Source organism: Hansschlegelia beijingensis, assembly GCF_014196425.1.
GTDB lineage: Bacteria > Pseudomonadota > Alphaproteobacteria > Rhizobiales > Methylopilaceae > Methylopila > Methylopila beijingensis.
This window is the reverse complement of sequence record NZ_JACIDR010000002.1, coordinates 498,517-610,623: the sequence shown is the minus strand read 5'-3', so window position 1 is coordinate 610,623 and position 112,107 is coordinate 498,517. Positions and strand designations below refer to the sequence as shown.

Here is a 112,107-nt window from a genome sequence, read left to right as displayed (position 1 = left end):
CGGCGGCCTCTCGGACGCCGACATCGAGAAGATGGTCAAGGAGGCGGAGGCCAACGCGGCCGAGGACAAGAAGCGTCGCGCGCTCGTCGAGGCCCGCAACCAGGCCGAGGCGCTGATCCACTCGACCGAGAAGACCCTCGGCGAGCTCGGCGACAAGGCCGCGGCCGAGAAGCCGGCGATCGAGGCCGCCGTGGCGGAGCTGCGCACCGCGGTGGCGGGCGACGACGTCGAGGCCATCCAGGCCAAGACCAACGCGCTGGCCCAGGCCTCGATGAAGCTCGGCGAGGCCATGTACGCGCAGGGCCAGGCAGGCGAAGGCGGCGCGGAAGCGCCGGGTTCGACGGCCGAGGCCAAGGACGACGTCGTCGACGCCGACTTCGAGGAAGTCGACGACAAGAAGAAGTCCGCCTAAAGCTGACGATACGGTCGCGACCCTCGCCGCTTTCGACAAGGAAGCGCCGAGGGTCGCTTCGTCGTACCCGATCCCCGACACCGGAACGCCAGCGAGCGCCTGACGAAGACGCCCATGTCCAGACGCGATTTTTACGAGGTTCTCGAAGTCGAGCGCACCGCGAGCGACAGCGAGCTGAAGGCCGCCTACCGCAAGGCCGCGATGCGCTGGCACCCCGACCGCAACCCGGGGGATGCGGGAGCGGAGGCGCGCTTCAAGGAACTGAACGCCGCCTATGACTGCCTGAAGGATCCGCAGAAGCGCGCGGCCTATGACCGCTTCGGCCACGCCGCATTCGAGCAGGGCGGCATGGGCGGCCCGGGCCGCGGCGCCGACATGTCCGACTTCATGTCGGACATCTTCGAATCGTTCTTCGGCGACGGCCGCGCGCGCGGCCGCTCCTCGGGAGGCCGCGAACGCGGCGCCGATCTCCGCTACAACATGGAGATCACGCTCGAGGACGCCTATTCGGGCAAGACCGCCCAGATCCGCATTCCGACGAGCGTCGCCTGCGAGGCCTGTTCGGGCACCGGCGCGAAGCCCGGCTCGCGGCCCAAGCAATGCGCGACCTGCGGAGGCGCCGGCAAGATCCGCTCCAGCCAGGGCTTCTTCCTGATGGAGCGCACCTGCCCGACCTGCCACGGCCGGGGGGAGACCATCGACGATCCGTGCGAGGAGTGCGACGGCGCGGGCCGGGTCACCAAGGAGCGCATGCTCGAGGTGGCGATTCCGGCCGGCGTCGAGGACGGCACCCGCATTCGCCTGTCGGGCGAAGGCGAGGCCGGCCTGCGCGGGGGCCCGGCGGGCGATCTCTACATATTCCTGTCGCTCGAGAGCCATCCGCTGTTCCAGCGCGATGGAGCGGATCTCTACTGCCGCGTGCCGATCGCGATGACCACGGCCGCGCTCGGAGGCTCGTTCGAGGTGCCGACGATCGACGGCGGGCGCACGCGCGTGAAGATCCCGGAGGGCACGCAGTCCGGCATGCAGTTCCGCCTGAAGGGCAAGGGCATGCCTGTGTTGCGGACCAAGGATTTCGGCGACATGTACATCCAGGCCAATGTCGAGATCCCGCAGCGGCTGACACGGCGGCAGCGCGAGCTGCTCGAGGAGTTCGCCACCGAGGCGTCGGATTCGAACCATCCCGAGTCGACCGGCTTCTTCAGCCGCGTTAAGGAGTTTTTCGGCGGAGCGTGACCTTCTGCGCTTGCCGAGCCGCTTCGCCCTCTATCATCTTCCTGGCTTCGGAATCGCTCCGCCTGCCGCCCTCCTCACTGGAGTTCCCTGCGTCCATGCTCGAGATCGCGAGACGGACTCCACGCCGCCCTGGCAGCCGCGGCAAAGGCATCGATTTCGCCGATGAGGCGCGGTTCCTGAAGTCCTGGCTCGACAGGCCGCTGGTGACCGGGGCGGTCAGCCCCTCGGGCAAAGCGCTGGCCCGGATGATGGCCCGCTACGTGGATCCGTCCCAGCCCGGCCTCGTCCTCGAGATCGGGCCTGGAACCGGGCCGGTGACGGAAGCCCTGATCAAGCGCGGCGTCGCTCCGGAGCGCCTGCTGCTGATCGAGTACAATCGCGAGTTCGTGCCGCTGCTCGAGCGGCGGTTTCCCGGCGTGACCGTCGTCCAGGGCGACGCCTATACGGTCGAGGAGACCCTCGCCGGCCGCATCGACCAGCCGCTCACCGCCACGGTGTCCAGTCTTCCCCTGCTGACGAAGCCGGTGCGCCAGAGAGCCGCGCTGCTGGAGCAGTGCCTCAAGATGTCCCGGCCCGGCGCGCCGTTCGTGCAGTTCACCTACGGCCTGATGCCCCCCATCCCGCGCGAGGCCATCGGCGCGACGAGCGCAGTGGGCTCGCCTCGCGTGTGGCTCAATCTCCCGCCCGCGCGCGTATGGGTCTACAGCCGGCCGGCCGGCTCCGGCTCGCCCGCATCCGCGGCGCCCGCCGCGGTCTGACCCTTAGTCGGCGCGCGGGGCCCGCCGCCTTCCGCTCGCCACGGAGCCCTCGATGGCCGCACCCAAGATCGTCGTTTTCGCTGGCTCGATCCGGACGGGCTCGATCAACGAGAAGCTCGCGCGCGCGGCCGCAAGGTCGCTGGCGGCCGCCGGAGCGGAGGTCACCCATATTTCGCTGCGGGACTACCCGCTCCCGCTCTTTGACGCCGAACTGCAGGCGCGGGACGGCGTGCCGGATTCCGCGCGCCGCCTCGTGGATCTGTTCCTCGAACACCAGGGCGCGTTCGTCGCGAGCCCGGAATACAATGCGAGCTTCACGCCGCTGCTGAAGAACGCCTTCGACTGGATGTCCCGGATCAACATCGAAGGTCGCCCGCCGCTGCCCGCTTTCAAGCAGCGCGTCTTCGCCCTCGGGGCGGTCTCGAACGGCGCTCTCGGCGGCTACCGTGGGCTTACACAGCTGCGCGCCATGATGGAGCTCGGTCTCGGCGCGCTGGTGCTGCCCGACATGGTCGCGGTCGGAAACGCAGCGGAGGCGTTCTCGGAGGATGGGGGCCTCACGGCGCCGCGCACCTCCGCCTTCCTGGACGAGGTGGTGCGCAAGCTCGTCCACCATGCCGGAGCCCTCGCATGAGCGCGTCGGGACAGGCCGTGACCGCTCCTGCGCCGGCGGACCCCCGGGATCGGCTGATCGTCGGCCTCGACGTCGCCACCGTGGCCGAGGCCGAAGCGATGGTCGAGCGTCTCGGCGACTCGGTGGCGATCTACAAGATCGGCTTCGAGCTGGTGATGGCCGGCGGGCTCGCGCTCGCGGAGCGCCTGGCGCGCTCCGACAAGAAGGTGTTCGTGGACATGAAGCTCCACGACATTGGCGCGACCGTCGAGAAGGCCACGCGTCAGGTCGCGAGGCTCGGCGCCGCGTTCCTCACCGTCCACGCCTATCCGCAGACGCTGCGGGCGGCGGCCGAAGGCCGGGGGGACAGCAGCCTCAAGATCCTTGGCGTGACGGTGCTCACCTCCTGGGACGCAGCCGACATCCGCGAAGCCGGCTTCCAGGACACGCCTGAAGAGCTCGTCGCCCGCCGCGTCGGCCATGCGCTGGCCGCCGGAGCGGACGGCGTCATCTGCGCGCCGACCGACCTCGCCGGGGTGAGGCGGATCGCGCCGCGGCCGTTCCTCGCGGTCACCCCGGGCGTGCGACCCGCCGGGGCGGCGCTCGGCGACCAGAAGCGCGTCGCCACGCCAGGAGAGGCGATCAGGGCGGGCGCTGATCTGCTGGTGGTGGCGCGGCCGGTGATCGCAGCCGCCGACCCGCGCGCCGCCGCCGAAGACATCCTGGCCGAGATCGGGCGCGCCGGCTGACGCCTGAAGGTCGCAGTTCTCGCCGCGACCGCCGCGAGAATTAACGATCTGATAAGGATGACCTTGCGCGGGCGCTCACTATCGCGCTCTAGTCCACCGTTACGTGCGCAGTATCCTGTATCGGCGTCGAACGCGTGGGGACGCGGATGCCCGAAGTGGCGTGGGGTGGAGTGGTCTGCGTCGTTGACGACGACGAGACGATCCGGGACGTGCTTTCCGCCGCGTTCGACGCGGACGGATTTCTGCCGGAGTGCTTCAGCGACGGCGAGCTTTTCCTCGCCCGTGATTCCCAGTCGCCGCCGGCCTGCGTGTTGCTCGACGTCCTGATGCCCGGAATGTCGGGGCTGGACGTCCTGCGCGAGCTCAACGCGCGCGGCTCAACCTCCCCTGTGATCATGATCTCTGGCTCCGCCGACATTCCGACGGCGGTCGACGCGATCCGCCACGGAGCGCTCGACTTCATCGAGAAACCGTTCGATCCCCTCGAGGTGCTTCAGCGTGTGCGGAACGCGCTCGCCGCGAGCGGGGCCCGGGCCGACGCGACCGTGCGCAGCGGGCGCGCCGGCGAGATCGCGGGCGCCGACGCGCTGACGCCTCGCGAGCGGGAGGTCCTCGTGCTGATCGCAGGCGGCCAATCGAACAAGGAGGCGGGCCGGCGGCTTGGCATCAGCCCGCGCACCATCGAGGTCCACCGGGCCCGAATCATGGAGAAGCTCGGCGCCAAGAACGCCGCCGATCTGGTGCGGATTGTGATGTCGGCGACGGAAGGCCGCGCCGGGCCTGATCAGAAGACGGCCGGGTAGAGGTAAAGCACGATCACCCGCTGGATCAGGAAGATGATGAGCAGCAGGATGACCGGCGATATGTCGATGCCGCCAAGGAACGGCAGCACGTTCCGGATCGGCCGCAACAGGGGCTCAGTGATCCGGTAGAGGAAGTCGTAGATCCCGGCCACGACGCCGTTGCGCGGGTTGACCACGTTGAAGGCGACCAGCCAGGACAGGATCGCCGAGGCGATCAACAGCCAGACGTAAAGCTGCAAGGCGAGCAGAACGACGTCGAGAATCGCGCGCATGCGTCGAGGAGCCCCTTGGCGACGGAACGTGGCACGCGACCAATAACGGCCGTGGCCCGGCCGGGCAAGCCGCCGCGAGACCGGCGCTTGACAGTGCGCGGGCGGGCAACCTAAATGCGCGCCTTCGGGGATGCGGGGCCGTAGCTCAGTTGGGAGAGCGCTGCAATCGCACTGCAGAGGTCAGGGGTTCGAATCCCCTCGGCTCCACCACTTCCCCGGTGACGAACTTCTCCACATCCGCGTGACCTGAGCAGGCCTTTCCGGCCGGCTTCTCGGCTTGACCGACGCCGTCGGTCGATGAGCGTCAACGCCCGCGGCTTTCGACGCGACAGGCCGCATACCGGCGCAGGATCCCTCCGGCGCCTCCGGACGCCGGGAAGCGGGCGTCGCGTCCCGCCCCGCCGGAATCGCGATCTCTTCCGAACGGAAAGCGAGGGGTCGCTGGGGCGCGCCTCATTGTCCCGCAGAGCTCGATTCCTGACCCCGACGTCGCCGTGCGGCGGCGACGGGCCGCCCGGCCGTCGGGGTTTCCGATCGGCGCGCGCAGGGGTCGGCGGCACGTCGCGCGACACGCGCGCCCTGCTGGGCGTCAGGCGGCGCCGGATCGGCCGGTGCGCCCGCCCCACCTCCTGATTCTGACAACCCCCTGCAGGCCCCTCAGGCGCGCTCTGGAGCTTCTCCGGAGGCCGGAGGGGCTCGCCTGACGGCGGGTCTCAGCGGCCGCTCTGGCGGTCCCGAAACGCCTGCTCCATGGCGCGCCATCCCTCGGGCGCCTCGGCGGGGTCGACGGCAAAATCCGAGAGCTCATAGACCTGCCTGAGCTCGAGCTCGACGGGCGCGTCCTCGCGCGGCCAGCGCCTGACCCAATCGAGCGCCTCTTCCTTCGAGGCCACCTCGATGATGGTGAAACCCGCGACGAGTTCCTTGGATTCTGCAAACGGCCCGTCGGTGACGACGGGAGCCGCCCCGTCGCGTGAGATCCGGACGCGGGCGCCGGCCGACGTCGGCTTCAGCCCTTCTCCGGTGACCATCACGCCGGCGTCCAGCATCTGCTTGTTGTAGTCGCCCATCGCCTGGAGCAGCGCCTCGGAGGGCATCTTGCCGGCTTCCGTGTCGGCGTCGGCCTTGCGGATGATCATGAAGCGCATCGCATTCCTCCTCGGGGTTCGGCGGCCCCAGCCGCGGTCGGCTCTAGGACGTCCGAGGATGTCGCCAGCCGACAGGCGAAGCGACACAAAAAAAGGCGGCCCGGAGGCCGCCTTTTCAGATCCTGTCGCAGGAGCGTCAGCTCACTCGGCGGCCTCTTCGCGGCGCGGGCCGCGGCGGCGCCGGCCGCCGCCCGGGCGCTGCTCGTCGCCGCCCTCGGAGCCGGAACCGGCCTCAGCCGCCGGAGCCTCGCCGGCCGGAGCGGAGCCGCCCTTGGCCTCGAGGTCCTCGCCGGTCTCCTGGTCGACGACCTTCATCGAGAGGCGGGTCTTGCCGCGATCGTCGAAGCCCATGAGCTTCACCTTGACCTTGTCGCCCTCCTTGAGGACGTCCGAGACCTTGGCGACGCGCTCCTGGCTGATCTGGCTGACATGGACGAGGCCGTCCTTGGCGCCGAAGAAGTTCACGAAGGCGCCGAACTCGACGACCTTCACGACCGTGCCGTCATAGACCTGGCCGACTTCCGGATCCGAGGCGATCGACTTGATCCAGTTGATCGCCGCCTTGATGGCCTTGCCGTCGCTGGAGGCGATCTTGACCGTGCCGTCGTCCTCGATGTTCACCTTGGCGCCGGTCTTCTCGACGATCTCGCGGATCACCTTGCCGCCGGTGCCGATCACTTCGCGGATCTTGTCGGTCGGGATCTTGATGACCTCGATGCGCGGCGCGTACTCGCCGAGCTCCGAGCGTCCCGTCGCGATGGCCTTCGCCATCTCGCCGAGAATGCCGAGGCGGCCGTCCTTCGCCTGGCCGAGGGCGACCTTCATGATCTCCTCGGTGATGCCGGCGATCTTGATGTCCATCTGGAGCGCCGTGACGCCCTGATCGGTGCCGGCCACCTTGAAGTCCATGTCGCCGAGGTGATCCTCGTCGCCGAGGATGTCGGACAGCACCGCGAACTTCTCACCCTCGAGGATCAGGCCCATCGCGATGCCCGCGACCGGGCGCTTCAGCGGCACGCCTGCGTCCATCGCGGCGAGCGAGGCGCCGCACACGGAAGCCATCGAGGACGAGCCGTTCGACTCCGTGATCTCCGAGACGATGCGCAGCGTGTAGGGGAACTCGTCCGCCTTCGGCAGCATCGGGTGGATGGCGCGCCAGGCGAGCTTCCCGTGGCCGACCTCGCGGCGGCCGGGCGCGCCCATGCGGCCGGTCTCGCCCACCGAGTAGGGCGGGAAGTTGTAGTGGAGCAGGAAGCGCTCCTTGTAGGTGCCGCCGAGCGCGTCGATGAACTGCTCGTCCTCGCCCGTGCCGAGGGTCGCGACGACCAGCGCCTGCGTCTCGCCGCGGGTGAAGATCGCCGAACCATGGGTGCGCGGCAGGACGCCGACTTCCGAGAGGATCGGGCGAACCGTGGTGAGGTCGCGGCCGTCGATGCGGATCTTGTCGTCGAGGATCGCCCAGCGGACGATCTTGGCCTCGAGCTCCTTGAACACCGCGCCGAGCTTGAGCGGATCGACCGGGTTCTCGACGCCTTCGCCGGAGAGGGCGGCGAGCGCCTTCTTCTTAGCGGCCGAGACCGCGTCCTGACGGTCCTGCTTGCGCTTGATCTTGTAGGCGTCGCGCAGGTCCGACTCGACCAGCTCGCGCAGCTTGGCCTCGATCTCCGAGACGTCGTCGATCTGGTGGTCGCGCGGCTCCTTGGCGGCCTTCTCGGCGAGGCGGATGATCGCGTCGATCACCGGCTGGAAGCCCTTGTGGCCGAACATGACCGCGCCAAGCATGACTTCCTCGGAGAGCTCCTTGGCCTCCGACTCCACCATCAGCACCGCGTCCTGGGTGCCGGCCACGACCAGATCGAGATCGGAGGTCGGCATGCGGTCGGCGACCGGGTTCAGCACGTATTCGCCGTCGATGTAGCCGACGCGCGCGCCGCCGATCGGGCCCATGAAGGGCACGCCCGAGAGCGTCAGCGCCGCCGAGGCGCCGATCATGCCGACGATGTCGGGATCGTTCTCAAGGTCGTAGGAGAGAACGGTGACGACGACCTGGGTGTCGTTCTTGTAGCCGTCCGCGAACAGCGGACGGATCGGCCGATCGATCAGCCGCGACGTCAGCGTGTCCTTCTCGGTCGGGCCGCGCTCGCGCTTGAAGTAGCCGCCCGGGATGCGGCCCGCGGCGTAGTACTTCTCGGTGTAGTTGACGGTCAGCGGGAAGAAGTCGACGCCGGCCTTCGGGGCCTTGGCGGAGACGGCGGTCGCGAGCACCGTGGTCTCGCCATAGGTGACGAGCACGGCGCCGTCAGCCTGACGGGCGACATGGCCCGTCTCGAGCGTCAGCGTGCGGCCGGCCCACTCGATCTTTTCGCGATGAATTTCGAACATGCGTCTGTTGTCCTTGGGTCTGAGACCTCAAGGAAGCCGTCGGGCTCTGTCTTTACGCCACGGGCAAGACGGCGCGGCGCTTCCTCCCTGAACGGAGAAGCGCCCTGCGATCCTGCCCCATGACGTTCGGGCCCGATGGCGTCCCGGGTCCCTTTCGTCTGTCATTCGTCGCCGGCGCCCCATTGCGCCGGTGACGGCATTGAATTCAGCGGCCGAAGATCGGCTTCGGTCGCTTGTGCTTCTTTCGCGTCCCGAAAGCGGTCAGCGACGCCCGGCCTGCGGCCGGGCGCGGACAAGCGTCAGCGGCGGATGCCGAGACGCTCGATCAGGGTCTGGTACCGGGCCGGATCCTTGCTCTTGACGTAGTCGAGCAGCGAGCGGCGCTGGCTGACCATCTTCAGCAGACCGCGACGCGAATGGTTGTCCTTCGCGTGGGTCTTGAAGTGCTGGGTCAGATTGGCGATGCGCTCGGTCAGCACGGCGACCTGCACTTCCGGCGAACCGGTGTCGCCTTCCTTGGTCGCGTACTGGGCGACCACTTCCTTCTTGCGTTCAGCGGTGATCGACATCGGGTCTCTCGTTCGATCGGTTGTTGGTTCCCGGCCGGCTCAAGGCCGGTCGAGGTTGAAGATGCGTCGGGGATGGAGTTCGCCGCGTTCGATCTCGGCGAGCGCGATCAACGCGCCGTCGGCCGTCACGGACACCGTACCCTGGAAGGTCGGGGCATCCCGTCCACGCAGCAGCACCGGCTGCCCATTGAGCAGTCGGGCCGCCTCCGCCCTGTTGACGGCGAGCGCCGGGATGTCGTCCAGCGCCGTCTCGACAGGAAGGAGAGCGTCAGCGAGACCTTGCTCGCCGCCGGCACCCTGTCGCAATCGCTCCAGTTCGTCCAGCGAAATCGCGTGTTCCTCGTTGAAGCCGCCCACCATCGTGCGTCTCAGCGAGACGATGTGAGCGCGTGTGCCGAGCGCCCGCCCCATGTCGCGCGCGATCGCCCGGACATAGGTGCCCTTGCCGCACTCGGTCTCGAAAACGGCGCGATCCGGCGCCGGCATGTCGACGAGATCGAGCCGGTGGACGTCGACGATCCGGGGCTCGAGGATCACCTCCTCGCCCTCGCGCGCGAGGTCATAGGCCCGCGCGCCGTCGATCTTCAGCGCCGAGAACTTCGGCGGGATCTGGGAGACCTGTCCGCGGAAGGACGGCAGGACGTCGAGGATCGCCTCACGCGTCGGGCGGTGTTCGGACGTCTCGACCGCCTCCCCTTCGGCGTCGTCGGTGTTGGTCTCGACCCCCCAGAGAACCTCGAAGCGATAGACCTTGCGGCCGTCCATCACGAACGGCACGGTCTTGGTCGCCTCGCCGAACGCGATCGGCAGAATTCCGGAAGCGAGCGGATCGAGCGTGCCGGCGTGGCCCGCCTTCTTGGCTTGGTAGAGCCAGCGGGCCTTCGAGACGGCGTGCGTCGAGGTGACGCCGATCGGCTTGTCGAGCACCAGCCAGCCCGAGATGTCGAGCCCCTTCTTCCGGCGGCTCACCGCTCGTCCTCCGGCTCGTCGGTCCGCAGGTCGCGGGCGACTTCCGGCGAACGGAGCAACGCGTCGATCTGCGAACCGCGGTCGAAGCTGTCGTCGATGCGGAAGCGCAGGTCCGGCGCGGACTTCAGCGCCAGCCGCTTCACCACCATCATCCGAAGCTGCTTGCGGTTGGCGTCGAGCGCCTTCAGCACCTTCTCCTCGTCCTTGCCGCCGAGCGGCATCACGAAGGCGGTCGCGAGCTTGAGGTCGGGCGTCATCCGGACTTCGGGCACGGTGATGACGTGCTTCTCGAGCACCGGGTCCATCACCTCGCCGCGCTGAAGCACGTCGGCGAGCGCATGGCGCACGAGTTCGCCCACGCGAAGCATGCGCTGGGAGGGGCCCTTCGGCCCGGATTGGCGTGACATGATTTCTTCCTTTGCGCCGAGCGGCCGCCTCGCGGCGAGCCGTCAGGACCGGGATCGGACCGGCCATGAGCGGGATGTTCGATCTGTAAGCGTCCAGGCCGGGCGACCGGCCGTCCTCAGGACTGACGCTCTTCGGACGCGCGGTCCGGCTCGAGACGGCTTCGCCGCTTCGGCCGGAACGTCGCGTTCATGCGTTCGCGATCAGAGCGACCGCTTCACCTCGGTGACGCGGTAGCACTCGATGACGTCGCCGGCGCGCATGTCCTGGTAGTTCTCGAAGGACATGCCGCACTCGGTGCCGGCGCGCACTTCCGGGACATCGTCCTTGAAGCGCTTGAGGGTCGCGAGCTTGCCCTCGTGGATGACGACGTTGTCGCGGATGAGACGCACGCCGGCGCCCTTCTGGACGACGCCTTCCGTGACCAGACAGCCGGCGATCTTGCCGACCTTGGTGACCGAGAAGATCTCGAGAATCTGGGCGTTGCCCAGGAACTCCTCGCGCCGCTCCGGCGACAGCATCCCGGACATGGTCGACTTAATGTCGTCCACCAGGTCGTAGATGATGTTGTAGTAGCGGATCTCGGTGCCGGTCCGCTCCGCCGCATCGCGCGCTTCCTTCAGCGCGCGAACGTTGAAGCCGAGCACGGCGGCGTTCGAGGCCGAGGCGAGGATCACGTCGCTTTCCGTCACGCCGCCGACCCCGGAGAGCAGGACGCGAACGCCCACCTCGTCGTTGCCGATCTTTTCGAGCGCCTGGACGATCGCTTCCACCGAACCCTGGACGTCGCCCTTGATCACCAGCGGAAGCTCCTTCCGGCCGGCGACCTTGATCTGCGACATCATCTCCTCGAGGCCGGAGACGCGGACGGTGGCGCGGGCCGCCGCCTTCTCGCGCTTCTGGCGCGTGCGGTACTCGGCGATCTCGCGGGCGCGGGCCTCGTTCTCGACGACCGCGAGCCGGTCGCCGGCCTCCGGCGCGCCGTTGAAGCCGAGGATCTCCACCGGAGTGGACGGCCCGGCCTCCGCGACGTTGCCGCCCTTGTCGTCGACGAGGGCGCGCACGCGACCCCATTCGGAGCCCGCCACGACGATGTCGCCCTGGCGCAGCGTGCCGCGCTGGACCAGCACGGTCGCGACCGGGCCGCGGCCGCGGTCGAGCTTCGCCTCGATCACGGTTCCCTCGGCCGTCCGGTCGGGGTTCGCCTTCAGCTCGAGAATCTCGGCCTGCAGCTGGATGATCTCGAGCAGCTTGTCGAGGTTCTCGCCGGTCTTGGCCGACACCTCGACCTCGAGCGTCTCGCCGCCGAGCGACTCGACCTGGATCTCGTACTGCAGAAGTTCGCCGCGCACCTTGCCGGGGTTGGCGTCTTCCTTGTCGATCTTGTTGATCGCCACGATGATCGGCACGCCGGCCGCGCGGGCGTGGTTGATGGCCTCCGCCGTCTGCGGCATGACGCCGTCATCGGCGGCCACCACCAGCACCACGATGTCCGTCGCCTTGGCGCCGCGGGCGCGCATCGCCGTGAAGGCGGCGTGGCCCGGCGTGTCGATGAAGGTGAGCTTGCCGCCGAGCGGCGAGGTCACCTGATAGGCGCCGATATGCTGCGTGATGCCGCCCGCTTCCCCGCGCTGGACGCTGGTGTGGCGGATCGCGTCGAGCAGCGACGTCTTGCCGTGATCGACATGGCCCATGATGGTGATCACCGGCGGACGCGGCTGCAGCGACTCCACGGGATCGGCCTCGTCGAACAGGCCTTCCTCGACGTCGCTCTCCGCCACGCGGCGCACCGTGTGGCCGAGCTCCTCGGCGAGGAGCTGCGCCGTGTCGGCGTCGATGAGGTCGGTGCTCTTCTTCATGACGCCCTGCTTCATGAGCAGGCGCACCACGTCGATCGCGCGCTCCGACATGCGGTTCGCGAGCTCCTGGACCGTGATGGTCTCCGGCAGCGTCACCTCGCGGGCCAGCTTCTCCTTCGGCTCCTGCACGCCCTTCATGCGCTGGACGCGGCGGCGGTAGGAGGCGACGGAGCGCGTGCGGTCTTCGCCGCTCGATCCGGTCGCGGTGGTGATGGTCAGGCGGCCGCGCTCCTTGGTCGGAGCGGCGCGGGTGCGCTCGGGCTTCGGAGGCGTGACCGGCCGGGCAGGGCCCGGACCCATGCGGCGCGGCGCGGCGCGGGCGGGCTCCTCCACGTCCGGCATAGGCCGGCGCGTGGGCGTGGCGGGGCTCGCGCCCTCGAAGCTGCGCGGGCGCGGCGCGGCGGACGACGGCGCGCGCGCAGCCGGAGCCGACGTCGGGGCGGGCGCGGGCGCGGCGGGCGCCGGCGCCTCTTCGCCGAGACGCTTGGCGGCCTCGACCTCAGCGCGACGCTTGGCCTCTTCCTCCTGCTGGCGACGCGCGTCCTCCTCGCGCTTGCGCGCTTCGGCGGCGAGCCGCTCACGTTCTTCGTTCGCCTCGCGGATGATCCGGGCGCGCGCCTCCTCTTCGGCGCGCTTGCGGTCCTCGGCCTCGCGAACCCGCGCGCCGGCGAGCGCCTGGGCGCGGGCGCCCATCTCGTCGCTGGTCAGCGTGCGCAGCACCATTCCGGCGCCCGGTCGGCCGCCCCCGGCGGGACGCTGGGGCGCGGGCCGCGGCTGGCTCGGCGCGGGCGACGCCTCCTGTCGGGCGGGCGGCGGCGTGGGAGCAGCGGGACGCGGAGCTGCAGGGGCGGGAGCAGGCGGCGCGGCCTGGGCCTTCGCCTCGCCGGGCGTCAGGACCCGTCGCTTCACCTTCTCAACCACCACCGCATTGGTGCGGCCGTGGCTAAAGCTCTGCCGCACCACGCCGGATTCCGACGGACGCTTCAGCGTCAGCGTCTTCGGCGAGGCCGTCAGAGTCTTATCGCCCGTATTCTTCGTATCCGTCATGCCCTGTCCGTTCCTACGGGCTTGTCGCCCGACCCTGCATCCGTCGACCGGGCGGCGTCCGCCGGGTCTGACCCTTCGCTCACGTCCCTGTACCGCGCGAGCGCATCGCATCGCGCGAGAAAAGCAGCGCTGACCGGGCCTGCGAGTAGCGCTGCATGTACCACATTCGACCGCCCCAACGCCAAGTCCAATTGCCCGGAGCGGAACAGCCGCACCCGACGGACCTGCGCGGACCTGCCGAGGCGGGTCAGCGCCTGGCCGAGCTTGCGCACGCCATCCGGGCTCGCATCGGCGGCCTCGATCAACGCCACCACGGGCTCGCCCGCAAGCGCCGCCTCAACCTTCGCGAAGCCGCATGTCAGCCGACCCGCCTTGTTGGCGAAGCCCAACATGGCGAGGGCCTGCCGCTCGATCAACTCGTCCACCCGCTCCGGGAGTTCCGGATCGACCTGAACGGGCTCCCGGAATCCGCGCGCGAAAGCCTTGCGCTTGATCGCGAGCCGAACCGCGCCGGCGTTCGCCGTCACCCAGACGCCCCGCCCCGGCAGGGCGCGCTTCAGATCGGGCACGACGGCGCCGTCCGGCGCGCGGACGAAGCGGATCAGCTCCTCCGCCGGCAGGACGGCCCGCGTCGCCACGCAGGTGCGCTCGGGGGCGGCGCGATCGTCCTCGCGTTCCGCCCCTGGAGCGCTCTCGTCACGCGCCGGCAGGCTCGGCCGCTCCCTCATCGGCCGGCGCCTCCTCCTCGGGCTGCGCCAGGTCGGCCTCGTCGATCCAGCCCGCCTTCACGCGCGCCTGCATGATGATGTGCTCGGCCTCGTCGCGCGAGATCTCGAAACCGTCGAGCGCGCCCGCCTCGCGGCGCGCCTCGGGGCCCGAGCGATCGATCCAGCCGACCAGGTCGTCGGTCGCGCAGCCGGCGAGATCCTCCACCGTCTTGATGTCGTGCTCGCCGAAGGCGACCAGCATCGCGGTGGTGACGCCCGGCACTTCCCTGAGCTCGTCGGCGACGCCAAGCTCCCGACGCTTTTCGTCGTGCTCGGCCTCGATGCGCGCCAGATAGTCCTGAGCGCGGTTCTGGATCTCGGAGGCCATGTCCTCGTCGAAGCCTTCGATCGAGGCCAGCTCGCCGAGATCGACATAGGCGACCTCCTCGACCGAGGTGAAGCCTTCCGCGGCCAGCAGCTGGCCCAGCGTCTCATCGACGTCGAGCGCCTCCATGAAGGTCTGCGTGCGCGCCAGGAACTCCTTCTGGCGGCGCTCGCTCTCCTCGGCCTCCGTCAGGATGTCGATGTCCCAGCCGGTGAGCTGGGAGGCGAGGCGCACGTTCTGGCCACGACGGCCGATCGCGAGCGACAGCTGGTCGTCCGGAACCACGACCTCGATCTTGGCGCTGTCCTCGTCGAGCACGACCTTCACGACCTGCGCGGGCTGCAGCGCGTTGACGATGAAGGTGGCGGCGTCGGGCGACCACGGAATGATGTCGATCTTCTCGCCCTGCAGCTCCTGCACGACCGCCTGGACGCGCGAGCCGCGCATGCCGACGCAGGCGCCCACGGGATCGATCGACGAGTCGCGCGAGATCACCGCGATCTTGGCGCGCGAGCCAGGGTCGCGGGCGACCGCCTTCACCTCGATCACGCCGTCATAGATTTCCGGCACTTCCTGCGCGAACAGCTTCGCCATGAACTGCGGATGCGTGCGGGACAGGAAGATCTGCGGTCCGCGCGGTTCGCGGCGGACGTCGTAGACATAGGCCCGGACGCGGTCGCCGACGCGGAACAGCTCGCGCGGCAGCAGTTCGTCGCGGCGCACGATCGCCTCGCCGCGACCGAGGTCGACAACCACATTGCCGTATTCGACCCGCTTCACGAGGCCGTTCACGATGTCGCCGATGCGGTCCTTGTACTCCTGGTACTGCCGGTCGCGCTCGGCGTCGCGGACCTTCTGGACGATGACCTGCTTGGCCGACTGCGCGGCGATGCGCCCGAAATCGAACGGCGGCAGCGTCTCGGCGATGTAGTCGCCCGCCTGCGCGGCCGGGTTCTTGCGGCGCGCGTCCTCGACCGAGATCTCGATGTTGTCGTTCTCGACCTGATCGACCACCAGCATCAGCCGCGACAGCCGGATCTCGCCCGACTTCGGGTTGATCTCGGCGCGGATTTCGGTCTCCTGGCCATAGCGCGACCGCGCGGCCTTCTGGATCGCGTCCTCCATCGCCTCAAGCACGATGGCCTTGTCGATAACCTTCTCGCGGGCGACGGCCTCGGCGATCTGCAGAAGCTCGAGCCTGTTGGCGCTCACCGCCATGTCACGTCACCTCCGTCCTTTCGAGGCGGACTTCTGACCGTCCCCGTCGTTGTGTCCGTCATCCGTCTCCGGGATGTCGGCAGCGTCGTCCGGCGCGCGGCCGGCGGCTTTCGCCCGGCGCAGCGCCTCGCGGATGAGATCGTCCGTAAGCACGAGCCGCGCCTCGCTGATGTCCGCGATCGGCAGCGCCACGCGCACGGGCTCGTCCTTCTTGGCGTCATCGCGGCGCAGGATGGCGTTGAGGCCTTCCGCGCCCTCGATCACCCCCTTGAAGCGCTTCCGCCCCTCGACCGGGACCTCCATCTCCACCTTGGCGAGATGTCCGGCCCAGCGCGCGAAGTCCGAGACCCTGACCAGGGGGCGATCGATCCCCGGCGAGGAGAGCTCGAGATTGTAGGCGCGGTCGATCGGATCCTCGATGTCGAGCACGGGCGAGATCGCCTTGGAGGCCACTTCGCAGTCGTCCACCGTGAACGTGCCGTCAGCGCGCTCCGCCATGATCTGCAGCGTGTAGCCGTCCCGGCCCGAGCTCTTCACCCGAACGAGCCGGAAGCCGAGATCGAGCAGCGTCGGAGCCACGATGGCGGCGACGCGAGCGTCAACGCCGCTCTCCGTCACGAGCCGCGGCTCGTCGAGCGGACTTTCGGTGTCGAGCGGGAAACCGTCTGCCATGAGCCTAAATGGTTTTGGAGCGGGCCCTGGTGGACCCACCCTCGAAGGGCCCTTACGAGCCAGTCGACGATGTCTTGAATGTCCGTGATATACGCTCCGCGCCCGGGGATCGCAAGGCCCGCGCCGCCGGCCGCCCGCGCAACCCGGCGTTAATGCCCGGAACAGAAGCTCGGGCGCTTCTTCGAAATCCCTGCACCGCTTCGTGGGATCCCCCCATGTTCCCCCCGCTAGCCCTGAGCAAAGGAAAAGCCTTCCTCGTGAGACATAGGGTCAAGATCCTGGACGGCGGGCTGCTGCTCGCGCTGCTCGCGGCCGCGACGCTCTTCGCCTTCGAGTTCGACGTCTTCCAGCATCTGGGACGCGAGACGGAATCGCAGGAGAGGGTGGAACTCGACGAGCTCATGGCTCTGTCCACCCTGAGCATGCTGGCCGTCCTGACGTTCTTCTGGAGGCGCGCCCGCGACCACAAGCGGGAAAACGAGCGGAGGATCGCCGCGGAGGAGGAGGTGATGAGGCTCGCCCTGCAGGATCCGCTGACAGGGCTGCCGAACCGGCGCCGCTTCGAAGAAGCCCTGAGGGCCGCGTTGCTGGCGCTGCCGCCGGAGCCCGAGGCGCACGCGCTGCTGATGATCGACCTTAACGGGTTCAAGAAGATCAACGACATCCATGGTCATCCGGTCGGCGACCAGGTGCTGGTCCATATCGGCGCGCGGCTCCTGCGGGCGGTCCGCGAGCAGGATCTGGTGGCGCGGCTCGGCGGCGACGAGTTCGTCATCCTCTCGCGGAACGTGGAGGGAGCTGAGGGCGCGGCCAACATCGCCCGCCGGGTCCTGGACAGCCTCGACGAGCCGGTCGTCACCTCGAGCGGAAGCCACGCGATCGGGCTCGGGATCGGCGTGGCCCTCGCGCCGCAGGACGCGACGACCGCCGACGAACTGGTCCGGAAAGCCGACGTCGCGCTCTATCGCGCCAAGGCGGAGCCGGCCTCCAGCGTCCGCTTCTTCGAGCCGGCGATGGACGTGCAACTGCAGCAGCGCGACGAGCTGGAGCGCGCCATCCGGGGCGCCGTGGAGGCTGACGAGATCCAGCTGCGCTTTCAGCCCGTCGCCCGCATCGGCGGCGGCATCGCGGCCTTCGAGGCGTCGCCGCTGTGGTCCCATCCGAAGTTCGGCGAGATCGCAGCGGATCGGCTGTCGCCGATCGCGGAAGGAGCCGGGGTTCTGCCGCGCCTCACCGAGCAGCTGCTCCGCCGCGGTTGCGGAGCCGCGACCGCCTGGCCGGATTGGGTCAGGCTGTCGCTCGACCTTCCGGGCGCGCTGCTGCGGGACAGGAGCTTCGCCGACCGCATCCTCGCCGTGCTGCGCGAGACCGGGCTTCCGCCTCAACGGCTGAAGATCGAGATCGACGAGGGCGCGCTGATCCGCGACGCGGAAGCCGCCGAGATCCTGATCACGCCGCTGCGGGCGGCGGGCATTTCGATCGTCGCGGACAATTTCGGCACCGGCTACTCGGACCTCAGGAACCTGCAGCGCCTCAAGCTCGACGGCATCAAGATCGACGGCAGCTTCGTCGCCGCTATGGAGCACGACCGGCAGGCGGCCGTGATGGTGCGCACGCTGATCGGCATCGGCCAGGGCCTGGACCTCTCCGTGATCGCGGACGGGGTGGCCACGAAGGCGCAGACCGAGGAGCTTGCGCGCCAGGGCTGCCAGCAGGCCCAGGGCGAGCTGATCGGCTCGCCGGTCTCGGCCGAGCAGGCTCGCGCGATGGTCGGGAACGGCCATCGCAGCGAGAGCTTCGCCGGCTGACCTGATACACGCCTGAAGCGCGCGCCGCCGCGCGCTCGTTTCCGGCTTACGGAGGAAGCCCCATGCCTGACGTCCGCGCCATCTGCGCCATCGGCCTCCGCGGCCAGCTCGGCCTCAACGGCCACCTTCCCTGGGAAGGCGACCAGCGGCCGGAGTTCACCGCCGATGTCGCCCGCTTCTTCGACATCACCCGGGGCCATGTGCTGATCGCCGGCCCGACGACGATCGGGGCGGTTCCGGACTGGGCGAAGAAGCAGATGACGACCTTCGTGATCCGCTCGCACATGGACCCCCGCGAGGTCCTGAGGCAGTTCCGCGGCCGCGTCGTCTATATGGGCGGCGGCCCCAAGGCCTGGGACGTCTACGCGCCGTTCATCCGGCACTGGGACATCAACCGGCTGCCCTATGACGGCGAGGCGGATCGCTGGTTCAAGCCCGAGTGGCTCGTCGCGGGCGGCACCAGCGTCGACTAGTCGCCGGCGTCCTGCGCCTCGCCCAGTCGGTCCGCCAGGTCTCCCACATTGCCGGCGAGGTTACGCAGCGCGAAGACGACGCCCATGGCCGGCACGGCGGCCCCTATATCGACCGACTCGTCGCCGTGGCGAAGACGGGAGACGGCGGCGTCGAGGCCGGCGAGCCGCGCCTCCACCTTCGAGCGCCCCTGTCCGGCCGAACGTCCCGCGGCGATGTCGTCGAGCATATCGGCGACCGCCAGGATCATGTCGTCCGGGACCTGCCCCAGCAGTTCGCGCGGAGCGTCCGAGGTCGCGAGCGTCCGGCCCACTGCGACCGCGTCATTGCGCACGCGCCACAAGGCTCTCGCGAGCGCCGCTCCGGCCTCCGCGGCGTCGCGTCCGCCGGGCGCCCGCTTGGCGTCCGCGACCGCCTTCTCGAACGCGGCGAGCTTGCGCCGGATGGCTTCCTGGGCCCCGAGCAGCGCCCGCATCGCCTCGGGGGCGGGCTGGCGACCGGGCGCGCCGCGCAGCACTTTCGCGATATCGCCGGCGATGGCGCGGGCCTCCCGGGCGAGATCCCGGTCGATCGTCGTCGGAAACACCACCAGGGTGGTGATCACGCCGATCACGCAGCCGACCAGCACCTCGAAGATGCGGTCGAAGGCCGTATCGAGCGTGTTCCCGTTGCTCGCGGTCGCGACAAGCAGGATCGCGGCCGTGATTGGCGCGATCCTCAGCATCGGCCGTCCGGCCGCCGCGAAGGCGAGCGCCGCCACCGTGACGGTGAGCGTGACGGAGGTTCCAAGCAGCGTATGCGGATGCAGGAACGCCGCCACCCCGCCCACGACGGACCCGACCACGGTGCCGACCGCCCGCTCCTGAGCGGCCGCGACCGTGCCGCCAAGGTTCGCCTGCACGACGATCAGCGCGGTGATCACGCTCCAGTAGCCCTGGGGCAGTTGCAGCAGCGTGGCGATCACGAACGCGGCGCCCGCGGCCGTCGCGACCCTGATCGCGAAGCGCATGTCCACGGCGTACCGGGCGGGAAAGCGAACTTGCATGGCGGCCGCGCTTTCAGGGAGCCGGTTACCTGTGCCGCCGGCGCCTGTTTGACCAGCCCCGCCGGCCCAGTCCGCCGGCGCATCGGGAAGATGCGCTCGCGGCGTATTCTCTTGGGGCCGGTTTCGCGGTAAGGCTTGGCCCGTGAAGGTCGGCGAGAGCCGACCGCGGGAGTCGCCAGATCCGGCCGTAATGACAGCCAGCCGCCCAAAACTGTTCGTCAAGTCCTACGGCTGTCAGATGAACGTCTACGACGCGGATCGCATGGCGGACGCGCTTGCGCCCGACGGCTACGTCGCGGCCGACGGCGTCGACGATGCCGACGTCATCGTGCTCAACACCTGCCACATCCGCGAGAAGGCGTCCGAGAAGGTCTATTCCGAACTCGGGCGCATCCGGAAGATGAAGGCCGAGACCGGGCGCTCCCCTGTGGTCGCCGTGGCCGGCTGCGTCGCGCAGGCGGAAGGCGCCGAGATCCTGCGCCGGGCCCCGGTGGTGGATCTGGTGGTCGGGCCGCAGAGCTATCAGCGCCTGCCGGAATTGCTGCGCGAAGCGAAGGCCGGCGGCCGCCCGGTCGACACCGAATTCGCGGTCGAGGACAAGTTCGAGCGGCTGGCGGCCCCGACCCCCAAGGCGATCCGCGGCCGTGGCGTGACCGCCTTCGTCACGGTGCAGGAAGGCTGCGACAAGTTCTGCACGTTCTGCGTCGTGCCCTATACGCGAGGCGCCGAGGCGTCGCGGCCGGTGTCGCAGATCGTCGCCGAGACGGAGCGCCTGGTGGCGGCGGGCGTCCGGGAGGTCACGCTGCTGGGGCAGAACGTCGACGCCTATCACGGCGAGGGGCCGGACGGCCGCGACTGGTCGCTCGCGCGCCTGCTCTACGAGCTCGCGGAGATCCCGGGGCTCGCCAGGCTTCGCTATACGACGAGCCACCCGCGCGACATGGCTGACGACCTGATCGCCGCCCACCGCGATCTCGGCAAGCTGATGCCCTATCTGCACCTGCCGGTGCAGTCGGGCTCCGACCGCATCCTGGCGGCGATGAACCGCAAGCACACCGCGGCGGACTATCTGCGGCTGGTGGAGCGCATTCGCGCCGCCCGTCCGGACCTCGCCCTGTCGGGCGATTTCATCGTTGGGTTTCCGGGGGAGACCGACGCGGATTTCGAGGCGACGCTCGCCATCGCTCGGGAGGCCGCCTACGCGAGCGCCTTCACGTTCAAGTACAGTCCGCGCCCCGGCACCCCGGCGGCGGACCGTGCGGGGCAAGTCGACGAGGGCCTCAAGACCGAGCGGCTGCTCCGCCTGCAGGCGTTGATCACTGAACAACAGGCCGCCTTCGCGCGTTCTCTCGTCGGTCGGCGCATCGACGTGCTGCTTGACCGGCCCGGCCGTCACCCCGGGCAGATCGCGGGTCGTTCGCCCTATCTTCAGCCTGTGCAACTGGTCGGGCCGGGCGCCGAGGCAGGCGACGTCATCGAGGCGGTGGTCACCGATGTGGGCCCCAACAGCCTGTTCGCCGCGCCTGCGGGCGACGCGCGCGGATCTTCAGCCCGGCTCGCGGAGACCGCTATTTGAGCGCTGAGACCATCGTGCGCGGCTTCGACCCGCTGCGTGGACCCGCCTCCCGGCAAGCCCCAGGCGTCCGCGGCGCCGCGGCCCCGGGAGAAGTGGTCCTCGCGTTCGAGGACAACCGTCACGCGTCGAGCCTGTTCGGCTCGCATGACCAGAACCTCGCATTCCTCGAGCGCCGGCTGAGCGTCGAGGCGACGGTGCGCGGAAACCATGTGGCGCTGCGCGGCCCGATCGAGGCCTGCCAGCAGGCCCGGAAGGTCCTCGAAAGCCTCTATGACCGCGTCCGCCGCGGCGAGAGCGTCGCGCTCGGCGACGTCGACGGCGCGATCCGGATGACGACCGCGCAGGGCCAGCTGTTTCCGTCCGACGGCGACGGGCCCCGTCCGGGCTTCACCCAGGTCTCGACCCGCAAGAAGACGATCGTCGCCCGCACCGGGGCGCAGGACGCCTATATGCGGGCGCTCGCCCGCCACGAACTGGTGTTCGCCACCGGCCCCGCCGGGACCGGCAAGACATACATCGCCGTCGCCTGGGCGGCGGCGCTGATCGAGCGCGGCGAGGCCGACCGCATCATCCTCTCCCGCCCGGCGGTCGAGGCCGGCGAGCGGCTCGGCTTCCTTCCCGGCGACATGAAGGAGAAGGTCGACCCCTATCTCCGTCCGCTTTACGATGCGCTCTACGACGTGATGCCGCCCGAGAAGGTCGAGCGCGGCATGGCTTCGGGCATGATCGAGATCGCGCCGCTCGCCTTCATGCGCGGTCGGACGCTCGCCAACGCCGTCGTGCTGCTCGATGAGGCCCAGAACACTTCTTCGATGCAGATGAAGATGTTTCTCACCCGGCTCGGCGAGAACAGCCGCATGATCATCACCGGCGACCCGACCCAGATCGATCTTCCGTCCGGCCAGGTCTCCGGCCTCGCCGAGGCGATCGGCCTCCTCGAGGAGGTCGAAGGCGTCGGCGTCACGCGCTTCACGGCCGCCGACGTGGTGCGCCACGAGCTCGTCGCCCGCATCGTTCGCGCCTATGAGGGCGCGCATCCGAGCCAGAACCCGTGACCCTCGAGCCATGAGCCCGGATCGACCTACTCCCGTCGCGCTCGAGGTCGAGCGCGACAGCGACCTCTGGAGCGTTCTGCCGGAGGCGGAGGCGATCATCGCGAAAGCCGTGAGCGCGGCCTTCGCGGAAGCCGGATTGCTCGCGCGTCCCGACGCCGAGCTCGCCGTGACGCTCGCGGACGACGCGCGGGTCCGCTCCCTCAACGCCGAGTGGCGGGCCAAGGATCGCCCGACCAACGTCCTCACCTTCCCGGCGGTCGAGCCGGACGAGACGGCGGAAGCGCCGATGCTCGGCGACGTCATCCTCGCCTTCGAGACCGTCGCGCGCGAGGCCCGCGATGAGCAGAAGACGCTGGGCGATCACGTCGCGCACCTCACCATCCACGGCGTCCTGCATCTCTTTGGCTTCGATCATCTCGAGGATGACGAAGCCGACGCCATGGAGGCGATCGAGATCCGGGCCCTGGCCCGCATCGGAGTCGCCGACCCTTATGCGGCCATCGTCGAAACCCCCACGAACAGCTGAGCCGACCTCCCCGATGCCCCCTTCAGAACGCCATGCCCGCCCTGGCGCAGCGGTCCTCGCAACCGGCGAGGCGCGCGACAACTGGCTGGAGCGGCTGCGGACCTTCGTCGGGTTCGGCTCGCACCCGACGGCCCGCGAGGACATAGCGGAGGCGCTCGAGGAGGCGGCCGAGGATTCCTCGGTGAACGCCCAGGAGCGCACGCTGCTCCGCAACGTGCTGGCCCTGCGGGAGACCAGGGTGCACGACGTCATGGTGCACCGCGCCGACGTGGTGGCCGTCTCCGAAGACGTCACCTTCGGCCAGTTGCTGCTGACCTTCGCGGAGGGCGGCCACTCGCGGCTGCCGATTCACCAGGGCTCGCTCGATGAGCCGAAGGGCATGGTCCATGTGAAGGACGCGCTCGCGCTGTTCGCCCAGAAGGTGCATGGCGGCGAATCCGTGCTGGACCCCGGCGGCGTCGATCTCAGCGCGCGCATCGCGGATCTCGACCTCGTCCGTCCGGTGATCTTCGCGCCGCCCTCGATGCCGGTCTCGGACCTGCTGGCGCGGATGCAGTCGCTGCACATCCACCTCGCCCTGGTGATCGACGAGTATGGCGGAGTGGACGGACTGGTGACGATCGAGGATCTGGTCGAGACGATCGTCGGCGAGATCGAGGACGAGCACGACGAGTCCGTGGTGGCGAGCGTCCGGCCGGACGGTCAGGGTGGCTTCATCGCCGACGCGCGGGCGCCGCTCGATGAGGTCGCCGAAGCCGTCGGCCCGAGCTTCGACGTCGCTCCCTTCCGCGACGAGGTCGACACGATCGGCGGCCTTATCGTCACGCTCGCCGGCCGCGTCCCAGCGCCGGGCGACGTGGTGGAAGGCCCCGGCGGGCACCGGCTCGAGGTGCGGGACGCTGATCCCAGGCGCGTGATCGAGGTCGGCATCGACGGCCCGAGGCCCGAGCACGATCTTGGCGAATCGGCTACGCCCGGAGACGCCGCTGACGCGGCCTGAGCCCTCAGCCGCGAAGCCCGCCGTATGACGCGCCGTTCCCCCGGGCTTCTCGCTCTCGCCAGCTGGATCACGCTCACGCATGGTTGGCGGCGCGCGGCCGTCGCGGCCGCCGCCGGCGCGGCCTCAGCTCTCGCGATGCCGCCGTTCCACGGCTGGCCCGTGCTCGCCCTGACGCTGCCCTTCGCGGTGTGGCTGATCGACGGCGCCGCCGCGACGTCGCGGCTGCGGTCCGCGCTGGTCGCCGGCTGGATCGGCTGGTGCTTCGGCTTCGGATACTTCCTCGCCGGCCTGTGGTGGATCGGCTCGGCCTTCCTGGTCGACGCGGACGTCTTCGGCTGGCTGATGCCGTTCGCGGTGGCCGGGCTCCCGGCCCTGCTGGGCGGCTTCACGGCGGCCGGGTTCGCGCTCGCGCGCCTGTTCTGGACGCCGGGCTGGCCGCGGATTCTGGTGTTCGCGACGGCGCTTGGCCTCACGGAGCTGGCGCGAGGCCATCTCTTCACCGGCTTTCCCTGGAACTCCTTCGGCTACGCGCTGGCCGACCAGCTCTGGCTCGGCCAGTTCGCCTCGGTGGTCGGCGTCGAAGGCCTGACCTTCGTGGCGCTCGCGATCTTCGCCGCGCCGGCGGCGCTCGTCGACGCCGGCCGCGGGGGCCCGCGGCTGGTCGCAGTCGCCGGCCTCGCCCTGCTTGCGCTCGCCGGGTTCGGAGCCCTCCGGCTCGCGGGCGCGGAGGCGGGCGTCGACCCGCGGCTCAAGGTCCGGGTTCTGCAGCCCGAGATCCCGCAGGACATGAAGTCGCAGGACTCCGAGCGCGACACGATCATGGACACCTATATCGCGCTGTCGGACGAAGCGCGCGGCCCTGGGCGTAGCGGCTTCGCGGATGTCGGACTGCTGGTGTGGCCCGAATCCGCCTTCCCGTTCCTGCTGTCGCGGACGCCGGACGCGCTCGCGCGGATCGGCCGCAGCCTGGCGCCGGGCTCCGTGCTGGTGACCGGCTCGGTGCGCGGAGAGCGGCGGCCGGACGGTTCCGGGGCCGATTTCTGGAATTCGCTCCACATGGTGGCGGACGACGGCTCGATCCTCGCCACCTACGACAAGATCCACCTCGTGCCGTTCGGGGAGTTCCTGCCCTTCCAGGCGCTGCTCGAATCGATCGGCCTCGAGCAGCTGACCCGACAGCGGGGCGGCTTCGCGACCGGCGACCGGCGATCGATCATTTCGCTCCCTCAGGGCCCTCGTTTCCGACCGCTGATCTGCTACGAGGCGATCTTCCCCGAGGAGATCGCCTCGGACGAAGAACGGCCCGACTTCCTGCTCAACATCACCAATGACGCGTGGTTCGGACGCACCCCTGGACCCTACCAGCATGCCGCTCAGGCGCGGGTGCGGGCAGTCGAGCAGGGACTTCCGATGGTGCGCTCCGCCAATGGCGGCGTGTCGTCGGTGGTAGACGCCTATGGCCGTACCATCGCGACGCTGCCGCTCGGCGCGCGTGACGTTTTGGACGCGCCTTTGCCTCTTCCGATCGCGCCGACGATCTTCGTCACAACCTGCGGTCTTCTTTACCTGTGCTTTCCCGTGATTTTCGGCGTTCTCGTATTCACGTTTCGGAAGCGGGTTTGACAAGCCTCAGGCGAGATGACCATCTACGGCCTCAAGCCGCCTCGGCGGCGCTCCGCAGAGCGCCAGCGGCGTTCGTGCGCGTGAAACAGGAGTTGTACGGCGGGGGCGACGCCGCACGATCGGTTGCTAGGAGAATTCAGATGATTAAGAAGACGCCCAACCCGGTCGACAAGCATGTCGGCAGCCGGGTAAGAATGCGGCGCGTCTTGATCGGCATGAGCCAAGAAAAGCTCGGTGAAGCGCTTGGCATCACCTTCCAGCAGATTCAGAAATACGAAAAGGGCACGAACCGCATCGGCGCGAGCCGGATGCAGCAGATCGCCACTGTCATGGGCGTGCCGGTTTCGTACTTCTTCGACGACGCTCCGGGCTCCGAATCCCGGAGCGAAGGCTTCGGGGAGAGCCAGGGCTCGGACTACGTGGTCGACTTCCTGACGACGACCGAGGGGCTTCAGCTCAACAAGTCCTTCGTCCGCATCCAGGACGCGAAGGTTCGGCGGAAGATCGTGGATCTTGTCGCCGCCCTGGCCGATCAGGAACTCAAGTCGGCCTGACGGCCGCACGGGTTAGCCGCGCCCCGATCCGGCGCGGCCCCCATGAGCTCGGCTTGACCGTTTTCGCCGCATCTGCGAAATCACGAGAGCGTTCGGCAAACCGAACGCTCTCGTCGTTCAACCGGTCCGGGGGAGCTGCCATTGGCCCGCGCTGATTACCTCTTTACGAGCGAGTCTGTATCCGAAGGCCACCCCGACAAGGTGAGCGACCGCATCTCCGATGAGGTCGTGGACATCTATCTGGGCGCCGAGCCGGAAGCCCGCGTCGCCTGCGAGACGCTGTGCACCACGAACCGCGTGGTCATCGCCGGCGAGGTTCGCGGCCCTGACAGCATCACCTCGGAGCAGATCGTCGAGGCCGCCCGCGCGGCGATCAAGGACATCGGCTACGAGCAGGAAGGCTTCCACTGGGAGAAGGCCGACGTCTCGGTCTACCTGCACGCCCAGTCCGCCCATATCGCGCAGGGCGTCGACGCCGGCGGCAACAAGGACGAGGGCGCCGGCGACCAGGGCATCATGTTCGGCTACGCCTGCCGCGAGACCCCGTCGCTGATGCCGGCGCCGCTCTATTACTCGCACAAGATTCTCGAGCGGCTCGCTCAGGTGCGCCATTCGGGTCAGGAGCCGACGCTCGCCCCCGACGCGAAGAGCCAGGTCACCGTGCGCTACGCCGGCGGCAAGCCGGTCGGCGTGACGTCGATCGTGCTCTCCACCCAGCACACCGATGAGAACCAGAGCTCGCGCGACATCCGCGCGATCGTCGAGCCCTATATCCGCGAGACGCTGCCCGAGGGCTGGATCTCCGACGAGACCGTCTGGCACGTGAACCCGACCGGCTCCTTCGTGATCGGCGGCCCGGACGGCGACTGCGGCCTCACCGGCCGCAAGATCATCGTCGACACCTACGGCGGCGCTGCGCCGCACGGCGGCGGCGCCTTCTCGGGCAAGGATCCCACCAAGGTCGACCGCTCGGCCGCCTACGCGGCGCGCTACCTGGCCAAGAACGTGGTGGCCGCGGGCCTCGCGGATCGCGCGACGATCCAGCTGTCCTACGCGATCGGCGTGTCCGAGCCTCTCTCGGTCTATGTCGACCTGCACGGCACCGGCCAGGTGGACGAGGCGAAGCTCGAGAAGACGCTGAGCGAGGTCATGAGCCTCAGCCCGCGCGGCATCCGCACGAAGCTGAACCTCAACCGTCCGATCTACGCCCGCACCGCGGCCTACGGCCATTTCGGCCGCGAGCCCGACGCCGACGGCGGCTTCTCCTGGGAGAAGACCGACCTCGCCGACGCGCTGAAGTCCGCGCTGTCCTGATCAGCCGGCGGCCTCCGGGCCGCCGCCTCCCCTGACGGCGGCTTGAAGCATGTCCGAAGACGCGCGCCCCGGCGGCTCCTTTTTCGGACGGCGCCGCGGCAAGCCCCTGCGGGCCGGCCGCGCCGCCACCGTGGCCGAGAGCTACCCGCGGCTGCGCGTCGATCCCGACGCGCTGCCCGACGATCTGGCGCAGCTGTTTCCCGATGACGTCCGGGAGGTCCGGCTCGAGATCGGGTTCGGCGGCGCGGAGCATCTGCTGCACCGCGCCCAGGAGAACCCCGATGTCGGCTTCATCGGGGTCGAGCCCTTTGTGGACGGCCTCGCCAAGGGCGTCGCCGGCGTCGAACGCCTCGGACTGACCAACGTCCGCCTCTATGACGACGACGCGACCAAGCTGCTCGACAGGCTGCCGAGCGGCTCCGTCGCGGCCGTCGACCTGCTCTATCCCGATCCGTGGCCGAAGACCCGGCACTGGAAGCGCCGCTTCGTCTCGGACGAGAACCTGCGCCGTCTGGCGCGGGTGATGAAGCCGGGCGCCCCGTTCCGCTTCGCCTCCGACATCGACTCCTATGTGGGCTGGACGCTCGCCCATGCGCGGCGGTCGCCGGAGTTCGAATGGACCGCGGAGGCGGCGAACGACTGGCGCGAGCCGTGGGCCGGCTGGCCCGGCACCCGATACGAGGCGAAGGCGATCCGCGAGGGCCGGCGCGGCGTCTACCTCACCTTCAGCCGCCTCTGAGCGCGTCCGGCCCCTATCTAGCTGCGCCCGCGCGGGCCCGGGCGGTGCCGAGGAACAGGACGAGGGTCGCGACGCCGAAGAAAGAGACGGCGACCGGCAGGGCGAACAGGCCGACCGTCTCCATGCCGAGCGTCTTGCCGAGCCCGACCCCCACGATCGCTCCGAACGTCATCTGCGCGAAGCCGACCAGCGAGGACGCCGCGCCCGCCCGCTCCGGGAAGGGCTGCAGCGCCGACGCCATGCTCTGCGGCATCACCAGCCCGACGCCGAACATGTAGAACATCATCGGGACCACGACGGCCGCCGGGCTCCGCGGTCCGAACAGGACCAGCCCGAGCATCAGCAGGCCGCCGAAGGCGACCGCCGCGGCGCCGACCCCGATCGCGCCGTCGAGCCCGCGTTTACGGACCAACGGGCCTGCCGTGAGGGTCCCGCCGATATAGCCGATGACGCCGATCGCGAACGCGGCCCCGTAGGCGATCTCGCTCAGCCCGTAGATCGACTGGAGGATGAAGGACGAGGTCGAGATGTAGGCGAACAGGCCGCCGAAGGCGATCGCCGTAAGGCCCAGATAGCTGACGAAGCCGCGGTGCCTCAGCAGCACGCCGTAGCTTTTCAGGACAGCGCCGAAGCTGAAGCCGCCCGCCGCGCGGGCGCGGATCGTCTCCGGCAGCCAGAGCGCGACGATGATCATCTCGCCGCCGAGAAGCAGCGTGAGCAGCACGAAGGTCGCCCGCCAGTTGAACGCGCTTTCCAGCACGCCGCCGATCAGCGGCGCGACCGCCGGGATAAGCCCGAGGATCGTCGCCATGTTCGACAGCTCGCGCGCGGCGCGCGCGCCGGAATAGAGGTCGCGGACGATCGAGCGGGCCAGCACGACCGGCCCCGCCCCGCCGAGCGCCTGAAGGAAGCGCGCCACGATCAGCGTCTCGATCGTGGGCGCGACCGCGCAGAGAGCGCTGCCGAAGGTGAACAGGACGAGGCTTGCGATCAGAACCGGCTTGCGGCCGCGGGAATCCGACAGCGGCCCATAGAGCACCTGCCCGCCCGCGAAGCCGACCAGAAACGCCGACAGGGTGAGTTGCCCCTGCGCGGGCGTCGCGTCGAGCGCCGCGGTCAGCGTCGGCAGCGACGGCAGATACATGTCGATCGCGAGCGGGCCGACCGCCGTGAGCAGCGCCAGCACGGCGGTGAGGGCGAGCGTGTCGGGCCGCAGGCGCATCGGTTCCGCAGACGTTGGGGACGAGACCGCCGAGGAGCGGCGACAAGGGCGTTCTAGGGCGGATGCAGGGGCTTTGAAGCGCAGAGCCGCCCTGCGCGGGCGGCGGTGCGCTTGGATCACTCCCGATTCCCGCCGAGAATGGCGGACGATCGTCCGCGACAGAAGGATTCAATGAATGAGCGACGACACGGGCCACGACCATGACCGCTGGAAACATGACGGCGTGCGCGTCATCAGAGGCGATCGGCTGGACCCGAACACGGCGCAGACGCCCGGCATGTTCCGACAGGCCGCGATCAACCACGCCCGCGTCGGCGCGCAGAAGATCTGGGCCGGAACGGTTTCGATCGAGCCGAACGCCAAGACCGGGGTGCACCACCACGGCGCGCTCGAGAGCGTGATCTTCGTGGTCCGCGGCAAGGCCCGGATGCGCTGGGGCGAGCGGCTCCAGTTCGTGGCGGAGGCGGGCCCCGGCGACTTCATCTTCGTGCCGCCCTACGTGCCGCACCAGGAGATCAACGCCGATCCCCAGAACCCGCTCGAATGCGTCCTGGTGCGGTCGGACAATGAGGCGGTGGTGGTGAACATCACCGACGTCGACCCGGTGGAGGCCCCGGAGGAGGTCTATTGGGTCGACCCGATCCACAAGCAGCCGCAGGGTCATTGAACAAGATCCGGTGAGCCGCGATCGCTCGCCGGCCGCCGGATTGCGGCCGGCGACGGGCGCTTGAGGAGGGCGCCCGCGGGCTCTCCGGGAGGTCGTGGGCCTTGCTCCAGCGGCGGTTCGGAATCCCGGGACGAGTTTGGATCCCGGCGCCAGAGGCGGGCCCGGATCGGATGAGGCGCCCCTCGCGGGCGGCCGACGGATGCGTCCGCTGCGGTTGATCGTCGTGATCGGTTGATTAGGATGCCCCGCGCAGCATCAAAGCCGGGGGGTCAGATGACCATTGCGCCAGACCTGATCACGCGCCTGTCGGGCATCGCTCGCGAGTTCGACGGCGCCGCCGATCCCAGCGAAGTCCGCGCCGACGCCCAGATGGTGGCGGACACGGCGCGGGACGCGGTGAGCGAGATACTGCGGCTGCGCGAGCTCGAGGCGAAGCTCAGGCCCCCGCTGCCCGGTCTTGGTGAGTTCGCGAGATGATCCGTTCGCGCCGCGCCTGATCTTCGCCGGCGCATCGCGACGTCTTCGGTCTGGCCGACCGCCTGCGAAGGCGTTCTGACGTAAGACCGCACCTCCCTACCGCAGGACGCGGCGCAGGCTCGCTGACCGCTGCCGGAGCGCTCGCCTGACCGAGGTCAATGCGGCGCGCCCGTCCGGTCTGGGACACTCCGTCCTGTCTGGGGCGGAGGTCAGCATGTCCAATCCCGATCGTTTCCGCCTGGACGGACACGTCGCCGTGGTGACAGGCGCGGGCGCGGGCATCGGGCGGGGGATCGCGACGATGTTCGCGGGCGCCGGCGCCGCAATCGTGGTCAGCGACCTGAAGGCCGAGGCCGCCGAGGCCGTGGCGGGCGAGATCGCCCGGGCGGGCGGCAAGGCCGTCGCCATGGCCTGCGACGTGACCCAAGAGGAGAAGCTGCAAACCCTGGTCGACACTGCGACGGAGAAGTTCGGCAAGCTTTCGCTGCTGGTCAACAATGCCGGCGGCGGCGGACCGAAGCCTTTCGACATGCCCATGAAAGACTTCCGCTGGGCCTATGAACTCAATCTCTTCTCGGTGTTCCGGCTGACGCAGCTGGCGGCGCCGCATCTGGCGGCCGCCGGCGATGGGGCGGTGCTGAGCATCTCCTCCATGGCGGGCGAGAACAGGAACGCGCGGATGGCCTCCTACGCCTCCTCCAAGGCCGCGCTGAACCATCTGACGCGCAACATCGCCTTCGACCTCGGCGCCATGGGGGTGCGGGTGAACGCCATCGCGCCGGGCGCGATCAGGACCCACGCGCTCGCCACCGTGCTCACCCCCGAGGTCGAGAAGGCCATGCTGCAGCACACCCCGGTCCGCCGGCTGGGCGAGGTCGAGGACATCGCCAATGCGGCGCTGTTCCTGTGTTCGCCCGCGGCGTCCTGGATCAGCGGCCAGATCCTGACCGTGTCCGGCGGCGGAACGCAGGAGCTCGACTGACCGGCCTTCCCCGCAGAGCCTCCAGGAGGCCACATGGCGCGCGCCTACGACGCCTTCGCCGAGTTCCGGATGACCGGGCACAACGTCGTCGTCACCGGCGGCGCCCAGAACATCGGCGCCGGGATCGCCCGGTCACTGGCGGGGGCGGGCGCGAGGGTGATGATCGCCGACCTCAATGGCGAGAAGGCCGCCGAGACCGCCGCCGCGATCGCGGCGGAGACCGGCCAGGACTGCCGCGGCATGGCCTGCGACGTGACGGACGAGGCGGCGATCCGCGCCGTCGTCGCCGCGACGGCGGACGCCTTCGGCGGCATCTCGACGCTCGTCAACAATGTGGGCTGGGGCGGCCGCCACCCTGATCCGACGGCCATCAGCGAAGAGGACTTCGTCCAGTCCTACAAGCTCAATGCGATCAGCGCCTACCGGATGAGCATGGCCTGCCTGCCCTATCTCGAGCAGGCCGAGAACGCGGCCATCGCCAATTCGAGCTCGTTCTCGGCCGCCACGCCCGCCTACGACATCCTGGCCTACGCCACCGCGAAAGCGGCGCTCACCCAGATGATGGTGTCGATCGCCCACATGCTCAGCAGGAAGGTGCGGGTCAATTCGCTGCTGATCGGCACGGTGATGACGGCCGGCTATGGCGAGGCCGGGATCGATCCGGCGATGCAGGATCGGTTGATGCATCCCGACAATCTGGTGGGCCGCACCGGCCGCCCGCAGGACGTCGCCAACGCCATGCTCTGGCTGTGTTCGCCCGCCGGCGGCTGGGTGAGCGGCCAGACGATCAACGTTCACGGCGGCGGCGGCGTGGTCCGCCTGTTCGGCGACTGACAGCCGCGCGCTCGGTGGAAGAGCCGCGGGCGCGGCGGCCGGGTCGAGCGTGACGACGCTAGGCGCTCGAGCGTCTTGCTGGTGAAGGCTGGGAAAAACTGGTGCTGCGAGAGAGGATTGAACTCTCGACCTCTCCCTTACCAAGGGAGTGCTCTACCACTGAGCTACCGCAGCGCCGGGGGCCGTTCGTTGCGCCGCCGCTGCGATGCGGGGCCTGAAGGCGCGCGGAAACTGCCACAAGCCCCCCGCCCGCGCAAGCGCCGCGGCCGAAGCCCTGAAAATGCGCCGGATCATGACCGCCGAACGGCCGAAAAGCTGCGCGCTTGTAGATTCGCCCGCCCGCCGCTAAGTTGCGAACGAACGTTCGCTCTCATGGAATTCCAGCTTGGACCAGCAGACCCCCACATCCCTTGCCCGGGCGGACCGCCAGGCCGAACAACGCCGGCGGATTCTCGACGCGGCGATCGCCTGCTTCGCGCGGGGCGGCTTCCACGCGACCGGGATGCAGGCGGTGTGCGCCGAGGCCGGGATGAGCCCCGGCGGGCTCTACCGGTACTTCCGGTCCAAGGAGGCGATCATCGAGGCCATCGTGGAGCGCGACCGCGCGGCGATTCCGGCGATGCTCGCCCCGCTGCTCGAGGCGGACGACGTGGTCGAGGCGATCGTCGAGGCGGCGCGCCAGTTCGTGGCCGGCAACCTCAAGTCGGAGGGCATGCCGATCTTCCCCGAGCTCTACGCCGAGGCGATCCGGAATCCGGCCGTGAAGGCGATCGCCGAGCGCTGCGACGTCGAGGTGCACGAGATCCTGGTGCGCGTGCTGGAGCGCGGCAAGACGCTCGGCCAGATCGACCCCGCGCTCGACGCCAACCACGCGGCGCGCCTGCTGATGGCGTTCTCCGACGGCGTGCTGCTGCGGATGCTGTATGAGCCCGCCGCGCGGCTCGAAGGCCTCATGCCGATGTTCGAGCGCTCGATCCGCAGCTTCCTGGCGGCGCCGGAGCAGGGCCGATGAGCGCGCCGGTGCGAACGCGCCGCTGGCCGTGGCTGCTCGCGCTCGCGGTGGCCTGCGGGGGCGTCGCGGCCTATGCGTACCGCGAGCCGATCGCCGGGCTGCTGCGTCGGGACCAGGCCCCGGCGCAGGCCGTTGCCATGCCGGCCCCGCCCTCGATCACCGTGGCCAAGGCCACGCTGCGCGAGATCGCGCAGAGCGTCGTGGTCACCGGCACGCTGGTGGCGCGCGACGAGATCATGGTCGGGGCGCAGATCGACGGGCTGCGGCTCGTCTCCTACCTGGTCGACGTCGGCGACCACGTCGAGCAGGGGCAGGTTCTCGCCCGGCTCGACCGCGACATGCTGGAGACCCAGCTCGCGCAGAACGCGTCGCAGCTCGCCCGCGCGGAAGCCGCGATCGCCCAGGTGCGCGCCGCGATCGCCGAGGCCGAAGCCTCGCGCGTCGATGCGGAGGCCGCGCTGAAGCGCGCCGAAACGTTGAAGCTCAGCGGCAACGTCACCGAGGAGCTGCTCCAGACCCGCCGGACCGCGATGCGCGTCGCGGAGGCGCGGCTGCGCGCGCAGAACGAGAACCTCCGGGTCGCGGAGTCGGAGAAGGCGCTAGCCGAGGCGCAGGGCCGGGAGATCGAGATCCGCCTCGCCCGCACCGAGGTGCGGGCGCCGGCCTCCGGAGTGGTGTCGGACCGCACAGCGCGGGTCGGCCAGACGGTCGGCCTCGCGGGCGAGCCGCTGTTCCGGCTGGTGCGCGACGGCGAGGTCGAGCTCGAGGCGGAAGTCACCGAAACCCGGCTTCATTCCGTGGAGCCGGGGCAGCCGGCGCGCATCGAGGTCGCGGGCTTCGCCGAACCGATCGAGGGCAAGGTGCGCCTGGTCGCGCCCACGGTCGACGCGGCGACCCGCCTCGGCAGGGTCAAGATCGCGCTGCCGGCGGACCGCAATCTGCGGCCCGGCCTGTTCGCCCGCGGCGCCATCGAGGTGGCCCGACGCGAGGGCCTCGTGGTCCCGCAATCCGCGGTGCTGTTCGGCGCCACGGGCCCCCGCGTGCAGGTGGTGAGCGACGGCGTCGTCGCCGAACGCAGCGTCGCCATCGGCCTGCAGGACGCAGACGGGGTGGAGATCCTGCGCGGCGTCTCCGACGGCGAGCTCGTCGTGGCGCGCGCCGGCGGCTTCCTGCGCGACGGCGACCGGATCACCGCTGTCACGCCGCCGGACGCCCGGGCCGGCGCCGACGTCATCTCGGAGCGCTGAGCCGTGGCGCTTAACATCTCCGCCCGCGCGATCCGCAAGCCGATTCCGCCGCTCGTGCTGTTCGCGGTGCTGCTGGCGGTCGGGCTGTTCTCGTTCGCGTCGCTGCCGGTCACGCGGATGCCGAACATCGACCTGCCGCTCGTCTCGGTCACCATCAACCAGTCCGGCGCGGCGCCCAGCGAACTCGAGCTGCAGGTCACGAAGCGGGTCGAGACCGCGGTCGCCGGCATCGCGGGGGTCAAGCACATCACCTCATCGGTCAGCGACGGCCTGTCGCTGACCACGATCGAGTTCCAGCTGGAGACCCAGGTCGACCGGGCCGTGAACGACGTGCGCGACGCGGTGACGAAAATCCGGACCGAGTTGCCGCAATCGATCGAAGAGCCGCTGATCCAGCGCATCGACATCGAGGGCATGGCGATCGCCACCTATGCGGCGTCCGCGCCTTCGATGACCCCCGAAGAGCTGTCCTGGTATGTCGACGACCGCATCGTGCGCGCGCTGCAGGCGGTGCGCGGGGTCGCCCAGGTGAAGCGCGAAGGCGGCGTCGACCGCGAGATTCGCATCGCGCTCGACCCGGCGCGCCTGCAGGCGCTCGGCGTCACGGCCGCCGACGTCAACGCGCAGCTCAGGGCCACCAATGTGGATCTCGCCGGCGGCCGCGGCGAAGTCGGGTCGCAGGAGCAGTCGATCCGCACGCTGGGCGGCGCCCTGACGGTCGAGCGGCTCGGCGCGACTCGCATCATCCTGCCGGGCGGCCGGGAGACGCAGCTGTCGGAGCTCGGCGACGTCACCGACGGTTCGGCGGAGCCGCGCGTCTCCGCCCGGCTCGACGGCAAGCCGATCGTCGCCTTCGGCATCTACCGCTCCAAGGGATTCTCGGACGTCACCGTGGCGGCGGCGGCCGCGGAGAAGCTCAAGGAGCTCGCGGCCGCGAACCCCGCCGTCAGCATCACGCCGATCGACACGACGGTCCGCTACACCGAGGCGGACTACCGTTCGGCCATGCACACGCTGATCGAAGGCGCCGTGCTGGCGGTGATCGTGGTGTTCCTGTTCCTGCGCGACTTCCGCGCCACGGTGATCTCCACGCTCGCCATTCCGCTGTCGGTGCTGCCGACGTTCTGGGCGATGGAGATGCTGGGCTTCTCGCTCAATGCCGTCAGCCTGCTCGCGATCACGCTCGTCACCGGCATCCTGGTCGACGACGCCATCGTCGAGATCGAGAACATCGTCCGGCACATCCGGATGGGGAAGTCGCCCTACCGCGCGGCGATCGAGGCCGCGGACGAGATCGGCCTGGCCGTGGTGGCGACGACCGCCACCATCATCGCGGTGTTCGTGCCGGTCAGCTTCATGGGCGGCATCGCCGGGCAGTACTTCAAGCAGTTCGGCATCACGGTCGCGATCGCGGTGGCGTTCTCGCTGCTGGTGGCGCGGCTCATCACGCCGCTGCTCGCCGCCTTCTTCCTGCGCGATCACGGCGCGCGCGAAGAGGAGGACGGCTGGCTCATGCGCGCCTATGCGCGCGCGCTCGCCGTCTCGGTGCGCTGGCGCTTCACCACGGTGGCGGCCGGAATCGCGCTGTTCGTCGGCTCGATCATGCTCGCCGGCCTGCTCCCCTCGGGCTTCCTGCCGGAGAACGACACCTCGCGCTCGATCCTGAAGATCGAGCTGCCCCCGGGCGCCACGCTCGCGCAGTCGGACGCGGTCGCCACCCGCATCACGACGATGCTGAAGCGCCGGCCGGAGGTGGAGTCCGTCTACGCCACCGTGGGCTCGGGCGCGCAGGGCGGCGTCTCGATGGCGGCCGGCGAGGTGCGCAAGGGCGTGCTGATCATCAATCTCAAGCCGCGCGCCGAGCGGGCGCTCACGCAGAAGCAGTTCGAGGGCGAGTTCCGGCGCGAGCTCGCCGCGATCCCCGACCTGCGCAGCAATTTCGGCAACGACGCGGGCCAGCGCGAGTTCACGCTGATCGTCTCCGGCGCGGACGGGGCCGCGGTGGAGCGCGCCGCGGTGGCGCTCGAGAAGGAGACGCGCGATCGCGTTCCGCAGCTCCTGAACGTGATCTCGACGGCCGCCATCGACCGGCCCGAGATCCGCATCACGCCGAAGCTCGACGAGGCCGCGAAGCTCGGCGTCTCGGTCGCCCAGATCGCCGAGACGGTGCGGATCGCGACGATCGGCGACATCAGCCAGAACCTCGCAAAGTTCTCCGCCGGCGATCGCCAGGTGCCGATCCGGGTGCAGCTCGACGAGGCGGCGCGCACCGAGCTTTCGACGTTCGAATCCCTGCGGGTGCGCCGCGACGCCGGCGGCAGCGTGCCGCTGACCGCCGTGGCCGACGTCGGCTTCGGGCAGGGCCCGACCAGCCTCGACCGCTACGACCGCGACCGCAGGGTCGCGATCGAGGGCGATCTCGCGCCCGGCGTGGTGCTCGGCGAGGCGCTGGCGGCCGTCAAGGCGCTGCCGGCCGCGCAGAACCTGCCCGAGGGCGTGGAGCTGAAGGAGTTCGGCGACGCGGAGATCATGCAGGAGATCTTCACCGGCTTCGCGACCGCGATGGCGGCCGGCGTTCTGCTGGTCTTCGCGGTGCTCGTGCTGCTGTTCGCGGACGTCGTCCAGCCCGTCACCATCCTGGTGTCGCTGCCGCTGTCGATCGGCGGCGCGCTGGTGGCGCTGCTCGTCACCGGTAATCCGGTGAGCCTGCCGGTGGTGATCGGCTTCCTGATGCTGATGGGCATCGTGACCAAGAACGCGATCCTGCTGGTGGATTTCGCGATCGAGGAGATCGCCCGCGGCGTGCCGCGCACGGAGGCGCTGATCGACGCGGGCCGCAAGCGCGCGCGGCCGATCGTGATGACCACCGTCGCGATGGTGGCCGGCATGGTGCCCTCGGCGCTCGCTCTCGGCGAGGGCGGCGCGTTCCGCGCCCCGATGGCCATCGCGGTGATCGGCGGTCTGATCGCCTCGACGGTGCTCAGCCTGTTGTTCGTGCCCGCGGTGTTCACGATCATGGACGACCTGCGCGGACTGTTCGCGCGGGTCTTCGGCCGTTTCGTCGGCCCCCGCGACGAGGAGGTCGCGCCCGGGAAGGATGATCAGGTCGCCGCGCCTGCGCTGCGGGCGGCGGAATAACCGCCCTCCTATACCTCCCCCGCAACGCTAATAGGACTTGCGCACCTCCGGTCTTGCAACCGCGCATGGTTCCTTGTCTGGAACCGGTCCAATCTCGCCGTTAGCATGCGCAGCATCCAGAGCCGTCGCCGGAGCGCGGCGGCCTATGCGCGGCCCGATGGGGCCGCCCGGGAGACATCCATGATCAAGCTGAAAATCAACGGCGAGGAGCGCTCCGTCGACGTCGACGCAGACACCCCTCTGCTCTGGGTCATCCGCGACGAGATCGGCCTGACGGGCACCAAGTTCGGCTGCGGCCAGGCGCTGTGCGGCGCCTGCACGGTTCATATGGACGGCCAGGCGGTGCGCTCCTGCCAGACCATGGTGGGCGATGTCGGGGACGCCCAGATCGTCACCATCGAGGGTCTGGTCGGCGCGAACGCGACGCCGGAGGGCAAGGCCGTGCAGGCGGCCTGGCGCGCGCTCGACGTCGTGCAGTGCGGCTACTGCCAGTCCGGCCAGATGATGTCGGCCGCGGCCCTGCTCGCCGAGAACAAGAAGCCGACCGACGAAGACATCAACGCCGCGCTCGACGGCAACGTATGCCGCTGCGCGACCTATCAGCGGATTCGCGCCGCGGTGCATGACGCCGCCCGCAGGCTGGAGGCCTGAGCCATGAGCATTCAGGACAGGATCAGGGGCGGCGCGCCGCTCGACATGAGCCGCCGCGGCTTCCTCGCGATCGCGGGCGGCGCCGGCGTCGGGCTGATGGTGGGTCTGAAGCCGCTCCCCGCCGAGGCGGAAGCGGCCGGCGGGGTCGTTCAGTTCAACCCCTTCGTCAAGGTCGCCCCGGACGGCGCGATCACCGTGGTGGTCAAGCACCTCGACATGGGACAGGGCCCGACGACCGGGCTCGCGACCCTCATCGCCGAGGAGATGGACGCCGACTGGAGCCAGATGCGGACCGAGTTCGCGCCGGCCGACGCCAATCTCTACGCCAATCTGGTGTTCAAGGCGCAGGGCACCGGCGGCTCCACCGCGATGGCCAACTCCTGGGAGCAGTATCGCACCGCAGGCGCGGCCGCCCGCGCCGCTCTGGTGAAGGCCGCCGCCGACAAGTGGCAGGTCGCGCAGGGCGAGATCGTGGTCGACAAGGGCGTGCTGTCGCACCCCTCGGGCAAGCGCGGCACCTATGGCGAGTTCGCTGAAGCCGCCGCCAAGCTGCCGGCGCCGATCGGGGCGCCGCAGGAGACGCCCTACAAGGACGCCGCCAAGTTCAAGCTGATCGGCAAGGAAGGCCTGCACCGGATCGACAATGATCCGAAGACGGACGGCACCGCGATCTACACCCAGGACGTGAAGCTGCCCGGCATGCTGGTCGCGGCGGTGGCGCATCCGCCGCGCTTCGGCGGCAAGGTGAAGAGCTTCGACGACTCGGAGGCCAGGAAGGTCAAGGGCGTCGAGAAGGTGGTGCAGATCCCGCAGGGCGTCGCGGTGCTGGCGCGGAACACCTGGGCGGCCTTCAAGGGCCGCGACGCGCTGAAGGTCGAGTGGGACGACTCCGGCGCCGAGATGCGCGGCAGCGAGCAGATGCTCAAGGAAGCGCGCGAGGCGGTCTCAAAGCCCGGCGCCGCGGTCGCCACCAACAAGGGCGCCGTCGCGGCCGGGTTCGAGGGCGCGGCCAAGGTCGTCGAGGCGGAGTACACCTTCCCGTATCTGGCGCACGCGGCCATGGAGCCTCTGAACTGCGTCGCGCAGATCAAGGACGGCGCGGTCAAGCTCACCTTCGGCTCGCAGTTCCAGTCGATCGACCAGCCGACGGCGGCTGCGATCGCGGGCGTCACGCCCGACAAGGTGACGATCGAGACCGTGTGGGCCGGCGGCAGCTTCGGCCGCCGCGCGGTGCCGACCGCGGACTACGTGGCCGAGGCGGTCGCGATCGCCAAGGCGAGCGGCGGCGACGCGCCGGTGAAGCTCGTCTGGACCCGCGACGACGACACCAAGGGCGGCTACTACCGGCCGTTCTACGCCCATCGGGTGCGCGCGGCGATCGGCGCCGACGGCATGCCGGTCGCCTGGGAGCACCGCATCGCGGGCCAGTCGATCTTCGCCGGCACCGCGCTGGAGGCGATGGCCGTGAAGGACGGCGTGGACGAGACCTCGGTCGAAGGCGCCTCCAACCTCGCCTACGCGGTCCCCAACCTCAGGGTGGAGCTCACCACCCTGAAGGCGGGGGTTCCGGTGCTGTGGTGGCGGTCCGTCGGCCACACCCACACCGCCCATGTGGTCGAGACCATGATCGACGAACTGGCGCATGCGGCCGGCAAGGACCCGGTCGAGTACCGGCTCGCCCTGCTCAAGGACAAGCCGCGTCATCTGGCGGCGCTGAAGCTCGCGGCCGAGAAGGCCGGCTGGGCCCCCGGCTCCAAGCCCGAGAAGGGCAAGGGCCGCGGGGTCGCGGTGCATGAGAGCTTCAACACCATCGTCGCGGAGGTGGTCGACGTCACGATCACCAAGGACGGCGGCGTGAAGGTCGACCGCGTCGTGGCCGGCGTGGAGTGCGGCACGGTCATCAACCCGGACGTCGTCCGCGCCCAGGTCGAGGGCGGCGTCGGCTTCGGCCTCGGCGCCGCGCTGCGCAACGCCATCACGCTCGAGGACGGCGTGGTGCAGCAGGCGAATTTCGACACCTACGAGCCGCTGCGGATGTCGGACATGCCGAAGGTCGAAGTCTACACCGTGCCGAGCGACGCCAAGCCGACCGGCATCGGCGAACCGGGCGTTCCGCCGCTCGCGCCGGCCCTCGCCAACGCGATCTTCTCCGCCACCGGCAAGCGCGTCCGCGACCTGCCGCTGGGCGACCAGAAGTTCACGACCGCCTGAACCCGACCGGGTTCACCATGAAGGGCCGGCGCGCAAGCGCCGGCCTTTTCTCGTTGGAGGACCGGCGGCGAAGGGACGGCGCGGGCCCTCCGGCCTTTATCCCTGCGGCCGTGATGGCTATGGCTCGCGGCCGCAGGGCGGCAACATCAGGAAAGACCATGACCGAACCCATCTCCGAGCGGCTCACGGTCGGCTCCGGCGAAGAGGCGCGCGAGATCGCGGCGCTGCGCCGCGAGGGCGACGGCCCGTGCGTGGTCTGGCTCGGCGGCTTCCGCTCCGACATGACGGCCACCAAGGCGACCGCCATCGACCAGTGGGGCGAGCGCGAGGGCCGCGCGGTGCTTCGCTTCGACTATTCGGGCCACGGCGCGTCCGGCGGCCGCTTCGAGGACGGGACGATCGGCCGCTGGCTCGACGAGGCCGTCGCGGTGATCGAGCGCTTCGCCGGCCCGGCGCCGGTGCTGGTGGGCTCCTCCATGGGCGGCTGGATCGCGCTGCTCGCCGCCCGGCGGATGGCGACGCCGCCGTCGGCTCTCGTGCTGATCGCGCCCGCGGTCGACTTCACCGAGGACCTGATGTGGGCGACCTTCCCTGACGACGTGCGCGGCGAGATCCTGCGCGAAGGCCGATGGATGCGCGCGACCGCCTACGCGCCCGATCCGTATCCGATCACCCGGGAGCTCATCGAGGAGGGCCGTCGTCACCTCATGCTCGGCGGCGCCATCCGCACCGGCGCTCCGGTCCACATCCTGCAGGGCATGGAGGACGCGGACGTGCCGTGGTCGCACGCGATGCGTCTGGTCGAGCGGCTCGCCGAGGACGACGTGGTCGTCACGCTGGTGAAGGGCGGCGACCACAGGCTGTCACGCGACGAAGATATCGTCAGGCTGCTGGAAGCCGTGGACGGCGCCGCACAACGGGCCTGAGGGGCTCGCCAGCGGCGAATCGGCGCGGCTAAAGTCGGCGCGTGCCGATTCGGCCTTTCGTCTGCGAGCCGCCGCTGGATGTCGCTGTTCCGCGCCCTCAGGGCCCTGCCCTTCAAGACACGCCCTGACCCGCGGCTGCGCGAGGACGCCCTGTTCGTCAGCACGCGGCTCGGCCATGTGCCGATCACGGTGCGGCGCAGCAGCCAGGCGCGCCGCATGACGCTTCGGGTGCGGGCGGCCACGCGGGACGTGACGCTGACGCTGCCGACCAGCGCCTCCTTCGCCGGCGCGCGCGACTTCATCGAGCGCCACGTCACCTGGATCGAGCACCGGCTGTCCCGCCTGCCGGAGCGGATCCCGTTCGAGCCCGGCGAGACCATCCCGCTGCGCGGCGTGGGTCACCGCATTGTGCTGCGCGAGGGATTCCGCGGCGTGGTCCGGGCGGAGCCGGGGCCTCGCGGCGAGGGCCCGATCCTGGTCGTCCACGGCGCTCCCGAGCACGCGCCGCGCCGCGTCGCGGACTTCCTGAAGCGGGAGGCGCGGGACGATCTCTCGGCCGCGGTTGCCCGCCATGCGGCGAGCCTCGGCGTCACGGTCGGCCGCATCGCGATCCGCGACACCACCAGCCGCTGGGGGTCCTGCTCGGTCGCCGGCGACCTCGCCTTCTCGTGGCGGCTCATCCTCGCGCCCGCGCATGTCCTGGACTATCTCGCCGCGCACGAGGTCGCGCACCGGCGCGAGATGAACCACAGCCCGCGCTACTGGGCGCACGTCGCCCGGCTCGCGCCGGACTACGACCGCGCCGAGGGCTGGCTCAAGGCGCACGGCGCGGCTCTGCACCGCTACGGCTGAGGCTTCAGCCGAGGCCCTCGAGCCAGCGCCGCAGACGCTCCGTCGTCGCGCTGTCGGCGGGGAACTCCACCGTTTTCTGCCGGCTGGTTTCCCCCGAGGCGATGACGACCTCGGACTTCCGCAGCCGAAGCGCGCGCGCCAGGAACGCCGCCAGCGCGGCGTTGGCCGCGCCCTCGACCGGCGGCGCCGTCAGCCGCACGGGGACGAAGGCGCAACCGTCCGCGTCAACCGCCACCGCCCCCGCCGTCTCCCGACTTGCGCGCGGCGTGACCCTGACGCGCAGCCTGACGCGGCCGTCGCGCTCGGCGAACGGGTGAGGCGGGTCGTCGCTCACGGCAAGCGTCCGGACGCGGCGGAGCGGTTCATCGACGGGTCGACGCCTTCTTTTTCACGACCGCGCCGGGCAAACTCCGCCGGCGGCGATCCGGAGCCAACTCATGCGCATTCTCGTCCTGCAGCATCTCGACGTCGAGCATCCCGGCTCCTTGCGGGAGGTCTGGGCCCGGAAGGGCCATGAGCGCGTCACGGTCGAACTCGACGCGGGCGAACCGATACCGGAGCTGGAGGGATTCGACATGCTGGCCGTCATGGGCGGCCCGATGGACGTCTGGGAGGAGGACGCGCACCCGTGGCTCAGGGCCGAGAAGGCCGCGATCCGGCGATGGGTGCGCGAGCTCGGAAGACCGTATCTCGGCGTCTGCCTCGGCCACCAATTGCTGGCCGAAGCGCTCGGCGGCCGCGTCGCCGCGATGGCCGCGCCGGAAGTCGGCGTCTCCCGGATCGAGCTCACCGAGGCCGGACGGGCGGATCCGCTGTTCGCGGGCTTCGGGTCCGAGATCGAGGTGTTCCAGTGGCACGGATGCGAAGTGTCGGAGCTCCCCGAGGGCGCCGTCTCGCTCGCGCGCAGCCGGGCCTCGGCCGTTCAGGCCATGCGCTGGGGCCGGTGCGCCTACGGCCTCCAGTTCCACCCCGAGATCGTGGAGGACACGGTCGCGGACTGGAAGCGCATCCCCGAGTATTGGGCGAGCCTGGTGAAGACGCTCGGCCCCGAGGGCGCCGAGGATCTCGCGGGCGTGGTCACGCCAAGACTGCCGAGCTTCCGCGCGACGGCGCAGCGGCTCGACGACAATCTTTGCGCCGCGCTGGTCGAGACCGCCTGACCGGCGCCCTCACCAGACGCGCGTCACCGCGTAGCCTTCCCGGCGGAGCAGTTCGACCAGGCCCTTGTCGCCCGGCAGGTGCAGGGCGCCGACCGCGATCAGCGCGCCGCCCTTGTCGAGCAGCGGCCTGGAGCGCTCCGCCATCAGCTGGTTGCGGCGGTCGACCACCGCGTCCACGAAATCCGCATAGGACGACAGCTCGACGCCCGCGCCGAACAGATCCTCCTTCATCGCGTAGTACCAGCCGACCCGCCGGGCGCGGTAGAGCGCGAGGGTCGTCGCCTGGATGTCGTCGCTCGAGCTCGGCTTCGCGACGGAGTCGCGGATCATCCGGCGGGCGGTGTCATCGGAGATCTTCGAGATCGCGTCGAGCTGCTCGGTGACCGTCTCGAGGCCCACCACCGGCTTTCCCGCGTCGCGTGCGATCTTCTCCACCCTGGCGTCGATCGTCGGACGCCCCTCGCCCATCTTCCTGAGTTCGCAGCTCGATATGTCGAGCGTGATGGCGAGGAACCACGGCTTCAGCATCGTCGCGACCGAGGCCGGCATTCCGGCGTCGCCCAGCCGCTTCTCGACGAGTTCGGCCTGGGCGGGCGTGAGACCCGCGAGGCCGCCGCCCGTGACGTCCACGCCGTGCTGCGTGACATAGGCGAGCATCTGGGCCTGCGCCTCGGCGCCGTTCGCGTCGGCGATCTCGACCGCGACCGTGTCGGCCTCGCCAAGCGCCGCCTTGACCGGCTCGCTGAGCGCGACGAGGTCCGCCTCCGTCGTGTGCATCGTGCCGAACAGGTAGGAGGGCGCGACGCCCTTGGCCTCGATGCGCCACAGCAGCCCTTCGCCGTTCGGCACGGCGCGCGCCGCCTGCTCGAACGCGCCGTATTTTTCCGGATGCTCGGCCCTCGCCTTGGCCAGGAGATCGACGCCGCCGCAGTCCACGGCCGCGAAGGCCGGCGCGGGAACGAGAAGCAGCGCGAGGGCTGACAGGAGACGGCGCGCGATCATTGGGTCTGTCCCGGGAAATCCTTGCGAGCAGAGCACGAACAGGCGCCGGTCCGGTTAATCCGTCGCCGCCGGGCCCGTCCGGAACCGCTTGCGCGCGGCGCCGGGCCTCCTATGGTGCGGCCATGTCGCTCACCCCTGAAGAAGTCGAACGCTACGCCCGTCACATCGTGCTTCGGGACGTCGGCGGGCCGGGCCAGCAGAAGCTGAAGGCCGCCCGCGTGCTCGTCGTCGGCGCGGGGGGGCTCGGATCGCCGCTGATCCTCTACCTGGCGGCGGCCGGCGTCGGGACGATCGGCGTGGTGGACGACGACGAGGTGTCGCTTTCCAACCTCCAGCGTCAGGTTCTCCACGCGACCCCCGATGTCGGGCGCCCCAAGACCCAGTCCGCGGCGCAGGCCGTCGAGCGCATCAACCCGAACGTCTCGGTCGAGGCGCACCCGTTCAGGCTCGACGCCGAGAACGCGCTCGAGCTGATCTCGTCCTACGACCTCGTGGCCGACGGCTCGGACTCGTTCGCCACGCGCTATCTGGTGGCGGACGCCTGCGCGCTGGCGCGGCGGCCGCTCGTCACCGCCTCGCTCGGAACGTTCGACGGCGCGATCACCACCATCCGCTCCCATGAGGCGGCGCCCGACGGCGCCCCGAACCCGACCTGGCGCTGCCTGTTCCCCGAGGCGCCGCCGCCCGGAACCGTGCCGGCCTGCGCTGAAGCGGGCGTGCTCGGCGCGCTCGCGGGCCTGATGGGCTCGATGATGGCGATCGAGGTCATCCGCGAGATCGTCGGCTTCGGCGAAGGCCTCGTGGGCCGGCTGCTGGTCGTCGACGCGCTGTCCATGCGGTTCGAGACGCTGAGCTACGCCTGGGACCCCGAAAACCCGATCACCGGCACGGCGCCCACCATCACGGATCTCTCGATCCACGCCTCGCGCCCCGGCCGCTCAGCGGCTCCACGTGAAGGCGCCGCCTGACCTGCGCACCACGCGCAGCGAGCCGTCGGGGTTCTTGAGCGCGAGATAGCAGGCGTCCCGCTTCGCCTCGCCGAGCCGCATGCAGAAGCCGTCTTCGTCGAGCCGCCACGTGCCCTGGCGCGCGCCGCCGGCGCGGCCGCCGGTACGGGTGACCTTGCCGTCGGCCGAAAAGGTCATCGTGGCCTTGCCGCCGCGCGGCCCGGTCGTCGAGATCGCCTTGCCGTCGAACCAGGAGGCCTGCAGGTCCTTGGGCGGGACGAGCTCCGCGGCCGCGACGGGGCCGGCGGCGAGGAGAAGCACGAGACCGACAAGCCGACTGCGCATCGAAGCCCCCGTTCCTGCAATGTTCACGAGAACAGAACAGGACTCAGGGGCGGAGTCAATCGCCCCGAAGGTTCAGAGCATCGAGGGCAGGACGCGGTCCGGCGGACGGTGGCCGTCCATGAAGGTCTTGATGTTCACGATGACCTTCTCGCCCATGTCGATGCGGCCCTCGATCGTGGCCGAGCCGAGATGCGGCAGCAGCACGACCTTGTTCTGCCGGGCGAGCTTGACGAGCTTCGGGTTCACGGCCGGCTCGTTCTCGAACACGTCGAGCGCGGCGCCGGCGATCTCGTTCGCCTCCAGCATGCGCGCGAGCGCCGTCTCGTCCACCACTTCGCCGCGCGCCGTGTTGACCACATAGGCGTCGCGCTTCAGCAGCTTCAGCCGGCGGGCGGACAGCAGATGGTAGGTCGCGGGCGTGTGCGGGCAGTTGACGGAGATGATGTCCATGCGGGCCAGCATCTGGTCGAGGCTCTCCCAGTACGTCGCCTCGAGCTGATCCTCGACCGTCGCGGGCAGCCTGCGACGGTTGTGATAGTGGATCGACAGGCCGAAGGCGCGGGCGCGGCGGGCCACGGCCTGGCCGATGCGCCCCATGCCGACGATGCCGAGGCGCTTGCCCCAGATGCGCCGGCCGAGCATCCACATCGGCGACCAGCCGGTCCATTCATGCTCGTCCGGCACGACGCGGGCGCCCTCGGTGATCCGGCGCGGGCCGGCGAGGATCAGGCCCATCGTCATGTCCGCGGTGTCCTCGGTGAGAACGCCCGGCGTGTTGGTGACGGTGATCCCGCGATTGTTCGCGGTCTGGACGTCGATGTTGTCGACGCCGTTGCCGAAATTCGCGATCAGCCGGAGGTTCTCGCCCGCCTGGGCGAGCAGCGCGGCGTCGATCCGGTCGGTCACGGTCGGAACCAGCACGTCGGCCTCGCGGACCGCCTGCACCAGATCCTCGGACGTGAAGGCACGATCGTCGTGATTGAGCCGGGCGTCGAACAACTCGCGCATCCGCGTCTCGATCACGTCCGGCAGACGGCGCGTCACGACGACGAGCGGGCGCTTCTTCATAGCCGGCGGACCTTTCTGGCGGCTCGGGCTTACGGTTAATCCCTCGTCAATGCTCACGAAGGATGCTCGCGCAGAGCGATGGCCGCGTGGCGGCCGGAAGGGCCGTCTCTAGCAGACAAGGCCTGGAACGCAATATGGCGACGAAAGGCGGAGCGTTGCGGCCGATGATGAAATCTCTGTTCCGGCCGGCCGCGGGGCTGCTCGTGGCCGCGGCTTTCGCGCTGTCGGCGCCCGCTCCGGCGCTCGCCCAGGCCGCGCGCGAGAGCGCGGCGGGGGTGATGATCGGGCCGGCGTCCGGCCTGCCGGTGCCCCGCTATGTGAGCCTCAAGGCCAGCAAGGCCTATGTCCGCCGCGGCCCGACCAAGGAACACCCCGTTGCCTACATCTACCGCCGCGCCGGCGAACCGGTGGAGATCACGGCCGAATACGACAACTGGCGGCGCATCCGGGATTCGGAGGGCGCGGAAGGCTGGGTGTGGCACAGCCTGCTGTCCGGCCGGCGAACCGCGCTGGTGGCGCCCTGGTCGAAGGACGCGGCGCTGCCGATTCGCGTCAGCGCGACCGAGGATGCGCGCGCCAGCGCGAGGCTCGAGCCGAAGGTGCTGGTCGAGGTCCGCCGCTGCGACGGCTCCTGGTGCCGCGTTGAGGGCGACGGCTTCGACGGCTGGATCGAGCAGGAGCGGCTCTGGGGCGTCTATCCGGGCGAGCGGTTCGACTGACGAATCAAAACGGCCGCCGCGAGACCGCGACGGCCGTTCTGAAACAGTCAGGACCGGCGGATCGCCGGTCAGGCGGATTTGCGACGCAGCCGAACCACCACGTCGACCCGCGCGATCTCCATCCCCTCGGGGATGTCCGGCATCCGGTCCACCGAGACGCTCGAGCCCGGGATGTCCATCAGGCGATTGTCGTCCTCGACCAGGAAGTGGTGGTGGTCGCTGACATTGGTGTCGAACCAGGTCTTGGAGCCGTCCACGGCCAGCTCGCGCAGCAGGCCGACCTCGGTGAACTGGTGCAGCGTGTTGTAGACGGTCGCGAGCGACACCGGCACGCGGGCGCGCATCGCCTCTTCGTGCAGGATTTCCGCCGTCACGTGCCGATCGCCCTTGGCGTAGAGCAGACGACCGAGCGCGATGCGCTGGCGCGTCGGCCTCAGCCCGGAATCACGCAGCAGTCCGCCAACGTCGCGGGCGACGCACAGGGCCGGGCGCAGGCCGCAATCGACCGGACGGTCGGCGGCGGGCGCGGAAGATGCGGCGGCGGTGGTCGGCAGCTCGGCCATCGTCGGTCTCACGTCCTACCTTACAAACTGAAGCCCGACGCCTTGAGCGCCAGACGCGAAGAAGAGGGCCAGGCGACGACCTGAACCTTCCCGGAAAGATACAATTTCACGGCAGCCGGGGCAACCGCTCGTCTCGCCGGAACGCTTCACGGCTCTCCGGCATGTGTGCTAGGAGGGCGCGCGACGGGCGGAGACCCGCGCCGTGAGGACGGCGGCGGTCGCCGCGAGGAGATTGAAAATCTACATGAATGAGCGGCGGTCGAGCTACGAGTACGAGGATCTGCTCGCGTGCGGGCGGGGCGAGCTGTTCGGGCAGGGCAATGCGCAGCTGCCCCTGCCGCCGATGCTGATGTTCGATCGCATCTCGGAGATCTCCGAGACGGGCGGCCCGGCCGACAAGGGCTTCGTGCGCGCCGAACTCGACGTCAAACCGGACCTCTGGTTCTTCGACTGCCACTTCAAGGGCGATCCGGTCATGCCCGGCTGCCTCGGGCTCGACGCGCTGTGGCAAATGACCGGCTTCTTCCTGGGCTGGATCGGCGGCGAGGGCCGCGGCCGCGCGCTCGGGACCGGAGAGATCAAATTCACCGGCCAGGTGTTGCCGAGCGTGAAGAAGGTCGTCTACGGCGTCGACTTCAAGCGCGTGGTGCGCGGCCGGCTGGTGCTCGGCATCGCCGACGGCTGGCTGCAGGCGGATGGCGAGACCATCTATCAGGCCAAGGACCTGAAGGTCGGCCTGTTCAAGGCCGGCGCCGCGCCCGGCTGAAGCCGGAAACACATCTTGTCCGGCGCGCTCCGCGCGAGGCCGGCCCATAGGAGGCTTCACGTGAAGCGCGTCGTCGTCACCGGGATGGGGATCGTCTCCTCGATCGGAAACTCGACCCAGGAAGTTCTGGCGTCCCTGCGGGAAGCCAAGTCCGGCATCTCGTTCGCTGAGGAATACGCCAAGCGCGGCTTCCGCTGTCAGGTCGAGGGCGCCCCGACCCTGGATCCCAGCGAGGTGGTGGACCGGCGCGCGATGCGCTTCCACGCCGGCGGCACGGCCTGGAACCATGTCGCCATGGATCAGGCGATCCGCGACGCCGGCCTCGAGGAGAGCGACATCTCCAACGAGCGCACCGGCATCATCATGGGATCGGGCGGCCCGTCCACGAAGACGGTCGTCGAGGCCGCCGACATCGCGCGCGAGAAGGGGCCGAAGCGCGTCGGACCCTTCGCGGTGCCGAAGGCGATGTCCTCGACCGCCTCCGCCACGCTCGCCACCTGGTTCAAGATCAAGGGCGTGAACTACTCGATCTCGTCGGCCTGCTCGACCTCGGCGCATTGCATCGGCAACGCCGCCGAGCAGATCCAGCTCGGCAAGCAGGACATGATGTTCGCGGGCGGCTGCGAGGAGCTGGACTGGACCCTGTCCGTCCTGTTCGACGCGATGGGCGCGATGTCGAGCCGCTTCAACGATCGCCCGGCGGTCGCCAGCCGCGCCTATGACAAGGACCGCGACGGCTTCGTCATCGCCGGCGGCGCCGGCGTCCTGGTGCTCGAGGAGCTGGAGCACGCCAAGGCCCGCGGCGCGAAGATCTACGCCGAGCTCACCGGCTATGGCGCCACCTCGGACGGCTACGACATGGTCGCGCCGTCCGGCGAAGGCGCGATGCGCTGCATGAAGATGGCGCTGGCCACGACCCGGAACCCGATCGACTACGTCAACCCGCACGCGACCTCGACGCCGGTCGGGGATCTCAAGGAGATCGAGGCGCTGCGCGCGGTGTTCGGCGACAAGTGCCCGCCGATCTCGGCCACGAAGTCGCTCACCGGCCACTCGCTCGGCGCCGCCGGCGTGCAGGAGGCGATCTACTCGCTGCTGATGATGCAGAACGGCTTCATGGCCGAGAGCGCCAACATCGAGGAGCTCGACCCGGCGTTCGCCGACATGCCGATCCTGCGCGAGCGCAAGGACGACGTGAAGCTGAACGCCGTGATGTCGAACTCCTTCGGCTTCGGCGGCACCAACGCCACGCTGGTGTTCGAGCGGGTGTGACGGGCCCGATCGCAGAACGTCATCCCGGGCGGCCTTAGGCCGACCCGGGATCGTCTTCAGACGAGCCGCCGGATCCGGAGAACGATCCCGGCTCTCCGCTTCGCTTCGGCCGGGATGACGCGGGTTGTCTCCGGCGAAACCACGGGGGACCCCATGGTCGCCGGACTTCTTTCAGGCAAGCGCGCGCTCGTCATGGGCGTCGCCAACGACCACTCGATCGCCTGGGGGGTCGCAAAGGCGCTGAGCCAGGCGGGGGCCGAGATCGCCTTCACCTATCAGGGCGAGGCGCTGGGCAAGCGCGTGCGCCCGCTGGCGGCGAGCCTCGGCTCGGACATCGTGCTGCCCTGCGACGTCGAGGATCTCGCCTCGGTCGGCGCCGTCTTCGACGCGCTCAAGGAGCGCTGGGGCGAGCTCGACATCCTGGTCCACGCGATCGGCTTCTCGAACAAGAACGAGCTCAAGGGCCGCTACGCCGACACCACGCGCGAGAACTTCTCCCGCACGATGGTGATCTCGGCCTTCTCGTTCACCGAGCTCGCCAAGCGCGCGGCGGAGATCATGCCCGCCGGCGGCTCGATGCTGACGATGACCTATGGCGGCGCGACGCGCGTCATGCCGAACTACAACGTGATGGGCGTCGCCAAGGCCGCGCTCGAGGCCAGCGTCCGCTATCTCGCGGCCGATTACGGCCCGCAGGGAATCCGCGTGAACGCGATCTCCGCCGGCCCGGTGCGCACGCTTGCGGGCGCGGGCATCGCGGACGCGCGCCTGATGTACGATTTCCAGCGCCGCCATTCGCCGCTGCGGCGGCCGGTGACGATCGAGGACGTCGGCGGCGCCGCGCTCTACCTGCTGTCGCCGCTCTCGGCCGGCGTGACCGGCGAGATCCATTTCGTCGACGCCGGCTACAACATCATCTCGATGCCGAACCCGGCGGCGCTCAAGACGATCGACGCCGCGGAAGCCAAGGCCGAGGACTGAGTCCCGCCATGCGGTCCGGCGCCCGGCCGGCCGCCCTCTGGGAGCCCGCAAGGCGATGACCAGCGCTCCCGGTCCGGATTTCGTAGCACGGCGGACCGACAAGTACTTCGCGAAGACGGCGGAGATCCTCGCCGCCCATGGCGACGCGCGGGCGACCTATGCGGTGTTCCTGCGGACCGACGTGGTGGTGGCGATCGACCCCGCGGTCGACTTCCTGAGGCAGGTCTATCCCGCCGACGCCGCGATCCCGCTCGAGATCACCCGCGTCGTCCCGGAAGGCGCCCCGCTGACGGCCGGGCTGCCGATGCTCTATGTCGCCGGCTCGCTCGCCGCGCTGTCGCCGATCGAGACGCTGCTGCTGCAGCGGATCGGCTTCCCCTGCGTGTCCGCCCAGAACGCCTTTTCGATGTGCGTCGCGCTGCCTGGGGCCGCCTTCCTCGCCATGGAGGCCCGCCACACGACCGGCGACGACATGCATCTCGCCTGCTCCTACGGCGCAGCGGTAGGCTCCCGCGCTGCGCAGCTGACGGGCGCGAAGGGCTTCGTCGGCACCTCGACCGACATCGCCGCGCCGCTGTTCGGCACGCCGCAGGGGCTCGGCACGATGCCGCATTCGCTGATCGGCTACGCCAAGGCCCGGATGCTCGCCGCCGGCCGCGATCCGGAGGTCGAGAGCGCCACCCTCGAGGCGGCCAAGCTCTACGTCGCGCAGTTCCCCGAGGAGGAGAGCTACACCGTCCTCAACGACTATGACGGTCGCGAGGTCTCGGACGCGCTCGCCGTCTGCGGCTGGTTCTACGGCCCGGACGGCCCCGGCCGCGCGGGAAAGCGGCTCGCCTTCCGGCTGGACACCCATGGCGGCCGCCATCTCGAGGGGCTCGACTGGGACGAGAGCGTCCGGACCCTTCTGGCCTGGACGGACTGCAAGACGCCCGCCGAGGTCGCGCGGCTCGCGGTCGCCGGCAGCGAGTTCGAGGAGGCCGGCGCCATGTCGGCCGACGAGGTCCGCGACAAGCTCCTGTTCGGAACCGGCGTCACGGCCGCGGCCGCCGTCCACTTCCGCAAGGCGCTGGACGAGGCCGGCTTCCACGAGGCGCGGATCGTGGCGTCGTCCGGCTTCGACACGCTGAAGTGCCGCGCGTTCGGCAACCTGTCGGCGCCGGTCGACGTCGTCGGCACCGGCTCCTTCCTGCCGTCGCGCCTGTCGCGGACCTACGCCACGGCCGACATCGTGCGCTACGAGCTGCCGGACGGAAGCGGCGGGTGGAAGGCGTTCGATCTCGTGAAGGCGGGGCGGGAGTTCCTGAAGCTGGCGTGAGCAAGTCGCCGTTCCACCCGCACCACCGCCGTCATCCTCCGGCTTGACCGGAAGACCCGCGTCGGACGTGGAGCACGCCTTCAACGTGGATGGTCCGGTCAAGCCGGACCATGACGTCCTATCCCCGAGGCGATCCTGCCCTTCTGCGGGTGAGCGCCCTTCATCAATCCTGCAGCGCCTCCAGCTTCTCGAACAGCGCGAGCGCTTCCGGGTTGGCGAGCGCCTCCTTGTTCTTCACCGGCCGGCCGTGCACCACCTCGCGCACCGCGAGCTCGACGATCTTGCCGGATTTGGTGCGCGGGATGTCCGTCACGGCCACGATCTTCGCCGGCACGTGGCGCGGCGATGCGCCTTCGCGGATGCGGGCCTTCACGCGCTTGATCAGCTCTTCGTCGAGGCTGACGCCCTCCTTGAGGCGCAGGAACAGCACCACCCGGACGTCGCCGTCGTAATCCTGGCCGATGCAGATCGCCTCCGCGACCTCATCCAGCTTCTCGACCTGCGCGTAGATCTCGGCGGTGCCGATCCGCACGCCGCCGGGGTTGAGGGTCGCGTCCGAGCGGCCATGGATGATCATCCCGCCATGCGGGGTCCATTCGGCGAAGTCGCCATGCACCCAGACGTTCGGGAAACGATCGAAATAGGCCGCGTGGTACTTCGCGCCGTCCGGGTCGTTCCAGAAGCCGATCGGCATGGTCGGGAACGGCTTCAGGCAGGCCAGTTCGCCCTTGCCGGCGGCGAGCGGCCGGCCGTCGTCGTCGAGCGTCGCCATCGCGAGGCCGAGCCCGGGTCCCTGGATCTCCCCGCGCCAGACCGGCTCGAGCGGATTGCCGAGCACGAAGCAGGAGACGATGTCGGTGCCGCCGGAGATCGAGGCGAGCTGTATGTCGGGCTTCACCGCCTCATAGACCCAGTCGAAGCTCGCGGCCGCGAGCGGCGAGCCTGTGGAGGCCATCACCCGCACGCTCGAAAGATCATGGGTGTCGCGCGGCCGCAGGCCCTGCTTCCTGGCGCCGTCGATCCACTTGGCGGACGTGCCGAAGAACGTCATCCGCTCGGCCTGCGCGAAGTCGAACAGCACGGTGGGCGCCGGATGGAACGGCGAGCCGTCATAGAGCAGCAGCGTGGCCTCGGCCGCGAGCCCGACGACGAGCCAGTTCCACATCATCCAGCCGCAGGTGGTGAAGTAGAACACCCGGTCGCCCGGCCGGTTGTCGCAATGCAGCTTGTGCTCCTTGACGAGCTGCAGCAGCGCGCCGCCCGCGCAGTGCACGATGCATTTCGGAACGCCCGTCGTGCCGGAGGAGAACAGGATGAACAGCGGGTGGTCGAAGGGCAGCCGCGCGAAGCTGGGCGCGCGCGCTTCGAAGCCCTCGAGGAAGCCCTCCAGCGAAACCCCGTCGCGCAGGCCCGCCGCGACCTCGTCGGCTTCGCCGAGATAGGGCGTGACGACGGTGCGCTCGACGGTCGGCAGTTCGTCCACGATGGACTTCAGCTTGCCGGCGATCTCGATCCGTTTGCCGGCGTACCAGTAGCCGTCGACCGTGACGAACACCTTCGGCTCGATCTGGCCGAAGCGGTCGAGCACGCCTCGCTCGCCGAAGTCCGGCGAGCAGGACGACCAGATCGCCCCGAGCGAGGCGGTCGCCAGCATGAAGGCGATCGTCTCGGGCCTGTTCGGCATCATGGCCGCGACCCGGTCGCCCTCGCCGACGCCCGCGGCCGCGAGCGCCTGCTGGATGCGCGAGACCTGCGCGCGAAGCTCGTCCCAGCTGAGCCGCGCCTCGGCCTTGTCCTCGCCGCGGAACACGATCGCGTCGCCCGGGCCCGACGTGCGAAGCAGGTTCTCGGCGAAGTTCAGCCGCGCGTCCGGGAAGAACCGAGCGCCCGGCATCGCGTCGCCGTTCTCCAGAACCCGCTCGCCCTTGTGGCCGACGATCCGGCAGAAATCCCAAACCAGGTCCCAGAAGCCGGCGCGGTCCTCGATCGACCAGGCGTGAAGATCACGGAACGTCCTGAGCGGCCGCCGGGCGCGCGCGGCGGCCCGGTCCGCGAAATCCCGCATCGCGCTCGCCGCCGTGCGCGACAGCGGCGGGATCCAGAGCGGCGCTTCGGCGTCAATCGTCATGCGGAGCTCCCAGGCGGCGCTGGCCGGCTACGTGCATGCTTGCGAAAGGTAGCGGGCCCCCAAGCCATTTTGAGCCTAATTCGCGCAGCGGTATAAGCGCGAGGCGTTAAACCGGCTCAATCATCGGAAGGATCGCAATTCGATGCGTCGCGTCGCCGCCATCGGCCTCGCGGCGGCTGCGGCCGCCCTTGTCGCGGCCGTCTGCCTCAGCGTCGCAAGAGCGCCCGTCCAGGGCGCGGAAGCGGCCGTTCTGGCGGCGCTGCGCGACGCGTCCGGGCTGCGGATCGAGTCCGACCAGCAGCCGGTGGTGAGATTCTTCCCGACGCCGCGCGTGACGCTCGAGGGCGTGCGGATCTCCCAGGACGGCGAGCCGCCTTTCGCCACCGCTCGAAGATTGACCTCCTCGCCGCGGATCCTGCCGCTGCTCGCCGGCAGGATAGAGGCCCGCGACGTCACGCTGATCGGCGCCAAGGTGGCGCTCGATCGCGCGCCGCTCGCCGAGTTCACCTCCGCGACGCTCGCCGCCGGCGCGCATTCCGCCGCCTATCCGTCGATCCGGCTGGTCGACGCCCGGCTCAGTTGGGGCGCGCGGACCCTGGAGAAGGTCGACGCCAGCCTCGTGTGGCCGAGCGCGGGACGCGCCCTGTCGGCCTCGGGGTTCGGACTTCTGGGCGACCGCCAGGTCGAGGCGGCCCTCGCGCTGACCGACCCGGCGGCGCTGGCGCGCGGCGAGGCCTCGCCGTTCCGCGCCCGCGTCGAGGGCGGCGGCGCCTCGCTGGTGTTCGACGGCGACGCGAGCCTCGCGGACGGCCCGCGGCTGTCGGGAGACATCAGCGCACGGGCGGCCTCGCTGCGCGAGACGCTGAGATGGCTCGGCGCGCCCGCGCCCCGGCGCAGTTCGCCGCTCACCGGATTTTCGCTCACCGGCCGGGCCACCGCGGATCATGAGGGCTTTGCGGTTTCGAACGCGGAGCTGAACCTCGAGGGCGGCGCGTTCTTCGGCGCCGGGCGGCTGACGCTCGAGAACGGCAGGCCGAGCATCGAGGCCACGCTCGACACCGGCCGGCTCGATCTCGACCCGTATGTGAACGGCATCGCGCCCGCCCTTCGGGACGAAGGCGGCGGCTGGAACCCGAAGCGGATCGATCTCAAACCGGTCAAGGGCTACGATCTGGACCTGCGGCTGTCCGCCGACCAGATCCGCCTGGGCGATCTTCGGATCGGCGAGACGGCGGCCACGATCTCGGTCGCCAATGACAGCCTCGACGTCGCGATCGGCGAGGCCGAGGCCTATGACGGCACGGTCGGGGGCCGGCTTTCGCTGAGCCGCGATCCACGCGGCGTCCGCATCCGCGTCGAAGGCGCGCTCTCCGGGGTCGACCTTCAGGCGGCGCTGCGGCGTTTCGTGACCGCCCCCGTGCTGACCGGCTCGCTCTCGGGCGAACTCTCGATCGAAGGCGCCGGCGCCTCGATCGCCGCCGTCGTGGCGAGCCTGCATGGTCGCGCCGAGGCGCATATCGCGGACGGCACGTTCTATGCTGGCGGAAAGGGCCGCGCCCTGACGCTCGCAGGCTTGCGCGGCGCGATGAAGGTGAGCGCGGCTCAGGCGACGATCGAGGTCAAGCAGGGCGTCGCCTACACGAGGGATCTGTCGATCGTCGGCGAGGACGCGACCCTGACGCTCGCCGGGGAGGCGCGGCTCGTCGAGCGCGAGCTGAAGCTGCAGGGCTCGGTGCGGCCGCCGAACGGCAAATGGGTTCTGCCTGTGCGGCTGGAGGGCTCCTTCCTGGCGCCGAAACTCAAGGCCGCGTTGGCCGCCGGCGAGGCTCGCGCTTCCGGCGAGTAGCTCTCAGCGGCCGGCGGCCGCGGCGCGCTCCGCCCTGAGCCGCTCGTTCTCGGCCCGCTTGGTGGCGATCGAGGCGATGATCACGCCGGTGGTCACGATCGCGATCAGGATCGTGCAGACCGCGTTGATCTCGGGCTTCACCCCGAGCCGGACCGACGAGTAGATCCGCATCGGCAGCGTGGTCGCGCCGGGCCCCGTGGTGAACTGCGAGATCACCAGATCGTCGATCGAGAGCGTGAAGGCGAGCATCCAGCCGGAGACGATCGCCGGCAGGATGATCGGCAGGGTGACGACGAAGAAGGTCTTCACCGGCGGGCAGCCGAGGTCCTGCGCGGCCTCCTCAAGGCTCCTGTCGAACGACACCAGCCGCGACTGCACCACGACCGCCACGAAGCACATCGAGAAGGTGACGTGCGCCAGCATGAGCGTGAAGAAGCCGCGGTCGAGCCCCACGGCCACGAACAGCAGGAGCATGGAGAGGCCAGTGATCACCTCCGGCATCACGAGCGGCGCGTAGACCATTCCGGAAAACAGCGTGCGTCCCCGGAAGCGTCCCATGCGAACGAGCGTGATCGCCCCGAGCGTTCCCAGCGCGGTCGCAAGCGTCGCCGAGATCAGGCCGACGCGCAGCGTCACCCAGGCGGCCTCGAGCAGCTGCTCGTTGTGCCACAGCGAAACGTACCAGCGGGTCGAAAATCCGCCCCAGACGGTGACGAGCTGCGAGGCGTTGAACGAGTAGATCACCAGAAGGACGATCGGCAGATACAGGAAGGCGAAGCCGAAAGTCAGCGCCACGAGGTTGATCGAGGAGAGGCCGTTTCTCACGCCTTGCCCCCGAGCTCTTTGGCCTGGACGTTGTTGTAGATCGCGATCGGCACGACGAGCACCAGCAGCAGCAGCACGGCGATGGCGGAGGACACCGGCCAGTCGCGGTTGAGGAAGAATTCGTTGTAGAGCGTCTTGCCGATCATCAGGGTCTCCGAGCCGCCGAGCAGATCGGGGATCACGAACTCGCCGACGGCCGGGATGAACACCAGGAAGCAGCCGGCCACCACGCCCGGCAGCGAGAGCGGCACCGTGATCTGCCAGAAGGCGCGCCAAGGCGGCGATCCGAGATCGGCCGCCGCCTCAAGCAGCGTCTCGTCGAGCTTCTCGAGGCTCGAATAGAGCGGCAGCACCATGAACGGCAGGTAGGAATAGACGATGCCGATATAGACGGCCGTCTCGGTGTTCATGATGTAGAGCGGCTCGCTGATCGCCCCGGTCCACATCAGGAAGGCGTTGAGCAGCCCGTCCGGATTGAGGATGCCGATCCAGGCGTAGACGCGGATCAGCAACGAGGTCCAGAACGGCAGGATGACGGCCATCAGCAGGGTCGGCCGGATGCTTCTCGGCGCCCGCGCCATGCCGTAGGCCATCGGATAGGCGATCAGGAGCGCCAGCAGCGTGGAGATCGCCGCGATCTTGAGGCTCGAGAGATAGGAGGCGACGTAGATCTCGTCCTCAAACAGGATCGAGTAGTTCTCGAGGTGGAGGCCGGACACGAAGTCGACCAGCCCCTGCCAGCCGGCGGCGAGGTCGAGCACCGGCTCATAGGGCGGCTGCGCGATCGTGGTCTGCGACAGCGAGATCTTCAGGACGATCGCGAACGGCGCGAGGAACAGCGCGAGCAGCCACAGATAGGGGATCCCGATCAGCAGCCAGCGCTTCCAGCCACCGGCGCCAAGGGGCTCGGCTGCCGCCTGAGGGCCCGCGGCCGCGACCGCCCGCGGCGCCTCCGGATCGGGCGTGAGAACGTCGGTCATGGCGCGGTCAGCCTCCCGCCCGTGCGGCCCTCACGGCCGCGCTCAGGACTTCAGCAGGACGCCGGCGTCCGGCGCGAACCACAGGAACACCTTGTCGTCCCAACCGATCGGCCGCGCCTCGCTGCGCGTGACGTTGGCCCGGCTGACGCGCACGATCTTCTCGGTGCCCTCGACCTTGATCAGCAGGACGGTCCAGTCGCCCAGATAGGCGATGTCCCAGACCTCTCCCCTGAGCGGGTTCGTCGCCTCCGCCGGCGGCGGCTCGAGCGACACCCTCATCTTCTCCGGCCGGACCGCGAGCGCGACCTCCGCGCCCGGCTGCAGCGCGGCCTCGCTCGCGGTGACGAACTCCGCCCCCGCTTCCGGCGATTTCAGCCGGACGAGGCCGCCCTGGGCGCTCGTCACGGTTCCCTCGAACAGGTTGATGTCGCCGATGAAGTCCGCGACGTAGCGGCAATTCGGCTGTTCGTAGATCTCGCCCGGAGTCGCGACCTGGACGAGCTTGCCGTGGTTCATCACCGCGATGCGGTCGGCGACCGTCATCGCCTCCTCCTGGTCGTGGGTGACGATCAGGAAGGTCAGTCCGAGATCCTGCTGAAGGTCCATCAGCTCGAACTGGGTCTCCTCGCGCAGCTTCTTGTCGAGCGCGCCGAGGGGTTCGTCGAGCAGCAGCACCTTCGGCTTCTTGGCCAGCGAGCGCGCCAGCGCGACGCGCTGGCGCTGGCCGCCGGAAAGCTGGTGCGGCTTGCGGCTGGCGAACGGTTCGAGCTTCACGAGCCGCAGCATCTCGGTGACGCGCGCCTCCATCTCGGGCTTCGGCATGCCGTCCTGCTTCAGCCCGAACGCGATGTTCTGCGCGACCGTCATGTGCGGAAACAGGGCGTAGGACTGGAACATCATGTTCACGGGTCGCCGATAGGGCGGCACGCCCGCGAGGTCCTTGCCGGCGAGCGTGATGCGCCCCGAAGTCGGGGCCTCGAAGCCCGCGAGCATCCGCATCAGGGTCGTCTTGCCGCAGCCCGAAGGCCCGAGCAGGGCGAAGAACTCGCGCTCGTGAATGTCGAGCGAGACGTCGTCGACCGCCGTGAAGTCGCCGAAGCGCTTCACGACGTTCTCGAAACGGATCAGTGGGACAGCGCTCGGATCGAGCCAGGGCGCGAAGGAGCGCCGGATCGGACCGAGAGCTTTCTGGGCGGGCTTCAGCGCCATTGGGTGATCCGGAGAGGAAGATGGAAGCAAGGGCGCGACTGAAAACTCGTCATCCCGGCCGGCGCGAAGCGGAGAGCCGGGATCGTCCTCAGACGTGGCGGCTCGAAACTGCGCCAAGTCCTGAGGACGATCCCGGATCGACGGCCAAGCCGTCGTCCGGGATGACGGTCACGTCAGCTCACTTCCCGCTCTTGGCCTTGGTCCACGCCCGGGTGAGAGCGCGCTGGATCTTCGGGTCCTCGATGGTCGGCACGGTGTAGAGCCGCGCGAACACCTCCGGGGTCGGATAGATCGACGGGTTGTCCTTGACCTCCGCGTCGAGGAACTCCTGCGACTTCAGATTGCCGTTGGCGTACTGCACGAAGTTGGACGCCTTGGCGGCGACCTCCGGCTTCAGCATGTAGTTGATGAAGGCGTGCGCCTCCTCCGGGTGCGGCGCGTCGGCCGGCATGGCCATCTGGTCGAACCAGAGCTGCGCGCCCTCCTTCGGGAGCGAATACTCGACCTTCACGCCCTTGTCGGCCTCGGCGGCGCGGCTCTTGGCCTGGAGGATGTCGCCCGAGTAGCCGACCGCGACGCAGACGTTCCCGTTCGCGAGAGCGTTGATGTATTCGGAGGAGTGGAACTTGGTGATGTAGGGCTTCAGCTTCGCCAGATGATCGGCGGCCTTCTGGACGTTCTTCACGTCCGACCAGTCCGGCGGCAGGCCCAGATAGGTGAGCACCGACGGGAGCAGGTCTTCAGGGCTGTCGAGCAGCATGACGCCGCACTTGGACAGCTTCTGCAGATTGGCCGGATCGTAGACCAGGCTCCAGCTGTCGAGCGGCGCGTCCGGAAACGCCTTCTTCACCTTGTCGACATTGTAGCCGATGCCGGTGGTGCCCCACATGTAGTTGATCGAATAGGCGTTGTCCGGGTCGTACTTTGCGACCCGCTCGTAGATTTCCGGCCAGGCGTTGACCAGGTTGGGCAGCTTCGACTTGTCGAGCTTCTGGAACACGCCCGCCTTGATCTGCCGCGACAGGAAGGTGGCGGTCGGAACCACGAGGTCGTAACCGGTCTTGCCGGTCAGGAGCTTCGTCTCCAGGATCTCGTTGGAGTCAAAGACGTCGTAGACGACCTTGATGCCGGTCTCGGCCTCGAAGTCCTTCAGGATCTGCGGGTCGATATAGTCCGACCAGTTGTAGATCCTGACTTCCTTGCCAGCCGCCAGCGCGCCCCCGACCGCGCCGCTCGCGAGGCCGAAAGCGGCCAGGCAGGCGCCCACCAATCCTCTGATCGTCATTACGCGAGATCCCCTGACTCCCTCGACCGTCGCGAGGGCACGACCCCAAAAGGCTAGCCTCGCGCGTCAGGGCGCACAACCGATTTGCGGGCCTATTTCCGCGCCAGTGCAACCGCGTCGATGGATTGATTTGGCGCGAGCGGTCGGGCAGGCTCCGGCCTGCGCCGGCTCGCCGGCGTCCGGCGGCTCGGTCGCCGCGGGGCGGCTCAGCCTTCCTTCCCGACCCGATCCGGGAGCCGCCCTCAACGCAGCACGGCCACGGCGTCACGCCGGCGGCCTCGCCGCTGCCCGGTTCGGGTCGCCGCCGCTCCGCCGCTGCGGGTTGGACGGTAGACGTTCGGAAGTCACGAGATGAGCAAGAAAAAGCGCGCCGAGCTGCGGGAGGCCATCGCCGATCGCCGCGGAGCCGCCGACGCCGCCGCGGCGCGCGACTGGGTCGCCGAGCGCGGCATCGAGGAGCTCGAATGCCTCGTGCCCGACCAGGCCGGGGTGGCCCGCGGCAAGATAATGCCCGCGCAGAAGTTCTTCCAGTCGCCGACGATGAACATGCCGTCGTCGATCTTCCATCAGACCATCGCGGGCGGCTACGCCGACGAGGACGCGCCGGGCGGCGGCGACCCGGCGGACAGCGACCTCGTCCTCCAGCCGGATTTCTCCACCCTCTCGGTGGTGCCCTGGGCGTCCGATCCGACCGGGCAGATCATTCACGACGCCTTCCACCGGGACGGCCGGCCCGTCGAGGTCTCGCCGCGCGCGCTGCTGCGGCGGGTCTCGGATCTGTTCGAGAACAAGGGCTGGTCGCCCGTCGTGGCCCCGGAGATCGAGTTCTACCTCGTCAAGCCGAACACCGATCCGGACTATCCGCTCGAGCCGCCGATCGGCCGCTCCGGCCGGCCCGAGACCGGGCGCCAGTCCTACTCGATCTCGGCGGTCAACGAGTTCGACGAACTGTTCGAGGACATCTACGACTTCTCGGAGGCGCAGGGGCTCGAGATCGACACGCTCATCCACGAGGAGGGCGCGGCGCAGATGGAGATCAACCTGCGGCATGGCGCCCCGCTCGCGCTCGCCGACCAGGTGTTCCTGTTCAAGCGCACCATCCGCGAGGCTGCGCTGAAGCACTCGATGTACGCGACCTTCATGGCCAAGCCGATCGCCAACCAGCCCGGCTCGGCCATGCACATCCACCAGTCGGTGCGCGACGCCAAGACCGGGCGCAACATCTTCTCGGACGACCAGGGCAAGCCCTCGTCGGAGTTCTTCGCCTTCCTGGCCGGCACCCAGAAGTACATGCCGACCGTGATGACGCTGCTCGCGCCTTACGTGAACTCCTACCGGCGCCTGACCCGGCATTCCTCGGCGCCGATCAACGTGCAATGGGGCTACGACAACCGCACCACCGGCATCCGCGTGCCGCCCTCGGGGCCGGAGGCGCGGCGCGTCGAGAACCGGGTGCCGTCGTCGGACGCCAACCCGTATCTGGCGATCGCCGCGACGCTCGCCTGCGGCTATCTCGGGATGGTGGAGGGCCTGACGCCCTCCGAGCCGATCGACGGATCGGCCTACGGGCTCGACTACGACCTGCCGCGCGGCCTGCTGGAGGCGGTCTCGGCCTTCGAGGACTGCGGCCCGCTGCAGTCGGTCTTCGGCCGGACCTTCGTGCAGACCTTCGCGGCCATCAAGCGCGCCGAGTTCGAGACCTTCATGCGGGTGATCAGCCCCTGGGAGCGGGAATATCTGCTTCTGAACGTCTAGCGTCATCCCGGCCGAGCGGCGAAGCCGCGCAGAGCCGGGACCGTTCCCAGAACGTGGCGCGAGGAGGGAGCCGATGGAGAAGAGGTTCTTCGTCTACCTCCTCGCCACACGGAAGGACGGCCCCCTCTATGTGGGCGTCACCAGCAACCTGCCGAAGCGGATCTGGCGGCATCGCGAGCATGCCGTGCGCGGTTTCACGGCCAGGTACAACGTTGATCGTCTGGTCTGGTGCGAGCCTCACAGCAATGCGGAGGCGGCGATCGTCAGAGAGAAGCAGATCAAGCGGTGGCGCCGGGCATGGAAGATCGAATTGATCGAGAAAGACAATCCCGACTGGCGTGACCTGTACGAGGAGATCGGCCGATTGTGAGAACGATCCCGGCTCTCGCTGCGCTCGGCCGGGATGACGGCGCTGCGACCGCCTTCCCGCCCGCCGCCTCCTATTACGCCGCCGCCAACCCGCCGCCGCCCGAACGGCCACGGCTGGAGGGCGACCTCCGGGCGGACGTGGCGATCGTCGGCGCCGGGTTCACCGGACTGTCGGCCGCGCTTCATCTCGCCGAGCGGGGAGTCTCGGTCGTGGTGCTGGAGCAGGCGCGCGTCGGATGGGGCGCGTCGGGCCGCAATGGCGGCCAGGTCCACACCGGGCAGCGCCGCGAGCAGGACGAGCTCGAGCGGATCGCGGGGCGCGACGACGCCCGGAAGCTCTGGGAGCTCGCCGAAGAGGCCAAGGTCCTGCTGCGCGACACGATCGAGCGGCGCGGCGTCGACTGCCGCTACGAGGCCGGGCTGATCCACGCCGACCACAAGGCGTCCTACGTCGCGGAGACCCACGCTTATGCGCACAAGCTCGCCGAGGACTACGGCTATGGCCTGATCGAGCCGCTCGACCGCGAGCAGCTGCGCGCGCTCGTGAAGAGCGAGAACTACCATGGCGGCTCGATCGACCATGGCGGCGGCCATCTCGATCCGTTGGCGCTGGTCTTCGGGCTCGCCCGCGTGGCGGAGGCCGCCGGCGCGCGGGTGCACGAGAACTCGGGCGTCCGCCGCATCCGGCATGGGGCGCGGGTCACGCTGGAGACCGACGGCGGGACCGTTTCGGCCGACACGGCGCTGATCTGCACCGACGGGCTGCTCGAAGGCGTGGAGCCCGCAGTCGAGGCGCATGTCGCCCCGATCGCCAACCACATCGCCGCGACCGCGCCGCTCGGCGATCGGCTGCGCGAGGTCCTGACCAGCCGCGCGGCGGTCTCGGACAGCCGGTTCGTCGTCTACTACTACCGCCCGACGCCGGACGGCCGGCTGCTGTTCGGCGGCGGCGAGACCTATTCGACCACGCTTCCGGCCGAAATCGCGCCGATCGTGCGCCGTCACATGCTGAAGGTCTTCCCGCAGCTGCGCGACGTCGCGATCGAGCACGCCTGGGGCGGCGTGCTGGGCATCACGCCGACCCGCCAGCCCTTCGTGCGCGCCATCCGGCGCAACGTGCTGGTCGCCGCCGGCTATTCGGGCCAGGGCGTTCTGCTCGGGCCGATGTTCGGCAAGATCCTGGCCGAAGCGGTCGCGGGGCGGCTGGAGCGTTTCGACCTGCTGTCGCGGCTGCCGGTTCCGGCCTTCCCGGGCGGGCGATGGCTGCGCAGACCGCTGCTGGTCGCCGCGATGAGCTATTACGCGCTGCGCGACCGGCTGTGACCGGGCCTCAGTGAGCCGGCGCCGCGGCGGCCCCCGGGTTCGGGCGGCGGACGAGCGGCACCAGCAGCACGATGGCGCCGAACAGGATCGTCATCGCCCAGAACAGATCGCCGAAGGCCAGCACCAGGCCCTGCTGGCGAACCATGTTCGAGAACTGCCGGACCGCCGCGAGTTCGGCGTCCGAGCCCATCCGGGGCGCAAGGCTCGCCGCCATGCCGGCGAGCCGCTCCTCCGCGACCTGCCGGCCCCAGACCACGTGCTCGCGCAGCCGCAGCATGTGCAGGTCCTGACGGTCGTTCAGGAAGGTGTTGATGAAGGCGAGCCCGAACGCGCCGCCGAGATTGCGCATCAGGTTGAACAGCCCGCTGGCGTTCTTGAGCTTCGACGGCGGCAGGGTCGCGAGCGACACGATGTTGATCGGCACCATGCAGAGCATCAGCGACACGCCGCGCAGCATCTGCGGCACGAACAGCTCGCCGAACGCCCAGTCGCTGGTGATGTAGGTGAGGTCGATGCAGGACAGGCCGAAGCCCAGGAAACCCGCGCTGATCATGTAGCGGGGGTCGACCCTGCGCGACAGCACGCCCACCACGGGCGCGGTGAGGAACATGAACAGGCCGGAGACGAACACCGTCTCGCCGATCTGCAGCGAGTCGTAGCCGCGAACCCGGCCGAGGAAGACCGGATAGAGATAGGTCATGCCGTAGAGCCCGATGCCCATGACGAAGGTGAGCAGCGAGCCGCCGGCGAAATTGCGGTCGCGATAGGCCGCAAGGTCCACCAGCGGGGTCCTGGCCGCAAAGCAGCGCCAGAAGAACAGCGCGCCGCCGAGGACGCTGGCGACCGTGAGGTAGCGGATGGCGGCGTCCTGGAACCAGTCGTCGCGGGCCCCCTCCTCCAGGATGTATTCGAGGCTGCCGAGGAACACAGCGAGCGCGACCAGCGCCAGGTAGTCCAGCCGCCGCAGCAACTCGTGCTCCGGCTCGTCGAAATCGACCAGCGTCCAGGCGAGCAACGTGGCGGCCGCGCCCGGCACGAGGTTGATCAGGAACAGCCAGTGCCAGGAGAGCAGCTCGGTCAGATAGCCGCCGATCGTCGGTCCGACCGTGGGCGCGAGCGTCACCGTCAGACCGACCAGCGCCATGATCGCCGGCTGGTGGCGCTTCGGGAAGATCGTGTAGGCGGCCGCGAAGGCGGTCGGGATCATCCCGCCGCCGATGAAGCCCTGGATCGCCCTGTAGACGATCATCTCCGGCAGCGTCGTGGCCGTGGCGCAGAGCGCGCTCGCCAGCGTGAAGCCGGCGGCCGAGATGGTGAACAGCACCCGCGTCGACAGCGCCCGGCCGAGATAGCCGGACAGCGGGATCATGATCACTTCGGCGATCAGATAGCTGGTCTGGACCCAGGAGATCTCGTCCGGGCTCGCCGAAAGGCCGGCCTGGATCTCCGAGAGCGAGGACGAGACGATCTGGATGTCCAGGATCGCCATGAACATGCCGAAGACGAGCGCCAGGAAGGCGATCAGCCGCCGCGGCGTGACCTTCGGTTCGGATGGCGGATTCCCCGCGCCCGAGGCGCCCGCCGAGCCGGCCGCCGACCCCGTGGGGACGCGGGTCGGTTCGACAGCCGTACGACCGCCTGGAGGAGCAGCGTCGTCGCTCATGACGAGGTCTCGGACGCGGGGACTACGTCAGCGCCGCTGGTCGGCGGCGCCTGACGTAAGCTTGGGCGCAGTGCGCGTGTCGACGGAGGCGATCACGGACAGGCCGGGCCGCAGCCTGCCTTTCGCGACATCCTCCGGGTCGACCCGGATCCGGACCGGAACGCGCTGCACGATCTTGGTGAAATTGCCGGTGGCGTTCTCGGGCGGCAGCAGGCTGAACTGAGCCCCCGAGGCCGGCGCGAGGCTGTCGACGATCCCCGTCACGTCGTGCTCGGGATAGGCGTCGACCGAGAGCCTCACTTTCGCGCCCGGCTGGACGTCGGCGAGCTGGGTCTCCTTGAAGTTCGCGTCGACATAGACCCGGTCGAGCGGCACGACCGCCATCAGCCGCTTGCCGGGCGTCACATAGTCGCCGACCTGCACCGCCTTGTTGCCGACGACGCCGTCGAAGGGAGCGGCGATGAGCGTGGCGTCGAGATCGCGCTGCCGTTGCGCGCGGGCCGTCTCGAGCTCCTGCAGCGTGCGTTGCGCCTCGCCCTTCTGCGCGGCCAGGACCGCGCGGTTGGCCTCCGCGGCGGCCACCCCGGCGCGCGCCGCCTCGACCGCCGCAACCGCGCGGTCGCGGTCGGCCTTGGCCTGATCGAGCGCCTGCTTGCTGCCATAGCTGGACTTCACGAGTTGCTGGGCGCGGTCATAGTCGGCCGCGGCGCGCTCGCGATCGGCGTTCGTCGAGTCGACCTGGGCCTTCGCCTGGGCGATCTGCGCCTCGGCGGCGGCGATCTGGCTGTCGAAGCGATCGATCGACGCCTGCTGGGTCGCGATCTTGCCCTCGGCCGCCTGCAGCGCGAGCCTGAAGTCCGCCTGGTCGATGGTCACGAGCGGCGCGCCGGCCTTGACGGAGGCGTTGTCGCCGACCGCCACCGCGGCCACGTAGCCGGAGATCTTGGGCGCGATCACCGCCATGTCGGCGCCCACATAGGCGTCGTCGGTCTCGACCAGGAACCGGCCGTCGACCCACCAGTCGTAGCCGTACCAGCCGCCCGCCGCGATCGCGGCCGCCACGGCCGCGCCGAGCAGAGCCTTGCGGCCACCGAAGCGGCTTCGGGCGCCGGCCGCGTCCGGCGCCGCCTCGTCCGCGGCAGGCGCGTCGGGCCGGGTCTCGCGGCGGTCGATCGGGGCGGCGGGGGCTGCCGTCACAAGGCGAGGCCTTTGCATGGAAGCTGTCCCCTGGCTGCCTGCGACGACCCGTCATCGCAGGGCGGAAGCTCTGACCGAACCGTTCGGTCAACGGGAAAGCTAGCGCAGAGCCCCCTCGGCCGCAAGATGACCGAACCGTTCGGTCAATGACGCCTGAGACGTGGCGGTCGGAGGAGATACGGAGGAGGACCGCGCCTCCGCCTTGGGGGCGCCCACAGGGGGCGGACGCTCGGCGTTGCCCGCCGCGGCGGGCGATCAAATCTCGCGGCGCGGGTCGGGCGTCGGAGCGGCTCGGCCGCCGTCGAACGGCGAGGCGCGCGGCGTGGTGCGCCAGAGGAGCCGCTCGACCTTGGAATTTGAAGGATTCTCATTTGTCAGAGTCGCCTTGATGTGGGACCCGTGTGCGCTTATTCGGCTTCGGAGCGGTTTTCAGGCGGTCAGGGAGTAACCCGTTGTCGCGATCCGAAGCCACGCGCCTTGCGGCAGGCGTCACCGGCGGCGTTCTGTTCGCCGCCCTCGCCGTCGCGTCCTCAGCGGCGGCTTCCCCCGTCTCGATCGAGCTCAACCGGCTCGAGCCGCGGGACAGCGCCTGCCGGGTCTCGCTCGTCGTCGCGAACCCGGGCGAAAAGGCGATCGACAGCCTCAAGCTCGATCTCGTCTTCTTCGACAAGGAGGGCGTGATCTCGCGCCGTCTGGCGGTCGAGGCCGGCCCGCTGCGCGCCTCCAAGACCGCGGTGAAGCTGTTCGACGCGGCCGAAGTGGCCTGCGAAGGCCTCAGCCGCGTGCTGCTGAACGACGTCACCGCCTGCGGCGGCGAGCAGGACTGCCTCGCCCTGGTGACGACGACCTCGCGCGTGAAGGGCGTGGAGTTCGGCAAATGACGGCGCGTCGCGGCCTGGCGGCCGCCCTGGCCTCGGCGCTGGTCCTGCTCAGCCTGAGCCCGGCATGGGCCCAAGGCGGGGCCGAGAGCGCCCGGCCGGCCGTGCAGGCGTTGCCGCCGGCCGAGGAAGTGCAGGCGACCGAGCCCGGCCAGCCGCCGGCGAACGCCGCCCCGGCGCCGGCGACCGGCGCGCCCCAAGACCACCAGACCTTGGCTGCGCCCCCGTCGGGCCCCGCCGCCGACGAGCCCAGCCTGCCCTCCGTCGGCGCCTCGAACCTGCCGCACAACCTCTCGCCGCTCGGCATGTTCCTGGCCGCGGACTGGGTCGTGAAGGCGGTGATGCTCGGCCTCGCTTTCGCCTCTCTGGTCACCTGGACGGTCTGGCTGGCGAAGTCGCTGGAGCTGATGGCGGCGAACCGCCGCGCCAAGGCCGCGCTCGCCGCGCTCGGCGCCTCCCGGACGCTGGAGGAGGCCCGTCAGGTGCTGGAGGGCGCGAAGGGCCCGGTGCCGGCCTTCGTCGAGGCCGCCGACGCCGAGATCCTCTATTCCCAGGACGGTCTGTCGCCCGAGGGCGTCAAGGAACGCGTGGCCTCGCACCTGTCGCGGCTCGAGGCCCAGGCGGGCCGGCGGCTCACGATCGGCACCGGCCTTCTGGCGACGATCGGCTCGACGGCGCCCTTCGTGGGCCTGTTCGGCACGGTCTGGGGCATCATGAATTCCTTCATCGGCATCTCGAACGCGCAGACGACCAACCTCGCCGTGGTCGCGCCCGGCATCGCGGAAGCGCTGCTGGCCACCGCGATCGGCCTCGTGGCGGCGATTCCGGCGGTGGTCATCTACAACGTGTTCGCCCGCGCGATCAGCGGACACCGCGCCCTCCTGGCGGACGCCGCGGCGGCGGTGCTGCGGCTCGTGAGCCGCGACCTCGACCGGATCGACGCGCCCCGGTTGTCGGCCGCGGCGGAGTAGACCCATGGGGGTTCGGCTCGACGACGCCGGCGGGGACGACCTCGCCGAGACGCATGAGATCAACGTCACGCCGTTCATCGACGTCATGCTCGTGCTGCTCATCATCTTCATGGTGGCGGCGCCGCTGGCGACCGTCGACGTCGGCGTCGACCTGCCCTCCTCCAACGCGCCGCGCCAGCCGCGCCCGGACAAGCCCGTCTATCTGACCATCAAGTCCGACATGAAGCTGGCGCTCGGCTCCGAGCTGATCGATCAGGCGCAACTCGCGCCGATGCTGCAGAACAAGACCGGCGGCGACCGCGAACAGCGCATCTTCCTGCGGGCGGACAAGACGGTTCCCTATGGCGAGCTCACCAAGGTCATGAACGAGCTCAGGCGGGCGGGCTATCTGAAGGTGGCGCTGGTGGCGCTGGAGAGCGCCGGGACCGATGGCGGCCGTTGACGCGCTCAGCCTGGACGGCGGAGCAGGCGGACCGGACTGGAGGCGCTGGGCGCTCGCCGGCGTGGCGGTGCTGGCCGCCCATGTCGGCATCGCGGTGGTGCTGCTGAACGAAGCGCCCTCGCCGGTGGGCGGCGAGACCGAAACCGCGATCGAGCTGGACCTGACGCCGCCGCCGGCCTCCGGCGCCGCGCAGACGCTCGAAGCCGGCGCGAACGAGACGCAGCCGCTCACGCCGGAGAGCGCGGACGAGACCAAGCCGCAGGAAGTCGAGCAGCTCGAAGAGCTCCAGGACACGCCGCCGCTGGAGGATCAGCCCGTCACGGCCGAGGTCGCGCCGCCCGAGGACGTGCAGGATACGCCTGTCGAGACGGTCGAGGAGGCGCAGCCTGTCGAGACCGACATGGTGGCGGCCGACGACGTGATGACGCCCGACGACGTCGAGGCCGCCGTTTCCCTGCCGCCGGAGCGCACCGTCGTCGCCCGGGAGGAGACGCCGGAGCCGCGGAAGCCGGATGTGAAGCCGGTCGCCAAGCGGGAGACCCCGAAGCCGGTGAAGCGCAAGCCCACCGAGAAGCCGGCCGTACGGACCGCCGACAGGCCGAGGCCCGCCACGGTTCCGACGCAGGCCGGCGGGCAGGGCGGCGCGTCCGCGAACGCCGGCGCAGCGCGCGCGGCGGCCGCGAATTACGGCTCGAGGATCCGGGCGGCGGTGGCGGCCCAGAAGCGCTCCGGCACGACCTTCTCGGGCCGCGCGATGCTGACATTCACGGTGAACCGGTCAGGCCGCGTCTCTGGCGTTTCGGCGTCGGGCCCCGCTCCGGCCGCGGCCGAGGCGCAGGCCATGCTGCGGCGCGCCGCCGGCTCGTTCCCGCCGATGCCGCCGGAGATGCCCGGCGCGTCCAAGACCTATTCGCTGCCGATCAACTTCTCGGCACGCTGAGCGGCGCCGTCAGAGGTCCTCGCGGACTTTGGCGGCGGGCGCGCCGGCGGCTCCGGCCGCCGCGCGGACCTTCAGCTCGGACTTCGGGAGCTTCTGGGCGATGCCGTAGAGCCGCTCGCGGCGGTCCATCTCGTCATAGACGTCCTGCGGCGTGACGCCGGCCGCCGACCACAGCACGACCAGATTGTAGATCAGGTCGGCGCTTTCCCGGATCAGCGCCTCGCGCTGGCCGCTGACGGCTTCGATCGCGACCTCGGCGGCCTCCTCGGCCACCTTCTTGGCCATCTTCGGCACGCCCTCCTGCCGCAGCTTGGCCGTGCGGGAGGACGCGGGGTCCGCCTCGCTGGCTTCGCAGACGGCGGTGAACAGGCGATCGATCGAATCAGGCATCGGGCGCGACTCTCCGGCGAACCTCTTGAGGAGACGAACCACCAGTTCACGAATCGTTAACATAACGGTGGGCGCTCCCTTCGACATCAGATAAGCGCCTCTTTCCCGGCCCGCCACCAGTCGATCAAAGGCGCAGGCCCGATCGTTTCGGCTGCGCCCCCCCGCATGACGCGCCGTCCCAAAGCGCTTATAGTGCGCTCACCTGCAGGCTGCGCGCCTGCGCCATCTCTGGACCTTACATGCCGCTCCTCAACACAGCCGTTCTCTTGGGCCTGGTGCTCTTGAACGGCTTCTTCGCGTTGTCGGAGCTCGCGGTGGTCTCGGCTCGGAAGCCACGGCTGAAGATGCTCGCGGACGCCGGCGACCGCGGCGCCGAGCGCGCGCTCAGGCTCGCCGAAGACCCGAGCAGCTTCCTGTCCTCCGTGCAGATCGGCATCACGCTCATCGCGATCCTGAGCGGCGTCGTCGGCGAGGCGGCCTTCTCGGACCCGCTCGCGACGCTGCTCGCGGCCTACACTCCGCTCGACGCCTATGCGCGGCCGGTCGCGAGCGCGGTCGTGGTCATCGCCATCGGCGGGCTGTCGCTGATCCTCGGCGAGCTCGTGCCGAAGCGCATCGCGCTCTCGAACCCCGAGCCGATCGCCGCCTTCGTCGCCGGCCCGCTGACCTTGCTGGCCCTGATCGGCCGCCCGGTCGTGGTCGTGCTCGGCGTGAGCTCCAGCCTGATCCTGAAGCTCCTCCGCGTGAAGGAGCAGGACGGCAGCAACGTCACGGAAGAGGAGGTCCGCAGCGTCATCGCCGAGGGCGTCGCCGCCGGTTCGATCGAGCCGGTCGAGCGGCGGATGATCGAGGGCGTGCTGGGTCTGGCGGATCGGCCGGTTCGCTCCATCATGACGCCGCGGCGCGAGGTGTTCTGGGTCGACATCAGCGATGATCTGGCGACGGTCCAGACCGAGCTCGCCGAAAGCCCGTTCTCGCGCATCGTCGTCGGCAAGGACGGGTCGGCCGACGACCCGGTCGGCATCCTGCACAAGAAGGACGTTCTGGCGGCCCTGATCCAGGGCAAGAAGTTCGACGTCGCCTCCTACGTCCGCGACCCGCTCTACGTCCCCGAGGGGGCCTCGGCGCTGAGCCTGCTCGAGCTTTTCAAGTCGCAGCCCTCGTCCACCGCCTTCGTGGTCGACGAATTCGGCGGCTTCGAGGGCATCGTGACCTCGCATGACGTGCTCGGCGCGATCGCCGGCGCGCTGCCCGAAGAGCACGAGATCGGCGAGGCGCAGGAAATCCGCCGCCGCGACGACGGCACCTACATGGTCGACGGACGCGCGTCGCTCGACGCCGTCGCCGAGACCTTCGGCGTGACGGTCCCGGCCCATGCGCAGAGCGATTTCCACACGGTGGCGGGGCTCGTCATCGCGGAGCTCGGCCGCATCCCCAATGAGGGCGACACCATCGACGTGTCCGACTGGACGGTCGAGGTCGTCGACATGGACGGTCCCCGCGTCGACAAGCTCCTGTTCCGCGCGCGCGGCGCGCCGGCCGAGGCCGGGATGACGCCCGCCGGCGCCGGCATCTGACGCTCGGGCCGAACGACGCCATGGACCAGCCGCGCGCCGCAGCAGAGGCCGCCGTCGAGCCTGATTCGGAACCCGCGGGCGCCGCGGCGTCCGACGATGGGGCGGCCCGCCAGGCCGCCGCCATAGACGCCCTCGCAAGGGCCATCGAGGCGCTCGGCGCGCCGCTCTCGCCCGCGCCGGCCGTGCGCGGGGCCCCGCCGGCGCTTCGTGTTCCCGAACGGGGCAGGCCGCTCGCGGAGGCGGCGGCCGAACTGGCGCGGGAGGTTCTTCCCCGCGCCGCCCGCTCCGACCATCCGCGCTTCTTCGCCTTCATCCCCTCTCCCGCGAGCGCGGCCTCGCGGCTCGGAGACGCGCTGACGGCGGCGTTCAACCCTCAGGCCGGAGCCTGGCGCCAGGCGGAGGGTCCGGCGGCCATCGAGGCCGCCCTGATCCGCTGGATGGCCAATGCGGCAGGGTTTCCGGAAAGTGCGGGCGGCCTGTTCATGGGCGGCGGCTCGGCCGCCAACCTGACCGCCGTCGTCGCCGCCAGGGACGCGAAGCTCCATCCGGAGAAGCGGATGGACGGGACCGTCTATGTGTCGGCCGAGACCCACAGCTCGGTGCTGCGCGCGCTTGCGGTCGCGGGTTTCCTCCCCGGGCAGATCCGGCGCGTCGCGCTCGACGAGGCGTTCCGGATGGACGCGGACGACCTCGCGCGGCTCGTGGAGGCGGACCTCGCCGCCGGACGGCGGCCGTTTCTCGTGGTCGCGACGGCGGGCACCACCAATGTCGGCGCCGTCGATCCGCTCGACAGGATCGCGGCCGTCTGCGCGCGACGCGGACTGTGGCTCCACGTCGACGGCGCCTTCGGGGCGTCCGCGCTGCTCAGCCCTGCCCGCCGGGCGCTCCTGAAAGGCGTCGAGTTCGCGGACAGCCTGTCCTGGGACGCCCACAAATGGCTGTTTCAGACCTATGGCTGCGGGGCGCTGATCGTCCGCGACCAGCGCCGGCTCGAGCAGGCGTTCCGGGTCGAGACCGATTATCTGCGCGACGGCGACCTGCCCGGAGCGGCGCCGAACTTCTGGGATCTCGGGCTGGAGACCAGTCGGCCCGCGCGCGCGCTCAAGCTGTGGCTGACGCTGCAGACGATGGGGAGCGAGGCCGCCGGCGCGGCCGTCGAGCATGGCTTCCGGCTCGCCGAATGGGCGGAGGACGAGATCAGGCGCACGCCCGGCTGGCGGCTCGTGACCCCGGCTTCGATGGCGATCGTGACGTTCCGGATGGATGATGTCGCCTGCTCCGCGGAGCAGGCGGACGCCCTGACCCTGGAGGCGGGCCGGCGTCTCGAGCGCAGCGGCTTCGCCTTCGTGGGCGCAACGCGCGTCGAGGGTCGGGCGGCGCTGCGGATCTGCGCGCTCCACCCGGATGCGACCGAGCAGGATATGCGGGAGACGGTCCGGCGGCTCGCCGCCGAAGCGCGGGCCAGTCAGAGGGAGCTGGCCCGCTAGACGCTAGGAGAGGCGCGCGCGGCTCAGAACAGCGAGCCGCGCAGCTCCCGGAGTTGATCGAGCTGCGCCTGCGCCCGGACCCTGCGGGCGTCGTCGACCGCGTCCGCCACGTCCTCTTCGGCGTCCCGGATGGCGAGGTCGAGCTTGGCGGCGTCGAGCTCCTCCATCGGAATGGCCTCGTCGGCCAGGATGGTCAGGCCGCGCGGGTTCACGTCGGCGAAGCCGCCGCGCACGAACAGCCGGCGCGGCTCACCGCCGTCGGTCTTGTAGACCTTCACGACGCCCGGCTTGAGCGTCGACATCAGGGGCGCGTGGTGCGCCAGAACGCCGAACTCGCCTTCCATGCCGGGGACCACGACATGCTCGACGTCTTCGGAGATGAGCAGCTTCTCAGGGGAGACCAGCTCGAAAGGGAAGGTGTCCATCGTCAGTCCTTCAGTGGCCGGCGGTCCGCGGGAACTCTCCCTTCCCGGCGGGCCGGAAAGGGAGCGTTCGGCGTCGCGTCAGTCCGTGGGCCTCAGCCCTCGGCGAGCTTCTTGGCCTTCTCGATCGCCTGCTCGATGGTGCCGACCATGTAGAAGGCGGCCTCCGGCAGGTTGTCGTGCTTGCCCTCGACCAGCTCCTTGAAGCCCTTGATCGTGTCGGCGAGTTCGACGAACACGCCCGGCGAACCCGTGAACACCTCGGCGACGTGGAACGGCTGGCTCAGGAAGCGCTCGATCTTGCGGGCGCGGCTGACGACCAGCTTGTCCTCTTCGGACAGCTCGTCCATGCCCAGGATCGCGATGATGTCCTGCAGCGACTTGTAGCGCTGCAGCGTCTCCTGCACGCGGCGGGCGGTGCTGTAGTGCTCGTCGCCGATGATCGCGGCCGACAGAATGCGCGAGGTCGAGTCGAGCGGGTCCACCGCCGGGTAGATGCCCTTCTCGGCGATCGAGCGGTTCAGAACGGTCGTCGCGTCGAGATGCGCGAAGGACGCGGCCGGCGCCGGGTCGGTCAGGTCGTCGGCCGGCACGTAGATCGCCTGCACCGAGGTGATCGAACCCTTGGTGGTCGTGGTGATGCGCTCCTGCAGCGCGCCCATGTCGGTCGCGAGCGTCGGCTGATAGCCCACGGCCGAGGGGATGCGGCCGAGAAGCGCCGACACTTCCGAGCCCGCCTGCGTGAAGCGGAAGATGTTGTCGACGAAGAACAGCACGTCCTGGCCCTGGTCGCGGAAGTGCTCGGCGACCGTCAGGCCGGAGAGCGCGACGCGGGCGCGGGCGCCGGGCGGCTCGTTCATCTGGCCGTAGACCAGGGCGCACTTGGAGCCCTCGCCGCCGCCCTGCTTGTTCACGCCGGACTCGATGAACTCGTGATAGAGGTCGTTGCCCTCGCGGGTGCGCTCGCCGACGCCGGCGAACACGGAGTAGCCGCCGTGCGCCTTCGCGACGTTGTTGATCAGCTCCTGGATGAGCACCGTCTTGCCGACGCCCGCGCCGCCGAACAGGCCGACCTTGCCGCCCTTGGCGTAGGGCGCGAGCAGGTCGACGACCTTGATGCCGGTGACCAGGATCTCGGTCTCCGTCGCCTGATCCGCGTAGGACGGCGCCGGCTGGTGGATCGGCCGCATGCCCTCGTTCGCGATCGGGCCGCCTTCGTCGATCGGCTCGCCGACGACGTTCATGATGCGGCCGAGCGTGCCGGCGCCGACCGGAACCGCGATCGGCTCGCCGGTGTCGGTGACGTCCTGGCCGCGGGTCAGGCCCTCGGTCGAGTCCATCGCGATCGTGCGGACCGTCGACTCGCCGATCTGCTGGGCGACCTCGAGGACGAGGCGGACGTCGTTGTTCCGGGTCTCGAGCGCGTTCAGGATTTCGGGCAGGTGCCCGTCGAACTGCACGTCGACGACGGGGCCGATGACCTGGGTGATGCGGCCGACATGTGCGGTCATTGGAATGGTCCTCGTCGGATGATCGTCAGAGCGCCTCGGCGCCGGAGATGATCTCGATCAGCTCCTTGGTGATCTGCGCCTGGCGTGTGCGGTTGTACTGAAGCGAGAGCTTCTTGATCATCTCGCCGGCGTTGCGGGTCGCGTTGTCCATCGCGGACATGCGCGCGCCCTGCTCGGAGGCGGCGTTCTCAAGAAGGCCCTTGAAGATCTGGATCGACACGTTCTTCGGCAGCAGAACCTCGAGGATCTCCTCCTCGGACGGCTCGTACTCGTAGATCGCGCCGTTGAGCTGGTCCTCGCCGGTCGCCTCGGGGATCTGGGCGGGGATGACCTGCTGCGCGGTCGGGATCTGGCTCACCACCGACCGGAACTTCGAGAAGAACAGGGTGGCGACGTCGAACCCGCCGTCCTGGTACTCCCTGATGATCCGCTCGCCGATCTCGTTGGCGGTCGAATAGCCGAGGGTCTTCACCTCGCGCAGCGAGATGACGTCGTCGATCTTGCCCGGGAACTGCCGGCGCAGGATGTCGGCCCCCTTGCGACCGACGCACAGGAAGCGGACTTCCTTGCCTTCGGCGATCAGCCGCCGCGCCTCGTCGCGCGCAAGGCGCGCGATCGATGCGTTGAAGCCGCCCGCAAGCCCGCGGTCCGCCGTCATGACGACCAGAAGATGCCGCCGGTCCTCGCCGGTGCCGGCCAGCAGCTGGGGCGCGCCGGGAGCGTCGCGCATGCTGGAGGCGAGGTTCGCGAGAACCCGCTCCATGCGCTCGGCGTAGGGGCGCGCGGCCGCCGCGGCCAGCTCGGCGCGGCGGAGCTTGGCCGCCGCGACCATCTGCATGGCCTTGGTGATCTTCTGCGTCGCCTTGACGGAGGCGATGCGGTTCCTGAGGTCCTTTAGGCTCGCCATGGGGCGCCCGAAACTCCGCTTTTCAAGCCGGCGCTCAGGCCGAGAACGCCTTGGAGAAGTCGTCGAGGACGCGCTTCAGGCGCTCGATCGTCTCGTCCTTGAGCTGCTTGTCGGCGCGGATCGTGTCGAGCAGACCCTTCTCGCTCGAGTTCATCCGCTCGAGCAGCTGGGCCTCGTAGGCGCGGACCTTATCGAGCGGCAGCTTGTCGAGGTAGCCGTTGGTGCCGGCGTAGATCACCACGACCTGCTCCTCAACGCGCAGCGGCGAGAACTGCGGCTGCTTGAGGAGCTCGGTGAGACGCGCGCCGCGGTTCAGCAGGCGCTGGGTCGAAGCGTCGAGGTCCGAGCCGAACTGCGCGAAGGCCGCCATTTCGCGGTACTGCGCGAGCTCGCCTTTGATCTTGCCGGCGACCTGCTTCATCGCCTTGATCTGGGCGGCCGAGCCGACGCGCGACACCGAGATGCCGACGTTCACCGCCGGGCGCACGCCCTGGTAGAACAGGTCGGACTCGAGGAAGATCTGGCCGTCGGTGATCGAGATCACGTTGGTCGGGATGTAGGCCGACACGTCGTTGGCCTGCGTCTCGATGACCGGCAGAGCGGTCAGCGAACCGGCGCCGTTCTCGTCGTTGAGCTTGGCGGCGCGCTCGAGCAGGCGCGAGTGCAGATAGAAGACGTCGCCCGGATAGGCTTCGCGGCCCGGCGGACGGCGCAGGAGCAGCGACATCTGACGGTAAGCCACGGCCTGCTTGGAGAGATCGTCATAGACGATCAGCGCGTGCATGCCGTTGTCGCGGAAGTACTCGCCCATCGCGCAGCCCGCGAAGGGGGCGAGGAACTGCATCGGCGCCGGGTCCGAGGCGGTCGCGGCGATGATGATCGAATATTCGAGCGCGCCCTGCTCCTCGAGCACCTTCACGAACTGCGCGACGGTGGAGCGCTTCTGACCGACCGCGACGTAGACGCAGTAGAGCTTCTGGCTCTCGTCGTCCGAGGCGTTGATCGACTTCTGGTTCAGGATCGTGTCGAGCGCCACGGCGGTCTTGCCGGTCTGGCGGTCGCCGATGATCAGCTCGCGCTGGCCGCGGCCGACCGGGATCAGCGCGTCGATCGACTTGATGCCGGTCTGCATCGGCTCGTGGACCGACTTGCGCGGGATGATGCCGGGGGCCTTCACGTCGACGCGGCGACGCTCGGTCGCCTCGATCGGACCCTTGCCGTCGATCGGGTTGCCGAGCGCGTCGACGACGCGGCCGAGCAGACCCTTGCCGACCGGCACGTCCACGATCGCGCCGGTGCGCTTGACCGTGTCGCCCTCGTTGATGCCGCGGTCGGCGCCGAACACCACGACGCCGACATTGTCGGTCTCGAGGTTCAGGGCCATGCCCCGTACGCCGTCCTTGAACTCGACCATCTCGCCGTACTGGACGTTGTCCAGGCCGTAGACGCGAGCGATGCCGTCGCCGATGGACAGCACCTGGCCGACCTCGGAAACCTCAGCTTCCTGGCCGAAATTCTTGATCTGATCCTTGAGGATCGAGGTGATTTCGGCGGCGCGGATGTCCATCAGCCGACCTCTTTCATCGCTAGCTTGATTGAGTTGAGCTTGGTCTTCAGCGAGGCGTCGACCATGCGGCTTCCGAGCCGCACGACGAGGCCGCCGAGAATTTTGGGATCGACCTTGACGTCGAACTCGACCGTCTTGCCCGTGATGTCCTTCAGCGCCGCGGCCAGCGCCGAGCGGCGGCCGTCGGTCAGCGGCTCGGCGACGGTGACCTCGGCGGTCATCGTCCCCTTGTCGGCCGCGACGAGCGCGCGGAACCCGCGGATCATCGGCTCGATCGCGAACAGGCGACGGTTGCGGGCGACGAGGCGCACGAAGTTGGCCGTCGACGCGCCGATGCCGGCCTTGGCCAGCACCGCGGCGATCGCCTTCTCCTGCTCCTCGGCCGAGAACACGGGGCTGCGCGTCAGGCGCCGCAGATCCTCGCTCTCGTCGAGCAGCCGCGCCAGAACGTCGAGATCGGCCGATACGGCGTCGATCGCGCCCTGCTCTTTCGCGAGATCAAACAAGGCGGACGCGTAGCGCCCCGCCATTCCGGACACGATGGTGTCTTTACCTGCCACCCGAGCGTCTCTCGCTGGTTGGAGCCAAGGGCTGAAACCGGAGCGGGCGCTCCGAACCTCCCGGAAACTGGTGGATGCTGGGACCCTCGCAGGACCCAAACCTCGGGCGGGATCCCGAAGACGGCCGGTCACTAACACGCCGCCGGACGCCGCGCAACATCGTGGCGCACTTGTGGCGGCGCGACCAAAAGCGCACTGCGCTCAATAGTTTAGCCAGCTTCAAGGGGGCCGGACGACCTCCCGGCGACGATCACAAGAAGCTTTGCGGATCGACGTCGACCGCAACCCGGACCCCGCCGCGCGCCGCGGGCGCGGCCGCAAGCCACGCGCGGAGATAGCCGGGGACGTCGACCTCGCGCCCCGCATGCACCAGCAGCCGCATCCGGTGGCGGCCGCGCAGCATGGCGAGCGGGGCCTCGGCGGGCCCGAGCACCCGCACATGCTCGGCCTTCGGCGCGGCCCGGGCGAGCGCCCGGCCGTGCGCCTCGGCGGCCTCCCGGGCGGGCGCCGACACCACGATCGCGGCGAGCCTGCCGAAGGGCGGCATGCCGGCGGCGGCGCGCGCCTCCGCCTCATGGCGATAGAAGCCCTCGCGGTCGCCCGCCACCAGCGCGCGGATCACCGGATGGTCGGGATCGTGCGTCTGGATCAGCGCGCGGCCCGGCAGCTCCGCGCGGCCCGCCCGGCCCGTCACCTGCTGCAGCATCTGGAAGGTGCGCTCCGCAGCGCGCGGGTCGGCGGCGCCGAGCGCGAAGTCCGCGTCGATCGCGCCCACCAGGGTGAGCTTCGGGAAATGATGGCCCTTGGTGACCATCTGGGTGCCGACCACGATGTCGACCGCGCCCCGCTCGATGGCGTCGAGCTCCGCGCTCAGCCGCTCGCCGGCGCCGATCAGGTCGCTCGACAGCACGGTGACCCGGGCTTCGGGGAAGCGCGCCACGGCCTCGTCGCGGATGCGCTCCACGCCGGGGCCGCAGGCGACGAGCGCGTTCTCGGCCGCGCAGGCCGGACAGGCGGTCGGCGAGGACGCCGAATAGGCGCACTGGTGGCAGACGAGGCTCGCGCGGAACCTGTGCTCGACCAGCCAGGCCGAGCAGTTCGGACACTTCATCCTGTGGCCGCAGCGGCGGCAGAGCGTCAGCGGCGCATAGCCCCGCCGGTTCAGGAACAGCAGCGACTGCTCGCCGGCGGCGAGGTTCTTCGCCACCGCCGCGACCAGCGCCGGGGCCAGCCACTCGCCGCGCGGCGGCCCGGCGCGGCGCATGTCGATCGCCCTGATCTCGGGCATGACGCTCCCGCCGTAGCGCGCCGGCAGGGCCAGTCTCTCGTAACGGCCGCGCTCGGCGTTGACCCGGCTCTCGAGCGAAGGAGTCGCGGAGGCCAGCACCACCGCCGCGCCTTCGAGGCGGCCGCGCACCACCGCCATGTCGCGGGCGTTGTAGGCGACGCCGTCCTCCTGCTTGTAGGCGGCGTCGTGCTCCTCATCCACCACGATCAGGCCGAGGTCGCGGAACGGCAGGAACAGCCCCGAGCGCGCCGCCACCACCGCCTGGATGGAGCCGTCGGCGACCCCGCGCCGGACCGCCGCGCGGCCCTTCTCCCCCACGCTCGCGTGCCACACGGCCGGACGGGCGCCGAAGCGTCGCGCGAACCGGTCGAGAAACGGCACCGTGAGCGCGATCTCGGGCGCCATGACGAGGGCCTGCCGGCCTTCCCGCAGCGCTTCGGCGACCGCCTCGCAATAGACCTCTGTCTTGCCCGATCCGGTCACGCCGTCGAGCAGCGCGACCGCGAAGCTCCGCGCCGCGGTCATCTCGACCAGGCGCGCCGCCGCCGCGCCCTGCTCGCGGCTGAGCTCCGGTCCCGGGAGGGAGGGGTCGGGGCGCGGCGGCGGCGGGGGCGGCGGGAGCTCGGCGGGCGCAAGCGCGCCTTCCGCCACCAGCCCGTCCAGCACCGAGCTCGAGACGCCGGCCGCCTCCGACAGCTCCTTCTTCGACCGCGCCGCGCCATCCGCCGCCACCGCCAGCACGCGATCCCGGGCCGGCGTGCGGCGCGAGGGCAGGGCGCCGGTCGCCCGCAGCCCCATCCGGAGGGCGGGGGCGGCGGCCTCCTCGGAGAGGCCGCGGAGAGCCATGCGCAGCACCTGCCCGCGCGGGGCGAGCGTGTAGTTGGCGACCCAGTCGACGAGGCGGCGCATGCTGGGCGGCAGCGGCGCCGCCGCGATCCGGCCCGCGAGCGGCTTGAGCCGCGCGCTCTCGACCGCCGCGCCCTCGCCGTCCCAGACCACGCCCATGGTCGCGCGCGCGCCGAGCGGCGCGACCACCACGTCGCCGGGCGCGACCTCGAGCCCGTCCGGGACCGCATAGGTCAGCGTCCGGTCGAGCGCGACCGGCAGCAGGACTTCGACGATGGCGCTCTGGGTCATGAGAGGGAGTCGCTCGGGCGGCGGCCGGATCACGCGTCTTCGACGCTGGAGCCGGCGGCCGTCAAGAAGGGGCCGCCCTGTGACGTCATGCGTGGAGGGTCGCCCCTTTTGGCTTGCGCGCGGCGGTCCGGCGGGCCACTTGAAACCAGAGAGGCCGCGTGGCCGCACCCCATTTTTTAAGGAAGCTCCAGCGATGAAATTCTTCGTCGACACAGCGGACGTCAGCGAAATCCGCGAACTCGCCGCGGCCGGTCTGATCGACGGCGTCACCACCAATCCGTCGCTGATCCTGAAGGCCAACCGGCCGATGAAGGAAGTCATCGCCGAGATCTGCGACATCGTCGACGGCCCGGTCTCGGCGGAGGTCGGCGCCACCGAGTACGACGAGATCATGCGCGAGGGCCGCATCCTGGCGAAGATCGCCGAGAACGTCGCGGTCAAGGTGCCGCTCACGCTGGATGGGCTGAAGGCCTGCCGCACCTTCGTGGACGAAGGCACGATGGTGAACGTGACGCTGTGCTTCAGCGCGCCGCAGGCGTTGCTCGCCGCCAAGGCCGGCGCGACCTTCGTGTCTCCCTTCGTGGGCCGGCTCGACGACGCCGGCGTGGACGGCATGGAGCTGATCCAGGACATCCGCACGATCTTCGACAACTATCCGGACTTCTCGACCGAGATCCTCGCGGCCTCGATCCGTTCGGTGAACCATGTGAAGGACGCCGCCAAGGCGGGCGCCGACGTCGCCACAATCCCGCCCTCGACGCTCAAGTCGCTGGTCAAACACCCACTGACCGACAAGGGCCTGGACCTGTTCCGGGCGGATTGGGCGAAGACCGGTCAGCGCATCGAGTGATCGGAGCACATCCGTCGGCGACGGAGCTATACTAGAGTACCCTCGCGCTGGTTTGCTGACGACGCGAAGCAACTCTTCGCAACTTAATAAGGAACCGGTTCGCGGGCCGCGCGTTCTTCTCGCAGTTTTAATAGCGAGAGAGAACACCCCATGCGCATCAGCGCCATTGCACTTGCCGTCGCCCTCGGGGCCGCGGCCCCGGTCGCCGCCGTCGCCCAGGAGGGCACCGTATCCGGCGCTGCGGGCGGCGCAGTGACGGGCGCGGTGGTCGGCGGGCCCGTCGGCGCTGTGGTCGGCGGCGTCGCCGGCGCGGCGATCGGCACCGCCGTCGCTCCCCCGCGCGAGGTTCGTGAGTACGTCGTGCGCGATACGCGTCCCTCCGTCCGCTATCGCGGCGAGGTCGAGGTCGGCAGCACGCTTCCCGCGGACGTCGAAGTCTACCAGGTGCCGGACAGCGACTACAGCTACACGGTCGTCAATGACCGTCGCTACATCGTCAGTTCGAAGCGCAAGGTCGTCGAAGTCGTCGAGTGATCAGTCCTTCGACGTGATTCAGAGCCCCGCCTGAGGCGGGGCTCTTTGCTTTTCCGGGCCTTGCGCCACGTCACCTCCGGTTAACGGCGCAGCGCTAGCCTCGGGATATGCCGGAACAGCCCGAACCTCTCCTGTTTCCCGCAGCCGAAGACGTGCGGGAGGCTTACGCCGACTGGCTGCTGGGCCTTTCGGCCGAGCGCCGTCTGTCGCGCCACACGGTCGACGCCTACGCGCGCGACGTGCGGATCTTCCTTCAGTTTCTCCAGGGCCATCTCGGCGGACCCGCGACGCTCGCTGATCTGGCGGCGCTCGCGCCCCGCGACGTCCGCGCCTTCCTGGCGGCGCGGCGGGCCGAAGGGCTCTCCAGCCGGTCCCTGATGCGGGGCCTCGCGGCCGCCCGCTCCTTTGCGCGGCGCCTGACGCGGACCGACCGGGCCCAGATCTCCGCGCTCGCCGCCGTTCGCTCCCCCAAGATCCCCCGCAGCCTGCCCAAGCCGATCGCCGCGCCGGCGGCCAGAGCGCTGCTCGACGTGGAGACGCGCGCCGGCGAGGAGCGCGACGACTGGGTGCTGGCGCGCGACGCCGCGGTGCTGTCGCTGCTCTATGGCTGCGGCCTGCGCATCTCGGAGGCGCTTTCGCTGACCCGTGGCGAGGCGCCGGTTCCCGGCGTCGGCCGCATCGAGGTGCTGGGCAAGGGCGGCAAGCGTCGTCAGCTCCCGGTGATCGCCGCCGTGCAGGCCGCGGTCGCGGACTATCTCGCGCGCTGCCCCTGGCCGCTTCCGCCGGAAGGGCCCCTGTTCGTGGGCGCCAAGGGCGGCCCGTTGAGCCCGCGCATCGTGCAGGCGGCGGTCGCCCGCATGCGCGGCGCGCTCGGCCTTCCCGACAGCGCCACCCCGCACGCGCTGCGCCACTCCTTCGCGACGCACCTGCTCTCGCGCGGCGGCGACCTCAGAACCATCCAGGAGCTTCTCGGCCACGCGAGCCTCTCGACCACCCAGCTCTACACCGAGGTCGACGGCGCCCGGCTGATGGCGATTCACGCCGCCTATCACCCCCGCGCGCGGGCCGGCTGAGCGACGCGCGGACGCGCGGCCGGCCTGCGCGCGGGCGTCTGGTCCGGGCGCGGCGTGCGTGATAAGCGGCCGATGATGCCGAGCCCGCGCGCCTTCCCCCTCATGGCGACCCGCCTTGTCCGCGCCTTCCGCGGACGGGGGACCGCCTGAGCGCGTCCAGCACCCCGGGGCGCGCGGAGATGCGCGACGCGGCTCGCCCCGGGTCCGGCGACGCGCCCACCACCACCGACGCCGATCCCGAGGTCATCGTCGAGGCCCGACCCGAGCGCGCCGGCCCGCCCTGGATCGGCTATGCTCTCGCGGCGGCGGGCGCGATCTTCTTCTCGAGCAAGGGCATTCTGATCAAGTTCGCCTATGCGGAGGGCGTTGATCCGGAGACGCTGCTCGCGCTCCGCATGGGGCTGGCGGTCCCGGTCTATGTCGCGATCGGCCTCGCCGCAGTTGCCAGGACCGGCCGCCCGGCGGCGCTCGATCGAAAGACCTTCGCGGCGGCGTTCGCGATCGGCCTGCTGGGCTACTGGTTCGCCTCCTATGTCGACTTCCTGGGGCTCGCCTACATCTCGGCCCCCTTCGAACGGTTGATCCTGTTCACCTATCCGCTGTTCACGGTTCTGCTCGGCGCGGCCTTCTTCCACCAGCCGTTCCGCCTGAAGGCGCTTGCGGCCTTCGGGCTGAGCTATGCGGGGCTGGCGCTGGTGTTCACCAAGGACATGCAGGTGGCGGGCCTCGCCTCCGCGCGGACGGGCTCGCTGCTGGTGCTCGCCTCGGCCGTCGCCTTCGCGCTCTACCAGCTGCTGGCGAAGGGCTATATCGGCCGGATCGGCCCGAAACTCTTCACCTGCATCGCGATGACTGCGGCCGCGCTCGCCGCGCTGCTGCAGTTCGCGCTGGTGCGGGACGTCGGCGTCATCCCGACTCTCTCGGGCAAGATCTGGCTGATCGCGGCACTGATCGCGGTGATCGGCACGATCCTGCCGAGCTTCCTGCTCAGCGCCGCCCTGCACCGCATCTCGGCGCAGGCCAACGCCGCGATCGGCACGGTCAGCCCCGTCGCCACGCTGATCTTCGCCGCCGCTTTCCTGGGCGAAAGGGTGAGTTCCGTGGACGTGATCGGCACCGCCCTGGTGCTGGCCGGCGTCGGCTGGTTCACGCTGAGCGAGCAGCGAAAGGCGACCCGCTAGGGTTTTTCCGCACTGGCCAGGCCGGCGCGGCGCTTGCTTGATTGGAGGCGACACGATCGGGGAGACGAATCATGTCGCTGATGAACCGCGCCGCCGCGCTGACGCTCGCGGCCGCGCTGGGGCTGCTCGCGGGCCCCAGCGTTTCGCAGGAGCGCCCGTCGCGTGACCAGGCGCTCCACGTCGCCGTGGAGCTCGTCAACGAGATCTCGAAGGACGGCATGGTGGCGCAGTTCGTCGCGCGCTCCTGGCCGGCCTTCGAGCCGCAGCTCCAGGAGTCGATGCCCGGCGCCTCGCCGGCCACGATGGCCTCGCTCAAGGCCGAGTTCCAGACCATCGTGGTGCAGCACACCAAGGATCTGCTGGCCGCCGCGCCCGCGATCTACACCACCTACTTCACCGTCGACGAGCTGCGCGACATGCTCGCCTTCTACCGCTCGCCGACGGGCCAGAAGGCGTTGCGGGTCATGCCGAACGTCATCGCCGACAGCGTCCGGCTCTCGGCCGACCGCATGCCGGCGGTGACCGCCGAGATCGACCGGGCGTTCCGGTCGCGGCTGAAGGCGCGGGGCGTCGATCTGCCGATCTGAGCCGCGCGCCGCTCACATGTGGATGGCGCGACCCTCGACGGCGAGCGCCGCCTCCTTGACGGCCTCCGACAGCGTCGGATGCGCGTGGCAGGTGCGGGCGATGTCCTCGGAGGAGGCGCTGAACTCCATGCCGAGCGCGGCTTCCGCGATCAGCGTGCCGGCGTCGGGACCGATGATGTGCACGCCGAGCACGCGGTCCGTCCTGGCGTCGGCCAGGATCTTCACGAAGCCCTCGGTCGTGCCGTTCGCCTTGGCGCGGCCGTTGGCCGTGAACGGGAACTTGCCGGCGCGGTAGTCGACGCCGTCCGCCTTCAGCTCCTCCTCGGTTTTGCCGACCGAGGCGACCTCCGGGTAGGTGTAGACCACGTTCGGGATCACGCCGTAGTTCACGTGCCCGGCCTTGCCGGCCAGGATCTCCGCGACCGCGACGCCCTCGTCCTCCGCCTTGTGAGCCAGCATCGGCCCGGCGATGACGTCTCCTATGGCGTAGACGCCGTCGACGCTGGTCCTGAAGCGGCCGTCGGTCTTCACCCGCCCGCGCTCGTCCAGCTCGACGCCCGCCTCATCGAGGCCGAGGCCTTCCGTGTAGGGAACGCGGCCGATCGCCACCAGAACGACGTCCGCCTCCAGGGTCTCGGCGTCGCCGCCCTTGGCGGGCTCGACCGTCACCGAAAGACGTTCGCCCTGCCTGGTCGCGCCGGTGACCTTCGAGCCGAGCCGGAACGTCATGCCCTGCTTCTCCAGCAGGCGCTGGAACTGCCGGCCGAGGTCGACGTCCATCCCGGGCAGGATGCGGTCGAGGAACTCGACCACCACGACCTCCGAGCCGAGCCGCCGCCAGACGGAGCCGAGCTCCAGCCCGATCACGCCGCCGCCGACCACCACGAGCTTCTTCGGGACCTCGGGCAGGGACAGCGCGCCGGTCGAGGAGACGATCGTCGTCTCGTCGATCTCGAGCCCCTTGAGGCGGGCGACGTCGGAGCCGGTGGCGATCACGATCGCCTTGGTCTCGAGCGTCTGCGTCGCGCCGTCATCGGCCGCGACCTCGACCTTGCCGGCGCCGAGGACCCTGCCAGTCCCGTGAAAGGTCTCGATCTTGTTCTTCTTGAACAGGAAGTCTACGCCCTTGACGTTGCCGGCGACGCCCTCGTCCTTGAACGCCATCATCTGGGCGAGGTCGAGAGTCGGCTGGCCGACGCCGATGCCCATCTTCCCGAATTTATGGCCGGCCTCCTCGAACAGCTCCGAGGCGTGCAACAGCGCCTTGGACGGGATGCAGCCGACATTGAGGCAGGTGCCGCCATGGGTGGCGCGCTTCTCGACCACGGCGACCTTGAGTCCGAGCTGGGCGGCGCGGATCGCGCACACATAGCCGCCGGGACCGCTGCCGATGACGACGAGATCGTAAGCCATGGGTCTCTTTCGGGTTCGAGCTATGGAGGGTCAGCCGAGCGGAGCGTTGAAGGCCCAGACATGGCCAAACGGGTCCTGCACGCGGCCGTAGCGGGCGTTCCAGAAGGTGTTTTCCGGGGGCATGACGACAACCGCGCCGGCGCCGGCCGCGCGGGCGATCGCGACGTCGACGTCCTCCGCGGTCGCGAGGTTGACGTTGATGGCGACGCTCGCGCCCCCGGTCGAGGTGGGCGCGCGGACCGCTCCGGGCCCGGCGGCCTCGGGAAACTCGTCATGCACCAGCACCTGCCCGCCGAACAGCTCGACCGTCGCGTGCAGCAGCCGGACGCCGTCCTGCGCCGGCACGGTCATCACGACCTTGGCGCCGAACGCCTTCCGGTAGAAGCTGAGCGCCTCCGCGCCTCCCGCGACGCAAAGGTGCGGCTCTACCTTCGGATGCCGATCTTGGTCAGCCATCGGAACACGCCCCTGACTGACCTTCGCCGCGCCCTGAGGGCCGCGGCGCGGCCACGCTCGGAACGTCTTGAAGTCCGCGCGGTTGAAGGACTGGAATGCGGTCCGTGGGACCGTGCTCGATGCGCAGGAACAAGGAGGGCACCTATGGCGACTACCAAGAAGCCTGACAATGCGAAGAAGTCGAACCGGACCGACGGCATTCACGCCAAGGTCAAGCCATCGTCGGAGCTCGGCGCGATCGTCGGCGAAGGCCCGCTGCCGCGCAGCGAAATCGTCAGCAAGATGTGGGACTACATCAAGAAGCACAAGCTCCAGAACCCGGACGACGGCCGCGAGATCCTCGCCGACGCCACGCTCGAGAAGCTGTTCGGCAAGAAGAAGGCCACGATGTTCGAGCTGAACAAGATCATCTCCGCCAATGTGAGCTGACCTTCGGCGACGCGGCGCGCCTCGCGGCGCGCCGCCGGCTCGTCACAGGTCCATGACGAGCCGCGACGGATCCTCCAGGCTTTCCTTGACCCGGACCAGGAAGGTCACGGCCTCCTTGCCGTCGACCATGCGGTGGTCATAGCTCAGCGCCAGATACATCATCGGGCGGATCTCGATCTTGCCGCCGATCGCGACCGGCCGCTCCTGGATCTTGTGCATCCCCAGGATGCCCGACTGCGGCGCGTTCAGGATCGGGGTCGACATCAGCGACCCGTAGATGCCGCCATTGGTGATCGTGAAGGTGCCGCCCTGCATCTCGTCGATGCCGAGCTTGCCGTCGCGCGCCCGCCGCCCCAGGTCGGCGATCGCCTTCTCGACGCCCGCGAGGCCAAGCTGGTCGGCGTCGCGCACCACCGGCACCACGAGGCCCTTGTCGGTCCCGACCGCGATGCCGATGTGGTAGTAGTTCTTGTAGACCACGTCGCCGCCATCGATTTCGGCGTTGACCGACGGGATGTCCTTGAGGGCCTGGATGACGGCCTTCACGAAGAAGCCCATGAAGCCGAGCTTCACGCCGTGCTTCTTCTCGAACACGTCCTTGTACTTCGAGCGCAGCGCCATGACCTCGCTCATGTCGACCTCGTTGAAGGTCGTCAGCATGGCGGCGGCGTTCTGGGCGTCCTTGAGCCTGCGCGCGATGGTCTGGCGCAGCTTGGTCATCTTCACGCGCTCTTCGCGCGCCGCGTCGTCCGGCGCCGCGGGCGCGCGCACCTGCGTCGGCGCAGCCGGCGCCGGCTGCTCGCGCGGGGGCGAAGCCTCTCCGCCGCCGCGTTCGGCCGCGGCCAGCATGTCGCCCTTGGTGACGCGGCCGTCCTTGCCGGTGCCCTCGACGCCCGAAGGGTCCACGCCGGTCTCCTCCGCGAGGCGACGCACCGACGGCGCGGGATCGGCGGCCGCGGGCGCGGAGCCGCCATTCGCCTTCGGCCGGGTCTCGTTCGCGTCGTCCTTCAGCGGCGCGGCGGCCTTGTCCTCCCTGGCCTTGGCGGGCTCGGCGGCTTTGGCGGGTTTTGGCGCAGCCGGGGCGGCGCCCTCGCCCTCCTCGATCGAGCCGAGCAGCGCGCCGACGCCGACCGTCTCGCCGTCCTTGGCCTCGATCGCGCCGAGGACGCCGGCCGCCGGCGCCGGCACTTCGAGCGTGACCTTGTCGGTCTCCAGCTCGACGACCGGCTCGTCCGCCGCAACCGCCTCGCCGGGCTTCTTGAACCACCGGCCGATGGTGGCCTCAGTAACGGACTCGCCGAGCGTCGGGACGCGGATCTCAGTGCTCATATGCTTGCTCCGAAGGAGCCTCCCGGTTCGTGTCGGCCCCCGATCGGGACCATTCTGACGCGCAGACCCTCTCTAGCGGATCATATAGGCGATGACGATCGCCCGATCGCCGAGTCCGATCGCTATTCCCCGAGCGCGTCGTTGAGGAAGGCCTGAAGCTGCGCGAGATGCTTCGACATCAGGCCCGTCGCGGTCGCGGCCGACGCCGGACGACCGACGTAGCGCGGCCGGCGATGCTCCGCCCCGATCTGGTTCAGCACCCATTCGAGATAGGGCTCGACGAAGAACCAGGCGCCCATGTTGCGCGGCTCTTCCTGGCACCAGACGATATCGGCCTGCCTGAACCGCGAGAGCTCGCTCACCGCCGCCTTGAGCGGGAACGGGTAGAGCTGCTCCACGCGCAGCAGGTAGACGTCGTCGACGCCGCGCTTCTCGCGCTCCTCGACGAGGTCGTAATAGACCTTGCCGGAGCACAGCACGACGCGCCGGATCTCCTCGTCCGGCCTGAGCGCGATCGTGGAGCCGGGGCTCAGCTGGGCGTCGTCCCAGAGCAGGCGGTGGAACGAGGCCCCCTGCTCCATCATCGACAGCGGCGACGTCGCCCGCTTGTGACGGAGCAGGGACTTCGGCGTCATCAGGATCAGCGGCTTGCGGAACTCGCGAACCATCTGCCGGCGCAGGATGTGGAAGTAGTTCGCCGGCGTGGTGCAGTTCGCGACCTGCATGTTGTCCTCGGCGCACATCTGCAGGTAGCGCTCGAGGCGGGCGGAGGAGTGCTCGGGTCCCTGCCCCTCATAGCCGTGCGGCAGCAGCATCACGAGGCCGGACATGCGCAGCCATTTGCGCTCGCCCGAGGACAGGAACTGGTCGACGATGACCTGGGCGCCGTTGGCGAAGTCGCCGAACTGCGCTTCCCACAGCGTGAGCGCGTTCGGCTCGGCCAGCGTGTAGCCATATTCGAAGCCGAGCACGGCCTCCTCGGAGAGCATCGAGTTGATGACCTCGAAGCGGGCCTGATCCCTCGACAGGTTGCTGAGCGGCGTGAAGCGCTCCTCGGTCTCCTGGTCGGTGAGCACCGAATGGCGCTGGCTGAAGGTGCCGCGCTCGACGTCCTGGCCTGACAGCCGGACCGGCACGCCCTCGGTCAGCAGCGACCCGAAGGCGAGCGCCTCCGCCATCGCCCAGTCGACGCCCTCGCCCTCCTCGGTCATCTTGCGCCGGTTGTCGAGCAGGCGCTGGATCGTGCGATGCACGTGGAAGCCCTCGGGGGCTTCGGAGAGCTTGCGCCCGATCTCCCTCAGGCGCGCGACCTCGACGCCGGTCTTGCCGCGGCGCGGATCGTCGGGGTCCTTGGCGGCCTTGATGCCGGCCCAGCGACCGTCGAGCCAGTCGGCCTTGTTGGGCTTGTAGGCCTGGCCGGCCTCGTATTCCTCCTCGAGCCGCGCCCGGAAGGCGGCGCGCATCTCGTCGACCTCGCCCGGCGCGATCACGCCCTGGCTTTCGAGCCGCTCCGCATAGGTCTCGAGCGCCGTCGGATGGTTGCGGATCTTCCGGTACATGCGCGGCTGGGTGAAGGCCGGCTCGTCGCCCTCATTGTGGCCGAAGCGCCGGTAGCAGAACATGTCGATCACGACCGGCTTGTGGAACTTCTGCCGGAACTCGGTCGCGATCTTGGCCGCGAAGGTCACGGCCTCCGGGTCGTCGCCGTTCACGTGGAAGATCGGCGCCTCGATCATCTTGGCGACGTCGGACGGATAGGGCGAGGAGCGCGCGTTGCGCGGGCTCGTCGTGAAGCCGATCTGGTTGTTGATGATGAAGTGGATCGAGCCGCCGGTCTTGTGGCCGCGCAGGCCGGACAGGCCGAAGCACTCCGCCACCACGCCCTGGCCCGCGAAGGCCGCATCGCCATGGATCAGCAACGGCAGCACCTGCACGCGGTCGACGTCGGTGCGCTGGTCCTGCTTGGCGCGAACCTTTCCGAGCACCACCGGATCGACGATCTCGAGATGCGACGGGTTGGCGGTCAGCGACAGGTGCACCTGGTTGCCGTCGAACTCGCGGTCCGACGACGCGCCCAGATGATATTTGACGTCGCCCGAGCCTTCGACCTCGTCCGGTGTCCAGGAGCCGCCCTTGAACTCGTGGAAGATCGCCCGGTGCGGCTTGCCCAGCACCTGGGAGAGGATGTTCAGCCGGCCGCGATGCGCCATGCCGACCACGATCTCGCGCACGCCGAGCGCGCCGCCGCGCTTGATGATCTGCTCGAGCGCCGGGACGATCGACTCGCCGCCGTCGAGGCCGAACCGCTTGGTGCCGGTGTATTTGACGTCGAGGAACTTCTCGAAGCCTTCGGCCTCGACCAGCTTGTTCAGGATCGCCTTCTTGCCCTCGGGCGTGAACGCGATGGCCTTGTCCGGCCCCTCGATGCGCTCCTGGATCCAGGCTTTCTCGCCGGGCTCCGAGATGTGCATGAACTCGACGCCGAGCGTCGAGCAATAGGTGCGCTTCAGGATCGCCAGCATCTCGCGCACGGTCGCGAATTCGAGGCCGAGCACGTGGTCGATGAAGATCTTGCGGTCGAGGTCCTTCTCGCCGAAGCCGTATGAGGCCGGGTCGAGCTCCTCGCGCTCGGGCCGCGGCTCGAGCTTGAGCGGATCGAGGTCGGCGGCGAGATGGCCGCGGATGCGATAGGCGCGGATCATCATCAGCGCGCGCGTGGAGTCGCGCGTCGCGGCCTTGATCTGCTCTTCGGTGAGCGGCGCGCCCTTGGCCTCGCCCTTGGCCCTGAGCTTGTCGCCGAGCGAGACCTCGATCGCGCCCCAGTTGCCGTCGAGGGCGGAGACCAGCTCGCCGTTCACCGGCGTCGGCCAGTTCGGCTTTTCCCAGGAGGGACCCTCTGCGGTCTTCTCGACCGCCTCCGGCGCGTCGCCGAGGTCCTTGAAGAAGGCCCGCCAGTCCGGCTCGACCGAGGACGGGTCCTTCAGGTAGCGGGCCTGAAGGTCCTCCACATAGGCGGCATTCCCGCCCCAGAGGAATGAGGTGCGGGCAAGAGCCTCGTTCGCCGCCTGGCGTGACATTCGGGAAAGCCTCGAGTTCGAATGAGCCGAAGAGCTTTTCGCACCGCAATATAGTCCGGCGCCGACCGATTTGAACGCCGCAAATGCGATATCCGCGTGGCGGAGCGGAAACCGCGTTCAATTTCTCCTAATTCATGTTTCAGTTTTCGTGCAAGACGCGTGAAGGCGAAGCGCTGCGGCCTCAGGTGGAGGCCGCAGCGCCCCGGTCGATTAGCCCTTGAGCAGCTCGACCAGCGTCTTGCCCAGTCGCGCCGGCGAGGGCGACACCCGCACGCCGGCCGCTTCCATCGCGGCGATCTTGTCCTCGGCGCCGCCCTTGCCGCCGGAGATGATCGCGCCCGCATGGCCCATGCGCCTGCCGGGAGGCGCCGTGCGGCCGGCGATGAAGCCGACCGTCGGCTTCTTGCGGCCGCGCTTCGCCTCGTCCTTAAGGAACTGCGCCGCGTCCTCCTCGGCCGAGCCGCCGATCTCGCCGATCATCACGATCGACTCGGTGCGCTCGTCGGCGAGGAACAGCTCCAGCATGTCGATGAACTCGGTGCCCTTGACCGGGTCGCCGCCGATGCCGACCGCGGTGGTCTGGCCGAGGCCCTCGCGGGTGGTCTGGAACACCGCCTCATAGGTCAGCGTGCCGGAGCGCGAGACCACGCCGACGGTGCCGCGCGAGAAGATGTTGCCCGGCATGATGCCGATCTTGCACTCGCCGGCCGTCACCACGCCCGGGCAGTTCGGGCCGATCAGCCGCGTCTTGGAGCCTTCCAGGGCGCGCTTGACCCGCACCATGTCGAGCACCGGCACGCCCTCGGTGATGCACACCACGAGCGGGATCTCGGCCGCGATCGCCTCGCAGATGGCGTCGGCGGCTCCGGCCGGCGGCACGTAGACCACCGAGGCGTCCGCCCCGGTCGCCTCGCGGGCCTCCTTGACGGTGTCGAACACCGGCAGGCCGAGATGCGTCTTGCCGCCCTTGCCGGGGGCCACGCCGCCGACCATGCGGGTCCCGTAGGCGATCGCCGCCTCGGAGTGGAAGGTGCCGTTCTTGCCGGTGAAGCCCTGGCAGATGACCTTGGTGTTGGCGTCGATCAGGATCGACATGCTCAGTTCCTCCCCCGCACCGCGGCGACGATCTTCTGCGCCGCGTCGTCCAGATCGTCGGCCGGCAGCACGTCAAGGCCGCTCTCGGCGATGATCCGCTTGCCCTCTTCGACGTTCGTGCCCTCGAGCCGCACCACCAGCGGCACCTGCAGGCCGACCGCCTTGACGGCCGCGATCACGCCGTTGGCGATCACGTCGCACTTCATGATCCCGCCGAAGATGTTGACGAGGATGCCCTTCACCTGCGGGTCGGCGGTGATGATCTTGAACGCCGCCGTGACCTTCTCCTCCGAGGCGCCGCCGCCGACGTCGAGGAAGTTCGCCGGCTCTTCGCCGTAGAGCTTGATGATGTCGAGGGTGGCCATCGCGAGCCCGGCCCCGTTCACCATGCAGCCGATCGTGCCGTCGAGGGCGATATAGGCGAGGTCGTACTTCGACGCCTCGATCTCCTTCTCGTCCTCCTCCGTCAGGTCGCGCAGCTCGGCGAGCTCCGGATGGCGGTAGAGCGCGTTGGAGTCGAAGGACACCTTCGCGTCGAGGCAGCGCAGCTGGCCGTCCTCGGTGACGATCAGCGGGTTGATCTCGAGCATCGACATGTCGGTCGCCACGAACGCCTCGTAGAGCGTCGCGGAAAGCTTCTCGGCCTGCTTGGCGAGGTCGCCCGTCAGCCCGAGCGCCTTGGCGAGCGTGCGGCCGTGATGCGGCATCACGCCGGTCGCCGGGTCGATCGCGATGGTGTGGATCTTCTCCGGGTGGCTCGCCGCCACCTCCTCGATGTCCATGCCGCCTTCGGTGGAGGCCACGAACGCGACCCCGCCGGTGGTGCGGTCGACCAGCGCCGAGAGGTAGAACTCCTTCTCGATCGCCGAGCCTTCCTCGACGTAGAGGCGGTTGACCTGCTTGCCGGCCGGGCCGGTCTGCTTGGTCACCAGCGTGCGGCCGAACATCTGCTGGACGAAGCTCTTGGCCTCCTCGGCCGAGCGCGCCAGCCGCACGCCGCCGAGCTCGCCGGCCTCAGCCTCGACGAACTTGCCCTTGCCGCGGCCGCCGGCGTGAATCTGCGACTTCACCACCCAGACCGGCCCGGTCACGGACGCGATCGCGGCGTCGGCGTCCGACGCGGACAGGATCGCCGCTCCGGAGGGCACCGGCGCCCCGAACCGGCGCAGCAGCGCTTTTGCCTGATATTCGTGTATGTTCATGAAGTTCCTCCCTCCGGCGAGGCGAGCTCCGCGCCAGGCGCGCGCCGCGTCGGCCGTTCTCCGGCGCCTATAAGCACGGCCCGCCGGAATTCGCCACCGGGCGGGCCGCAACGTCGTCGTTTCCTTGCGCCTCCTCCATGCGGAAGAGGCCGGGAACGTTACTTTCCGAGATTGGGCGCGATGCCCTTGCAGGCCTCGATGAGGCCCTTCACGGCGTCGACCGACCTGTCGAAGGCGGCCTTCTCGGCGCGGTCGAGTTCGATCTCGACGACGCGCTCCACGCCGCCGGCGCCGATCACCACCGGCACGCCGCAATAGATGCCGTCCACGCCGTACTGGCCGGTCAGGTGGGCGGCGCAGGGCAGCACGCGCTTCTTGTCGCGAAGATAGCTCTCCGCCATCGCGATGCCGGAGGCCGCCGGCGCGTAGAAGGCCGAGCCGGTCTTGAGCAGGCCGACGATCTCGGCGCCGCCGTCGCGGGTGCGCTGGATGATCTGGTCGAGCCGCTCCTGGGTGGTCCAGCCCATCTTCACGAGGTCCGGCAGCGGAATGCCCGCGACCGTCGAGTAGCGCGGCAGCGGCACCATCGTGTCGCCATGGCCGCCGAGCACGAAGGCGGTGACGTCCTCGACCGAGACCCCGAACTCCTCGGCGAGGAAGTAGCGGAAGCGCGCCGAGTCCAGCACGCCCGCCATGCCGACGACCTTGTGGGTCGGCAGGCCGGAGGCGGTGCGCAGCGCCCACACCATGGCGTCGAGCGGATTGGTGATGCAGATCACGAAGGCGTCGGGGGCGTACTTGGCGATGCCCGCGCCGACCTGCTCCATGACCTTGAGGTTGACGCCCAGAAGGTCGTCGCGGCTCATGCCGGGCTTGCGCGGCACGCCCGCGGTGACGATCACCACGTCGCAGCCCGAAAGATCCTCGTAGGACGAGGTGCCCTTGAGACGGGCGTCGTAGCCCTCGATCGGCGAGGCCTCGGCGATGTCCAGCGACTTGCCCTGCGGCACCCCGTCGACGATGTCGAACAGGACGACGTCGCCCAGCTCCTTGAGGCCGACCAGCAAGGCGAGCGTGCCGCCGATCTGGCCGGCGCCGACGAGTCCGATCTTGCTGCGCGCCATGGGGTCCTCAGAGCCGTGAGAGTGCGGGCGTGGCGAGGCGACAGGCCCCGCGGGCGGTCAGGCCTTCGCAACTAGCCCGATCGGCGAAGCCGTTCAAGGGAGCGCGGGCTTTCACGACCCTCTTCGTCAGGTCTCGACCAGGCCGGTCGTGGCGCCGCTCGCCGCGCTGTCGGGCTTGCCGTGCGGGCGCGACAGCCACTCGTCGGAGCCCATCTCGACCAGCCGGGAGGCGGTGCGGGCGAAGCCGAAGTTCTCGTAGCCTTCGCGGCCGACCCAGATCCGGTCGGGCTCGGCCGCCCCTGAGGCAAGCAGCTTGACGTGATGCTCATAAAGCGCGTCGACCAGCGTCATGAACCGGCGGGCCTCGTTGCGGCGCCGGTCGCCGAGCTCCGGGACGTCGTCGAGGATCAGCGTGTGGAAGCGTCGGGCGATCGCCAGATAGTCCGCCGCTCCCAGCGGCCGTCCGCAGAGCGCGTCGAACGGGGCGCGCGCGACGCCGTGCGCGGCGTGCGGGATCTCGAGCACGCGCCCCTGGACCTCCAGCGTCGCCGGGCCGCCGGCCTCGCCCGCGAGCGCCAGAAAGGCGGCGTCGAGCGCCGAGCGGGCCTCGTCGTCGGCCGGCGTCAGCCACATCCGCCCGTCGCCGAGCTTCTCGCGGCGGAAATCCGTGCGGGCGTCGAGCCGCACCACGTCCAGGCGATCCTGCAGCATCGCGACGAAAGGCAGGAACAGGGAGCGGTTGAGGCCGTCCCGGTACAGCTCGGGCGGCGGCACGTTGGAGGTCGCGACCACGATCACGCCGGCCGCGAACAGCCGCTCGAACAGCCGGCCGAGGATCATCGCGTCGGCGATGTCGGTGACGTGGAATTCGTCGAAGCACAGCAGCGAGGCTTCGCGGGCGAGCTGGTCGCCGATCGCCGGGATGACGTCGCCATGGGCGCCCCGGCCTTCCCTGGCGGCGAGCCGTCCGGCGTGGATGCGGGCGTGAACGTCCAGCATGAAGTCGTGGAAATGCACGCGGCGCTTGGGCTCGGTCGGCGCGGCTTCGAAGAAGATGTCCATCAGCCGCGTCTTGCCGCGGCCCACCTCTCCCCAGACATAGAGGCCGCGGGGCGGCGGATCCGCCCGGCGGGCGAACAGCCAGTTCAGCGCGCCCGACTTGCCGCGCAGCCGCTCCCGCAGGCGCGTCTCGAGCGCGTCGAGCCGGGCGACCAGGCGCTCCTGCGCGGGGTCGCGGTCGAGCGCGCCGGACCGCACGAGCGCCTCGTAGCGCTGCCGCGTGGCGCCGATCATCCGCGAGCCCGCGGAACGTTGGGATGGAGAGGACGTTGCCCCAGCATGTCTGCCCGAGGGAAAAGGTTCGGCGGGACGGCCGGCCTGGTCCGCACAGGAGCCGCGCCCCGATGAAGACCGTCGCGCTCGCCTTCGCAACTATCCTTCTGTCTCTACCCGCCGCGCAGGCGGCCGACTGGAGCCGCGCCGAGCCGCGCGTCGCCCGTCCGGCGGCTCACGCGAACCACGCCGCCGAGCGCCGCCGCGGCCGTCCGGCCACGCGGCCCGCGGCGCCGCAGCGCTACGTCTATCGCGACGACGCGGAGGAGGACGACACGCCCTACGGGCCGATCTACCAGACCCAGGAGCAGGAGCTGCAGTCGCGCTACGACGTCTCGGCCGGCCGGCGCGGGAACATCAAGGAATACTGGTGGCGCTACTAGCGGCGCGCCGGTTCGCGGCGGCGTTCAGTTCCCGCAACGCTCCAGTATCTTGGCGTATGCGCCCTCGCTGACGACGACCTTCAGCTTCTCGCCGATCTGCCGGACCGCGAGCTCCCGTTTGACCGGCTCCGCGCCCTTCTTGAAGCAGGTGAGCTCCGACCGGTAACGCTTGCCCTGTTTGCGCCAGCCGAGGATCTCGCACTGGAAATCCGAGAACTTCACGGCGCCGTCCAGAAACACCAGGGTCGCGAGCTTGTTGTCGACGACCTTGGCGGGCGCCGGATCGCAGCTCGGGGCCCAGGTGCCGGCGAACGGGTTTTCGGCCCATGCGGGGGAGCAGCCAAGCGCCAGGCCGAGGGCGGCCGCGAGAGACGCGCGCAAGAAGCCGGCCGTCATGGCGTCTCCCTCTTCCCGGGACCTGCTTGCTCCAGCATAGCGCGTCGGGCGAGGCTGGCGAGCGGCCTGCGCCGCGGCTTTGCATTTCATCCGGGGAACGCCAGCCAGCATGCCGGACTTCGTGATCGTCACCACCACCACCGATGACCGGGCGGTCGCGGACGCCATCGCGCAAGCCGCCGTCGAAGGCGGCGAGGCCGCCTGCGCGCGCATCGGCTCGGCGGAAAGCGTCTATCGCTGGCAGGGAGAGCTCTGCCGCACGCCGGAGTTCGTGGTCGAGCTGAAGACCACCTCGGCGGCCGCCGAGCGCGTGCGGCGGACGATCGCCCGGCTGCACAATTACGAGCTGCCCGAGATCCTGGTGCTGCCCGTGCTCGGCGGCTCCGCCGGTTATCTCGGCTGGCTGCGCGATCAGGTCGCGCCCGTGGAAAGCGGGGGCTCAGGCGACCCGGGGACAGAATCCTCGATCGGTTAAAGCTTTCCTCAGACTCTTCGCATTTTGTTGAGCCGTGGGAGGCGGCTTCGCTTCTCGCCGGAGATGTGGCCGGGCGGCCACAGCAGGCTCCGAGTGGCGTGGCGTATCGAGTTGGAGTACCGGCGTGACAGGACCTTCACTGGTCAGTCTCCGCGCGGCTTTCGTCGTGACGATGGTGGCGGCCGGCCTCGCCGGCTGCGCCTCCACGACAGGGGTCCAGCGCGTCCGTCTGAGCGAGCGCGAATGTCTCGCGCGCGCCATGTATTTCGAATCGAACCGTTCGAGCGACGCCGGCATGCTGGCGGTCGGCACGGTGGTGATGAACCGGCTGAAGTCCGGCAAATACGGCTCCACCATCTGCCAGGTGGTGGGCGCCAAGAACCAGTTCGCGCCCGGCGTGCTGACCCGGCCGATGACCGACCGGGGCGCTCCGCGCGCCCGCCGGGTCGCGGACGCGGTGCTGGCCGGCCGCCGCCACGGGGGCGTGGGCAACGCGCATTTCTTCCACACCGCCGGCTACAAGTTCCCCTATCGGAACATGAAGTACGTGCTGGTGGCGGGCGGCAACGCCTTCTACGAGAAGAAGAAGCCGCCGAAGACCTGGTGGGGCGGCGATGGCCGCTGGGGCCCGCCGCCGCCTCCGACCGAGCGCATCGACGGCGGCCCGATCATGGTCGCGCGCAACGAGATCATCGACGACCGTCCTGCCCGGACGCGCGAGGCGCCGATCGAGGTCGTCGCGGCCGAGCCCGCGCCGCGGCCGCCGGTCGAACGCCCGATCCAGGTCGCCCGCAACGAGGCGCCGGTCCCGCAATACGAGCCGTTGCCTGACGCTCGCCGGCAGGAGAGCCGTCAGGCGGCCCGTCAGGAGGTCGAGGAGATCCCGCAGTACGAGCCGCTGCCCGACGCGTCCGCACGGACCGCGCGCCGCGAGCCCGCCCGCTCCCGCGTGGAGCCGCAGCGGAGCTACGAGGTCGCCCAGGTCGAGGAGCCGCGCGACATGTACGGCTCGCCGCAGAGCTGGCGGAGCCAGAACCAGCGCATCGAGAGCCGCCCGCTCGCAGCCCCTGCCGGAACCGCCGCTCCCCGGCCCACGCGGGTCGCCGCGCGCGAGCCTCTGGAGTATCGCGCTCCGCCGCCGGCCCGCGAGCCCACTCCGGCCGAACTCGGCTGGCAGGTCGGTCCGCAGCCCGTGGCCGACTACGGCTCGGCGAGCCGCGACGCGGAGCAGTACGCCCGCACCGGCGAGACCTCCTCGCACCGCTACGAGCGTCAGCTCGAGCAGGCGGCGGAGCCTGACGACGACGAGCCCGTGCGGCTGCGGGCCGGCGACAGCATCTCGCGGTGAGACGGCGCGGCCTCGGCCGCGCCCTCAGAGCAGCTTGTCGGGAGTGATCGGCAGATCGCGGACGCGCTTGCCGGTCGCGTGAAACACGGCGTTGGCGACCGCGGCCGCCGCCCCCACGATCCCGATCTCGCCAAGGCCCTTGATCCCAAGCGGATTGGCCTCGTCGGCCTCGTCCACGAAGATGACCTCGATGTCCTGCACGTCGGCGTGCGACGGGATGTGGTACTCGCCGAAATTGTGGTTCATGAAGCGGCCGAGGCGGCGGTCCGGCATGCTCTCCTCGTGGAGCGCCATGCCGATCCCCATGACCACGCCGCCCAGGATCTGGCTGCGCGCCGTCATCTGGTTGAGGATCTTTCCGGCCGCGATCGCGCTGACGATGCGGGTGACGCGCACGACGCCGAGCTCCTCGTCCACCCGCACCTCCGCGAACACCGCGGAGTGCGTGTAGGCGGCGAACTTCTTCTGGAACTCCTCGTCCGGGGCGAAGTCCGCCTTCGCCTCGATCCTCTCCCGCCCCGCGGACTTCAGCGCGTCGGCATAGGAGATCGACCGGGCCGGGTCGTCCGCCCGCGCCACGCGCCCGCCTGAGAAGACGACATGGTCGAGCGCCGCATTGGCGAGCGGCGAGTTCTCCATCGCGCGGGCGTGCTTCAGAATCTCCTCGCGCAACGCCGCGCACGCCATCTGCGCCGCGGAGCCGGCCGAGGCCGCGGCCCATGAACCGCCCTCGACCGGCGCCATCGGCAGGGACGAGTCGCCGATCCGCACCGCCACGTCGTCGATCGGCAGGCCGAGCGCGTCGGCGGCGATCTGCGCCAGGATCGTGTAGGTGCCGGTGCCGATGTCGGCGGTCGCGCAGGCGACCTCGAGCTTGCCGTCCGCCGTCAGCGTGGCGCGCGCGGAGTGCGGCTGCATCATCGCCTCCCAGCAGCCCGTCGCGACGCCGAGCCCGACGAGATCGCGCCCCTCGCGCATCGAACGCGGCTCCGGGGAGCGCCGCGACCAGCCAAAAGCCTCCGCGCCGCGCTCGTAACAGGCGCGCAGCTCCTTGGACGAAAACGGCTTGTCGTCGTTCTGGTCGCGCTCGGCGTAGTTGCGCAGCCGGAGCTCCAGCGGGTCGACCTTCGCCGCGTAGGCGAGCTCGTCGATCGCGGCCTCCAGCGCATAGACGCCGGTGGTCGCGCCCGGGGCCCGCATGTCGCCGGGCGTCGCGGTGTCGACCTTGGCGAGCCGGTAGGACAGGCTGACATTGTCGCAGGCGTAGATCAGCCCCGACCAGTTCACGACCGCCTCCTGATAGTCCTCGTAGGTCGACGTGCAGGCGATGGCGTCGTGGCGGATCGACTGGAGGCGCCCGTCGGGCCCGGCGCCGAGCGCCACGGTCTGCAGCGTGTCCGGCCGGTAGGTGAAGGTGAACATCTGGTCGCGGGTCAGCGTCACCCGCACCGAGCGCTTCAGCCTCAGCGCGGCCATCACGGCGAGCGTCAGCTGATATTGCGGGCGCAGGCCGCTGCCGAACGCGCCGCCCACGAAGGGCGACAGGACCCGCACGTCGTCCTCGGGCAGGCCGAACATGTTGACGACGAACGCCTTGGTGTTCGTCACGCCCTGCACCTTGTCGTGGACCACCAGCTTGCCGCCCCGCCAGAACACGGTCGAGGCGTGCGGCTCCATCGGGTTGTGGTGCTCGACGGCGATCCGGTAGTCGCCCGAAACCTTGACGGGCGCCGCCGCGAACGCGCCGTCCGGGTCGCCGCGGGGCGGAGGGGGCGGGGGCACGCCGTCGCGCTTCTCCGGCGGGTCATAGGCCGAGTCCCGGCGCTGGGCGACGTCGACGACGGCCGGCTCGGCCTCATACTCGACCCTGACCAGCGCCGCCGCGCCGCGCGCGGCCTCGAAGGTTTCGGCCACCACCAGCGCGACCGGCTGGCCGCTGTAGACGATGCGCTCGTCGAGCAGCGGAATGAACGGAAGGCCGGGCGGCGCCGCCTGGTCCTGATGCGACTCCGCGTCGGTCGTGACCGTCGGCCGATCCTTGTGGGTCAGGATGGCGACCACGCCCGGCGTCGCGCGCGCGGCTTCCAGATCGAACCGCAGGATCCGGCCCTTCGCGACCGAACTCGACACCACGACCCCATAGGCGAGGTCCTCCGCCGGAAACTCCCCGGCGTATTGCGCAAGACCGCTGACCTTGAGCGGTCCGTCGACCCGCGGCTGCGCGCCGCCCACATAGCCCTCCGGCATCGCGCCCTCCCTCAGTTGATCGACTTGTCGGACTGACGCTGCGGGGTCGCGGCCGCGGCCTGTTCGAGCGCGCGCACCACGGCGCGACGCGCGAGCTCGATCTTGAAGTCGTTGTCGCCCTGGCCCCGGGCCCCCTGCAGGAGGCGCTCGGCGGCCGCCCCGAAGGCCTCGCGCGACGGCTTCTGGCCGCGCAGCAGCGTCTCGGCCTCCGGGACCCGCCATGGTTTGTGCGCCACGCCGCCGAGCGCGACGCGCGCGTCCCGGATCGTGTCGCCCTCGAGCTCGAGCCCGGCGGCCACGGAGACCAGCGCGAAGGCGTAGGAGAGCCGGTCGCGCAGCTTGAGATAAGTGTGGTGGGGCCCGAAGCGCGGCGCCGGAAGCTCGACGGCGGTGATCAGCTCGCCATGACGCAGCGTGTTGTCGGCCTCCGGCCGATCCCCCGGCAGGCGGTGGAAATCCTCGAACGCGATCGTCCGTTCTCCCCCGGGTCCCGCGACGTGCACGACGGCCTCGAGCGCCGCGAGCGCGACGCACATGTCCGAGGGGTGGGTGGCGATGCAGCTTTCGCTCGCGCCGAGGATCGCGTGGATGCGGTTGACCCCGCCGATCGCGCCGCAGCCGGACCCGGGGGCGCGTTTGTTGCAGGGGGCGCCGACGTCATAGAAGTAGTAGCACCGGGTGCGCTGGAGCAGGTTGCCGCCGGTGGTCGCCGCGTTGCGGAGCTGCGCGGAGGCGCCCGCCAGGATCGCGCTCGCGAGCAGCGGGTAGTCGCGCTCGACGCGGGCGTCGTAGGCGAGGTCGGAGTTCGGCACGAGCGCGCCGATCCTGATCCCGCCGCCGGCGGTCGCGGCGATCTCGCGCAGCGGCAGGCGCGTGATGTCGACCAGCCGGCCCGGCCGCTCGACGTCATATTTCATCAGGTCGACCAGATTGGTGCCGCCCGCGATGTAGCGGGCGTGCGGGTCGCCCGACACGGCGGCGATCGCCTCCCCGACGCTCTCGGCGCGGGCGTAGGAGAAGTTCATCATTCCGCGGCCTCCTGCGACGCGCCGGCGCCCATGACGGCCTCGACCGCGTCGACGATGTTCGTGTAGGCGCCGCAGCGGCAGAGATTGCCGCTCATCAGCTCGCGGATTTCGGCGCGCGTCCGGGCCCGGCCCTCCTTCAGCAGCGCCACCGCCGAACAGATCTGCCCGGGCGTGCAGTAGCCGCACTGGAAGGCGTCATGGGCGACGAAGGCCTCCTGCATCGGATGCAGCCCGCCCGGCGCCCCGAGACCTTCGATGGTGGTGATCTCGCGGCCGTCATTCATGACGGCGAGCTGGAGACAGGAATTCACCCGGCGGCCGTCGATCAGCACCGTGCAGGCGCCGCACTGGCCCTGGTCGCAGCCCTTCTTCGTGCCGGTGAGGTGGAGCCGCTCGCGCAGCAGGTCGAGCACCGTCGTGGAAGGCGCGACCGAGAGCGTCTGCGGCTTGCCGTTCACGGTCAGCGAGACCGTTACGGCGCCGGGCGCACCGCTGACATAGACCACTCGGCTTCCCCTCTTCTGGATGGCTCCGGACGAGCGGCCCCGCCGCCCGGTTAAGAACCGTTCCAGAGAGAAGACGTTCCGTCCGCCGTCACTCGATCCAGAGACCGTGAGCGCGGTGCCAGTCCTCGATCGACTGCTCCGGATATTCGTCGAAGGCGAGATCGTCCGGACCGATCGCGGGCTCGACCCAGGAGGCCCTGGAGCCGAGCATCAGATGCGTGCGCGCCGGAGGAACCGGAAGCTCGCTGTCGACCGCCGAGGCGAACGGATGAACCAGCTCCGGCCAGTTCGGGTCGTAGAGCCACAGCGCCGAGCCGCAGCGCGAGCAGAAATTCCGCTCCGCGCTGCTGCGGTGGAGATGACCCTCGGCGTCGGCGAGCTCGGCGCGGAACACGCCGATCGCCTTCTCGCCCTTGATCTTCAGCGTCGTCGCGTCGGCGTGCAGGTTGATCGCGAAGCCGCCGCCGCCGGCGGTCTTCCGGCAGATCGAGCAGTAGCAGAGCTGGTAGGGGTAGGGCGCGTGGCTCTCGACCGAGAAGCCGACCGCGCCGCATTTGCATGAGCCTTCGAGCGTCATCGGCATGCCGGCGTCCTTTCCAGAGAGCGTCGCGCCTCGCCCCGCCGGTCAGGCGGCCTTCCTGAACGCCGCCTTGCCTTGCTCGTCGAGGGCGCGGAAATCCTCGTCGGAGAGCGCGATGGCGGCCGCCGCGACGTTCTCCTCGAGATGCTTCACCTTCGAGGTGCCCGGAATCGGCAGCATCACCGGGCTGCGCTTCAGCACCCAGGCGAGGGCGACCTGGCTCGGGCTCGCGCCGATCTTCTTGGCGATCGTGTCCAGCACCGAGCCGGGCCTGGCGAGGCCGCCCGCCGCGAGCGGGTACCAGGGAATGAAGCCGAGGCCGTTCTGCGCGCAAAAGTCCAGCACGTCCTCGCTGGTGCGGTCGACCAGATTGTAGCGGTTCTGCACGGTCGCGACGGTGAAGTGCTTCTGCGCCGCCTTGATCTCCGCGACGCTGACCTCGCTCAGGCCGATCTGGTCGATCAGGCCCTCCTTCTGCATCTCGGCCAGCACCCCGAACTGCTCGTCCTGCGGGACCTTCGGATCGATGCGGTGGAGTTGCCACAGATCAATGCGCTCCACGCCGAGGCGGCGGATGCTCATCAGCACGCACTGGCGGAGATATTCGGGGCGGCCGACCGGCAGCCAGACGTTCGGGCCGTGGCGGGTGAGACCGCCCTTGGTGGCGATGAGGAGGCCGTCATAAGGGTGAAGCGTCTCCCGGATCAGCTCCTCGCTGACGAACGGGCCGTAGCTGTCGGCCGTGTCGATGAAGTTGACGCCGAGCTCCGGCAGCCGGCGCAGCGTCCTCAGGCTTTCCTCGCGGTCTTTCGGCTCGCCCCAGATCCCTTCGCCGGTGACGCGCATGGCGCCGTAGCCGAGGCGGTGGATCGTCCGCCCGGCGAGTTCGAAGGTTCCGGAAGCGGCTGCGTCGGCTTTGCTCATGGGTCAGCTCCTTGTTCGCCAAAAGCGTCGGCTTCCGACTTGGTTCCGACGTCCCGCCAGCACAACCCGGCGCTTCTTGCGTCCCGGAACGCAGCCACTCGCTTCTGCGCATGGGGCGCGGCGCCCGTCGCGCCGCCTCGCGGCCCGGGAGGTCTCTTTTCAGGGGCGGCTCCTGTCCGGTCCGGAATGACGGCTTAGTTCCGCTTGAGGCGCCTTGCGAGCGCCGGTTGAGGAGAGTTCGATGACGAACTCGTCGAGGAGCGGCGCGATAGCCGCAACGGTCAGGATCGCAGCCGGCAGCGATCGCAGCCATTACGACTCCTTCTCGATCATCCTGCACTGGGCCACCGTGGTCCTGGTGGTCCTGCTGTTCGTGCTGGCCGAGGTCTGGGGCTTCCTGCCAAGGCCGGAGCGACATCTGCTGGTCGTCGCCCACATGTCGTTCGGGGTCATCCTGACGGCGGTGATCGTCGCCCGCGTGGCGTGGCGGCTGACCCCGGGGCATCAGGTCAGCCCCGCCGTCACAGGCTGGGTCGAGATCGCCGCCAAGAGCGTGCATTACGTGCTTTACGGCCTGCTCGCCGCGCAGGCCCTGCTCGGCTTCGCGATCCGCTGGTCAGGCGAAAACCCCAAGGGGATGAGCTTCTTCGGCCTGCTGATCCCGTCGCCGTTCGGACCGAGCTCGAAGGCCCTGCACGAGCTGTTCGAGGAAACGCATGACTGGCTGGCCTGGGCGATCATCATCATCGCGGCGGGCCACGCCGTGGCGGCGCTCTATCATCAGTATGTGCTGAAGGACGACGTGCTCCGGCGCATGCTGCCGGACGGGCGCGCCAGACAGTCGGGGCGGACTTCGTCCCGTCCCTGAGACGATCTGCGCTCGTCAGCGACCGAGCGCGCGCCGGTAGAGCGTCGACCGGCTCACCCCGAGCTTGCGCGCCGCGGCCGCGACATTGCCGCCGCAGGCCTCGATCGCCGACAGCATGGCGCCGCGGGCCATGGCCTCGAGCCCGCCCTCGGCGTTCTCGGCGGGCCGGGCAAGCGCGCTCGAGGCCGCAAGCACGGTCGCCGGCAGCAGGTCCGGCCCGAGCGTCTCGCCCGGCGACGAAAGCGCGATCATCGCCTTCAGCACCCCGACCAGCTCCCGGTGATTGCCGGGCCAGTCATAGCGCCGCAGCGCCTCGAGCCCGTCCGCGCCGATCCGCCGGCCATCGGTCGGCAGCCCGCGCCACAGCGCCTCGATCAGCGCCGTGCGGTCCGGCAGCGTTCTCAGCGGCGGCAGCGCGAAGGTGAACTGGGCCAGCCGGAAATACAGATCGGGCCGGAACGCCTGCTGGGCCGAAAGTCCCTGCAGATCGCGGTGGGTGGCGCAGATCAGCCTGACGTCGAGCGGCGTCGGCCGGCCGCCGCCGAGCGGGGTCACGGCGCGCTCCTGCACCACGCGCAGCAGCCGCGCCTGCAGCGGCAGCGGCATGTCGCCGATCTCGTCCAGGAACAGCACGCCGCCGTCCGCCTCGCGCAGCAGGCCCTTGGAGCCCGCCCGCCGGGCGCCCGTGAAGGCGCCGTGCTCGTAGCCGAACAGCTCCGACTCGATCAGCCCCTCGGGCAACGCCGCGCAATTGACGGCCACGAACGGCTTTTCGGCCCGCGCGCTCGCGGCGTGCACGGCGCGCGCGAACATCTCCTTGCCCGAGCCGGTCTCGCCCTGAATCAGGATCGGGATGTCGCCGTCCACGAGCTTCACGGCCCGGGCGAGGTTCGCCCGGGTGGCGGGGTCGAACACCGGCCCGTCCGCAGCCGGAGCCGCCGGCGCCGGGGAGGGACGCAGCCGCGCGCCCGGAACCACGGTCGCGCGGGCCGGCAGGCGGGCGTGCAGCAGCGTTCCTGAACGGTCGCGCAGCGTGCGCTCCTCGGCGCGGCCGAGATGGCCGCCCTCGAACAGGTCGCCGAAGCTGCGCGCGCCGAGCGCGTTCCAGTCGAGCCCGAGCAGCTTGAGCGCATGGCGGTTGGCGGCGACGAGGCGCGCGCCCTCGAACACCGCGACGCCTTCCTGCGGCGTGCCGAGCAGCGCCGGATCGACGTGCAGGCGGACCACGTCGCAGCCCTCGAAGCCCTCGGCGAACATGCGGTGCTCGATCTGGTCGACGCCGAGCCGGATCAGCGACAGCGCATGGAGGTGCGGGATCGAGGCCGCCCCGGACAGGTCGAGGGCGCCGAGCAGCGCGCCGCGCGGGTCGAGGATCGGCGCCGCCGCGCAGGTCAGGATGCGGTGCGACTCGAAATAGTGCTCCGCGCCGCGCACCTCCGTCGGCCGGCGCTCGACCAGCGCGGCGCCGATCGCGTTTGTGCCGGCCGCCGCCTCGGCCCACAGCACGCCGGGCCGCAGCGCGACGCCGGCCGCCTTGCCGGCGAAGCCCGGGTCGCCGACCGCGTCCAGCACCAGGCCGCCGCCATCGGTCAGGATCACCAAGCTGCCGGTGTCGCGCGCCTCCCCGGCGAGCGCCTCGAGCTCGGGACGGCACAGCCGGATCAGCCGCTCGCTGCGCTCGTGGTGCTCGCGCAGCGCGGCGGAGCCGACCGGTTCGATGCGCGGCTCGGCGTGGCTGTCGAAGCCCCGCTCCACGCAGCGCCGCCACGAGCGGAGGATCGACGGCGGCACGACGCCCATCGGCTCCGCGTGGCGATCGAAGAAGTCACGGCGCGCCTGCATCAGATCGGCGCGCGGGGTCGCGGCGCTCATCGGCGTTCGTCCCTTTTGTCGCGCTTTGCGACATGTCGCAGCGTTGGTCGCCGCTGTCTGCGACAGTCTGGTGCCGAACGCCCGGCGGAGTCCACAGCGCGCCCGGCCGGCGGCGCGGGCCGGAACCCGGAAGCCCTTCCGGAGCAGGCGCTTGCCGCAGCGCAGCGCGATCCGGCCTCCGCGGAAAGACGCGTTGGCACGAAGGCTGCGATGGCGCGGTCAGCCTCAACAACAAGCCTGGGAGGGAGTGACATGAACAAGCCCGAACGCATGGACGCCTTCGTCCGCTCGCCGTTCAAGGAGCGCTACGACAACTTCATCGGCGGCAGGTTCGTCGCGCCGGTCGGCGGCCGCTATTTCGAGAACACCAGCCCGATCACCGGCCAGAAGGTCTGCGAGGTCGCCCGCTCGCAGAAGGAGGACATCGAGCTCGCGCTCGACGCCGCCCACAAGGCCAAGGACGCCTGGGGCCGCACCTCGCCGGCCGAGCGCGCCGGCCTGCTGCTCAAGATCGCCGACGTGATGGAGCAGAACCTCGAGGCGATCGCGCTCGCCGAGACCTGGGACAACGGCAAGCCGATCCGCGAGACGATGGCGGCCGACATTCCGCTGGCGATCGACCACTGGCGCTATTTCGCCGGCTGCGTCCGCGCCCAGGAAGGCGCGCTGTCGGAGATCGACCACGACACCATCGCCTACCACTTCCACGAGCCGCTCGGCGTGGTCGGCCAGATCATCCCGTGGAACTTCCCGATCCTGATGGCGGTCTGGAAGCTCGCCCCCGCGCTCGCGGCCGGCAACTGCGTGGTGCTGAAGCCCGCCGAGCAGACCCCGGCCTCCATCATGGTCCTGATGGAGCTGATCGCCGACATCCTGCCGGAGGGCGTGCTGAACGTCGTCAACGGCTTCGGCCTCGAGGCCGGCAAGCCGCTCGCCTCGTCGAACCGGATCGCCAAGATCGCCTTCACGGGCGAGACCACGACCGGCCGGCTGATCATGCAGTACGCCAGCCAGAACCTGATCCCGGTCACGCTCGAACTCGGCGGCAAGTCGCCGAACATCTTCTTCCAGGACGTGACGGCGGAAGACGACGACTTCTTCGACAAGGCGATCGAAGGCTTCGTGATGTTCGCGCTGAACCAGGGTGAGGTGTGCACCTGCCCGAGCCGCGCGCTGGTGCACGAGAAGATCTACGACCGCTTCATGGAGAAGGCGCTGAAGCGCGTCGAGGCGATCAAGCTCGGCTCGCCGCTCGATCCCGCCACCATGGTGGGCGCCCAGGCCTCGAGCGAGCAGCTCGAGAAGATCCTGAGCTACATCGACATCGGCAGGCAGGAAGGCGCCGAAGTGCTGGCCGGCGGCGGCCGCAACGAGCTCGAGGGCGATTTCGCGGGCGGCTACTACGTCAAGCCGACCGTGTTCAAGGGCCACAACAAGATGCGGATCTTCCAGGAGGAGATCTTCGGCCCGGTGCTCTCGGTCACGACCTTCAAGGACGACGCCGACGCGATGTCGATCGCCAACGACACGCTCTACGGCCTCGGCGCCGGCGTGTGGACCCGCGACATCAACCGCGCCTACCGCTTCGGCCGCGGCATCCAGGCCGGCCGCGTCTGGACGAACTGCTACCACGCCTATCCGGCGCACGCGGCGTTCGGCGGCTACAAGCAGTCCGGCATCGGCCGCGAGACCCACAAGATGATGCTCGACCACTACCAGCAGACCAAGAACATGCTGGTCAGCTACAGCCCGAAGAAGCTCGGCTTCTTCTGAGCGCCGGCTCGACGTCAGGGACTTGGGGGCGGCTTCGGCCGCCCCATCTGTTTGCGCTCCAACCGTGCGAGGAGAGCCGCAATGCCTTTCGTGACCTCGGCCGTGACGGATGCGGCGGAGCCGCTGTCCTATCCGTTCCGGACGCGCGACGAGGCGCTGCTGAAGGCGATCGAGCTCTCCGAGCGCGGGGTGGAGAACGTCTCCGTCGCCGATCTCGACAGCGGCGAGGTGCTCACCGGGCCCGAACTTCTGGGCGTGCTGCGAAGCATCGCGGCCGAAGGCTCCTGAGCGCGGGCGCGTTCGCCCTCAGTCGGCGGCCGCCGGCCGTTCGCTCTTCACGAAGTCCACGAACGCCCTGAGCGGCGCCGGCATCAGGCGGCGGCTCTGGTAGTAGAGCATCGGGCCGGAGAACTCCTGCCACCAGTCCTCCATCACCGGAACCAGCGCCCCGCTCGCGAGGTCGGCCGCCAGCGCCTCGCCGAAATGGCCGATGATCCCGAGCCCGCCGCGCGCCGCCGCGATCTGCATCTCGAAGGTCGAGGCGACGAGCGGCCCCTCGGGCGGCACGCGGATGACCTCGCCGTCGCGTTCGAACTCCCAGATCGCGAGCGCCTTGCTGCCGGTGAAGCGGTGGCCGATCCGGTCGTGCCGGACGAGGTCGCGCGGATGCGCCGGCGTCCCGCGCTCCGCGAGGTATGAGGGCGCGGCCGCCAGCACGAAGCGCTGCCGGCGCGGGCCGATCGGCGTCGCGATGACGTCGAGCGCCAGGCGCTCCTCGTAGCGGATGCCGGCGTCGCAGCCTTCCGCCAGCACGTCGACGAAGCTGTCCTGGGCCATCACCTCCATGCGCACGCCGGGGTGGCGCTTCAGGAACGCGGTCGCGATCGGCGGCAGGATGTGCCGCGCCACGAAGGTCGGCACGTTGAGGCGGAGCGTGCCGGTCGGCCGCTCCGGATCGCCCGACACGCCGTCGAGCGCCGCCGCGATCTCGGCGAGCGCCGGCCGCACGCGGTCCACGAACCGCGCGCCGGCCTCGGTCAGCGCCACGCTGCGGGTCGTGCGGTTCAGCAGGCGCGCGCCGACCGCCTCCTCGAGCCGCCGGACCGCCTCGCTCAGCGCCGAGGCCGAGGCCGTGCGCCTCTGCGCGGCCGCCCGGAAGCCGCCGGCCTCGGCCACAGCGACCAGATGGGCGGCGTCGTTCAGGTCGAACTCGGGCATTGTCCGAAATCCCGCACGGTCCGTACGATGAATTTGGGATTATCGCACAGCGCACTCCGGTCCACATCGCCTCCACTGAAAACGCAGGAGGTTTTTCGATGAAGACGCGCAAGCTTGGACGCACCGGACCCGAGGTTTCAGCGATCGGGCTCGGCTGCATGGGGATGTCGGGGGCCTACGGCCCGTCCGACCGCGCCGAGAGCGTCGCCACCATCCACGCCGCGCTCGACGCCGGCGTGACGCTGCTCGACACCGGCGATTTTTATGGCATGGGGCACAACGAGCTGCTGCTCGCCGAGGCGCTCCGTGGCCGCCCCCGCGACAGCTACCGGCTCAGCGTCAAGTTCGGCGCACAGCGTGGTCCCGGCGGCGACTGGCTCGGCTTCGACGGCCGCCCGGCGGCGGTGAAGACGTCCCTCGCCTATTCGCTGAACCGGCTGGGGGTCGACCATATCGACATCTACCGCCCGGCCCGGCTCGACCCCAACGTTCCCATCGAGGACACCGTCGGGGCGATCGCCGACATGGTGCGGGCCGGCTATGTCCGGCACATCGGCCTGTCCGAGGTGGGGGCCGAGACGCTGCGCCGCGCCTGCGCGATCCACCCGATCGTCGACCTGCAGATCGAGTACTCGCTCATCTCGCGCGGCCTCGAGGACAAGATCCTGCCCGCCGCGCGCGAACTTGGGATCGCGGTCACCGCCTATGGCGTGCTGTCGCGCGGGCTGATCGGCGGCCACTACGACGCGACGAAGGTCCTGCCGGGCGATCACCGGTTCATGGGCCCCCGCTTCCAGAAGGGCGCGGTGGAGGCCAATCTCGGGCTGGTGGAGGCGCTGCGGACGATCGCCGACGCCCGCGGCGTCAGCGTGGCGCAGATCGCGATCGCATGGGTGATGGCGCAGGGCGACGACATCGTCCCGGTCGTCGGCGCGCGCAGCCGCGAGCGGCTGGCCGAGGCGCTCGGCTCGACCCAGGCGACGCTGTCGGCCGACGATCTCGCCGCCATCGAGCGCGCCGTCCCGAAGGGCGCGGCCGTGGGCGACCGCTACCCGGCCGTCCAGATGGCGATGCTCGACAGCGAGCGCTGAAGGCGGGCTTCGCCGCGGCCGCCGCGCGCCCTATGCTGGCCATGGGAGGAGCCCCCATGACCCAGACCATCCCGCTCCGCGTCGAGGCCACCCGGGAGGCGCTCGAGCTGATCGAGGCCCTCCGGGCCGAGCATGGCGACGTCCTGTTCCACCAGTCCGGCGGCTGCTGCGACGGCTCCTCGCCGATGTGCTTCGCGGTCGGCGACTACATCGTCGGCGACGACGACGTGAAGCTCGGCGAGGTCGGCGGCGCGCCGTTCTACATGAGCCCGTCGCAGTTCGAGTACTGGCGGCACACGCATCTCACGCTCGACGTGGTGCCCGGGCGCGGCGGCATGTTCAGCCTCGAGAACGGCCGCGAGGTGCGCTTCCACATCCGCTCCCGGCTGTTCACGGAGGCGGAGACGCGGGCGCTCGACGGAGCCGCGGCCTGACGCCGGCGCCGCGCGAGGCTTGCGGCCGCGCAAGCGGGCCGGTCTGGAAAAGCCGCGCCGGGCGGACGACCTTGCGGCTCAAGCGATTTGGAGGAGCCCCCCCATGAAGATCGACCTTTCCGGCAAGACCGCCATCGTCACCGGCTCGACGGTCGGCATCGGCCACGCCATCGCGCTCGGCCTCGCCCGCGCCGGCGCGACCGTGGTGATCAACGGCCGCAAGCAGCCGGCGGTCGACAAGGCGATCGCCGACATCGCCGCGGCGGTCCCGGGCGCCAGCCTGAAGGGCGTCGCGGCCGACCTCGGGACCGCGGAGGGCGCGGCCGCGCTGGTCGCGGCGGTCCCGGCGC

General features: G+C 70.0%; 106 protein-coding genes and 2 tRNA genes (2 of these 108 cut by a window edge). 60 read left to right on the top strand and 48 right to left on the bottom strand.

All coding sequences use genetic code 11. The annotated features are described in order from the left end of the window. From dnaK to GGR24_RS09375, 6 genes are all read left to right on the top strand, one after another. On the top strand, positions 1–412 hold the 3' end of the coding sequence (gene dnaK, locus GGR24_RS09400; RefSeq protein ID WP_183395070.1) for a molecular chaperone DnaK. Its footprint begins 1,496 nt before the window's first position; the window shows 412 of its 1,908 coding nt (coding positions 1,497–1,908); its start codon lies off the left edge, out of view; the stop codon is at positions 410–412. Positions 413–526: 114 nt separating this feature from the next. Then, entirely contained in the window at positions 527–1,648 is a 1,122-nt protein-coding gene (dnaJ, locus tag GGR24_RS09395) for a molecular chaperone DnaJ (protein ID WP_183395069.1), read from the top strand. Positions 1,649–1,743: 95 nt separating this feature from the next. Continuing rightward, a complete protein-coding gene (locus tag GGR24_RS09390) occupies positions 1,744–2,406 on the top strand; it encodes a class I SAM-dependent methyltransferase (RefSeq protein ID WP_183395068.1) in 663 nt (220 codons plus the stop codon). Positions 2,407–2,458: 52 nt separating this feature from the next. Next, positions 2,459–3,040 (top strand): NADPH-dependent FMN reductase, encoded by a 582-nt coding sequence (locus GGR24_RS09385; RefSeq protein WP_183395067.1) that lies wholly within the window; start codon positions 2,459–2,461, stop codon positions 3,038–3,040. Continuing rightward, positions 3,037–3,768: an orotidine-5'-phosphate decarboxylase gene (pyrF, locus tag GGR24_RS09380; RefSeq protein ID WP_183395066.1), complete on the top strand. Its 732-nt coding sequence runs from the start codon at positions 3,037–3,039 to the stop codon at positions 3,766–3,768. The genes GGR24_RS09385 and pyrF overlap by 4 nt, the downstream gene beginning before the upstream one ends. Before the next feature lie 146 nt (positions 3,769–3,914). Beyond that, positions 3,915–4,571, top strand: a complete 657-nt coding sequence (locus GGR24_RS09375; RefSeq protein ID WP_183395065.1) for a response regulator transcription factor — start codon at positions 3,915–3,917, stop codon at positions 4,569–4,571. Here the strand turns inward: GGR24_RS09375 and GGR24_RS09370 are convergent. After that, positions 4,553–4,843, bottom strand: coding sequence for a YggT family protein (locus GGR24_RS09370; RefSeq protein ID WP_183395064.1), 291 nt, complete (start codon positions 4,841–4,843; stop codon positions 4,553–4,555). The genes GGR24_RS09375 and GGR24_RS09370 overlap by 19 nt on opposite strands. A gap of 134 nt (positions 4,844–4,977) precedes the next feature. On the opposite strand from GGR24_RS09370, the gene GGR24_RS09365 reads away from it, so the two are divergent. Next, a tRNA-Ala gene (locus GGR24_RS09365) sits at positions 4,978–5,053 on the top strand. Between the two features lie 503 nt (positions 5,054–5,556). Here the strand turns inward: GGR24_RS09365 and GGR24_RS09360 are convergent. The 9 genes from GGR24_RS09360 to rimP form a co-directional block, all read right to left on the bottom strand. After that, on the bottom strand, positions 5,557–5,991 hold the full coding sequence (locus GGR24_RS09360; protein ID WP_183395063.1) for a YciI family protein: 435 nt from the start codon (positions 5,989–5,991) through the stop codon (positions 5,557–5,559). Positions 5,992–6,132: 141 nt separating this feature from the next. Next, complete coding sequence (pnp, locus tag GGR24_RS09355; protein ID WP_183395062.1) at positions 6,133–8,373, bottom strand: polyribonucleotide nucleotidyltransferase; 2,241 nt, start codon at positions 8,371–8,373, stop codon at positions 6,133–6,135. Positions 8,374–8,672: 299 nt separating this feature from the next. After that, the gene (rpsO, locus tag GGR24_RS09350) at positions 8,673–8,942 is read right to left on the bottom strand and encodes a 30S ribosomal protein S15 (protein WP_183395061.1); all 270 of its coding nucleotides are present in this window, start codon (positions 8,940–8,942) and stop codon (positions 8,673–8,675) included. Positions 8,943–8,981: 39 nt separating this feature from the next. Further along, positions 8,982–9,911, bottom strand: coding sequence for a tRNA pseudouridine(55) synthase TruB (truB, locus tag GGR24_RS09345; protein ID WP_183395060.1), 930 nt, complete (start codon positions 9,909–9,911; stop codon positions 8,982–8,984). Continuing rightward, positions 9,908–10,318: a 30S ribosome-binding factor RbfA gene (gene rbfA / locus GGR24_RS09340; RefSeq protein WP_183395059.1), complete on the bottom strand. Its 411-nt coding sequence runs from the start codon at positions 10,316–10,318 to the stop codon at positions 9,908–9,910. The genes truB and rbfA overlap by 4 nt, the downstream gene beginning before the upstream one ends. Before the next feature lie 201 nt (positions 10,319–10,519). Then, complete coding sequence (infB, locus tag GGR24_RS09335) at positions 10,520–13,222, bottom strand: translation initiation factor IF-2 (RefSeq protein WP_183395058.1); 2,703 nt, start codon at positions 13,220–13,222, stop codon at positions 10,520–10,522. Then, positions 13,219–13,950, bottom strand: coding sequence for an RNA-binding protein (locus GGR24_RS09330; protein ID WP_183395057.1), 732 nt, complete (start codon positions 13,948–13,950; stop codon positions 13,219–13,221). Before GGR24_RS09330 ends, infB begins: the two co-directional genes overlap by 4 nt. Then, the gene (gene nusA, locus GGR24_RS09325) at positions 13,919–15,532 is read right to left on the bottom strand and encodes a transcription termination factor NusA (protein WP_183395056.1); all 1,614 of its coding nucleotides are present in this window, start codon (positions 15,530–15,532) and stop codon (positions 13,919–13,921) included. Before nusA ends, GGR24_RS09330 begins: the two co-directional genes overlap by 32 nt. 6 nt (positions 15,533–15,538) lie before the next feature. Continuing rightward, complete coding sequence (gene rimP / locus GGR24_RS09320; protein WP_183395055.1) at positions 15,539–16,204, bottom strand: ribosome maturation factor RimP; 666 nt, start codon at positions 16,202–16,204, stop codon at positions 15,539–15,541. A 257-nt stretch (positions 16,205–16,461) separates the two neighbouring features. On the opposite strand from rimP, the gene GGR24_RS09315 reads away from it, so the two are divergent. Together GGR24_RS09315 and GGR24_RS09310 are read left to right on the top strand one after the other, a co-directional pair. Continuing rightward, on the top strand, positions 16,462–18,012 hold the full coding sequence (locus GGR24_RS09315) for an EAL domain-containing protein (RefSeq protein ID WP_183395054.1): 1,551 nt from the start codon (positions 16,462–16,464) through the stop codon (positions 18,010–18,012). A gap of 62 nt (positions 18,013–18,074) precedes the next feature. After that, positions 18,075–18,485 (top strand): diacylglycerol kinase, encoded by a 411-nt coding sequence (locus GGR24_RS09310; RefSeq protein ID WP_183395053.1) that lies wholly within the window; start codon positions 18,075–18,077, stop codon positions 18,483–18,485. On the opposite strand, the gene GGR24_RS09305 is transcribed toward GGR24_RS09310, so the two are convergent. Continuing rightward, positions 18,482–19,528, bottom strand: a complete 1,047-nt coding sequence (locus GGR24_RS09305) for an FUSC family protein (protein ID WP_183395052.1) — start codon at positions 19,526–19,528, stop codon at positions 18,482–18,484. The two genes, GGR24_RS09310 and GGR24_RS09305, sit on opposite strands and share 4 nt — an antisense overlap. Before the next feature lie 190 nt (positions 19,529–19,718). Here GGR24_RS09305 and miaB point away from each other — a divergent pair, with 190 nt between their 5' ends. From miaB to trmB, 8 genes are all read left to right on the top strand, one after another. Continuing rightward, a complete protein-coding gene (gene miaB, locus GGR24_RS09300; RefSeq protein ID WP_183395051.1) occupies positions 19,719–21,104 on the top strand; it encodes a tRNA (N6-isopentenyl adenosine(37)-C2)-methylthiotransferase MiaB in 1,386 nt (461 codons plus the stop codon). Beyond that, the gene (locus tag GGR24_RS09295) at positions 21,101–22,159 is read left to right on the top strand and encodes a PhoH family protein (protein ID WP_183395050.1); all 1,059 of its coding nucleotides are present in this window, start codon (positions 21,101–21,103) and stop codon (positions 22,157–22,159) included. The genes miaB and GGR24_RS09295 overlap by 4 nt, the downstream gene beginning before the upstream one ends. A 10-nt stretch (positions 22,160–22,169) precedes the next feature. Next, positions 22,170–22,685 (top strand): rRNA maturation RNase YbeY, encoded by a 516-nt coding sequence (ybeY, locus tag GGR24_RS09290; RefSeq protein ID WP_183395049.1) that lies wholly within the window; start codon positions 22,170–22,172, stop codon positions 22,683–22,685. A 13-nt stretch (positions 22,686–22,698) separates the two neighbouring features. After that, positions 22,699–23,685, top strand: coding sequence for a hemolysin family protein (locus GGR24_RS09285; protein WP_183395048.1), 987 nt, complete (start codon positions 22,699–22,701; stop codon positions 23,683–23,685). 24 nt (positions 23,686–23,709) lie between these two features. Beyond that, a complete protein-coding gene (lnt, locus tag GGR24_RS09280; RefSeq protein WP_183395047.1) occupies positions 23,710–25,308 on the top strand; it encodes an apolipoprotein N-acyltransferase in 1,599 nt (532 codons plus the stop codon). Between the two features lie 140 nt (positions 25,309–25,448). Beyond that, complete coding sequence (locus GGR24_RS09275) at positions 25,449–25,862, top strand: helix-turn-helix domain-containing protein (protein WP_183395046.1); 414 nt, start codon at positions 25,449–25,451, stop codon at positions 25,860–25,862. Between the two features lie 141 nt (positions 25,863–26,003). Next, the gene (gene metK, locus GGR24_RS09270) at positions 26,004–27,176 is read left to right on the top strand and encodes a methionine adenosyltransferase (RefSeq protein ID WP_183395045.1); all 1,173 of its coding nucleotides are present in this window, start codon (positions 26,004–26,006) and stop codon (positions 27,174–27,176) included. A 49-nt stretch (positions 27,177–27,225) separates the two neighbouring features. Next, positions 27,226–27,915 (top strand): tRNA (guanine(46)-N(7))-methyltransferase TrmB, encoded by a 690-nt coding sequence (gene trmB, locus GGR24_RS09265; RefSeq protein WP_183395044.1) that lies wholly within the window; start codon positions 27,226–27,228, stop codon positions 27,913–27,915. 13 nt (positions 27,916–27,928) lie between these two features. Here the strand turns inward: trmB and GGR24_RS09260 are convergent, their stop codons facing one another. Continuing rightward, complete coding sequence (locus tag GGR24_RS09260; RefSeq protein WP_183395043.1) at positions 27,929–29,137, bottom strand: multidrug effflux MFS transporter; 1,209 nt, start codon at positions 29,135–29,137, stop codon at positions 27,929–27,931. Between the two features lie 175 nt (positions 29,138–29,312). On the opposite strand from GGR24_RS09260, the gene GGR24_RS09255 reads away from it, so the two are divergent. The 4 genes from GGR24_RS09255 (at position 29,313) to GGR24_RS09240 (ending at position 32,097) form a co-directional block, all read left to right on the top strand. Beyond that, positions 29,313–29,804, top strand: a complete 492-nt coding sequence (locus GGR24_RS09255) for a cupin domain-containing protein (protein ID WP_183395042.1) — start codon at positions 29,313–29,315, stop codon at positions 29,802–29,804. Between the two features lie 273 nt (positions 29,805–30,077). Next, positions 30,078–30,281: a hypothetical protein gene (locus tag GGR24_RS09250; protein ID WP_183395041.1), complete on the top strand. Its 204-nt coding sequence runs from the start codon at positions 30,078–30,080 to the stop codon at positions 30,279–30,281. Between the two features lie 214 nt (positions 30,282–30,495). Next, positions 30,496–31,263 carry a 7-alpha-hydroxysteroid dehydrogenase gene (hdhA, locus tag GGR24_RS09245; RefSeq protein ID WP_183395040.1) on the top strand — a complete coding sequence of 256 codons (768 nt, stop codon included), beginning with the start codon at positions 30,496–30,498 and terminating at the stop codon, positions 31,261–31,263. Between the two features lie 33 nt (positions 31,264–31,296). Continuing rightward, complete coding sequence (locus tag GGR24_RS09240) at positions 31,297–32,097, top strand: SDR family oxidoreductase (protein WP_183395039.1); 801 nt, start codon at positions 31,297–31,299, stop codon at positions 32,095–32,097. 99 nt (positions 32,098–32,196) lie between these two features. Here GGR24_RS09240 and GGR24_RS09235 read toward each other — a convergent pair. Continuing rightward, positions 32,197–32,271, bottom strand: a tRNA-Thr gene (locus GGR24_RS09235). A gap of 211 nt (positions 32,272–32,482) precedes the next feature. Between GGR24_RS09235 and GGR24_RS09230 the strand changes: the two genes are divergently transcribed. The 7 genes from GGR24_RS09230 (at position 32,483) to GGR24_RS09200 (ending at position 42,134) form a co-directional block, all read left to right on the top strand. Beyond that, on the top strand, positions 32,483–33,109 hold the full coding sequence (locus GGR24_RS09230; protein ID WP_246398183.1) for a TetR/AcrR family transcriptional regulator: 627 nt from the start codon (positions 32,483–32,485) through the stop codon (positions 33,107–33,109). Continuing rightward, a complete protein-coding gene (locus tag GGR24_RS09225; RefSeq protein ID WP_183395038.1) occupies positions 33,106–34,356 on the top strand; it encodes an efflux RND transporter periplasmic adaptor subunit in 1,251 nt (416 codons plus the stop codon). The genes GGR24_RS09230 and GGR24_RS09225 overlap by 4 nt, the downstream gene beginning before the upstream one ends. Positions 34,357–34,359: 3 nt before the next feature. Beyond that, positions 34,360–37,494 carry an efflux RND transporter permease subunit gene (locus GGR24_RS09220; RefSeq protein ID WP_183395037.1) on the top strand — a complete coding sequence of 1,045 codons (3,135 nt, stop codon included), beginning with the start codon at positions 34,360–34,362 and terminating at the stop codon, positions 37,492–37,494. Positions 37,495–37,674: 180 nt separating this feature from the next. Then, the gene (locus tag GGR24_RS09215; protein ID WP_183395036.1) at positions 37,675–38,145 is read left to right on the top strand and encodes a (2Fe-2S)-binding protein; all 471 of its coding nucleotides are present in this window, start codon (positions 37,675–37,677) and stop codon (positions 38,143–38,145) included. Between the two features lie 3 nt (positions 38,146–38,148). Next, on the top strand, positions 38,149–40,356 hold the full coding sequence (locus GGR24_RS09210; protein WP_183395035.1) for a xanthine dehydrogenase family protein molybdopterin-binding subunit: 2,208 nt from the start codon (positions 38,149–38,151) through the stop codon (positions 40,354–40,356). A gap of 158 nt (positions 40,357–40,514) precedes the next feature. Next, on the top strand, positions 40,515–41,282 hold the full coding sequence (locus tag GGR24_RS09205; protein ID WP_183395034.1) for an alpha/beta hydrolase: 768 nt from the start codon (positions 40,515–40,517) through the stop codon (positions 41,280–41,282). 78 nt (positions 41,283–41,360) lie between these two features. Then, positions 41,361–42,134 carry a M48 family metallopeptidase gene (locus GGR24_RS09200; protein ID WP_183395033.1) on the top strand — a complete coding sequence of 258 codons (774 nt, stop codon included), beginning with the start codon at positions 41,361–41,363 and terminating at the stop codon, positions 42,132–42,134. Positions 42,135–42,138: 4 nt separating this feature from the next. On the opposite strand, the gene GGR24_RS09195 is transcribed toward GGR24_RS09200, so the two are convergent. After that, a complete protein-coding gene (locus tag GGR24_RS09195) occupies positions 42,139–42,468 on the bottom strand; it encodes an ACR/YggU family protein (RefSeq protein ID WP_183395032.1) in 330 nt (109 codons plus the stop codon). A 103-nt stretch (positions 42,469–42,571) separates the two neighbouring features. Here GGR24_RS09195 and GGR24_RS09190 point away from each other — a divergent pair, with 103 nt between their 5' ends. Beyond that, complete coding sequence (locus GGR24_RS09190) at positions 42,572–43,294, top strand: type 1 glutamine amidotransferase (protein WP_183395031.1); 723 nt, start codon at positions 42,572–42,574, stop codon at positions 43,292–43,294. Between the two features lie 9 nt (positions 43,295–43,303). Here the strand turns inward: GGR24_RS09190 and GGR24_RS09185 are convergent, their stop codons facing one another. Next, positions 43,304–44,296, bottom strand: a complete 993-nt coding sequence (locus tag GGR24_RS09185; RefSeq protein WP_183395030.1) for a TraB/GumN family protein — start codon at positions 44,294–44,296, stop codon at positions 43,304–43,306. A 122-nt stretch (positions 44,297–44,418) separates the two neighbouring features. Between GGR24_RS09185 and GGR24_RS09180 the strand changes: the two genes are divergently transcribed. Next, on the top strand, positions 44,419–45,264 hold the full coding sequence (locus GGR24_RS09180; RefSeq protein ID WP_183395029.1) for a HesA/MoeB/ThiF family protein: 846 nt from the start codon (positions 44,419–44,421) through the stop codon (positions 45,262–45,264). On the opposite strand, the gene GGR24_RS09175 is transcribed toward GGR24_RS09180, so the two are convergent. Both GGR24_RS09175 and GGR24_RS09170 read right to left on the bottom strand, forming a co-directional pair. Next, positions 45,235–45,588: a hypothetical protein gene (locus GGR24_RS09175; RefSeq protein WP_183395028.1), complete on the bottom strand. Its 354-nt coding sequence runs from the start codon at positions 45,586–45,588 to the stop codon at positions 45,235–45,237. The genes GGR24_RS09180 and GGR24_RS09175 overlap by 30 nt on opposite strands. Positions 45,589–45,660: 72 nt before the next feature. Then, the gene (locus tag GGR24_RS09170; protein WP_183395027.1) at positions 45,661–46,656 is read right to left on the bottom strand and encodes a 2-hydroxyacid dehydrogenase; all 996 of its coding nucleotides are present in this window, start codon (positions 46,654–46,656) and stop codon (positions 45,661–45,663) included. Positions 46,657–46,820: 164 nt separating this feature from the next. Between GGR24_RS09170 and GGR24_RS09165 the strand changes: the two genes are divergently transcribed. Beyond that, positions 46,821–47,375, top strand: a complete 555-nt coding sequence (locus GGR24_RS09165) for an SH3 domain-containing protein (RefSeq protein ID WP_246398182.1) — start codon at positions 46,821–46,823, stop codon at positions 47,373–47,375. Positions 47,376–47,443: 68 nt separating this feature from the next. Here GGR24_RS09165 and irrA read toward each other — a convergent pair whose 3' ends face one another. Further along, complete coding sequence (gene irrA, locus GGR24_RS09160) at positions 47,444–47,938, bottom strand: iron response transcriptional regulator IrrA (protein WP_183395026.1); 495 nt, start codon at positions 47,936–47,938, stop codon at positions 47,444–47,446. Between the two features lie 244 nt (positions 47,939–48,182). On the opposite strand from irrA, the gene fabA reads away from it, so the two are divergent. The 4 genes from fabA (at position 48,183) to GGR24_RS09140 (ending at position 52,275) form a co-directional block, all read left to right on the top strand. Continuing rightward, positions 48,183–48,704, top strand: a complete 522-nt coding sequence (fabA, locus tag GGR24_RS09155; protein ID WP_183395025.1) for a 3-hydroxyacyl-[acyl-carrier-protein] dehydratase FabA — start codon at positions 48,183–48,185, stop codon at positions 48,702–48,704. Between the two features lie 60 nt (positions 48,705–48,764). After that, positions 48,765–49,976 (top strand): beta-ketoacyl-ACP synthase I, encoded by a 1,212-nt coding sequence (fabB, locus tag GGR24_RS09150; RefSeq protein WP_183395024.1) that lies wholly within the window; start codon positions 48,765–48,767, stop codon positions 49,974–49,976. A gap of 153 nt (positions 49,977–50,129) precedes the next feature. After that, complete coding sequence (gene fabI / locus GGR24_RS09145) at positions 50,130–50,957, top strand: enoyl-ACP reductase FabI (RefSeq protein ID WP_183395023.1); 828 nt, start codon at positions 50,130–50,132, stop codon at positions 50,955–50,957. Between the two features lie 55 nt (positions 50,958–51,012). Beyond that, complete coding sequence (locus GGR24_RS09140; RefSeq protein WP_183395022.1) at positions 51,013–52,275, top strand: beta/alpha barrel domain-containing protein; 1,263 nt, start codon at positions 51,013–51,015, stop codon at positions 52,273–52,275. Positions 52,276–52,438: 163 nt separating this feature from the next. Here GGR24_RS09140 and GGR24_RS09135 read toward each other — a convergent pair whose 3' ends face one another. Then, entirely contained in the window at positions 52,439–54,397 is a 1,959-nt protein-coding gene (locus GGR24_RS09135; protein ID WP_428978224.1) for an acetoacetate--CoA ligase, read from the bottom strand. A 148-nt stretch (positions 54,398–54,545) separates the two neighbouring features. On the opposite strand from GGR24_RS09135, the gene GGR24_RS09130 reads away from it, so the two are divergent. Next, complete coding sequence (locus GGR24_RS09130; protein WP_183395020.1) at positions 54,546–56,249, top strand: AsmA family protein; 1,704 nt, start codon at positions 54,546–54,548, stop codon at positions 56,247–56,249. 3 nt (positions 56,250–56,252) lie between these two features. Here the strand turns inward: GGR24_RS09130 and GGR24_RS09125 are convergent, their stop codons facing one another. The 4 genes from GGR24_RS09125 to GGR24_RS09110 form a co-directional block, all read right to left on the bottom strand. Beyond that, a complete protein-coding gene (locus tag GGR24_RS09125) occupies positions 56,253–57,074 on the bottom strand; it encodes an ABC transporter permease subunit (protein WP_183395019.1) in 822 nt (273 codons plus the stop codon). Continuing rightward, entirely contained in the window at positions 57,071–58,054 is a 984-nt protein-coding gene (locus tag GGR24_RS09120; RefSeq protein ID WP_183395018.1) for an ABC transporter permease, read from the bottom strand. The genes GGR24_RS09125 and GGR24_RS09120 overlap by 4 nt, the downstream gene beginning before the upstream one ends. A gap of 42 nt (positions 58,055–58,096) precedes the next feature. After that, positions 58,097–59,263, bottom strand: a complete 1,167-nt coding sequence (locus tag GGR24_RS09115; RefSeq protein ID WP_183395017.1) for an ABC transporter ATP-binding protein — start codon at positions 59,261–59,263, stop codon at positions 58,097–58,099. A gap of 178 nt (positions 59,264–59,441) precedes the next feature. Beyond that, positions 59,442–60,548 (bottom strand): polyamine ABC transporter substrate-binding protein, encoded by a 1,107-nt coding sequence (locus GGR24_RS09110; RefSeq protein WP_183395016.1) that lies wholly within the window; start codon positions 60,546–60,548, stop codon positions 59,442–59,444. Positions 60,549–60,899: 351 nt separating this feature from the next. Between GGR24_RS09110 and GGR24_RS09105 the strand changes: the two genes are divergently transcribed. From GGR24_RS09105 to GGR24_RS09095, 3 genes are all read left to right on the top strand, one after another. Next, on the top strand, positions 60,900–62,303 hold the full coding sequence (locus tag GGR24_RS09105; RefSeq protein WP_183395015.1) for a glutamine synthetase family protein: 1,404 nt from the start codon (positions 60,900–60,902) through the stop codon (positions 62,301–62,303). Positions 62,304–62,376: 73 nt separating this feature from the next. Beyond that, on the top strand, positions 62,377–62,673 hold the full coding sequence (locus tag GGR24_RS09100; RefSeq protein WP_183395014.1) for a GIY-YIG nuclease family protein: 297 nt from the start codon (positions 62,377–62,379) through the stop codon (positions 62,671–62,673). Beyond that, the gene (locus GGR24_RS09095; protein WP_343066229.1) at positions 62,670–63,995 is read left to right on the top strand and encodes an NAD(P)/FAD-dependent oxidoreductase; all 1,326 of its coding nucleotides are present in this window, start codon (positions 62,670–62,672) and stop codon (positions 63,993–63,995) included. The genes GGR24_RS09100 and GGR24_RS09095 overlap by 4 nt, the downstream gene beginning before the upstream one ends. 7 nt (positions 63,996–64,002) lie before the next feature. Here the strand turns inward: GGR24_RS09095 and GGR24_RS09090 are convergent, their stop codons facing one another. Together GGR24_RS09090 and GGR24_RS09085 are read right to left on the bottom strand one after the other, a co-directional pair. Continuing rightward, the gene (locus tag GGR24_RS09090) at positions 64,003–65,658 is read right to left on the bottom strand and encodes a DHA2 family efflux MFS transporter permease subunit (protein ID WP_183395013.1); all 1,656 of its coding nucleotides are present in this window, start codon (positions 65,656–65,658) and stop codon (positions 64,003–64,005) included. A 27-nt stretch (positions 65,659–65,685) separates the two neighbouring features. Next, positions 65,686–66,855, bottom strand: a complete 1,170-nt coding sequence (locus GGR24_RS09085) for an HlyD family secretion protein (protein WP_343066228.1) — start codon at positions 66,853–66,855, stop codon at positions 65,686–65,688. Positions 66,856–67,307: 452 nt separating this feature from the next. Here GGR24_RS09085 and GGR24_RS09080 point away from each other — a divergent pair, with 452 nt between their 5' ends. Genes GGR24_RS09080 through GGR24_RS09065 form a run of 4 tightly spaced genes read left to right on the top strand, consistent with a single transcriptional unit; the run spans position 67,308 to position 70,086 of the window. Continuing rightward, positions 67,308–67,736: a hypothetical protein gene (locus GGR24_RS09080; RefSeq protein WP_246398180.1), complete on the top strand. Its 429-nt coding sequence runs from the start codon at positions 67,308–67,310 to the stop codon at positions 67,734–67,736. After that, a complete protein-coding gene (gene exbB / locus GGR24_RS09075) occupies positions 67,733–68,704 on the top strand; it encodes a tonB-system energizer ExbB (RefSeq protein WP_183395011.1) in 972 nt (323 codons plus the stop codon). The genes GGR24_RS09080 and exbB overlap by 4 nt, the downstream gene beginning before the upstream one ends. A 4-nt stretch (positions 68,705–68,708) precedes the next feature. Continuing rightward, the gene (gene exbD / locus GGR24_RS09070; RefSeq protein ID WP_183395010.1) at positions 68,709–69,146 is read left to right on the top strand and encodes a TonB system transport protein ExbD; all 438 of its coding nucleotides are present in this window, start codon (positions 68,709–68,711) and stop codon (positions 69,144–69,146) included. Next, a complete protein-coding gene (locus GGR24_RS09065; protein ID WP_183395009.1) occupies positions 69,133–70,086 on the top strand; it encodes a hypothetical protein in 954 nt (317 codons plus the stop codon). The genes exbD and GGR24_RS09065 overlap by 14 nt, the downstream gene beginning before the upstream one ends. A 9-nt stretch (positions 70,087–70,095) precedes the next feature. Here the strand turns inward: GGR24_RS09065 and hisE are convergent, their stop codons facing one another. Then, positions 70,096–70,476, bottom strand: coding sequence for a phosphoribosyl-ATP diphosphatase (hisE, locus tag GGR24_RS09060; RefSeq protein WP_183395008.1), 381 nt, complete (start codon positions 70,474–70,476; stop codon positions 70,096–70,098). 239 nt (positions 70,477–70,715) lie between these two features. Between hisE and GGR24_RS09055 the strand changes: the two genes are divergently transcribed. Beyond that, a complete protein-coding gene (locus GGR24_RS09055) occupies positions 70,716–72,053 on the top strand; it encodes a hemolysin family protein (RefSeq protein WP_183395007.1) in 1,338 nt (445 codons plus the stop codon). Positions 72,054–72,073: 20 nt separating this feature from the next. After that, complete coding sequence (locus GGR24_RS09050; protein ID WP_210286093.1) at positions 72,074–73,540, top strand: pyridoxal phosphate-dependent decarboxylase family protein; 1,467 nt, start codon at positions 72,074–72,076, stop codon at positions 73,538–73,540. Positions 73,541–73,563: 23 nt separating this feature from the next. Here GGR24_RS09050 and GGR24_RS09045 read toward each other — a convergent pair whose 3' ends face one another. From GGR24_RS09045 to GGR24_RS09020, 6 genes are all read right to left on the bottom strand, one after another. After that, complete coding sequence (locus tag GGR24_RS09045; RefSeq protein ID WP_183395006.1) at positions 73,564–73,965, bottom strand: F0F1 ATP synthase subunit epsilon; 402 nt, start codon at positions 73,963–73,965, stop codon at positions 73,564–73,566. A gap of 92 nt (positions 73,966–74,057) precedes the next feature. Continuing rightward, positions 74,058–75,473 carry a F0F1 ATP synthase subunit beta gene (atpD, locus tag GGR24_RS09040; protein ID WP_183395005.1) on the bottom strand — a complete coding sequence of 472 codons (1,416 nt, stop codon included), beginning with the start codon at positions 75,471–75,473 and terminating at the stop codon, positions 74,058–74,060. Positions 75,474–75,498: 25 nt separating this feature from the next. Then, positions 75,499–76,380 carry a F0F1 ATP synthase subunit gamma gene (locus tag GGR24_RS09035; RefSeq protein ID WP_183395004.1) on the bottom strand — a complete coding sequence of 294 codons (882 nt, stop codon included), beginning with the start codon at positions 76,378–76,380 and terminating at the stop codon, positions 75,499–75,501. A gap of 34 nt (positions 76,381–76,414) precedes the next feature. Further along, entirely contained in the window at positions 76,415–77,947 is a 1,533-nt protein-coding gene (gene atpA / locus GGR24_RS09030; RefSeq protein ID WP_183395003.1) for a F0F1 ATP synthase subunit alpha, read from the bottom strand. Beyond that, entirely contained in the window at positions 77,947–78,507 is a 561-nt protein-coding gene (locus GGR24_RS09025) for a F0F1 ATP synthase subunit delta (protein WP_183395002.1), read from the bottom strand. Before GGR24_RS09025 ends, atpA begins: the two co-directional genes overlap by 1 nt. 250 nt (positions 78,508–78,757) lie before the next feature. Beyond that, positions 78,758–80,932 carry a primosomal protein N' gene (locus GGR24_RS09020; protein ID WP_183395001.1) on the bottom strand — a complete coding sequence of 725 codons (2,175 nt, stop codon included), beginning with the start codon at positions 80,930–80,932 and terminating at the stop codon, positions 78,758–78,760. A gap of 193 nt (positions 80,933–81,125) precedes the next feature. Between GGR24_RS09020 and fsa the strand changes: the two genes are divergently transcribed. The 5 genes from fsa (at position 81,126) to GGR24_RS08995 (ending at position 85,157) form a co-directional block, all read left to right on the top strand. Then, a complete protein-coding gene (gene fsa, locus GGR24_RS09015) occupies positions 81,126–81,782 on the top strand; it encodes a fructose-6-phosphate aldolase (RefSeq protein WP_183395000.1) in 657 nt (218 codons plus the stop codon). Between the two features lie 150 nt (positions 81,783–81,932). Further along, a complete protein-coding gene (locus tag GGR24_RS09010; RefSeq protein WP_183394999.1) occupies positions 81,933–82,316 on the top strand; it encodes a DUF1236 domain-containing protein in 384 nt (127 codons plus the stop codon). Positions 82,317–82,423: 107 nt separating this feature from the next. After that, positions 82,424–83,389: a tyrosine recombinase XerC gene (locus GGR24_RS09005; protein ID WP_183394998.1), complete on the top strand. Its 966-nt coding sequence runs from the start codon at positions 82,424–82,426 to the stop codon at positions 83,387–83,389. 179 nt (positions 83,390–83,568) lie between these two features. Next, positions 83,569–84,570 carry a DMT family transporter gene (locus GGR24_RS09000; protein ID WP_183394997.1) on the top strand — a complete coding sequence of 334 codons (1,002 nt, stop codon included), beginning with the start codon at positions 83,569–83,571 and terminating at the stop codon, positions 84,568–84,570. A gap of 71 nt (positions 84,571–84,641) precedes the next feature. Then, on the top strand, positions 84,642–85,157 hold the full coding sequence (locus GGR24_RS08995; protein ID WP_183394996.1) for a DUF2059 domain-containing protein: 516 nt from the start codon (positions 84,642–84,644) through the stop codon (positions 85,155–85,157). A 12-nt stretch (positions 85,158–85,169) separates the two neighbouring features. On the opposite strand, the gene lpdA is transcribed toward GGR24_RS08995, so the two are convergent. Together lpdA and GGR24_RS08985 are read right to left on the bottom strand one after the other, a co-directional pair. Beyond that, positions 85,170–86,570, bottom strand: a complete 1,401-nt coding sequence (gene lpdA / locus GGR24_RS08990; RefSeq protein ID WP_183394995.1) for a dihydrolipoyl dehydrogenase — start codon at positions 86,568–86,570, stop codon at positions 85,170–85,172. 30 nt (positions 86,571–86,600) lie between these two features. Next, positions 86,601–87,026 carry a VOC family protein gene (locus tag GGR24_RS08985; protein ID WP_183394994.1) on the bottom strand — a complete coding sequence of 142 codons (426 nt, stop codon included), beginning with the start codon at positions 87,024–87,026 and terminating at the stop codon, positions 86,601–86,603. Between the two features lie 144 nt (positions 87,027–87,170). Here GGR24_RS08985 and GGR24_RS08980 point away from each other — a divergent pair, with 144 nt between their 5' ends. Beyond that, positions 87,171–87,455, top strand: coding sequence for an SWIB/MDM2 domain-containing protein (locus GGR24_RS08980; protein WP_183394993.1), 285 nt, complete (start codon positions 87,171–87,173; stop codon positions 87,453–87,455). A gap of 42 nt (positions 87,456–87,497) precedes the next feature. On the opposite strand, the gene odhB is transcribed toward GGR24_RS08980, so the two are convergent. From odhB to zapE, 6 genes are all read right to left on the bottom strand, one after another. Then, positions 87,498–88,784: a 2-oxoglutarate dehydrogenase complex dihydrolipoyllysine-residue succinyltransferase gene (odhB, locus tag GGR24_RS08975; protein ID WP_183394992.1), complete on the bottom strand. Its 1,287-nt coding sequence runs from the start codon at positions 88,782–88,784 to the stop codon at positions 87,498–87,500. 122 nt (positions 88,785–88,906) lie between these two features. Next, positions 88,907–91,861 (bottom strand): 2-oxoglutarate dehydrogenase E1 component, encoded by a 2,955-nt coding sequence (locus tag GGR24_RS08970; protein WP_183394991.1) that lies wholly within the window; start codon positions 91,859–91,861, stop codon positions 88,907–88,909. 210 nt (positions 91,862–92,071) lie between these two features. Beyond that, complete coding sequence (gene sucD / locus GGR24_RS08965; protein WP_183394990.1) at positions 92,072–92,956, bottom strand: succinate--CoA ligase subunit alpha; 885 nt, start codon at positions 92,954–92,956, stop codon at positions 92,072–92,074. Between the two features lie 2 nt (positions 92,957–92,958). Then, positions 92,959–94,158, bottom strand: coding sequence for an ADP-forming succinate--CoA ligase subunit beta (gene sucC / locus GGR24_RS08960; RefSeq protein ID WP_183394989.1), 1,200 nt, complete (start codon positions 94,156–94,158; stop codon positions 92,959–92,961). Positions 94,159–94,316: 158 nt separating this feature from the next. Further along, the gene (gene mdh, locus GGR24_RS08955) at positions 94,317–95,282 is read right to left on the bottom strand and encodes a malate dehydrogenase (RefSeq protein ID WP_183394988.1); all 966 of its coding nucleotides are present in this window, start codon (positions 95,280–95,282) and stop codon (positions 94,317–94,319) included. A 126-nt stretch (positions 95,283–95,408) separates the two neighbouring features. After that, positions 95,409–96,575, bottom strand: coding sequence for a cell division protein ZapE (gene zapE / locus GGR24_RS08950; RefSeq protein ID WP_183394987.1), 1,167 nt, complete (start codon positions 96,573–96,575; stop codon positions 95,409–95,411). A gap of 110 nt (positions 96,576–96,685) precedes the next feature. On the opposite strand from zapE, the gene GGR24_RS08945 reads away from it, so the two are divergent. Continuing rightward, positions 96,686–96,997 (top strand): hypothetical protein, encoded by a 312-nt coding sequence (locus GGR24_RS08945; protein ID WP_183394986.1) that lies wholly within the window; start codon positions 96,686–96,688, stop codon positions 96,995–96,997. 24 nt (positions 96,998–97,021) lie between these two features. On the opposite strand, the gene GGR24_RS08940 is transcribed toward GGR24_RS08945, so the two are convergent. After that, positions 97,022–97,393, bottom strand: a complete 372-nt coding sequence (locus tag GGR24_RS08940) for a hypothetical protein (RefSeq protein ID WP_183394985.1) — start codon at positions 97,391–97,393, stop codon at positions 97,022–97,024. A gap of 109 nt (positions 97,394–97,502) precedes the next feature. Here GGR24_RS08940 and cutA point away from each other — a divergent pair, with 109 nt between their 5' ends. Continuing rightward, the gene (gene cutA / locus GGR24_RS08935) at positions 97,503–97,868 is read left to right on the top strand and encodes a divalent-cation tolerance protein CutA (protein WP_183394984.1); all 366 of its coding nucleotides are present in this window, start codon (positions 97,503–97,505) and stop codon (positions 97,866–97,868) included. 124 nt (positions 97,869–97,992) lie between these two features. Then, a complete protein-coding gene (locus GGR24_RS17925) occupies positions 97,993–99,216 on the top strand; it encodes a cell wall hydrolase (protein ID WP_428978222.1) in 1,224 nt (407 codons plus the stop codon). A 24-nt stretch (positions 99,217–99,240) separates the two neighbouring features. Here GGR24_RS17925 and GGR24_RS08925 read toward each other — a convergent pair whose 3' ends face one another. From GGR24_RS08925 to GGR24_RS08905, 5 genes are all read right to left on the bottom strand, one after another. Next, on the bottom strand, positions 99,241–101,463 hold the full coding sequence (locus GGR24_RS08925) for a xanthine dehydrogenase family protein molybdopterin-binding subunit (protein WP_183394983.1): 2,223 nt from the start codon (positions 101,461–101,463) through the stop codon (positions 99,241–99,243). Positions 101,464–101,474: 11 nt separating this feature from the next. Next, entirely contained in the window at positions 101,475–102,491 is a 1,017-nt protein-coding gene (locus GGR24_RS08920) for an FAD binding domain-containing protein (protein WP_183394982.1), read from the bottom strand. Then, positions 102,488–102,997 carry a 2Fe-2S iron-sulfur cluster-binding protein gene (locus GGR24_RS08915; protein ID WP_183394981.1) on the bottom strand — a complete coding sequence of 170 codons (510 nt, stop codon included), beginning with the start codon at positions 102,995–102,997 and terminating at the stop codon, positions 102,488–102,490. The genes GGR24_RS08920 and GGR24_RS08915 overlap by 4 nt, the downstream gene beginning before the upstream one ends. 88 nt (positions 102,998–103,085) lie before the next feature. After that, on the bottom strand, positions 103,086–103,580 hold the full coding sequence (locus GGR24_RS08910; RefSeq protein ID WP_183394980.1) for a GFA family protein: 495 nt from the start codon (positions 103,578–103,580) through the stop codon (positions 103,086–103,088). 42 nt (positions 103,581–103,622) lie between these two features. Continuing rightward, complete coding sequence (locus tag GGR24_RS08905; RefSeq protein WP_183394979.1) at positions 103,623–104,501, bottom strand: aldo/keto reductase; 879 nt, start codon at positions 104,499–104,501, stop codon at positions 103,623–103,625. A 241-nt stretch (positions 104,502–104,742) separates the two neighbouring features. Between GGR24_RS08905 and GGR24_RS08900 the strand changes: the two genes are divergently transcribed. Next, on the top strand, positions 104,743–105,369 hold the full coding sequence (locus GGR24_RS08900; protein WP_183394978.1) for a cytochrome b: 627 nt from the start codon (positions 104,743–104,745) through the stop codon (positions 105,367–105,369). A 15-nt stretch (positions 105,370–105,384) separates the two neighbouring features. Here GGR24_RS08900 and GGR24_RS08895 read toward each other — a convergent pair whose 3' ends face one another. Next, positions 105,385–107,241 carry a sigma-54-dependent Fis family transcriptional regulator gene (locus tag GGR24_RS08895; RefSeq protein WP_183394977.1) on the bottom strand — a complete coding sequence of 619 codons (1,857 nt, stop codon included), beginning with the start codon at positions 107,239–107,241 and terminating at the stop codon, positions 105,385–105,387. 252 nt (positions 107,242–107,493) lie between these two features. Here GGR24_RS08895 and adh point away from each other — a divergent pair, with 252 nt between their 5' ends. Together adh and GGR24_RS08885 are read left to right on the top strand one after the other, a co-directional pair. Next, positions 107,494–109,014, top strand: coding sequence for an aldehyde dehydrogenase (gene adh, locus GGR24_RS08890; RefSeq protein ID WP_183394976.1), 1,521 nt, complete (start codon positions 107,494–107,496; stop codon positions 109,012–109,014). A gap of 81 nt (positions 109,015–109,095) precedes the next feature. Continuing rightward, a complete protein-coding gene (locus tag GGR24_RS08885) occupies positions 109,096–109,302 on the top strand; it encodes a hypothetical protein (RefSeq protein WP_183394975.1) in 207 nt (68 codons plus the stop codon). Positions 109,303–109,320: 18 nt separating this feature from the next. Here GGR24_RS08885 and GGR24_RS08880 read toward each other — a convergent pair whose 3' ends face one another. After that, positions 109,321–110,232, bottom strand: coding sequence for a LysR family transcriptional regulator (locus GGR24_RS08880; protein WP_183394974.1), 912 nt, complete (start codon positions 110,230–110,232; stop codon positions 109,321–109,323). Positions 110,233–110,330: 98 nt separating this feature from the next. Between GGR24_RS08880 and GGR24_RS08875 the strand changes: the two genes are divergently transcribed. The 3 genes from GGR24_RS08875 to GGR24_RS08865 all read left to right on the top strand — a co-directional run. After that, positions 110,331–111,323, top strand: coding sequence for an aldo/keto reductase (locus tag GGR24_RS08875; protein WP_183394973.1), 993 nt, complete (start codon positions 110,331–110,333; stop codon positions 111,321–111,323). 56 nt (positions 111,324–111,379) lie between these two features. Beyond that, positions 111,380–111,757: a DUF779 domain-containing protein gene (locus GGR24_RS08870; protein ID WP_183394972.1), complete on the top strand. Its 378-nt coding sequence runs from the start codon at positions 111,380–111,382 to the stop codon at positions 111,755–111,757. A gap of 103 nt (positions 111,758–111,860) precedes the next feature. Continuing rightward, positions 111,861–112,107 carry the 5' end (the start) of an SDR family NAD(P)-dependent oxidoreductase gene (locus GGR24_RS08865; RefSeq protein ID WP_183394971.1) on the top strand. It continues 545 nt past the right edge of the window, so 247 of the gene's 792 nt are visible here — the first part of the coding sequence; its start codon is at positions 111,861–111,863; its stop codon lies off the right edge, out of view.

Coding starts and splice junctions, on each gene's coding strand:
- dnaJ (WP_183395069.1), top strand. CDS start 527: ATGTCCAGACGCGATTTTTACGAGGTTCTCGAAGTCGAGCGCACCGCG.
- GGR24_RS09390 (WP_183395068.1), top strand. CDS start 1,744: ATGCTCGAGATCGCGAGACGGACTCCACGCCGCCCTGGCAGCCGCGGC.
- GGR24_RS09385 (WP_183395067.1), top strand. CDS start 2,459: ATGGCCGCACCCAAGATCGTCGTTTTCGCTGGCTCGATCCGGACGGGC.
- pyrF (WP_183395066.1), top strand. CDS start 3,037: ATGAGCGCGTCGGGACAGGCCGTGACCGCTCCTGCGCCGGCGGACCCC.
- GGR24_RS09375 (WP_183395065.1), top strand. CDS start 3,915: ATGCCCGAAGTGGCGTGGGGTGGAGTGGTCTGCGTCGTTGACGACGAC.
- GGR24_RS09370 (WP_183395064.1), bottom strand. CDS start 4,843: ATGCGCGCGATTCTCGACGTCGTTCTGCTCGCCTTGCAGCTTTACGTC.
- GGR24_RS09360 (WP_183395063.1), bottom strand. CDS start 5,991: ATGCGCTTCATGATCATCCGCAAGGCCGACGCCGACACGGAAGCCGGC.
- pnp (WP_183395062.1), bottom strand. CDS start 8,373: ATGTTCGAAATTCATCGCGAAAAGATCGAGTGGGCCGGCCGCACGCTG.
- rpsO (WP_183395061.1), bottom strand. CDS start 8,942: ATGTCGATCACCGCTGAACGCAAGAAGGAAGTGGTCGCCCAGTACGCG.
- rbfA (WP_183395059.1), bottom strand. CDS start 10,318: ATGTCACGCCAATCCGGGCCGAAGGGCCCCTCCCAGCGCATGCTTCGC.
- infB (WP_183395058.1), bottom strand. CDS start 13,222: ATGACGGATACGAAGAATACGGGCGATAAGACTCTGACGGCCTCGCCG.
- GGR24_RS09330 (WP_183395057.1), bottom strand. CDS start 13,950: ATGAGGGAGCGGCCGAGCCTGCCGGCGCGTGACGAGAGCGCTCCAGGG.
- nusA (WP_183395056.1), bottom strand. CDS start 15,532: ATGGCGGTGAGCGCCAACAGGCTCGAGCTTCTGCAGATCGCCGAGGCC.
- rimP (WP_183395055.1), bottom strand. CDS start 16,204: ATGGCAGACGGTTTCCCGCTCGACACCGAAAGTCCGCTCGACGAGCCG.
- GGR24_RS09310 (WP_183395053.1), top strand. CDS start 18,075: ATGCCTGACGTCCGCGCCATCTGCGCCATCGGCCTCCGCGGCCAGCTC.
- GGR24_RS09305 (WP_183395052.1), bottom strand. CDS start 19,528: ATGCAAGTTCGCTTTCCCGCCCGGTACGCCGTGGACATGCGCTTCGCG.
- miaB (WP_183395051.1), top strand. CDS start 19,719: ATGACAGCCAGCCGCCCAAAACTGTTCGTCAAGTCCTACGGCTGTCAG.
- ybeY (WP_183395049.1), top strand. CDS start 22,170: ATGAGCCCGGATCGACCTACTCCCGTCGCGCTCGAGGTCGAGCGCGAC.
- GGR24_RS09285 (WP_183395048.1), top strand. CDS start 22,699: ATGCCCCCTTCAGAACGCCATGCCCGCCCTGGCGCAGCGGTCCTCGCA.
- lnt (WP_183395047.1), top strand. CDS start 23,710: ATGACGCGCCGTTCCCCCGGGCTTCTCGCTCTCGCCAGCTGGATCACG.
- GGR24_RS09275 (WP_183395046.1), top strand. CDS start 25,449: ATGATTAAGAAGACGCCCAACCCGGTCGACAAGCATGTCGGCAGCCGG.
- trmB (WP_183395044.1), top strand. CDS start 27,226: ATGTCCGAAGACGCGCGCCCCGGCGGCTCCTTTTTCGGACGGCGCCGC.
- GGR24_RS09260 (WP_183395043.1), bottom strand. CDS start 29,137: ATGCGCCTGCGGCCCGACACGCTCGCCCTCACCGCCGTGCTGGCGCTG.
- GGR24_RS09255 (WP_183395042.1), top strand. CDS start 29,313: ATGAGCGACGACACGGGCCACGACCATGACCGCTGGAAACATGACGGC.
- GGR24_RS09250 (WP_183395041.1), top strand. CDS start 30,078: ATGACCATTGCGCCAGACCTGATCACGCGCCTGTCGGGCATCGCTCGC.
- hdhA (WP_183395040.1), top strand. CDS start 30,496: ATGTCCAATCCCGATCGTTTCCGCCTGGACGGACACGTCGCCGTGGTG.
- GGR24_RS09240 (WP_183395039.1), top strand. CDS start 31,297: ATGGCGCGCGCCTACGACGCCTTCGCCGAGTTCCGGATGACCGGGCAC.
- GGR24_RS09225 (WP_183395038.1), top strand. CDS start 33,106: ATGAGCGCGCCGGTGCGAACGCGCCGCTGGCCGTGGCTGCTCGCGCTC.
- GGR24_RS09215 (WP_183395036.1), top strand. CDS start 37,675: ATGATCAAGCTGAAAATCAACGGCGAGGAGCGCTCCGTCGACGTCGAC.
- GGR24_RS09210 (WP_183395035.1), top strand. CDS start 38,149: ATGAGCATTCAGGACAGGATCAGGGGCGGCGCGCCGCTCGACATGAGC.
- GGR24_RS09205 (WP_183395034.1), top strand. CDS start 40,515: ATGACCGAACCCATCTCCGAGCGGCTCACGGTCGGCTCCGGCGAAGAG.
- GGR24_RS09200 (WP_183395033.1), top strand. CDS start 41,361: ATGTCGCTGTTCCGCGCCCTCAGGGCCCTGCCCTTCAAGACACGCCCT.
- GGR24_RS09190 (WP_183395031.1), top strand. CDS start 42,572: ATGCGCATTCTCGTCCTGCAGCATCTCGACGTCGAGCATCCCGGCTCC.
- GGR24_RS09185 (WP_183395030.1), bottom strand. CDS start 44,296: ATGATCGCGCGCCGTCTCCTGTCAGCCCTCGCGCTGCTTCTCGTTCCC.
- GGR24_RS09180 (WP_183395029.1), top strand. CDS start 44,419: ATGTCGCTCACCCCTGAAGAAGTCGAACGCTACGCCCGTCACATCGTG.
- GGR24_RS09175 (WP_183395028.1), bottom strand. CDS start 45,588: ATGCGCAGTCGGCTTGTCGGTCTCGTGCTTCTCCTCGCCGCCGGCCCC.
- GGR24_RS09170 (WP_183395027.1), bottom strand. CDS start 46,656: ATGAAGAAGCGCCCGCTCGTCGTCGTGACGCGCCGTCTGCCGGACGTG.
- GGR24_RS09165 (WP_246398182.1), top strand. CDS start 46,821: ATGATGAAATCTCTGTTCCGGCCGGCCGCGGGGCTGCTCGTGGCCGCG.
- irrA (WP_183395026.1), bottom strand. CDS start 47,938: ATGGCCGAGCTGCCGACCACCGCCGCCGCATCTTCCGCGCCCGCCGCC.
- fabA (WP_183395025.1), top strand. CDS start 48,183: ATGAATGAGCGGCGGTCGAGCTACGAGTACGAGGATCTGCTCGCGTGC.
- fabI (WP_183395023.1), top strand. CDS start 50,130: ATGGTCGCCGGACTTCTTTCAGGCAAGCGCGCGCTCGTCATGGGCGTC.
- GGR24_RS09140 (WP_183395022.1), top strand. CDS start 51,013: ATGACCAGCGCTCCCGGTCCGGATTTCGTAGCACGGCGGACCGACAAG.
- GGR24_RS09130 (WP_183395020.1), top strand. CDS start 54,546: ATGCGTCGCGTCGCCGCCATCGGCCTCGCGGCGGCTGCGGCCGCCCTT.
- GGR24_RS09120 (WP_183395018.1), bottom strand. CDS start 58,054: ATGACCGACGTTCTCACGCCCGATCCGGAGGCGCCGCGGGCGGTCGCG.
- GGR24_RS09115 (WP_183395017.1), bottom strand. CDS start 59,263: ATGGCGCTGAAGCCCGCCCAGAAAGCTCTCGGTCCGATCCGGCGCTCC.
- GGR24_RS09110 (WP_183395016.1), bottom strand. CDS start 60,548: ATGACGATCAGAGGATTGGTGGGCGCCTGCCTGGCCGCTTTCGGCCTC.
- GGR24_RS09105 (WP_183395015.1), top strand. CDS start 60,900: ATGAGCAAGAAAAAGCGCGCCGAGCTGCGGGAGGCCATCGCCGATCGC.
- GGR24_RS09100 (WP_183395014.1), top strand. CDS start 62,377: ATGGAGAAGAGGTTCTTCGTCTACCTCCTCGCCACACGGAAGGACGGC.
- GGR24_RS09090 (WP_183395013.1), bottom strand. CDS start 65,658: ATGAGCGACGACGCTGCTCCTCCAGGCGGTCGTACGGCTGTCGAACCG.
- exbB (WP_183395011.1), top strand. CDS start 67,733: ATGACGGCGCGTCGCGGCCTGGCGGCCGCCCTGGCCTCGGCGCTGGTC.
- exbD (WP_183395010.1), top strand. CDS start 68,709: ATGGGGGTTCGGCTCGACGACGCCGGCGGGGACGACCTCGCCGAGACG.
- GGR24_RS09065 (WP_183395009.1), top strand. CDS start 69,133: ATGGCGGCCGTTGACGCGCTCAGCCTGGACGGCGGAGCAGGCGGACCG.
- hisE (WP_183395008.1), bottom strand. CDS start 70,476: ATGCCTGATTCGATCGATCGCCTGTTCACCGCCGTCTGCGAAGCCAGC.
- GGR24_RS09055 (WP_183395007.1), top strand. CDS start 70,716: ATGCCGCTCCTCAACACAGCCGTTCTCTTGGGCCTGGTGCTCTTGAAC.
- GGR24_RS09050 (WP_210286093.1), top strand. CDS start 72,074: ATGGACCAGCCGCGCGCCGCAGCAGAGGCCGCCGTCGAGCCTGATTCG.
- GGR24_RS09045 (WP_183395006.1), bottom strand. CDS start 73,965: ATGGACACCTTCCCTTTCGAGCTGGTCTCCCCTGAGAAGCTGCTCATC.
- atpD (WP_183395005.1), bottom strand. CDS start 75,473: ATGACCGCACATGTCGGCCGCATCACCCAGGTCATCGGCCCCGTCGTC.
- GGR24_RS09035 (WP_183395004.1), bottom strand. CDS start 76,380: ATGGCGAGCCTAAAGGACCTCAGGAACCGCATCGCCTCCGTCAAGGCG.
- atpA (WP_183395003.1), bottom strand. CDS start 77,947: ATGGACATCCGCGCCGCCGAAATCACCTCGATCCTCAAGGATCAGATC.
- GGR24_RS09020 (WP_183395001.1), bottom strand. CDS start 80,932: ATGACCCAGAGCGCCATCGTCGAAGTCCTGCTGCCGGTCGCGCTCGAC.
- fsa (WP_183395000.1), top strand. CDS start 81,126: ATGAAATTCTTCGTCGACACAGCGGACGTCAGCGAAATCCGCGAACTC.
- GGR24_RS09010 (WP_183394999.1), top strand. CDS start 81,933: ATGCGCATCAGCGCCATTGCACTTGCCGTCGCCCTCGGGGCCGCGGCC.
- GGR24_RS09005 (WP_183394998.1), top strand. CDS start 82,424: ATGCCGGAACAGCCCGAACCTCTCCTGTTTCCCGCAGCCGAAGACGTG.
- GGR24_RS09000 (WP_183394997.1), top strand. CDS start 83,569: ATGCGCGACGCGGCTCGCCCCGGGTCCGGCGACGCGCCCACCACCACC.
- GGR24_RS08995 (WP_183394996.1), top strand. CDS start 84,642: ATGTCGCTGATGAACCGCGCCGCCGCGCTGACGCTCGCGGCCGCGCTG.
- lpdA (WP_183394995.1), bottom strand. CDS start 86,570: ATGGCTTACGATCTCGTCGTCATCGGCAGCGGTCCCGGCGGCTATGTG.
- GGR24_RS08985 (WP_183394994.1), bottom strand. CDS start 87,026: ATGGCTGACCAAGATCGGCATCCGAAGGTAGAGCCGCACCTTTGCGTC.
- GGR24_RS08980 (WP_183394993.1), top strand. CDS start 87,171: ATGGCGACTACCAAGAAGCCTGACAATGCGAAGAAGTCGAACCGGACC.
- odhB (WP_183394992.1), bottom strand. CDS start 88,784: ATGAGCACTGAGATCCGCGTCCCGACGCTCGGCGAGTCCGTTACTGAG.
- GGR24_RS08970 (WP_183394991.1), bottom strand. CDS start 91,861: ATGTCACGCCAGGCGGCGAACGAGGCTCTTGCCCGCACCTCATTCCTC.
- sucD (WP_183394990.1), bottom strand. CDS start 92,956: ATGTCGATCCTGATCGACGCCAACACCAAGGTCATCTGCCAGGGCTTC.
- sucC (WP_183394989.1), bottom strand. CDS start 94,158: ATGAACATACACGAATATCAGGCAAAAGCGCTGCTGCGCCGGTTCGGG.
- mdh (WP_183394988.1), bottom strand. CDS start 95,282: ATGGCGCGCAGCAAGATCGGACTCGTCGGCGCCGGCCAGATCGGCGGC.
- zapE (WP_183394987.1), bottom strand. CDS start 96,575: ATGATCGGCGCCACGCGGCAGCGCTACGAGGCGCTCGTGCGGTCCGGC.
- GGR24_RS08945 (WP_183394986.1), top strand. CDS start 96,686: ATGAAGACCGTCGCGCTCGCCTTCGCAACTATCCTTCTGTCTCTACCC.
- GGR24_RS08940 (WP_183394985.1), bottom strand. CDS start 97,393: ATGACGGCCGGCTTCTTGCGCGCGTCTCTCGCGGCCGCCCTCGGCCTG.
- cutA (WP_183394984.1), top strand. CDS start 97,503: ATGCCGGACTTCGTGATCGTCACCACCACCACCGATGACCGGGCGGTC.
- GGR24_RS08925 (WP_183394983.1), bottom strand. CDS start 101,463: ATGCCGGAGGGCTATGTGGGCGGCGCGCAGCCGCGGGTCGACGGACCG.
- GGR24_RS08920 (WP_183394982.1), bottom strand. CDS start 102,491: ATGATGAACTTCTCCTACGCCCGCGCCGAGAGCGTCGGGGAGGCGATC.
- GGR24_RS08910 (WP_183394980.1), bottom strand. CDS start 103,580: ATGCCGATGACGCTCGAAGGCTCATGCAAATGCGGCGCGGTCGGCTTC.
- GGR24_RS08905 (WP_183394979.1), bottom strand. CDS start 104,501: ATGAGCAAAGCCGACGCAGCCGCTTCCGGAACCTTCGAACTCGCCGGG.
- GGR24_RS08900 (WP_183394978.1), top strand. CDS start 104,743: ATGACGAACTCGTCGAGGAGCGGCGCGATAGCCGCAACGGTCAGGATC.
- GGR24_RS08895 (WP_183394977.1), bottom strand. CDS start 107,241: ATGAGCGCCGCGACCCCGCGCGCCGATCTGATGCAGGCGCGCCGTGAC.
- adh (WP_183394976.1), top strand. CDS start 107,494: ATGAACAAGCCCGAACGCATGGACGCCTTCGTCCGCTCGCCGTTCAAG.
- GGR24_RS08885 (WP_183394975.1), top strand. CDS start 109,096: ATGCCTTTCGTGACCTCGGCCGTGACGGATGCGGCGGAGCCGCTGTCC.
- GGR24_RS08880 (WP_183394974.1), bottom strand. CDS start 110,232: ATGCCCGAGTTCGACCTGAACGACGCCGCCCATCTGGTCGCTGTGGCC.
- GGR24_RS08875 (WP_183394973.1), top strand. CDS start 110,331: ATGAAGACGCGCAAGCTTGGACGCACCGGACCCGAGGTTTCAGCGATC.
- GGR24_RS08870 (WP_183394972.1), top strand. CDS start 111,380: ATGACCCAGACCATCCCGCTCCGCGTCGAGGCCACCCGGGAGGCGCTC.